Raw genomic sequence first — 103,366 nt, forward strand, 5'->3', positions numbered from 1 at the left:
CCGCGCCAGAACCCCGTCCACCTCCGGAGTCAACGCCCCCGCCAGACGTGCGACCGGTGGACGGGACTCGTCGCGCAGGGCACGGACGGCCGCCCGTATCGCATCCCGCCCCGGCCCCTGCGGCACTCCGGCGGCGACGCGCTCGTAGAGGTCGGCGCCCTCCTCGAGGACCAGTGCGACGTCGATGCGGGACGGAACCTTGATCCGTGCGTGCCGCCGCCAGGTGGTGACCGGATCGCTCCAGGCCTCCACCAGATACGTCCAGTTGCCGACTGACAGCGGTGTCACGTCGGCACCCCAGCGGTCCGTGCCGGGCTCCAGCTCCCTCATCGGCGTCCAGGACCCCGGGCGGCCCTCAGGGTCCCTCAGGACCACATTGGCGCCGATCGCGCCGTGCCCCTCTGCGAACACGGTGGCGGTGACCTGGAAGGTCTCCCCCTCCACCGCCTTCGCCGGGCGCCGACCCCCGTCGACGAGGGGCCGGACGTCCACGATCGGGATACGGCCGATCGCGGGCCCGGCGACCCCGGCGACGGGGTTCGTCCCGTCCCCGGGCACGGCCTGCGGTTCCATGGACTTCGCCTCCTCCGCCGTTCTCGAGCCTTGGTGGACGCCGGCTCTCAGGGTCTTCGGTGCACTGCTGCGTACGGCATCCCCTACGCGTTCGCCGACGGCGCGCGGCAGGCGCGGGGCACGGACCGCTCGCGAGGTCCCTCGGCGTTCAGATAGAGCTCGGCGGCATCGGCGGCCTCACGCGCGCACCGCTTCCCCATCAGCACGCACAGGGTGTAGCCCGTGTTCTCGAAATTGCCGCGGACCGCCCGGTTGTCGGGTGACGCGAGCATCAGACGTTCCCACGCCCGGTACTGCTCGAGATGTCTGGCGACCTCGGTTCTGGCTGGCAGCAGCACGGGACCGGTCACCTCCCAACTCTGCGCTGGAGCACGGTTCCGGACGGTTCGCTGGTCGCGGTCCGGACGGTGCGCGAAGGCCGTGCACGGAACGGGGTTGATCCGCTACGGCGATCGAGACCTTCACCCATGGTGCACGGTGCGACACGCAGCGTCCTGTTCGCTTTTCAATCAATGGGGCGGATGGGTTTCGTGTTGCACGAATGGAGTACACCTCCCACTCTGGACTTACTCAGAAGCGATGAACGCTCACGCTTCGTGTTCGGGGCTCGGCCCACAGGGGCGAGGAGAAGCGAGAGCTTCGCCGGTGAGGAGCCAACGACGATGAAGACCGCAGCGCCCTGCTACTACCACCTCGACGTGGAGATCAGCCCGGAGCGGATCGGACAGGTCCAGCGGATTCTGGCCGCCCACCTCCGGTACTGGAACCTCGAGATGCTTGTCGAGCCTGTCTGCCAGTGCACCGAAGCGCTGATGCGCACGATCGACGCACACGCCTCGGACAAGAACACCACCATCGAGATGTGGTGGAACGGCCAGCACCTCATCACCGCGATCCAGGACAGCGAACGGGACATCCGGCCGCACTACGCGCCGAGCGGCTGCCTGGTTCAGATCGCGGCCCTGAGCAACGGCTGGGGCTGCTGCGCCACCGGCACCGGCGGGAAGATCATCTGGTTCTCGCAGCGGGCCCGGTCCGCCGAACGCGCCCCGCTCGTTCCGGTGGCACCCGCGCCGAGCCTGCGCGAGACGCGCCCCCTCCCGCGCGCACTGCCGCTGGCGGCGGTCGCTGCCGCGCCGGAGCAGGAGGGTGCCGAGAAGCCTGCGCCGGCCATGGTCGACGCCTGACGCCCGCGGCGTGTCGGGCGCGGCTCGTGCTCGGGTCCGCCCCCCCATGCCGAGGCGTGCGACGCACGGTCAAGGCGACGGCGCACGGCGAGGGCATACGAGGCGCACAATCGGCGTACGCCGCAGGGCCTCTGTGTACGGGGCAAGGCGAGGACGCATGGGGCAGGGCCGGGACGTGCAAGGGCAGTAATCGGCGTACGACACACGACCAGGGCGTACGGCGGTGCCCGGCGGGCGCCAAAGGCGGCCGCCGCGCGGGCCAGGGGAGGACGACCCGGCCGCGGTCCTCGCGACCGCGGCGCGCCCTCGTCCGGGTGCCGGGACAGCGTTTCGGCCGGCGTTCGGCCGGCGTCTGCGCCGCAGCTGGTCCCGGCGGTGCGGCCGTCCTCGACGCGAGCCTGCCCCGGCCCGCCCGGGCGCGTCCGTCGCACACGCCGCCGGGAATCCGCGAGTCCAGGATCGGTTTCCGCCAACTCCGCTCTTCCGGCCGGTGTGTTGGTCCTGTCAGACTCCGGACGTGCCCGACTTCGACATGCTCGTCATAGGATCCGGACCCGGTGGCCAGAAGGCCGCCATCGCCGGGGCCAAGCTCGGCCGCCGGGTCGCCGTCGTCGACCAGCCCGACATGGTCGGCGGTGTCTCCATCCACACCGGCACGATCCCCTCCAAGACACTGCGTGAGGCCGTCCTCTACCTCACCGGCCTCACCCAGCGGGATCTGTACGGACAGAGCTACCGCCTCAAGGAGGACATCACCGTCGCCGACCTGACCGCGCGCACCCGGCACGTGGTGGGCCGCGAGGTCGATGTCATCCGCAGCCAGCTCTCCCGCAATCATGTGTCCCTCTTCGCCGGTACGGGCCGGTTCGTGGACCCGCACACGGTCGCCGTGCGCGAAGCGACGGGCGACGAACGGCTGTTGAGCGCCGAGCATCTCGTCATAGCCACGGGCACCCGGCCCGCGCGGCCCGCGAGCGTCGAGTTCGACGGTCGGTCGATCATGGACTCGGACAACGTCCTGGACCTGGAGCGGGTGCCGCGTTCGATGGTCATCGTCGGCGCGGGGGTGATCGGCATCGAGTACGCCTCCATGTTCGCCGCTCTCGGCAGCAAGGTCACGGTGGTCGAGAAGCGGACCGGGATGCTCGACTTCTGCGACGTCGAGGTGATCGAGTCGCTCAAGTACCACCTGCGGGACCTGGCCGTCACGTTCCGCTTCGGCGAGACCGTCGCCGCGGTCGAACGGCACTCCAACGGCACCCTCACGATCCTGGAGAGCGGCAAGAAGATCCCGGCGGACGCCGTGATGTACTCGGCCGGGCGGCAGGGCCTGACCGACGGGCTCGGCCTCGACAAAGCGGGGCTGGCCTCGGACGCACGCGGGCGGATCAAGGTCGACGAGCACTACCGCACCGAGGTGCCGCACATCTACGCAGTAGGCGATGTGATCGGCTTCCCGGCGCTGGCCGCCACCTCGATGGAACAGGGCCGTCTGGCGGCGTACCACGCCTGCGGCGAGCCGGTGCACGAGATTGGCGGCCTGCAGCCGATCGGCATCTACACCATCCCGGAGATCAGCTTCATCGGGCGCACGGAGGACCAGCTCACCGAGGACTGCGTGCCGTTCGAGGTCGGAGTCTCCCGCTACCGCGAACTGGCCCGCGGACAGATCATCGGCGACTCGCACGGCATGCTGAAGCTGCTGGTCTCACCGGCGGACCGCACCCTGCTGGGCGTGCACTGCTTCGGCACCGGGGCCACCGAGCTGATCCACATCGGCCAGGCGGTGATGGGCTGCGGCGGCACGGTCGACTACCTCGTCGACGCGGTCTTCAACTATCCGACGCTCGCGGAGTCGTACAAGGTCGCCGCGCTGGACGCGACCAACAAGATCCGGCAGATCGACCGGCTCAAGGGCTGATCGACCGGCTCGACCGACGGCTCCTTCGCGTGGACAGGCCGTACCCGCGTGATCGACACTCGGCGGATGGCGAAGTACTTCGACGTTCACCCGGAAAACCCGCAGCCGCGCACGATCGGCCAGGTCGCCGACAGCATCCGCGACGGTGCCCTCGTCGTCTACCCGACGGACTCCTGCTTCGCACTGGGCAGCCGCCTGGGCAGCCGCGACGGCATGGACCGCATCCGTTCGATCCGCCACCTCGACGACCGACATCACTTCACGCTCGTGTGCCGGGACTTCGCCCAGCTGGGCCAGTTCGTGCACGTCGACAAGGACGTGTTCCGCGCGATCAAGGCCTCGACGCCCGGCAGCTACACGTTCATCCTGCCCGCGACACGCGAGGTCCCGCGCAAGCTGCTCCACCCGAAGAAGAAGACGGTCGGCGTGCGCATCCCCGATCATGTCGTGGCGCAGGCGCTGCTGGACGAACTCGGCGAGCCGATCCTGTCCAGCACGCTGCTCCTGCCGGGCGAGGAGGAGCCGATGACACAGGGCTGGGAGATCAAGGAGCGGCTCGACCACGTCGTGGACGCCGTGGTGGACTCCGGCGACTGCGGCACCGAGCCGACGACGGTGATCGACTTCTCCGGCGGCGAGGCCGAGATCGTACGCAAGGGCGCGGGTGACACCTCACGGTTCGAGTGACTCGCGGCCCACCGTCGCGCCGGGGCCGTTCGCCCGACGCGGGGGCTGCCGATGAGTCACGTTGCCGCCGCGATGCCGAGTGTGGTGGCGGACACGACGGGAGACAGATCGGCTGACACCTGCGGCACCCTGGCCGTTGACCGATGCACTCGGTTGCTGCCCTCGGTTTCGGTGCGCGCAGGGCCCCGAAGCTGTGGGACACGGCCCGGGCTCGTCTGGACCGGCCCCGAAGACGGGTGCAGGCTGTGAAAGGGGACGCAGGCCGCCGGTTCGGCCGATTCTCCGCACGGGAGTGATCACGATGGAAGACAAGCAGTGGACCGTGCAGATCTACATCACGGAGGACGGCGACGACACCCATGCGCGTGCCGTGCTGACCACCCGCGACACGGCGACGGTCACCGGACGGGGCGTGGCCCGGCGCAATCCGGTCGACCGGCCCATCCCGGAGATCGGTGACGAGCTCGCCGCCAGCCGTGCGCTGGAGGACCTCGCCATCCGGCTGCACGACGTCGCCTCCGACGACATCGTGCAGTTGGCCGGTCCCGCCGTACCGTAAAGGCGCGCGCACATCCCGCTCGGTGTCGCACCGCGGCGGCGGGCCGCACCGGCAACGAGAACGCCGAGGGCCGCGGGCGCTGGCGGTTCTCGCGCTCCCGTGGTGTGCTGAGAGTGACGGGAAGGACCCGGGAAGACGCGGAGAAGCGGCTAGCGGCCGTGCACCGCGCAATCGAGATCCGCGAGAAGCGGGTGGGGTCCTTCCCGCCCCGTCATGCCCTGTCTGTGCCGGCCCCGTCCCCGCGCCGGGCGTCGCGCGCTCCCGCAGTCGGCGGACCACCACCCCGCCGACGCCTCCTCCACGGCAGACCCGGGGGAAGCACGGCAGTCCCCCGGGAAGAGTGACAAGCAGCCCCACGACCGTCGTCCCGGTCCGGTCTCGGTCCGGCCGATGAGCAGCCCTCGGCCGGGGCCTTCGGGGCGGGGCGGGCGGCCGCGGCGTCAGGAACGAAAGGACACGGAGCGATGGCGTCTGCCACCACCCTGACCTCGGCCCTCCCGGCCGACCACCGCGAGCGGCTGATGCGGCTCGCCCGCGAGGTCTCCTTCGAGGCGGGAACGCGTCTGTTCGAGGAGGGCCGACACGCTGACCGGTTCTGGATCATCCGGACCGGGACCGTGGCCCTGGACCTGCATGTTCCCGGCCGCCGGGCCGCCGTCATCGATTCGCTGGGACACGGCGAACTGGTCGGCTGGTCCTGGCACTTCACGCCCCATGTGTGGCAGCTGGGTGCCGAGGCCATGAGTCCGGTGCGGGCCCATGAGTTCGACGCGGTGGCCGTACGGGCCATGTGCGCGCAGGATCCCGAATTCGGCCGTGCGATCGCGGTCTGGGTCGGCTATGTGCTCGCCCACCGTCTGCACGCGGCCCGCACCCGGCTTCTCGATCTGTACGCCCCCTACGGCAGCGGGGACCGGGTATGAGCGTGCCCTCCGGGCGACCGGACAACTCCGTCAGCCGATCGTCCTGCGCCACCGAGGGCCGACCCGCTCCCACTCCCGGTCCCATTCCGCCATGCGCTGCCGGTCCAGACCCCCGCGCACCAGCCGTCCGCAGGCCCACGTCCCGCCCGCGGCGCAGACTCCCGCGAGCGCGCCGACCAGCCACGCCTGCCGCTGCGCCTGCGCCTCGGTCACCGGCGCGGTGACCAGCCCGCCCGCCCGGTCCGTCCATACGGTGACCGGCGTCCCCGCCCTCTCGGCGGGCCGGACCCTCACCAGCCCCGTGTGCGTCGAGGCGTCGAGGGCGGTCCAGCGCGCCCTCGCCCACACGGTGCCGCCCCCGTACTCGGACACCGGCTGCGCACTGTGCGCCGCGTTCTCGGTGAGCACGGCCCGCACCGCAAACGAGTCGGCGCCGCGCGCGGCGATTGCGTGCCGCATTGCTCCCGCCGCCCCCTGCCCCGCGAACACACCGGCCAGCACGACGAAGAGCCAGGTGGCGAGCATGATCCAGGCCTCCGCGCGGTCGCTGCGGCGTCGCAGCGGATTGCGCCGCCACCGCCACAGACACGTCTGCGCCGTCGTAGATCGTCTCGCAGTCATCGGTCCTCACCTCGCGTGCGTCATGTGACGCTTCCGGCTCCGTAGAGGCTGACGCCGCCCACGAGTTCATGTCCCGTCACCAGCTCGGGATCGATGCGCACGAACACCTCCTCCGATGAGGGCACCCAGGAGGGTGGTCCGGTGCGGGCCAGCCGGTCGCGTTCGGCGGGGTCGGTCACCACGGCGGCCGGTCCCGTGACGACGACGCTCCAGCCGGAGCGCGCGGCCGCGTCGACCTCGTCCGCCTCGAAGGCGACCACCGACCCCTCGATGGCACGGACCAGCTCCGAGGCCGCCGGGGTGCACAGCAGCACCGACCCGTCGTAGTCCAGGCGGAAGGTGAGCGGCAGGACCGCGGGCAGGGCGTGACGCGTGTGGATGACACGACCGACGGGGACCTTCGTCATCAGGCGCAGGCACTCGTGGCGTTCGAGTTCACGGAAGCCGTCGTTCGGATACATCGGTCAACCCGTCTTTCGCCTGCTGCGGCAGCCGTGCCATGAGCCGCCGCCCTCGGCTCCTGCGGCGGGGCCGGTCACACGGTGATGCGCCGCCCGGTGATGCTGAGGGGATCGATCCGGATCCACAGGTCCCGTTGTCCGCCCGCCCAGGGCTTGCTGTACGCCTGCTCCTCCAGTCGCCGTACGGAGTCGGGATCCGTCACGGCGCTTGCGTGCCCGCACACCAGGACGCTCCAGCCCTGACTGAACGCGGCGTCGATGCGGTCGACCTCGAATGCCACCTGGGAGCCCGTCGCCTGTGAGGGCACCGTGCCCGGCGCGGTGCGGAAGACGATCGCCTCCCCTACGACGCCGTAGTTGAGGGGGACGATCACCGGGCCCGAGTCGGTGGGGAGCGCGAGCCTGCCCACGCCGTGCGTCGAGAGCAGGTCCCGGCACTCCTGGCTGCTCAGTTCGGTGAACTTCGGGTGCCGCCCGGCCTGCCCGAGGCCGGGCGGCAGATCGACGTCACCGCCGGTGAGCTCGAGCACCGTGGTCTCCAGGGCTCCGGCCAGCCGTAGCAGGGTGCTCACGCCCGGCGCGGCGGTGGGCTGCTCCTCCAGGTACTGGAGGTAGCTGGAGGCCATGCCCGCCCGGTGGGCCGCTTCCTCCCGGTTCAGGCCGAGCTCCTCGCGCCGCAGGGCGATCCGGCGCCCGAGATTGCCCGTGGGGTGGCTCTCCACCGTGTCCGACGATCCCTGTGCGGCCATGGCCGTCACTTCCTCTCGTCACGCCGCCCGGACGGCGACGACTTCGTGCTGCTCCCCGCCGAGTACCACTTTGAGCGCGCCGGTGGAGGCCGCGCGGCCGAAGACGTCGTACGCCTCCTCCATCAGATCCAGCGGGAAGGTGTGCGTGATCAGCGACGAGGTGGGTAGCCGGCCTGCGGCCGCCATCCGCAGCAGCGTCGGCGTGGAGAAGGTGTCGACCAGGCCGGTCGTGATGGTCACGTCCTTGATCCACAGGTCTTCCAGGTGCAGTGCCGCGGGCTTGCCGTGGACGCCGATGTTGGCCACGTGCCCGCCGGGCCGCACCATCCGCGTGCACATCTCGAAGCTCTCCGGCACGCCGACCGCCTCGATGACCACGTCGGCGCCCAGCCCGTCGGTGAGATCGGCGACCAGTTGCTCGGGGCCTTCGTCGGCCTGCGCGACGGCGTCGGCCCCGAACCGCTTGGCGGCGTCCAGCCGGGCCGGGGCCAGGTCCACGGCGACGATCCGTTCGGGTGCGTACAGCTGGGCCGTGGCGATCGCGGCGAGCCCGATGGGACCGGTCCCGACGACGGCGACGGTGTCTCCGGGCCGGACGTGCCCCCGCACCACGCCGACCTCGTACGCGGTCGGGAAGATGTCGGCCAGGAGTACCGCGTCCTGGCTGTCCATCGCGCCGGGCAGCGGATGGACGGAGAGGTCGGCGAAGGGCACGCGGACGTACTCGGCCTGCGTTCCGTTGATCAGATGGCCCAGGATCCAGCCCCCACCACCGCGGCACTGTCCGTACATCCCCTCCCGGCAGTAGCGGCACCGTCCGCAGGCGGTGATGCAGGACACCAGGACCCGGTCACCCGGCTGCACGGTGCGTACCTCGTCGGCGATCTCGACCACTTCGCCGACCGCCTCGTGGCCGAGCACAGTTCCGGGAGGCACCTCGGGCACGTCCCCGTTGAGGATGTGCAGGTCCGTCCCGCAGATGGTGACGGCGTCGACCCGCACGATCACGTCTGTGGAGTCCATGATGTCGGGGTCCGGAACGTCCTCCCAGGAGGACTGTCCGGGACCGTGGAAGACGAAGCCCTTCATGACGGTTCCTTCCTCCCTCCCCCCTGTCTTCTGAACGGACCCCGTCTCCACGGACGTGCGGAGGGCAGGTGTCCTGGGCCGCCGGTGCGTCAAAGGCTCATGCGACCGGGAGCGGGCGGGTGCCGGGACGGCCCGTGAATCCAGCTTGGCCGATGCCATCGGCCTTGGCTTGGGCCGGTCGGCCCCATCCCCCGTCGCCCGTTCCCAGCCGTCGAGGGCCTGTCACTGCCGTGCTGCCGTCCGTCCCACGGCGAGCGCGGCGTCTCCCGCGAGAGCCGACCGGCCCACGCCGGTAAGGCGTGTCCCGCAGCAGGATGGAAGAAGGGAAGAAGGCAGGGACACGGTCCGGCCCCCAGGTGGGCACCCGGGGCGCGGATCCGGGCGGGGATCGTCCGACCTGGAAGGCGGTGCGTTCAGTGAAGGAGACCCTGTCGCTGGGGCGGATCGCCGGCATACGCGTCGGCCTGCACTGGAGTGTCCTCGTCATCGTCGTCCTGGTGACCTTCACCCTGGCGGACGGCCGGTTCCCGGCCGCCTACCCGGGCCACGCCGCGTGGGCCTACTGGGCGCTGGCGCTGCTGACCGCCGTGGTGTTCCTGGCCTCGCTGCTGGTGCACGAACTCGCCCACGCGGTGGTCGCGCGCCGCAACGGGGTCCAGGTCGACGGCATCACGCTGTGGATGCTCGGCGGCGCGGCCCGGCTGCACAGCGAGACGCCCACGCCGGCCGCGGAACTGCGCATCGCGGGCGTCGGGCCGCTCACCAGCCTGTTGGCGGGCGGCCTGTTCACCGGTCTGGCCGTTTGGCTGGACGCGCTGCGCGTGTCGGGGCTCGTGGTCGAGGCCATCGCCTGGCTGGCGGCGATCAACATCGTGCTGGCCGTGTTCAACGCACTGCCCGCCGCCCCGCTGGACGGCGGGCGACTGCTGCGGGCGTACCTGTGGCACCGTAGCGGCGACCGCCTGCGTGCGACCCGCGGCGCCTCGGCAGCGGGGCGGGCCCTGGGCTGGCTCATGGTGCTCGCCGGCTTCGCGGCCGTGTTGTTCGCCGGCAACCTGTCGGGGATGTGGTTCGCCCTCATCGGGTGGTTCCTCATCACCGCCGCGACCGCCGAGGCCCGTCAGGCGGAGCTGAGCGGGGTGCTGCACGGCATCCCCGTGAGGCGGGTCATGACCCCCGATCCGGTCACCGTCCCCGCCACGATGACCCTGGAGCGGTTCCTGTCCGAGGCGCCCTTCGACCGCTATCGCCACTCGGCCTTCCCGGTCCTGGCGGCCGACGGAGACATGACAGACGTGATCGGGCTCGTCACCGCAGGCCACATCGCCCGGGTACCGCCCGAGGCGCGCGCTACCACCGCGATCGGTGACGTCATGCATCCGCTGTCCGAGATCGAGACGGTCGCACCCGACGACACCGTGGTGGACCTGCTCCCCCGCCTGGAGGCGGGCAAGGAGCGCCGTGCCCTGGTCCTGGACGACGGACGCCTTGTCGGCATCGTCACGCTCACCGACATCGGCCGCGCCGTGACCTGGCTGACCGGCGCCAAACGGCCGCGAAGCTGAACCCGGCGCCAACCGGCCGCGAGGCTGAAACGGGACGGCCCGGTCCTGCTCCTGCTGTCGCTTCCCGCTGTCGTTCAGCTGTGCGGGACGACGGCGACCGGGGAGCCGACGTGGTGGAGCACCGCGTGCACGACGGGACCGATGTGTGTCCCGAGCCGGGTGTCCCGTCTCCTGCGCCCCACGACGACGAGAGAGGCGCGGGCGGCAGCACGCACGAGTTCCGTGGCGGCCTGTCCCGGGGTGACGGACGCGGACACCGGGACCTCGGGGAACTTCTCGGTCCAGGGACGCAGCGCCGCGCCCAGCAGGCCCTCCCGTTCGGCGAGGAGTTCGGGTCCGAGTACGGGGCCCGAGCGGCCGTCGGCCGCGTGTTTCGGCGCGTCGCCGAGGGCGTGGACCACGCGCAGCGACGCGCCGCGGAGCCGAGCGGCCTCGAAGGCGAACTCGACCAGCTCGGCGTGGGCGTGCCGGGGGTCGAGGCCGAGGACGACATCGCGGTACGGCGTCTCGGGTATCTCGTCGGGCGAGACGCCGTCCAGGGCGGGCAGGTGTTCGTCGGCCAGGGTCTCGCCCGCGCGTACGAGCACCACGGGACGCGCGGCCCTGGCGACGACACGCTGGGAGACCGAGCCGACCACGAATCCGGCGAGGCGCCCGAGGCCACGGGAGCCGAGAACCAGCACCTCCGACACCTCGGCCGCCGCGGGCAGAGCGGTGAGCGGAGCGTCGGGCAGCAGCAGCTCCTCCACCTGAAGCCCCGGATGCGCGGCACGGACGCTCCCGGCCGCGTGCTCCAGGGCCTGCTGCGCCCAGCGGCCGCGCGTCGTGTCCATGGGCGCGGTGGACGCCCCCGACTGCCAGTTCACGGCGTGCACGAGGCGCAGCACGGCACCGCGGCGCAGGGCCTCCCGGGCGGCCCAGTGGGCGGCGGCGAGACTCTCGCCGGAGTCGTCGACTCCCACGGTGACGTACCGGACCATGGTGCGCACCTCCTGCGTCAGGGTCTTCCTGTGGCCGGTGCACGGGGCGACGCTGGAAGCGTCAGGTCCCGCACACCCCGGAGGCTGTGATGAACGCTCCCCCGATGACCAGCATGCTCCTCGCACGGCCCACCAGGCATCGGGAACGGCCGACGCGTACCCCCCGCGAGGCGCCCCTTCCCGGGCACCCGCACCTCTCCGCCGATCGCGCCCCTCAACCGAAGGAACCGTCATGCACGGCACCCCGCACATCGTCAGTGATGTGATGACCCAGACGGTCGCCGCGATCGGACGCCGGGCGACCTTCAAGGAGATCGTGCGGATGATGCAGGACTGGCGGGTGAGCGCCCTGCCCGTCCTGGAGGGCGAGGGCCGCGTCGTCGGCGTCGTGTCGGAGGCCGATCTCCTGCCCAAGGAGGAGTACCGCGACGGCGACCCGGACCTCCCCGACGCGGGGCCCGGGGCGGGTGCGGGTAGCGGTGCGGGTGCTGATCCCTTCTTCGCCCCGACGCGCCGCCGCTCCGACCGCCCCAAGGCCGTCGCGGTCACGGCGGAGGAGCTGATGACCTCCCCGGCTCTCACCACGCACGCCGGCGCGACCCTCGCGCAGGCGGCGCGGACCATGGCGCGGGCCGGGGTCAAGCGACTCCCCGTCGTCGACGATCTGGGCATGCTGCAGGGCATCGTCAGCCGCTCGGACCTGCTGAAGGTGTTCCTGCGGGACGACGAGGACATCGCGCAGGAGGTCCGGAGCGAGGTGGTGCCGTATCTCTTCCCAACGCAGGTGGCCGCCGTGCGGGTTGTCGTCGAGAACGGGGTCGTGACGCTCGGCGGCCGTATCGGTGACACCTCTGTGGTGCCGCTGGCCGCGCGCCTGGTGCGGGCCGTGGAGGGCGTCGTGGACGTGCGGTTCGATCTGACGGGGACGGGGTCCGCGCCGAAGTAGGCACGGGCGCGTGCACCGCGAACGGGAACTGTGCGTGGAGGCCGTCGAAGGGCACTCCCGGGTCGTACGGCAGTGCGAGACGGGCCGGACCGAAGCCCGGCTCGATTGGAGCAACCGCCCGGCCCCGTCTCCGTCGGATGTGCCTCGACTGCGGGCGCGCGTGCCCGCTGCTCGGGGATCGTGCCCGCCGCCCGGGATGTCGCCGCCCTCCCCCGGGCGGGCGTGCGACACCCTGCCACCTGTCCGTTTTGCCCCTACTGTGCTGGGAGATGAGCGGCGGTCAGGACGCGGGAGGTGTGGTGGCGCATACGGGCGGCTCGGGGGCCGGGCCGGGGCGAGGGCGCAGGGCGGACGCCGTGGTACTGGGCAGCCGGCCGTCCACCACCCGTCACCTCCTTCGGCGTGCCCGGACCGCTCCCTCGGGCTCGGTGGCCGAGCGCACCGTCCCCTGGCTGCGTGTCGCCGCCGCCTATGCCTGGCGCCTGCTCCTGGTCGGTGTCGTCGGCTACGGCGTCTTCACCATTCTGGGCCGCTTCCAGCTCATCGCCGTGGCACTGTTCCTGGCACTCGTCATCACCTCGATCCTGCGGCCCCCCACCGATCTGCTGAGCCGATGGCTGCCACGGCCGCTGAGCGTCGCGGTCGCCCTCGTCGGCAGCTTGCTGGTGCTGTTCACCCTGCTTGCCCTCGTGGGTGAGGCGGTGGCGGGCGAGTCCGCGACGCTGGCGAGGGAGTTTCGCGGCGGCATCGGCCGGATCGAACGGTGGCTCGAGCGCCCGCCCTTCCGGATCAGCCCCCGTAGACTCTCCGAACTGCAAGGGCAGATCGTCTCCTACATCTCGTCCCACCGGGCCAGCCTGCTCAGCAGCGCCGTCAGCGGTCTCGGCAGGGTCGTCGAACTGATCACGGGGGCCGCGCTCGCGCTCTTCTCCTCGGTCTTCTTCATCCACTCCGGCGAACGCCTGTGGGGCTGGGCGCGTGACCGGTTGCTGCCCCGGACCGCCCGGCCGATGTGGGACCGGGTGGGGCACGCGGCCTGGCGGACGTTCGCCGGCTACACACGGGGCATCATCATCGTGGCGGCCACCAACGCCGTCCTCGTCGGTATCGTCCTGCTGGTGCTGCGGGTTCCGCTCGCGCTGCCGCTCACCCTGCTGGAGTTCTTCGCCACGTTCGTGCCGCTGATCGGCTCGCCGGTCGCGCTCGGTGTGGCCACGGTGGTCGCCCTCGCCGGGCGCGGCCCCCTCACGGCCGCGGCCGTGCTGCTGCTCATCGTCGTCATCGGCCAGCTCGAGGGGCACGTCCTGCATCCCGTCGTGATGAGCTGGGCGGTCCGCCTCCACCCGCTGGTCGTCGCCGTGTCCGTGATCGCGGGCAGCATCGTGGCGGGCGTGGTCGGCGCGGTCGTGGCCGTCCCGTTGGTCTCCGTCGCCTGGGCGGTGCTGCAGGCGATCCGGCCCGCGCCCCCCTGACGTCCGGCGGCCACGCGAAGGGCACGGCCCACCGCGCTGTGCCACGCTGGCACGCGGGGGCGGTGACGCACCAGCCGGAAGCACGGGAGGCGCTGTGGGCCCCGACCAGCGAGGCACGCCGCAGGACGGCACGGAACGCCCACGGGGGCTGCGGCGCAGGCACTTCCTCGGAGCGTGCGCCGGCCTCGGGCTGGCCTCGGTGACGGCCGCCGCCTGCGACCCTGCTCCTCCCGCGCACCGGCGATCCCAGGCCCGGGCATCCCATCGGGCCGAGACCGAACGGGACCGGCCGGGGACACCCGATTGGCGTATCCGGTCGGAGGGGCCCGCGTCGGCCGCCGCCGGCTACGCGGACCGGGTGAGCGTGACACCGGGGGAGGAGTGCGGCCTGTGCGTCTCGACGACCGCATCGGCCTTCCGCGTCTCGGCCTTCCGCATCGGCTGGTACGGCGGTGCGCAGGCCCGGCTCGTCTGGACCTCCGAACGGATACCGGGTCGCGTCCAGTCGGAACCGCGCCTTCTGTCCGGCACCCGCACGGTGCGCGCGGACTGGCGGCGCACACTCACCTTCACCACGGCCGGCTGGCCGGAGGGCGCTTATCTGCTGCGTCTGGAGGCGGACAACGGGCACCAGCGCTACATCCCGCTCATCGTGCGCTCCACGCAGGGCACCGGCCGTACGGTCCTGATGCACGCCCCGGCCACCTGGCAGGCGTACAACCGGTGGGGCGGCTACAGCCTCTACGAGGGTGCCTCCGGCGCGTACGCCACCCGGTCACTCGCCGTCAGCTTCGACCGGCCCTATGACGCAGAAGGCGCGGAGAAGTTCCTGGTGTACGAGCGGGCCGCGGTGGTCCTCGCCGAACGGCTGGGCATACCCCTCGCGTACACCACCGGAACGGACGTGCACCGCGACCCCGAGGTCCTGCGCGGCGCCACCGCCGTCATCAGCCTGGGCCACGACGAGTACTGGACGCCCGAGCAGCGGCGGCACGTCACCGAGGCCAGGGACGCCGGAGCCAACATCGCCTTTCTCGGTGCCAACACCTGTTTCCGCCGGGTCCGCCTGGAGCAGGGCGAGACGCTGCCCGACCGAACGGTGGTCTGCTACAAGTCGTCCGTGCGGTCCGACCCGTGCTACACGAGCCGCCCCGCCCTGGCGACGACCGACTTCCGCCAGGCTCCGGCAGCCGATCCGGAGTCGTCGCTGACGGGCGTGCTCTACGAGGGCTATCCGACGGACGCGCCCTACGTCGTCCACGCGGCGGACCACTGGCTGTACGAGGGCACGGGTGTGCGGTCCGGCGACGGCTTCGACCATCTGGTCGGCGTCGAGTACGACCGGGTCACACCCGGTGCGCCCGTCCCCGAACCGCTGGAGATTACGGCCCACTCGCCCCTGGTGTGCGGTGGCCGGCGCAGCCACAGCGACTCGGCCTACTACACGGTCCCGAGCGGCGCGGGCGTCTTCGCGACGGGCACCATGCGCTGGGTCGAGGCGCTCATGGCCGGCACCACCGACGGCGGCCGCGACCACGGCATGGACCCCCGCACCCGCGACTTCGTGACCCGCACGACGGAAAACCTCCTGCGCGCCTTCGCCGAGGGTCCCGCCGCCCGCCACCGCCCCGCACCACGGCCGAACACCGGCGACGTGTACAAGGGCGCGACATGACGCGGCGCCGGACCGGGACGCCCGTGCCCAGGGCGGGACCGGGCGATGACGAGCGGCCCTGATCGCGTGTCGGGCCTGGGAGCCGTCCTGGGCCGGACCGCCGGCCACGTCCCGCGTCAACAGGCCCTCGGCGACGACCGGCCGTGTCACGGAGTCGCCTTCGGCGGCTGGGACGGGGCCGTGCCGACGGCGAAGCAGTAAACGCCCCTCTCCGCAGGATCACCATGCCCCTCGACGGATCAGTTGGCGGCGGAGCTTTCCGGTGGGGGTTCTGGGCAGCGACGGCACAAAGCTGACGCCCGTGGGGACCTTGAAAGCGGCGAGGTTGTCGCGGGCCAGACAGACCAGTTCGGCTTCCAGGCCGACCGGTATGGGGGTGACGGGGACGACGAAGGCACGCAGTCGGCCCGCGCCGCGATGATCGGTGACGGCGGCCACCGCGACCTCCTTCACCGCCGGATGCGCACCGAGCAGCGCCTCGGCCTCCAGGGGGGAGACGTCGATTCCGCCGACCGTTTCCACGTCGTCCGCCCGGCCCAGATGGGTGAAGGTGCCGTCGGGTTCGCGGCGCGCCCGGTACCCGGTGGCCAGCCAGCCGCCGACGAGGGCGCGGTCGGTCTCCTCGGGCCGGTTCAGGTAACCGGGCGTGACCGTCGGCCCGCGCACCCACAGTTCGCCCTCCTCGCCGTCGGGCACCGGGTGTCCGGCGCTGTCGCGCAGTTCCACCTCGAAGCCGGGTACGGGGCGGCCGACGGTGCCCGGATGATGGTGGTCGAAACCGTTGCCGCAGAAGGCGTGTCCGGCCTCGGTGGAGCCGATCTGCTCCAGGACGGGGACGCCGAGCAGGCCGGTGATCCGCCGGCCCAGTCCGGCGGGCAGGCCCTCGCCGGCCGAGACGGCGGCCCGTAGAGACGCGAAGCACGCCTCGTGCCCGTCCGCCGTTTCCGCCACCAGGGACGCGTACTGGGAGGGCACGGAGTAGAGCAGGGTCACCCGGTGGCGCACGACGAGTTCGTCCACGGCGGCGGGATCGGGGTGTCCGTCCACGAGGACCGCGGAGGAGCCGGAGAACAGTGGGAAGACGAAGGCGTTGCCGAGCCCGTAGGCGCAGAACAGCTTCGGCACCGACAGGGTCACGTCGTCGGGGGTGATGCGCAGCAGCCGCCTTCCGATGAGGTCGTGGTACGCCTTGAGGTCGCCGTGGCAGTGCACGACTCCCTTGGGGGGTCCGGTGGTTGTGGAGGTGTACTGGATGTAGAGCGGGGTGTGCGCGTCGACCTGGTGGGCCGCGGTCATGGGCGGTGCGGTCCGGGTGAGGGCGACGAGCCGGTCGGCGCCGAGGCGGGCGCGGCGCGAGAACCTGTTCTCGGGGCGGGGTCCGGTCACGCACAGCACGGCCTCGGCGTCCTCGGCCATGAACTCCAGCTCGGGCGGCGTGAGTTCGGGGTTGGCCAGGACCGCTACGGCGCCGAGGCGCGCGGTGGCGAGGAAGGCCGCGACCCACCCGGCGGAGTCGGGCAGCGCGAGCAGTACCCGAGCGCCGGGGCCGACGCCGTGCTGCGCGAGCACGGTGGCGGCGCGGGCCGCGAGGTCGTGCACCTCGCCATGGGTCCAGGAGCGGTGGCCCTGGTGGAAGGCGGCCCGGTCGGTCCAGGCGCGCCGCTCGGCGAGCACGGCGAGTTGGACGGCGACGTTTCCGGGAGCCTCCGCGTCGGCGGGTCTCAGCATGGCTTGGGCGGTCGTCATCGGGCCGGTTCTTCCTCGGTGGCGGGAGCTGCCATGTGCTCGTCGTAGGCGCGCATCGGGGCGGCGGTCTTCAGCAGCATCTGGTCGTACTCGGCCGCGGGATCGGAGTCGAGGACGATGGCGCCGCCGGCGCCCAGGTGCATCAGGCCGTCGGCCAGGACGGCGGTGCGTACGACGGTGCCGAGGTCGGTGCCGCCGCTGCATCCGAAGTAGCCGAGCGCCCCGGAGTAGACGCCCCGGGCCTCGGTCTCCAGCTGGTCGGTGATCTCGATGGTGCGCAGCTTCGGCACGCCGGTCGTGGACCCGGCGGGGAAGCAGGCGCGTACGCAGTCCACGGCGTCCGTTCCCTCGCGCAGCCGTCCCTCGACGGTGGAGACGAGCTGGTGCACGGTGGCGTGCGTCTCGGTGGCCATGAGCCGGGAGACGCGCACCGTTCCGGTCTCGCAGACCCGGCCGAGGTCGTTGCGGAGCAGGTCGACGACCATCAGGTTCTCGGCACGGGTCTTGTCGTCCACGGCCAGTGAGTGCCGGAGCCGGCCGTCCTCCTCAGGGCTCCCACCACGGGGCGCGGTGCCCTTGACGGGTTTCGACTCGGCGATGCCGTCCCTCGTGATCCGCAGGAAGCGCTCGGGCGACGAGCACGCCACGTCGAGGTCGCCGAACCTCAGGAAGGCCGCGTACGGCGCCGGGTTGACGCGGCGCAGTACCCGGTAGAAGTCGTAGGCGTCGTCCGGTGCGGGCAGCCGGGCCGCGTTGGTGAGACAGATCTCGTAGCTGGTACCTGCCGTGAGTGCGCGCCTGCATTCCTCGATGTCAGCGAGGTAGGTGGCCCGGTCGCGCACCAGCCAGGGCTCGGCGGCGCCCGGGTCCGGTTCGGCCGGGGTGGGGTCGGCGGGCTCGTCGGAGGAGACGAAGGTGAGCTGGGCCATCGTGCCCTCGAGCCAGTCGGTGGCTTCACGGGTGGCCTGCGGGGTGTCCTCCGCGAGGCAGACCGCGTAGGTGAAGCCCTCCTCGTGGTCCACCACGATCAGCCGGTCGGCGAACAGCCAGCAGGCGTCCGGGGTTTCGGCCCGGTGCCGGTTCGGCGAGCCGCATTCGGCCTTCATCTCGTAGCCGAAGTAGCCGACGTAGCCACCGGTGAAGTCGAAGGGCAGGCCGCTGGCGTCGACCCGGCGGGTGGCCAGCTGCCGCTTCAGATAGTCGAACACGCTCGCCTTGACCCTGCGCGCGGGCCGTCCCGCCCGCTCGATCTCGCACAGCCCGGCGGCGACGTCGTAGCGGACGAACTCGGCCAGCGGGCCGGAGTCGTCACCGAAGAACGAGAAACGGGAGCTGCCCCGTTCGACTCGGGCGCTGTCCAGCCAGAACGCCCGTGGGGCGGTGGCGAACATACGGGTGAAGGCGGCCTCGGCGTCGAGGGCGGTGGCGATGCGGCGGAAGTGCAGGCGGTGCGCGGGCTTGACGACTCGCCGCTGGCGGGGGATGGCGGCCGCGGACGCGGTGATGGTGGTGTTCTTCGTACGGGGTCGGCGGGCGCGCTCGGCGGTGAGGTTCCGGAAGTTCACGAGCATCCGGTGGCCGTAGTCGGTGAGCACGGACTCGGGATGGAACTGCACGCCCCACAGGGGCCGGGTGCGGTGCCGCAGGCCCATCAGGACTCCGTCCTCGGCCCAGGCGGTGGCCTCGAGGGTCTCCGGCAGCGGCTCGGCGACCGACAGCGAGTGATAGCGCACCGCGGTGAAGTTCTGCGGCAGCCCCTGGAACAGGTCCCGGCCGTCGTGGCGGATGGTGGACAGGTGCCCGTGCCGCGGCTGCGGCGCGGCCCCCACCCGGGCCCGCTCCTCCGCCGCGATGCCCTGGTGTCCGAGGCAGACGCCCAGGACGGGGATCGAGGCGCCGGCGATCACCCTGGCGGCGATGCCGAAGTCCCGCGGTTCGGCGGGGTGTCCGGGTCCCGGCGACACCACCACATTGTCGAATTCGCCCAGGTCCGGAATGCCGTCGGCCGGTGAGTCATTGAGGATTACCACCGGTTCCTCGCCATTGACCTCGGCGATCAGCTGGAAGAGGTTGTACGTATAGGAGTCGTAATTGTCGACGAGCAGGGTCTTCACCCGCCCACCTCCTCTGGTCGTTCAGGGGCCTACGCAGAGCCCGGACGAGCGGGTCGAGGCTGCCGAGATGGGGAGCACGGCCAGATTGAACAAGGGTTCTCCGAGGCCCGGGAGGAGTTGTCGTGACGATAAGCGGATTCCTGGTCACGTCATCGAGTACGGAAGGGCGGCGCGTCACGTTCATATCTTCAACGGAGTCTTTTCAAGTGCCCGGAACACGCCCGCACGCCCGGCAAAGCGCACGCTTGTACCTTCCGGCTCAACCGGGCCCGATGCGCACCCGCACCCACACGCCCCGCGCGACCTGCGACGTTTCATCGCTCGGCCCTTGCACTGCCGCGCCGTGATGGATAATGCGATATCGGCAGTAAGGCGGCAGAAGCATGGCGAACGCAGGGATCGACTACGCCGCGGCCTTCCAGGCCCTGCCCGGCATGATGGCGCTCCTCACGCCCGACCTCGTGTACGCGGATGCCAACGAGGAGTTTCTGCGCATGTCCGGGCGCACTCGGGAACAACTCGTCGGCCGCTATCTGTTCGACGTCTTCCCGGACAATCCGAACAACCCCGCCGCGAGCGGCGTGCGCAATCTCGAGGCCTCCCTGCGCCGGGTGCTGGCCACCGGTGAACGCGACGCGATGCCCGTGCAGCGCTATGACGTCGAATCCCCCGAGCAGCCCGGGCAATGGGAAACACGCTACTGGAGCCCGGTCAACGCCCCGGTGCTCGGACCGGACGGCAAGGTGATCCTCATCGTGCACCGGATCGAGGACGTCACCGAGTTCATCCTGGCCACCGGCCGCCCCAGCGGCATGCGGGCCCTGCTCCTCGAGGCCGAGCTGTACACCCGCGCCCGGGAACTGCAGGAGATCAACGACCGTCTGCGTCAGGCCCACGCCCACGAGCGCGAGGTGGCGCTGTCGCTCCAGGAGGCGATGCTGCCCGCGCCCCGGCAGCTGGGGCACTACCGGGCGGCGGTGCGCTACCGGCCGGCCGTCGGCGCGCTGAACGTTTGCGGCGACTGGTACGACCTGGTCGACCTGGTGGGCGGGGACCGCATCGGCGTGTCCGTGGGCGATGTCGTGGGTCACGGTCTGGCCGCCGCGGGCGTCATGGGCCAGCTGCGCAGCGCGCTGAGCGCGGCCTCCCGCGTCGCCGAGGGTCCGGCCCAGGCCCTCGACGTGCTGGGACGGTACGCGCATGTGGTCGACGGCGCCGAATCCGCCACTGCGGTCACGACCTTCATCGACTTCGGCCGGCACACCATCACCTACAGCAGCGCCGGCCACCCCCCGCCCGCGTTGGTCCCCCCGGAGGGGCACGTCGAGTTCCTCGACCGGGCCACCGATCCCCCGCTCGATGCCAGTCCCGACCCCGTCCCCCGCCCTCAGGCCGCCACCGCGTTCGCCGAGGGCGACACCCTCGTGCTCTACACCGACGGCCTGGTCGAGCGGCGGGGCGAGGACATCGACCAGGGACTCGCACGGCTCGCCGACACCCTCACCCGCCATCGCGCCGCCGACCCCGAGCCCCTCGCCGACTCCGTCCTCCTCGACATGCTGCCGCCCGACGGCGCCACCGACGACACCGCGCTGATCGTCGTGCGGCTGTGATCCGCGGCCCCCGTCGCCGCTGAGCCCCGCGGACCCGTCCCCGCTGAGCCGCGGGCCTCAGCAGATCCTGGGCAACTGCTCCCCGATCGGCAGGTCGACCACCCGGGTGCCGCCCAGACCGGTGCGGGCCACCACCATGCCCGGATGCCCGGCGACGGCCTCACCGATGACCGTGGCATCCCCACCGAGCGGGTGTGCCCGCATCGCGTCCAGTACCGCGTCGGCGTGCTCGCGCGGGACGAACGCCACCAGCTTGCCCTCGTTGGCCACGTACATGGGGTCCAGGCCCAGCACGGCGCAGGCGTTGGCGATGGCCGGCGGGACCGGGATCTCCCGCTCCCTGACGACGACCCCGGTACCCGAGGCGGTCGCGATCTCGTTCAGTGCGGCGGCCAGCCCGCCCCGGGTGGGGTCGCGCAGCACATGCAGGTCCGGGGTGACGGCGAGCATCGCGTCGACCAGTCCGCCGAGTGCAGCGCAGTCGCTCTCGATCTCCACGCCGAACTCCAGGCCCTCGCGGACGCTCATGATCGCCACCCCGTGCACGCCGATCGCCCCGCTGACGATCACCACGTCACCGGGGACGACCCGCTGCGGCCGCAGGTCGACGCCCTCCGGGATGAGCCCGATACCGGCGGTGTTGATGAAGATCCCGTCGCCGTGGCCGGCCTCCACCACCTTGGTGTCGCCCGTCGCCACCTCGACGCCGGCGGCGCGCGCGGCGGCGCCGAGCGCGTCGGCGACGCGCGCGACCGTCTCCATCTCGACGCCCTCCTCCAGGATGAACCCGCAGGACAGATAGGACGCCCGGGCCCCGCTCATGGCGAGGTCGTTGACGGTGCCGTTGACGGCGAGGTCGCCGATGCTGCCGCCGGGGAAGAACAGTGGCCGCACCACGAAGGAGTCGGTGGAGAAGGCCAGTCGGAGTCCTCCCAGCGAGAGTGCGGCGGCATCGCCCAGCTGGGCGAGCACGTCGCCCCCGAAGGCAGGTGCGAAGACGTGCTGGACGAGTTCCGCGGAGAGCGCTCCGCCGCCGCCGTGGCCCATGACGACCCGGGGCTGGTCGCGCAGCGGAGCCGGGCAGGTCCAGGCCGTCGGGTCCAGGGGCGGGGTGCGCAGGTCGGTGGTCTCAGACAACGGAGGTCGCCTCCCGGGGCGCGGGGGTGGTGTCCAGGCGCCGGTAGAGGTAGTACGCGGCGCAGGCGCCCTCACTGGAGACCATCGTGGCGCCGAGCGGGGTGCGGGGGGTGCACAGGGTGCCGAACGCCTCGCACTCGTGCGGTTTGATCAGGCCCTGGAGTACCTCGCCGCTGCGGCAGGCGGCCGGTTCCCGGGTGCGGATGTCCTCGACGGAGAAGCGGTACTCGGCGTCGTAGTCGCGGTACTTGGGGGCCAGCCGCCAGCCGCTGTCGGGGATCACGCCGATGCCGCGCCAGGAGCGGTCGGTGACCTCGAAGACGTCCTCCAGCATGGCTTTGGCGGCCGGGTTCCCCTCGGGGCGCACCGCGCGGGCGTAGGCGTTGTCGACCATGTGTTCGCCGCGCTCGAGCTGCGCCACGGTCCTGCGTACGCCCTCGAGGATGTCCAGGGGCTCGAACCCGGTCACGACGATGGGTACGCGATGGCGCTCCGCCAGCTCCGGGTACTCCTCGACGCCCATCACGCTGCACACGTGTCCGGCGGCGAGGAAGCCCTGGACCCGGCAGTTCGGGGATCGCATGATCGCCTCGATGGCCGGGGGGACGCGCACATGGGACACCAGCAGGCTGAAGTTGGGGATGCCCAGCTTGCGGGCCTGATACACCGTCATCGCGTTGGGCGGCGCGGTCGTCTCGAAGCCGATACCGAAGAACACCACCTGACGGTCGGGGTTCTGCTGGGCGATCCTGAGGGCGTCGAGGGGCGAGTAGACGACCCGTACGTCCCCTCCTTCTGCGCGTACCTGGAACAGATCACGTCCGGTACCGGGCACCCGGAGCATGTCGCCGAAGGAACAGAAGACCACCTCGGGCCGGGAGGCGATCTCCAGTGCCTTGTCGATGACCTCCAAGGGGGTCACGCACACGGGACAGCCGGGGCCGTGGATCAGTTCGACCTGATCCGGCAGCAGCTGGTCGATGCCGTGGCGGATGATCGTGTGGGTCTGCCCGCCGCAGACCTCCATCAGCGCCCACGGCCTGGTCACCGTGGCGTGGATCTCGTCCAGGAGCCGGCGAGCCAGATCCGGGTCCTGGAATTCGTCGATGTACTTCACTTCCGCGCCTCCTCGCGCGCGGGCGGGAGTTCTCCGCCCGCTTCCGCGGCCATTTCCCAGGGGTCGCCGAACTCCTCCTGCAGCATGCCGAGGGTTTCGAACAGTTCGAGCGTCTGCTTCGCCGACTCCTCGTCGAGGCGCTGCAGGGCGAAGCCGACGTGGACGATGGCGTACTCGCCGACCTCAAGGTCCGGCAGGTACTCCAGGCACACCTCCTTGACCACGCCGCCGAAGTCGACGTTGGCCATCCGGGTTCCGTCGCGTTCCTCGATGTCCAGCACTTTGCCGGGTACCGCCAGGCACATGGGCCTCTCCTCGCTGTGGATGGTGCGTCGTGGATGGTGCGTCGTACGGCGCTGCCGGGACGGTGCGTCAGTCGGGGGCTTCCGTCCGGCCGGCCGCGCGTGCGGCCACCATGAGCTGGCCGAGGGCCAGGCCGCCGTCGCCCGGCGGGACCAGGTGGTGGCGCAGCACCGTGAAGCCGTCGGTGTGCAGGACCTCCGCGCAGGCCGAGGAGAGCACCGAGTTGAGGAACACGCCACCGGTCAGGGCGACCGTGTCGACCCCGTGGCGCTCTCGCGCCAGCGCACACAGGCGGTGCACGAGGCCCGCGACCGTCCGGTGGAAGCGGGCCGCGACGAGGGCCGGTTCCGCGCCCGCCCGCAGGTCGTCGACGATCGCCGCGAGGACGGGTGCGGGATCCGCCACCACCGGGCCGCCGTCCGGCTCCGGTGCCCTGACCGCGAACGTGTAGGCGGTGGTGTCGCCGGCGGGAGCCCGCAGCGCTGCGGCCTCCAGCTCTACGGCGGCCTGGGCCTCGTATCCGGATCGGTGGCACACGCCCGCGAGGGACGACACTGCGTCGAAGAGCCGGCCCATGCTGGAGGTGGCGACGCAGTTCAGGTCACGCTCCAACTGCCGTGCCAGCACGCGGCGTTCATCGTCCGGGCAGGCGGCCACGCAGGCGAGTTCGTCCGACCAGTCGATCCCGGCCGTGCGCAGATGCGCGAGCGCCATGCGGTAGGGCCGGTGCACCGCGGCGTCACCGCCGGGCAGCGGTACATAGGCGAGGTGTCCGAACCGGACGAAGCCGTCGTAGTCCGCGAGCAGGAACTCCCCGCCCCACACGGCTCCGTCGTCGCCGTAGCCCGTACCGTCGAAGGCGGCACCGAGCACCGGCCGACCGCCGTCGAGCCCGTGTTCGGCCATCGCCGCGGCGACATGGGCGTGATGGTGCTGCACGCGGACGACAGGCCGGTCCCCCGCGTTGCGGGCGGCCCACTGACCGGAGCGATAGGCGGGATGCCGGTCGGCCGCCAGCAGTTCCGGCCGCACGGGGGTGATCGACTCCAGTTGTGCCACGGCGCGTTCGAAGGCCCGCTGCGTGGCGAGGTCGTCCATGTCACCGATGTGGGCGGACAGCCAGGCGCGGCGGCTCTCCCCGACGCAGAACGCGTTCTTGAGGTCTCCGCCCACGGCCAGGGCCGGGCGCACGGGCACCGGAAGCGTAAGCGGCAGGGGGGCGTACCCGCGCGCGCGCCGCACGATCAACGGCTGTCCGTCGCACACGCGGACCACCGAGTCGTCGCACGGCACATGGATCGGCCGGTCGTGCGTGAGCCAGGCGTCGGCCAGATGCGCCAGCCGCTGCAGCGCCTCACCGTCGTCGGTGACGATCGGCTCGCCTGACACATTGCCGCTGGTCATGACGAGCAGCCGGGGACCCTCGGTGTCACCGGGCAGCCCGAACAGCAGATGGTGCACGGGGGTGTACGGCAGCATGACGCCGAGGTCGGGGCTGCCGGGTGCCACGCTCTCGGCCGGTCGGGGGGCGTGCGGAGGGGGCGGGGCCGTGCGGCGACGCAGCAGCACGATCGGTCGGGTCGCTCCGGTGAGCAGGTCGCGCTCCGCGGGGGCGAGCCGGACGAGGTGCTCGATGGCGTCGACTCCGGAGGCCATGACGGCGAACGGCTTGTCCCCTCGGGCCTTGCGGCGGCGCAGCCGGGCGACGGCGGCCGGATCGCCCGCGTCACAGGCCAGGTGGTAGCCGCCCAGGCCCTTGACCGCGAGGATCGCGCCGCGGGCCAGAAGCTCGCGTGCCCCGGCGACCGGGTCCGCCTCGCCGGCACGGCTCGGCCTGCCGCCTTCCGGGCCGGGCACGAGCAGGCACAGTCGTGGTCCGCAGGCCGGGCAGGCCACCGGCTGCGCATGGAATCGGCGGTCGGCCGGATCGGCGTACTCGCGGGCGCAGTCGGGACACATCGGGAAGCGGGCCATCGTGGTCTCCGCCCGGTCGTAGGGCAGGCCGGTGACGATCGTGAACCTCGGGCCGCAGTGCGTGCAGTTGACGAAGGGATGGCGGTGACGTCGGTCGGCGGGGTCGGCCAGTTCGCGCAGGCACGCCTCGCAGGTGGCCGTGTCCGGCGGGATCAGGGTCCCCGCGGGACCGTCCGTGCGGGAGGCGAGGATGGTGAACGCGGTGTCACCGGTGGCGGGCACCTCCTGGTGGTGCACGGAGTCCACTCGGGCCAGCGGGGGCGCGTCCGCGGCGATACGGTCGCAGAACCGGGCGACGTCATCGGGCGCCCCCTCGACCTCCGCGATGACGCCCTCCGGAGTGTTGGTCACGTGTCCGGCCAGTTTCAGGGCGGTGGCGAGGGCGTAGACGTACGGCCGGAAGCCGACGCCCTGCACCACGCCGCGTACGGTGACCCTTCGGCGCAGCGGCGCCCGGACGGTGACGGCCGTCGAGGGCGAAGCGCTCACGAGCCGGACTGCGTCATGACGCCGGTGCCGTTCGTGTGGTCGTGCGTGTGGGTGCGGGAATCGTTCGTGTGGTCGTGCGTGTGCGTGTGGAGATGGGGTTCACGGGCCATGACGGGGGTGTGGACCGGGGCGCCGTCGGCGGCGGCCAGCGCCCGCTCGAGCAGGGCACCGACCCCCAGGTCGCTGCGGGCCGAGGTCAGAAGCACCTCCACACCGGGATTGACCTGTTCGACGTTCGCGCGGAAGGCGCTCTCGTCGAAGCCGACCGCCTCGGCGATGTCGGTCTTGGTGACCACCACCAGCTGGGCGAGCCCGAAGGCGGTGGGGTACTTGAGCGGCTTGTCCTCGCCCTCGGTCACGGAGGCGAGCACGACGCGCAGTGTCTCCCCGAGGTCGTACGAGGCCGGGCAGACGAGGTTGCCGACGTTCTCCACGAAAAGCAGGCGGGTGGCGTCGGGCAGCCATCCCTCCAGGTGGCCGGCAAGCATCGCGGACTCCAGATGGCACAGCCCGTCGGTGAGGACCTGTTTGACGGGGACGCCCGAACGCGCCAGCCGGGCCGCGTCGTTCTCGGTGGCGAGATCGGCGGTCAGCGCCGCGACCGGCACGGAACGCTCCCGGGCCAGGACCAGTTCGCGTTCCAGAAGGGCCGTCTTGCCACTGCCCGGGCTGGACAGCATGTTGACGACCGTGGTGCCGCGGGCGGCCAGTTCGGCGCGCAGGGTCTGCGCGGCCCGGTCGTTCTTGGCGAGCACGGCCTGCTGCAGGTCGACCACACGGCACATGGTTCAGCGCTCCTCAGGGATCGGTTCGGGGGTGGAGGCGGGTGTGCTGCCGTCCTCCCACTGCACGCCGACGATCTGCAGTTCGCGGCCCGACAGCAGATCGGTGCCTCCCCCGTCGCAGCGCGGGCAGCTCAGCAGGGGCGGCATGCCGACGGACCATTCGTGCGCGCACGGTGCGCAGCGGGCACGCCCGGGCACGGTGTCGGTGACCAGCTCCGCGCCTTCCAGCACGGTTCCGGCGCAGGCCAGTTCGAAGCAGAAGGACAGGGCGTCGGGTACGACTCCGGCCAGCTCGCCCACCTGAAGCCGTACCGAACGGACCGCGGTGACACCGCCGGCGCGCTCGGCCGCCTCTTCCACCTGGCCGATCACCGCCAGTGCGATGGACATCTCGTGCATGGGTCTCCGTCCCGGCGAAGGCCGGCCCCGCCCCCTGGGGGCGGGCGTGCGTGCGCGGCGCGCCGACGTCCATTAGAGGTGAGGCCGCACAGGGCGACGGCCCGGCACGCCGTCACCGCCCGGCCGCGTACGCCGTTCGTCGCAACAGCGCAACGGCATGACGCCGACGGCGGAGCGACGGCGAAACGGCCGCCCGGTTCAGTTGGCGGCGTCGACCGTGGGGGCCCCCGAGGCGGTCGGACCCGGTTGGTCGGCGCGCAGGATCTCCTCGATCAGCCGGACGGCCTCGGGTACGGCATCGGCGACGGGCGGGCTGAGCCCGATGCGCTCCTCGACCGAGGCTGGTTCGCACCCCACCACCAGCGTGCGCCGTGGCGGTTGCCCTCCGACTCCCGCGCAGAGCGTGCCCAGCAGGGCGAGTACGGCGTCGGGAGTCATCCGGTGGCCGTCCAGCAGCGTGCCCCCCGGACCGTCCCCGTCCGCTCCGTCGTGCTCGATGACGTACAGGGCCCCCGGATCCCCGCCACGGGCGGTGGCGTCCACCAGGACCAGGGTGTCGTAGCCCTCGAGGAGCTGGTAGGCGAGGTGAACTCCCCGCACCCCGATGTCCACGACCTCGACATGGCCGGGCAGTTGACGCTCCGTCAATGCCTGCACCGTCTCCACGCCGAAGCCGTCGTCACCGAGGAACACGTTCCCGATGCCGGCCACAAGGGTCCTGCCGCTGTCCCGGGGAACGCTCATTTCCCGTCCACCACCGGTGTGACCTCGTCGGTCCGGAAGTAGAGGAAGCTCCCCTGCGCACGACGGACATCGGCGCCCGGGTCGTCCTCCACGGTCACCGCCAGGTGCACCGAGCCGTCCACGTCGTGCAGCACGGCCTCGACCTTCGCTGTACGCCCCCGCAGGAACAGGTCCTGGGCGTCGGTGCGCCGCAGGCCCGGGTTCAGCCGTACCCGGCTGCCGGCGCCCACCGACCGGCCGGCCACCACGACCCGGTCGTGTGCCGGGTCGAAACCGGCCTCGACCGCCGCCTCCCACGGGGTGTCCGGACGCATGACCCCGTACTCGTCGGGAAAGCCCGTGGACGCAGCCGTCCGCGTCATGTCACGCGGGCCGCCGGGCGCGAGGGTGCCGTCGGTCCCAGTGGCGCCGTACGACGTGCCGGGGTTGTCCGGGGCGACGGCCGGATGGTCCTCCAGGACGATCGGCGACGACAGCACGACATCCGCATGGCCGGCATCGCAGGCGAGGACCGGCCAGGTGTGCAGGTTGCGACAGGACGCGACCGCGCCCTTCGCCCACTCCGGGGGATTCGTCATGGACAGGAACTCCCCGCCGCTCAGCCCCATCAGGAGATGGGCGGCCACCAGACAGCGCGGAAGCGCCACGTCCCGGTCGGCGACCCGGCCGTCCGCGGGTGCCCAGAGGCTGGTGTTCTCGACGACCGCGGTCAGGCGCATCACCCGGAAGGGCGCGTCGAGTTCGCGTGCCGACAGCCGTAGCACGCCGTTGATCTCCTCCCTGCGGCCGACCGTACGGCCGACGGGGTGCCCGTCGTCGTCGAGGACGCGCTCGCACTCCTCGTCCGCGGGTCTGCCGAACGGGAGTGTGACCCCCTCGCCGTCGATGAGCTCGGCCGGCGTCACGACCGCCTCGACGCGTTCCTCGGTTCCCTCGTCCCAGGGGGCCAGGACCCGGTCCCCGAGCCGGAGTTCGGGGACGGTCTCGAACCCGCCGTCCGGGCGCGCCCGCTGGACCGTGTGCCGCTTGGCGCGCAGGAAGCGCAGCTCGACTGCCAAGGTGGCGTCCGCCGTGGGCTCCATCAGGCATTCGGTGTGCTGGAAGTCGTGCTCGTCGCGGTCGGCGCCCCAGGCGGGCGGTACGAGCACCCCGAACTGCCAGCGCAGGCGGTTCCCGGCGGCGCAGACGCGGTTCGGACGAAGCACATGGCCCTCGAAGAGGACGGCATCGGCCACCTGACGGGCCAGGGCGAAGCGCGCCTCCGTTTCCGGGGCGAACGCGGTGACGCTCACGGAGCGGTCCTTCCGGTGGTGCTGGTGAGGGCGGCTCGCGCCGCCGTCGCGTGCTGGGGCCCTCGGCGACGCCGGGCGGGATTCACTGGGGGCGGACCGGTTCCCCCGCGGTCCGGGGCCCCGTGGGGAGGGCGAGATGCGGGGGCGTGCAAGACGGCTTCTCCTTGCGGACGAACGCGCGCCTAAGGGCGTGGTACGGGGCCTGTGGGTCGTGGAAGATCCGGTGCATCCTGGCCAGTTCCCGTTCCCTGAAGGCGGAGAGCGGCTCACTGGCCTCCTGGCGGTCCAGGTCAGCCTTCTTCGCCGCGATCCGTGACCGGGTCCCCGACAGCGACGCCAGGCGGGCCGCCAGTCGGCCGACCTCCCCGGCGAAGTCCTGCGGCCCGCAGTCGACCACCCGGTCGACGAGGCCGAGGCTCCGTGCGCTGACGGCGCTCATCGGCAGGGCCTCGCGCATCAGCCGGTCGGCGGCCGCGGCTCCCAACCGGCGGGGCAGGGTGTACGTCCAGTACTCCGAGCCGTACAGGCCCATCAGCCGGTAGTGCGGGTTCAGGACGCAGCCGGCCCGGCACCACACCTCGTCGGCCGCGAGCGCCAGCATCACGCCGCCTGCCGCGGCGTTGCCCGCCGGGGCGGCGACCACCAGGCGGTCCGTGGTCGTCAGGACCGCCTCGACCAGGTCGTCGATGGCGTTGATGTTCGCCCAGGCCTCCGCGGCGGGGTCCTCGGCGGCCTCGATGACGTTGAGGTGGATCCCGTTGGAGAAGAAGTCCCGTTGGCCGCCCAGCACGAGAACGGAGGTGGGACGCGCACAAGCCTTGCGATAGGCGTCCAGCAGGCGTCGGCACTGCGAGGTGCTCATGGCGCCGCCGGGGAAGGAGAACGAGAGGAAGCCGACGCTCCCCTCCTCGCGATAGCGGATGTCCGTCCAGGTGCGCCACTCCGCGTCCGGGGGTGCGGGGAGTTCCGGCAGCGGGGGCAACCCGTCGCCGAGGGCCCGTACGGCGGGCAGTTTGAAGGTGGGCGGCCCGCCCGGGGCGCGTCGCCGGCGCAGCTCGGGGATCCACACGGCGCCGTCCCTCGTCGCCCGGCAGACCGCCCCGGCCCGGGTGGCGAGCAACTGCCCGGGCGCACCGCACAGGCCGCCCTCGGGGTGACCGCCGTGCAGGTACCACTCCTCGCCGAGCAGGACGTCCAGCACGCCGGGCTGTGAGTCCGCCGCGCGCAGCTTGCGGACGACGGTGTGGGTGGAGTCGGCGTCCCAGTCGATCCGCCGGACGTCCTGGTCGAGGTAGGGACGGGTGTGTGCCGTCTCCTGCTCCTGCGCGAGCGGGGTGTAGGTCCCCGAGGCGAAGCGCCCGACGGCGAGCAGGACCGCGGCGAGCGCGGCGTCGGCGATCTCATTGCGGTACAGCTCGCTCTTGGACAGCGGCGGCAGCGGGCACGCGACGGACGCCCACACGGCACCGGCGTCCATCTCCTCCTCGGCCTGAAGGACCGTCACCCCCCAGCTCTCCGCGCCCTCCTGGATCGCCCAGTCGAGAGAGGACGGCCCCCGGTCCCCCACGGGGCCCGGGTGGACGATGAGGCACGGGTACGCGCTCCACACCTCCCGGGGGATGGCCGTCTTCAGCATCGGGGCGATGACGAGTTGCGGCGCGTGCCGTCGTACGGAGTCCGTCAACGAGCCGTCCCCAAGTGCGAGTTCCACCGCCACGGTGTGGCCGCGGTCGCGCAGTTCGGCGTGGACGCGCTGGGTGAGGCTGTTGAATGCACTGGCCACGAGCAGGATGTGCACGGTGGACCCCCTGCGGACTACTGGCGGAGGACGGTGCCGGGCAGACTAGCCCGGCCGACTGCGATTGTCGGCCCCTACCGCCGTTCCGGCCCCGCGGACAGGCCCTCGGATCACCCGAAAGCGAACACGGGGCCGCCACTCGGCGGCGGGGTGTCAGCGCCTCGAGGGCGCGACGGGCTGTCCGGGCCGTGCCCGCCACCGCCCCCGCCTTCCTGCCCGCCGCCGCCCCACGCTCGCGAGTCCGCCCACCGCCTCCGTGCCCGTCACCACCCCCGCCTTCGTGCCCGCCGCCCCACCACTTCCCGTGTCGGTCGCTGCTCGTCGCCTCCGTGGCTCAGCCTGTCGCCGCCCCACCACTTCCCGTGTCGGTCGCTGCTCGTCGCCTCCGTGGCTCAGCCTGTCGCCGCCCCGCCTCCGCGGCCGTCGCCGCCCGCCGCCCCCCGGCACGTCACAGTCCGTCGCCCCCCGCCTTCGTGCCCATCGCCTCCGTGGCCGACACCGTCCAGGCCGCAGTGCACGTCTCCGGGAGCGCATACCGGGGGCCTACCGCGATGACCGGAGCCCGGACCGGCATCTCTGGTGCGTGTGGGGCACAAGGGGCCTCGCGCGGCGTTTTCGGCGGCCTCGGCACCCCGGGGCGAAAGAATGAACCATCACCGTATGTGACGCCCCTCGCCTCCCGCGGCCCGGCAGTGTAGACATGGCACATGGTCCGGCTCTTCCGTCGAACCGGCACCCGGTCGACCCGTCACCCGAGCGGTCTGCGCGTGTCTCTCGCGCACGACCGCCCCCGCCTAGCTCACGAGCACGACATGCCGCAGAAGACCCATCGGCGGCTCGCCCCGCACGAGGGCGACGCGGGCCGGCCACGGTCGGGGCCGTTGGCGGAACTGCGGTCGGCGCTGAGCGGCCGCAGCGTCGCCGGACAGGTCTTCGTTCTGCAAGTGGTGATCGTGCTGCTGCTGGTGGTGACCGCGGTGGCCGCGCTTCTCCTTCAGGTGCAGCACGACACCACCCAGGAGGCCCGCAACCGTTCCCTCGCCGTCGCCCAGGCCTTCGCCCACGCGCCGGGCACCCGCGAGGCACTGACCGGCCCGAATCCGACGGCCGTGCTGCAGCCGAAGGCCGAGGCCGCCCGCAAGGCGGCACCGGTCGACTTCATCGTCGTCATGAACACCCAGGGGATCCGCTATACGCACCCCAAGCCCGACCGCATCGGAAAGAAGTTCGTCGGGAACATCGCACCCGCGGTGGCCGGAGGGACCGTGACCGAGGTGATCAACGGAACCATCGGCCGGCTGGTGCAGGCGGTGGTGCCGGTCAAGGCACCCGACGGCAAGGTGGTGGGCCTGGTGTCGGCCGGTATCACCACGAAACATGTGGGTGGTGCCGCAAACCGGCAGCTGCCGCTGGTACTGGCTGCCGCGGCCGTGGGGCTCGGCCTGGCCACGGCGGGAACCGCGCTCGTGAGCAGACGACTGCTGCGCCAGACCCGCGGCCTGGGCCCGCGCGAGATGACCCGGATGTACGAGCACCACGACGCGGTGCTGCACTCCGTCCGGGAGGGAGTGATCATCGTCGGCGCCGAGGGCGAACTGCTGCTCGCCAACGACGAGGCGAACCGTCTGCTCGACCTGCCCGCCGACGCCGAGCGGCGGCATGTGACCGAGCTCGGCCTTCCCCCCGAAACCGCAGCCCTCCTGGCCTCCGGGCGGGTCGCAACGGATGAGGTTCACCTGGTCGGGGACCGGCTGCTGGCCGTCAACCAGCGGCCCACGGACCTGGAGGGAGGCCCGGCGGGCACCGTCGCCACGCTCCGCGACTCCACGGAGCTGCGGGCCCTGTCCGGGAAGGCCGAGCTGGCTCGGGAACGCCTCACCCTGCTGTACGACGCGAGCGTGGGCATCGGAACGAGCCTGGACGTGACCCGTACCGCGGAGGAGCTCGCGGAGCTGGCGGTGCCCCGGTTCGCGGATTTCATCACCGTGGACCTGTTCGACTCGGTTCTGAAGGGCGAGGAGCCGGAGGCGGGGTCCGATCTGCGCCGCACGGCGTTCAGCGGGATCCGCGAGGACCCTCCCCTGTACCCGGTGGGCCAGCGGATCCGCTTCGTGGACTCCACTCCGCAGGCCCACAGCCTCGGCAGCGGCCAGACCATGCTGGAGCCCCGCCTCGGCGAGGCTCCGGGCTGGCTGGCGCAGGACGTCGAGCGCACCACACAGGTCGTGGAGTACGGCATCCACTCGCTGATCACCGTGCCCGTGCGGGCGGGGAACCTGGTGCTGGGCGTGGTCAACTTCTGGCGCTCCGAGAAGGCGGAGCCGTTCGACCCGGAGGAGCTGACCCTCGCCGAGGAACTGGTCGCGCGCGCCGCGGTGTCGATCGACAACGCGCGCCGCTACACGCGCGAGCACAGCATGGCGGTGACCCTGCAGCGCAGTCTGTTGCCGCGGAAGCTGCCCGAGCAGGACGCACTGGACCTCGCCTACCGCTATCTTCCGGCGCACGCGGGCGTGGGCGGCGACTGGTTCGACGTACTGCCGCTGTCCGGGGCTCGTGTCGCGCTGGTCGTGGGGGACGTCGTGGGCCACGGCCTGCACGCCGCAGCCACGATGGGACGGCTGCGCACGGCGGTCCACAACTTCTCCGCGCTCGACCTCCCGCCCGACGAACTCCTCTCGCTCCTGGACGAATTGGTCGGCCGCATCGACCAGGACGAGACGGCCGAGGGCGGCAGCGCCCCCGTCACTGGCGCGACCTGTCTCTACGCGATCTACGACCCGGTGTCCCGGCGCTGCACCATCGCGCGCGCCGGGCACCCGCCGCCGGCCCTGATCCGTCCCGACGGGAGCGTCGAGTTCCCCGATGTGCCGGCCGGTCCGCCGCTGGGGCTCGGTGGCCTTCCGTTCGAGACGGCCGACATCGAGCTCGGTGAGGGCAGCAGGCTGGTCCTGTACACGGACGGCCTCGTCGAGGACCGCGAACGGGACATCGACACCGGTCTCGACCTGCTGCGCACCGCCCTGTCGAGGAGTGGGCCGTCGCCCGAGGACACCTGCCGGGCCGTCCTGGATTCCCGGCTGTCGCTCCGGCCGAGCGACGACATCGCCCTGATCGTCGCGCGCACCCGCGCCCTCCCCGACGGCCAGGTCGCCGAATGGGAGGTGCCGGCGGATCCTGCGGCCGTCGGCAAGGTTCGGGTGTCGGTGACGCGGCGGCTGGCCGAATGGGGCCTGGAGGAGCTGACGTTCAGCACGGAGCTGATCCTCAGCGAGCTGGTCACCAACGCGATCCGGTACGGCAGCGAGCCCGTCCGTGTACGGGTGCTGCGCGACCGCAGCCTGATCTGCGAGGTCTCCGACGGCAGCAGCACTTCGCCGCATCTGCGCTACGCGGCCATGACGGACGAGGGCGGACGCGGCCTGTTCCTCGTCTCCCAGATCGCGGAGCGCTGGGGTACCCGGTACACACCGACAGGCAAGATCATCTGGGCCGAACAGCCGCTGTCCTGAGGGCAATCGTCAGGGGGCGCGCCACGGGCGTTCCTTGTTCGTCCCTACGAAGTTGTCGCTTGACGGGTACCCATCACCGGGCACATCTGATAGGAAACCTTCCTATCAGTACGCCCGGCTGGCCGGATCCGCCCGCCAACCGGTCCACCCCCCCACCTCACTTGGAGTCTCCCCGTGGTGCATCCCTCCCCCGACACGGACACCTCTCGCCGCACCGTCCTCGCGCTCATCGGCGCCTGTCTGGCGTCCGCCCCTCTGCTGAACTCTCCGTACGCTTCGGCAACTCCCCTGGCCGCCAAGGCGGTCGGGCTCGACGACCCGGCGAAGAAGGAGATCGCCATGGAACTGGTGTCGAGCGCGGAGAACTCCTCCCTCGACTGGAAGGCCCAGTACAAGTACATCGAGGACATCGGCGACGGGCGCGGCTACACCGCCGGCATCATCGGGTTCTGTTCCGGCACCGGCGACATGCTCGACCTCGTGCAGCTCTACACCGACCGCAAGCCCGGCAACGTCCTCGCCAAGTACCTGCCGGCCCTGCGCAGGGTGAACGGCAGCGACTCGCACGACGGACTCGACCCGAACTTCACCAAGGACTGGCGCAAGGCGGCGCAGGACACGGCGTTCCAGCAGGCTCAGAACGACGAACGCGACCGGGTCTACTTCAATCCCGCGGTCCAGCGGGGCAAGGCAGACGGGCTGGGAGTCCTGGGGCAGTTCACGTACTACGACGCCATCGTCATGCACGGCGACGGCAGCGACCCCACGAGCTTCAGCAACATCCGCAAGCGCGCCCTGCGGAAGGCCAAGCCGCCGGCGCAGGGCGGCGGCGAGGTGGCCTACCTCAACGCCTTCCTCGACGCACGGGTATGGGCCATGAAGCAGGAGGAGGCCCACAGCGACACCAGCAGGGTCGACACCGAACAGCGTGTCTTCCTGCGCCAGGGCAATCTGAACCTCGACCCGCCGCTGGACTGGAAGGTGTACGGGGACAGCTACCACATCGGCTGACTCCGGCGTCTACCCCAGCGACGACACGGCCACTGGCCGGAACCCGATCCGCAACCGTGACCCGTCCCGCGCCCAGGTGACCTCGACGCCGTCGCCGTCGGCCACCACTTCGGCGACGGCCGCCGCGAGGGGTGCCGGGTCGGGTTCGCCGGTGAGGGTGGCAAGGCACACGTGCACCGAGGTGCCACCGGCCCGTCCGACGAGCCGGGGCACCTGGGCCCAGCGGGTGTAGGCAGTGCCCTGGGGCGCGCGGACCGGTTCGGGGCCCGCGTCCCAGCCGCACAGCCCGTGCAGCTGCGACACGAGGGGCTCGTCCGGACCGGTCGCCCATCCCGTGAGGGTGACGCGGGAACCGTCCGGGGCTCCGACCACCCGGTGGACGCGCAGTTCGAACCGTCCCCGGACCACCGTCACGCTCTCCACCCGCAGCCCCGGCACCGTCGGCGGCCCGGCGGCAAAGACGGGCCGGTGCCAGGAGGCGGCCCATGCCCAGCCGTCGCCGTGCCCGGCTCCCAGCGGGTGGACGCGGCGCCGTGCGCTCGCCCGGCCGTCCACCTCCACCGCGAGGTGGTTGTCCGCGACGTTGCCCGGCGACGTGGGCCCGGTGCGGGTGGAGTACGCCTGGCGTCCGTAGTGCGGATCGTCCTCGGCCGCCGACTCCCCCTCGTGCGGCCGCACATGGTCACTGCCGTGGTTGTGCAGCCGTACGATCCCGTCGGCGTGCGTCGCCTGGAGGAGCAGCCCGGGTGCGGGCAGGGCGAGGACACGGTCGGCCGCTTCGACCGGTGCGGGCTCTTCCCGGGCCGTCCACAGGGGATGGCCGGCCGGTGCCAGCAGGGACACGAACGCCTTCGACGCCCAGTACGGGGAGGACGGCCCGGAGTAGCTCTGCAGCGTGGCGTCGTGCGGGCCGTGCCAGCCCAGGCTGAGCAGCCCGTCCTCGGTCAGTGCGCCGCGGTCCAGGAAGTAGCGCAGACTGCCGCTGACCAGGCGCCGGGACGTGCCGGGGGTCAGCGGCGTGTGGCCGGTGAGGGCGCCCAGCCCGACGGCCGTCGAGGCGGCGAACCGGTACGTCAGTGACCGGCCGAAGTACAGCGGTGCGCCGTCCGAGCCGAACATCAGCGAGAAGCCGTCCAGGTGCTCGCGCAGGCGGGCTCCGTAGTGGGCGGACCGCTCCTCGTCCCCGGCGACACGGGCGTCGAGCACCGGATACAGGTGCAGGGCCCAGCCGTTGTAATGGTCGAAGGCGCGTCCGTCCCCGTCCGCGTACCAGCCGTCGCCGCGGTACCAGCCCTCCAACAGGTCCAGTGCTCGCTGCCGCGCTGCGGCCGTCTCCGCGTCGCCACGGCCCACCGACTCCAGGAACCCGGCGACGGTGAAGGGGAAGAGGTACCAGTTGTTGGGGGCGGGCGTATGGCGCAGCGCCCCGCGCAGCCACTCCTCCGCCCGCTCCTGGACGGCGTCGTCGAGGTTCTTCCACAGCCAGGGCGCGGTCAGTCGCAGTCCGAGCGCGACCGACGCGGACTCCACCATCGGCTGTCCCTCTACGTCGTGGTCCAGGATCAGCGGCCAGGACTCGGTGTCGGCGCGGCCAGGGGTGCGGGTGCCGACGGCCAGACCGCGGGCGTACCGGTCGAGCCAGCCGTGCGGGTCGTCCCCGCCGGCGCCCGCCACCCGGAACGCGGCGGCGAGGAACGTACGGGCATAGCCCTCGAGCCCGTCGGAGCGCACCCCCGAGCGCGAGGGCCGTCCCGGCAGATCGAGCAGGGCGCCGCCGGGTGTGCTCCAGCGCCACGCTGACGCCAGCAGCCCGTCCGCCACGGCCTCCCAGTGGGATCGGGTGTACCCGGTGAACGGACTCGACGTACGGTCCTCCGGGGGCAGTTGGAAGGCGAGGCTCATGCCTGGAACGCCAGCCTTTCGCGTCGCACGGGATGCAGGAACCCGGCGCCGGAGGCCCATCGCGCGGTCTCGGCGAGGGCGAGGTCGGCCAGGCGGCGCCACTCGTTGCCCTGAGAACCGGCCAGATGGGGCGTGATGAGCACGTTGTCGCAGTCCCACAACGGGTGTCCGGGCGGCAGTACTTCGGGGTCGGTGACGTCGAGGACGGCCCGGATGCGGCCCGCCGCCACGGCGTCGGTGAGCGCGTCCTGGTCGACGACCGCGCCCCGCGAGGTGTTGATCAGTACGGCGCCGGGACGCATCGACTCGATCAGGGGGCGGCCGACCAGGCCACGGGTCGCGGGCAGCAGCGGGGTGTGCACGCTGACGGTGTCGCCGCGCGCGAAGAGCTCGTCCAACTCGACCCGGGTGACGCCGAGTTCGGCCGCCTCCTGGTCGCTGACGCATGGGTCGTGGAGAAGCACGTGGAAGTCGTGCGGGCGCAGCAGCTCGATGACCCGGCGGCCGATGAGCGACGCGGACAGGATGCCCACGCTGCGGCGGTGGTTGCCGATGGAGCGAGGAGTGCGCAGCCCGTCGTCATGGGTGCGGCAGGCACGGTAGTCCCGGGCGCGTTCGAGGACGTGTTTGCCCGTGAGCAGGATCATCGCAAGGGTGTACTCGGCGACCGGCACGGCGTTCGCGGAGGCGCCGGAGGACACCTCGATGCCCCGCTCCCAGCAGGCCCCGGTGATGTGGGCGCGGACGCTGCCCGCCGTGTGCACGACCGCCCGCAGCCGGGGCGCCGCGGCCAGGACGGCCGCGTCCAGCGGCGGGCAGCCCCAGCCGGTGACCAGGAGGTCGAGGTCGGCGAGGACACCCCGGGCCCGGGGTGTGGTGAAGTCGTCGAGGCCGGGCGGCGGGGCGAGGTCACAGATGGCGGCGAGCGCGGCGAGCGACTCGGAGTCGAGGACGGCCGCGGCTGCGTCGGGGGACATGGCGAGGGCGGTACGGGGGCGGAAGCCGGGCCCCGGCGTCGAGGCGGTCATCTGACTCCTGGTATGGGTGCTGACACGACCTGTTCGCGACACCGGAATCCTCATGGCCCCGCAAGGGACGGTCAAGACGGCGGGGTCAGCCGGCCGGTCCGTCCAGTTCCTCGCCGATCGCCTTGCGCAGGGCGTGGTGCCGGGGGCCGAGCGCATACCGCGCGTCGGTCCACCGTTCGCGCGGGTACGACCACACCGGCCGGCTCACCAGGTCGGCGGACTCCCATGTGTAGCGCGGCCACACATGCGCGTGCAGGAACTCGTCCTTGTTTCCCAGGATCTCCAGGTTCACCCGCCGGAAGGCCGGATCCAGCCGCCCGCAGGCGCGTTCCACCGCCTCACCCAGCCTGTCCATGTCGGAGAGAAACGCCAGGCGCCTGCTCCGGGGAAGCTCCGAGAGCCGCCGCACAGCGGGGTCGTCCACCAGGAGCACGGAGTATCCGGGAAGGAACTGGACGTCCCCTATCACCGCGAACCCCGCCGACAGTTTCCGCAGCACCGTGGGATTGTGCCCGCGCAGTGCGCTCCCGATCCGATCGTTGCGCCAGTTCTCCGCCATGATCGGCGAGACTACACACCTGCGCATCGACGCCGTTGCGCCCGACGGCCGACGCACCTCCGCATTGGGGTCACGTCATGGCGAGGGTCAACGGCATAGGCACGTATTCCGCGTTGCTCGACAGTGCTGCTCGCCCGCCGCCGCGTCTTCAGTCCCTGATTCCCCGTCCCCGACGCACCGTCAGGGCTCCGCTTCGTCGGCGCAGGGCCGTAACCCGTGCCGGTCCCGGTGCGGGTGCAGGTGCAGGTGCAGGTGCAGGCACACGAGGTTCCCCGCCCCTCGTACGTCCTTCCCTGCGGTGCGGTCACGGCCGCCCGCAGGCGCCCTCCGCGCCGGGCGGCCGGTGGGCGCCGGGCAGTGTCACGGAGGCCAGGGCCATGCGGAACAGATCCCAGGCGGTGGCGTCATAGACCGGTGGGCCCACGGCCGGCGCACCTCGCACGGGGCGGTTCGCCGACTCGATGACCGCGGCACCGGGACGAGCCGGCTGGGCGGAGTCGACCGGGACGATCTCCACGGGTACCCCTCCTTCGCTGCGCGCTGTGCACCGGCCGACGACCCACCCTGCGCGCGAGCGTGGTGCCGCCCGACGGGGGCGCGGCTCACCGGTCCCCGACCGGCGCCCGCAGCCTGCCACTCCGACGGCAGACCCGCGCCGTGCTCCCAAATACGCGCCGCGACGGCTCTCGCGCGTCCACCCGAACGGAGGAACGGCAGCGGCCCGTCGGCAGCTCGTCCGAGTACCGGGAGTGCGCCTTGCGGCGAGGGACTCGCCGTACGCCCATCCACTACCAATGCACGCTTGCCGCAATAAAAGGTGTGATCGTTGTAAACCACTGCAATACAGACAGTCTGTGAGTGAGGAGCGACGGTGAGCGACCCCGACCGGAAGTCCGGGAGCGCGCGCAATGCGGGTTCCGCGTTCGAGGAGGCGTGCGCAGTGGCCGACGCCGTCCTCTACGAGGGCTACCTCCTGTACCCGTACCGGAAGTCGTCGCCCAAGAACCGCGTGCGCTGGCAGTTCGGCATCCTCGCCCCGCGTGCCTGGGCCGAGGCGAACGGCCCGGTGGCGCCGGGAATCTCGGGGTCGGTGGAGTCCTGGGAGCAGCAGACCGAGTGCGTGCTGCGCGCGGAGCCCGATGCCGTCGTGCACGTGCGTGTGCGCTACTTGCAGATGCAGGACCGGAGAGTGGAGCGCCGGGACGCGGACGGCGACTACACGCCGGTGGACTCCCTGCAGGCCGCCGGGACCGATCATCTGTCCTTCGAGGAGGCACTGCCGCGCGAGACCGATCTGGTTGTTCCGCTGGCCGATCTCCTCGCCGGGGCAAGGGAGTTCGGCTTCGGAGCTCCGGGCGGCGAGGACATCGAGGATCTCCCCGGCGGCGCGGGACGCCTGGTGCGCCGGCGTTCCCCGGTCGAGGCAAGGACGACACTGCGCGCCGAGCGCCTCGCCGGACCCGGTTCACTGCACCGGCTGCGGGTGCACACGGAGAACACCGGCCGGTCGACACCGGCCGGGGCCCCGCGTGCGGAGGCCCTGCGCCACGCCCTCATCGCGGCGCACACCTTCATCGGCGGTGAGGGTCTGAGCTTCTTCTCCTCGGCCGACCCGCCCGACGAGGTCGGGGCACACGTCCGCGACTGCCGCAATCTGCACACCTTCCCGGTGCTCGCCGGCCAGGAGGGGGCGGACACCCTCCTGCTGTCGTCACCGATCATCCTTCCGGACCATCCGCAGGTGGCGCCCGAGAGTCCCGGCGACCTGCACGACGCCGCGGAGATCGACGAGATCCTGACCCTGCGGACGATGCTGCTCACGGACGAAGAGAAACGCGAGGCCCGCGCCACCGATCCCAGGGCCGCGCGGATCCTGGACCGCGTGGACACGATGCCGCCGGAGGTGTTCGCCCGGCTGCACGGAGCCATCCGCTCCCTCGCTCCGTCCGCCGCCCCCGTTTGCCCCTCCGCGGATGCGCTCGGCCTCTTCCTGGGTTCCCCTGGGTTTGACGCCGTGCCGGTGTCGGCCGGCGGCGACGTACGTGCGCCGGTCGCCGCCCCGGACACCCAGGCGGCCCCGGTGCCGGACCAGGAAGGGTCTCATGGACGCCATCGAGTTGCTGAAGCATGACCACCGGAAGGTGGAGCAACTGTTCCTCCACCGGAAGGTGAAGCAACTGTTCCGCGGCCACCATGTCGTGGCCGCCGGGCCTCAGCGCCGGGCCGTGGTCGAGACCCTGCTCCGGGAACCGTCCCGGCACGCTGCCCTCGACGGACCGGGGCAGCTCCCGGCACGGAGCGAGCACACCGCCCCGACCCGACCGCACCCACACGCATCCGCCGAGCCTCCCGCCCTGTCGCTCGCCGGACCGGTGGCCGCGGCCCACGACCGACTCCGGGACCCACTGCAAGGGAGGCCGACGACATGACCAGAGGCGGGACCAAGAAGGCCGGCAAAAAGCCCGACCGGGCCGAGAAGAAACACGGGTTCGACGAGGTCCATATTCTGTGGATCTCCGAGGGCATGAGCTGTGACGGTGACACCGTCGCGATGACGGCGGCCGGCCAGCCGGGCATCGAGGACATCGTCCTCGGGCTCGTACCGGGTCTGCCGAAGGTGAACCTGCACAACAAGGTGCTCTCCCCCACCATGGGCGGCGAGGACTTCCTCGCGCCCTTCCGCGCGGCGGCACGCGGCGAGCTGGAGCCGTTCGTCCTGGTCATCGAGGGCTCGATCCCCAACCAGAACATCATCGACGGCGACGGCTACTGGACGTCGTTCGGCAACGACCCGGACACGGGTGAACCGCTCACCCTCAACTGGTGGATCGACCACCTCGCCCCGCGGGCCTGGGCGGTCGTCGCGGCCGGTACGTGTGCCACGTACGGCGGGATCCACGCGATGGCGGGCAACCCCACGGGCTCCATGGGTCTGGCCGACTACCTGGGCTGGGACTTCAGGTCGCAGGGTGCGCTGCCGATCGTCAACGTCCCGGGCTGCCCGATCCAGCCGGAGAACTTCATGGAGACGCTGACCTGGCTGCTGTACCACGCGGCCGGGTCGGCTCCGCCGCCCCCGTTGGACGAGAACCTGCGCCCGCAGTGGCTGTTCGGAAAGACGGTCCACGAGGGGTGCGACCGCGCCGCGTACTACGAGCAGGCCGACTTCGGCAGGGACTACAACTCCCCCAAGTGCATGGTCAAGGTGGGTTGTTGGGGCCCGGTCGTCAACTGCAACGTACCCAAGCGCGGCTGGATGGGGGGCGTGGGCGGCTGCCCGAACGTCGGGGGGATCTGCATCGGCTGCACGATGCCCGGATTCCCGGACGCCTTCATGCCGTTCATGGACGAACCGACGGGCGCCACCTTCTCGTCGGCCCTCATCAGGCCCTACGGGGCGGTGATCCGGCGGCTGCGCGGCCTCACCAACATGGCCGTCAACCGCGAACCAAAGTGGCGCCACGACAAGGCGGAGCTGACCAGCGGTTACGACCCGCACTGGCGCCCCTGAGACAGGTCAAGCGAGAGAGAGCGAGGAAGACACGGACATGACGGCAACCGAGGCGCGGGGCGCCCAGCGGAAACCCGCGCAGATCGTGGACATGTCCTGGGACCCGATCACGCGGATCGTCGGCAATCTCGGCATCTACACGAAGATCGACTTCGCGAACCGGGAAGTGGTGGAGTGTCACAGCACTTCGTCGCTCTTCCGGGGCTACTCCGTCTTCATGAGGGGCAAGGACCCGCGTGACGCGGGCTTCATCACGTCACGCATCTGCGGTATCTGCGGCGACAACCACACCACGTGTTCCAACTACGCCCAACAGATGGCCTACGGCGTCAAACCGCCGATGCTCGCCGACACCATCGTCAACCTGGGCGAGGCGGCCGAGTACATCTTCGACCACACGATCTTCCAGGACAACCTGGTCTTCGTGGACTTCTGCGAGGCCATGGTCAAGTCCACCAACCCCAGCGTGCTGGCCCGGGCCGAGCGCACCGAGGCACGCAACGGGCACATCCATGGCTACCGGACCATCGCCGACATCATGCGCGCCTTCAACCCCTTCGAGGGGGAGGTCTACAAGGAGGCGCTCAAGGTCAGCCGGATCACCCGGGAAATGTTCTGTCTGATGGAGGGGCGCCACGTCCACCCCTCCACTCTGTATCCGGGCGGCGTCGGCACCATGCCGGAGCCGACCACGTTCACGGACTACCTCTCCCGGCTGATCCGGGTCATCGACTTCGTCAAGCAGGCCGTGGCGATGAACGACGACGTCTTCGACTTCTTCTACGAGGCGCTGCCCGGCTACGAGGAGGTGGGCCGTCGACGGATCATGCTCGGCTGCTGGGGCGCCTGGCAGAACCCGGACGTGTGCGACTACCGCTACGAGACGATGAGCGAGTGGGGCAAGGCGATGTACGTCACCCCGGGCGTCGTCGTCGACGGCAAACTCGTCACCAACGACCTGGTCGACATCAACCTCGGCATCCGGATCCTGCTGGGCAGCTCGTACTACGAGGACTGGGCGAACGAGAATCCGTTCGTCACCCACGATCCGCTCGGCAACCCCGTCGACATGCGCCACCCGTGGAACCAGACGACGGTCCCGCTGCCGCAGAAACGGGACTTCACCGGCAACTACAGCTGGGTGATGAGCCCGCGCTGGTACAACAAGGACACCAACGACCACCTCGCCCTCGACACCGGAGGCGGCCCGCTGGCCCGGCTGTGGTCGACCGCGCTCAACGGTCTGGTCGACACGCCCTACGTCAAGGCCACGGGGCACAGCGTGCAGATCTCGCTGCCCAAGAGCGAGAAGCTGCCGGAGATGACGCTGGAGTGGAAGATCCCCCAGTGGAGCAACACGATCGAACGCGACCGGGCCCGCCCCTACTTCGTCGCCTACGCCGCCGCCATGGCCTTCTACTTCCTGGAGAAGGCGATGGGGTTCGTCCGTGCGGGCGACACCAAGGTCTTCGAGAACTACGAGGTGCCGGACGAGGCGATCGGCTGTGGGTTCCACGAAGCGGTGCGCGGTGTCCTCTCCCACCACCTGGTGATCAAGGACAAGAAGATCGCGAACTACCACCCGTACCCGCCCACTCCGTGGAACGGCAGTCCTCGGGACAGTTACGGCACCCCCGGACCGTACGAGGACGCCGTCCAGGGTCAGCCGATCTTCGAGGAGAACGGCCCCGACGACTTCAAGGGCGTCGACATCATGCGCACGGTCCGCAGCTTCGATCCCTGTCTGCCCTGCGGTGTGCACATGTACCTCGGCAAGGGCAACACGCTGACCAAGCTGCACTCGCCCACCTACGGAGCGGCTCATGCCTGAGTCCGTACGGCTCGACGAGGCGGCCGTCGCGGAGCGGTTGTCGCGCATCGACCGGTTGCTCGAGCAGATCGAGGGAGCTCCCGGCCCGATGACCGGTGCGGCGATCGAGGCGGTGCAGGCGCTCACCGAGGTCTACGGCGAGGCGCTGGCCCGGGTGGTGGACGGCGCCGACCCGGGTCTGGCCGACCATATGGCCGGCGATGAACTCGTCGGGCATCTCCTGGTCCTCCACGGCATCCACCCGGAGCCGCCGGAGCGCCGGGCCGCCCGCGCCGTCGACGCTGTGCGTCCGGCGGTGCGCGAGCGGGGCGGGGACGTCGAACTGGAGGGCGTCGAGGAGGGGGTTGCCCGGGTGCGGCTGGCCGCCAAGGGGTGCGGAACCTCCTCGGCGGCGCTGGAGGAAGCGGTCCGCGAGGCCGTGCTCACCCTGGCTCCCGAGCTCTCCGGCGTCGAGCAGGCGCCGGGGGGCGGCGGGCGAGGGACCACCTTCGTACCGGTCGAGGCGCTCACCCTGCGTACGGCGTCGGTCGGGGAGCGGACGTGACCTCCGGTGCGCTGGCGCGCGTCATCCGCTCCGCCGCCGACCGGCGGGCGGATGCGGAGCGCTGCGACCTCTGCGGCGTCGACGTGCCGGCCGAGCACCGGCATCTGCTCGACACGGGTCAGGAACAGGTGCTGTGCGCCTGCCGGCCCTGCTCCCTGCTCTTCGTGGGGGACGGAGCGAGCGAGGGCCGCTACCGGCTGGTGCCGCGCCGGAGGGTGCGCCTGCCCCCGGTCAGTACCCGGGCGCTGGGCGTTCCGGTGGGTCTGGCCTTCTTCGTACGGCACACGGACGACACCGTGACCGCGCACTATCCGAGCCCCGCCGGTGCCACCCGGTGGGAGGCGGAGCCGACGGCCTGGCATGGCGTCGTCGCCGACTGCCCGACGCTCGCCACGCTCGAACCGGACGTGGAGGCACTGCTGGTGAACACCGCCTTCTCCGCGCAGCACCACTGGATCACCCCGATCGACGACTGCTTCCGGATGGTCGCGCTCGTACGGCGGGAGTGGCGGGGCCTGTCCGGCGGCAGCCGGGTGTGGCCCGCCGTCGAGGCTTTCTTCGCGGAGCTGACCGAACAACCGTAGGAACCCGGCAAGGAGGACACGATGGGCAGTATCCGAGTGGGCAAACCGGACGTGAAACCCGATACGCCCCGACACGTCAACGGGCTGCACGAGGGCAACCGGGGGCCCTACAAGCGGCAGACCGGACACCACAAGGACGGGACCGCCGACGCCCGCCGCTCGACCGGGATCCACTGGAAGAAACACAACGCGATCTCGAAGACCATGCCGAATCTGCCACCGGGATGACGCGGCAACCACGACCGCGCCGTAAGGGGCGCGGCATCGGAGACGACCGAGGAGTACACATGAGGGCCAGACGAGTGCTGATCGCAGAGGCACTGCTCTTGGGCGGCGTGGCGCTGACGGTGCTCGCCAGGGAGTTTCCCGGGCTGGTACGCGAAGTCAGAATCTGGCGGATGGTGGGCGTCAGGCCCGTCATCTCCAGGCACGCCGGCTGAGCACTTGGCACGGCAGGCAATCACGGCGCGTCAGGAATGTGCGGCCTCCTGACGCGCCTCGCCCTGCTCAGGGCCCTCCGTACAGGCCCTGGCCCGGGCCTTCGCCGGGGCTTTCGCCGGGGCGTCGTCCACCGGTGCCTTGCTCCTCGTGGCGGTGGCCCGCGGTCGGGTTCCGTCCTCTCCGGAGCCGTCCTGCCGCTCCTGCCGGAGCACGTCCAGCACGGCGGAGCCGTCGATGGTCTCTCGGACGACGAGCAGATCCGCGAGCCGGTCCAGGGCGCGGCGATGGTCACGTATCAGCCCCGTCGCCCGCTCCTCCGCCTCGCGCAGCAGCCGTGCGGCCTCCTGGTCGATGATGCGCTGGGTCTGTTCCGAGTACGGCTGCCGCAGGGGTTCCTCGGCGGTCTCGCCCAGGTAGCGCGGATCGGCGGCGGCGTAGCCCACGGGGCCGAGGGCCGGCGAGAGTCCGAAGTCACGGACCATCCGCGTGGCGATCTGGGTGGCTCCGGCCAGGTCGTTGGCGGCCCCGCTGGATCCCTCGCCGAAGACGACGAGTTCGGCCGCCCTGCCCCCGAGCCGGACCGCGAGCAGGTCGGTCAAGTAGGCCTCGCTGTACAGGTGGCGCTCGGCCTCGGGGAGCTGCTCGGTCACCCCGAGCGTCATGCCCGAGGGCAGGACGGTGACCTTGGCGACGGGGTCGGCGTGTTCGCACAGCGCGGCGACCAGGGCGTGGCCCGATTCGTGGACGGCGACCGCGTGCCGTTCTTCGGGCAGCAGGGCGTTGGAGGCCTCACGGCGGCCGAGCAGGACACGGTCGCGGGCGGCGTCGAGGTCGTTCGGCTCGATCAGGACGCGGTCGGCGCGGACGGCGTTGATGGCGGCCTCGTTCACCAGGTTGGCGAGGTCGGCGCCGGAGAAGCCCGGTGTGGCACGGGCGACGATGCCGAGATCGACGTCCGGTGCGAGGGTCTTCCCGCGCGCGTGGACGGTGAGGATGGCGGCGCGTTCGGCCTGGTTCGGCAGCGGAACGGTGACCTGGCGGTCGAAGCGTCCGGGGCGCAGCAGGGCGGGGTCGAGGGCTTCGGGCCGGTTGGTCGCGGCGACGACGACGATGCCGGTGGACTGGTCGAAGCCGTCCATCTCCGCCAGCAGCTGGTTGAGGGTCTGTTCGCGCTCGTCGTTGCCGCCGATCCGGCCTCCGCCCGCGCGACGGGCGCCGACGGCGTCGATCTCGTCGATGAAGATGATGGACGGCGCCCGTTTGCGGGCCTCGTCGAACAGGTCCCGCACCCTGGACGCGCCGACTCCGACGAACATCTCGACGAACGCCGACCCGGTCACCGACAGGAACGGCACGTCGGCCTCTCCGGCGACGGCGCGGGCGAACAGCGTCTTGCCCGTGCCGGGCGGCCCCACCATGATCACTCCGCGCGGCCCCTTGGCGCCCGCCGCGGCGTAGCGCGCCGGGTTGCGCAGGAAGTCGACGACCTCGCTGATCTCCTGCTTGACCCCGTCGTATCCGGCCACGTCGTCGAACCTGGTGGTGGGCCGCTCCGCCTCTATGATCTTCGCCCGGGAACGGCCGATGGCGCTGAGACCGCCGGTGACCGAACGCGCGGCCCGGCGTCCGATCCACCAGAAGAAGCCGAACAGGAGCAGCAGGGGCAGCAGGGCCACCACGACCGAGGCGAAGGGGTTGCCGCCGCTCTTGCTCCGGGACGCGGTGATCTGCACGTGCTTGGCCTGAAGCTGCTGCTGGAGCGAGCCCGTCCCCAGGGCCGTGGGGAGCTGGGTGGTGAACTTCGTGCCGTTCTTCAGGGCCCCGCTGACCCCGCCCTTGTCATTGATGTCGACCGTCTTCACCTGGCCGACTCCGACCTTGGAGACGAAGTCGCTGTAGGACAGATGGGCCGGCGGGGTCGCCGACGGGGCGCGGACGAGCATGAGGACGGTCAGGAACGCCACCCAGGCCAGGGGGATGATCCACCACGGCCAGCCCGACCGCGGCTGCCGCGACGTGGGTGGCCTGGGCAGATCCCGCGGCGGTCCTGACTTGGCCGGTGGCGTGAGATGCCGGCGCGGCATCCGCACTCGCGTGATCACAACGCACCGCCCTTCCGATGAGCCTCATGTCTGCGCGACGAAGGCCTCCTCTCTCATGGTCCCTCGTATCTCATGGTCCCTCGTACAGGCGTCCGACGGCTTCGGTTCACGGAGGCCGTTCGCAGGTGTTCGCGGCTGCCCCTCGCCGGAGTCCTCCTCACCCCGTCTGCGGGCGGACGATCACGACCGGACAGTCCGCGTGCAGGGCGACGTGATGGCTGACGGACCCCAGCAGGGCCCGGGCGAAACCGCCCCTCCCCCGGCTGCCCACGACCAGGGCCTCGGCCCCCTCGGCCGCCCTCAGCAGCACGTCCACCGGGTTGCCGCGCACCACAAGGGCCCTGACCGGGGCGGGGGCCTCGGTCCCCAGCACTTCCCTCAGCTCCTGGGCCAGCGCCTGCCGGGCGTTCTCCTCGTCGAATTCGGCGTCCACCGCCGGACCCGACCAGCCGAACATTCCCGGCAGCTCCCACGCGGCCACAGCGTCCACGGTGCCGCCGACCAGACAGGCCTGCCGGACGGCCCAGCGCAGCGCCGCGTGCGAGGACGGTGACCCGTCGACGCCCACCACGACACGCGGCTTCGAGGCATCCGTGTTCATACGTCGTCCCACCTCTCCGGCGGCCCGTCGACGGCCGCGCCCACGCCCCCGCCTCCACGCTGCGCGACTCCTGGGCAGCCCGCCACGCGGGGGCCGCCGAGGGCGTGGCGTACGACCCGGTGACGCCCGCACCCTTCGCGGTCGGCACGGCGACCGCGGGGCCCCTGGCAAGGGGCCGACCGGGCGCCCGTCGGCCCGGCCGGGCGGCGGTGGGGCCGAACTGCTCGATGAAGCGGCCGGTCAAGAGATCGGCACTCTGGGCGCGGAGACCGTGGCAGCCGGGGCGTCGAGCGGACCGTCACCCCCGTCCCGCGCCTGTGCCGCGTCAACAGGTGCCTTACGGGTACCCGCTCCGAGTAGGTCTCGAGCAAGGAGGGACACGGTGAGCGGATCATCGGTAAAGGCGGTGGGCTGGGCACGCTCCCTGCCCCTGAACAGCGGGGTGAAGGCGGCCCGTGACTGGGCCCGTGCCCATCTGGACTCACTGGGCTGGACCGATGACGCGCCGCAGACCGCTGACGCGGTTCTGCTGACCATATCGGAGTTGGTCACCAACGCCCATGTGCATGCGCACAGTTCCGCGCAGCTGGTGCTGACCTGGGACACCCGCTGTCTGCACGTCGCCGTCCACGACGCCTCCACCGAACTGCCCACGCCTCGTCCACCGAGCGTCGAGCACGTGGGCGGGCGCGGCATGCTGCTCGTGGACGCACTGGCCGACGAGTGGCAGGCCCGCGCCTGCCCCGACGGCAAGATCGTCCACGCATGCTTCAGGCCACCTGCCTCCACCGCGAAGCCGGTCCGTTCCTGACCGGCCGATGCGCGTCGCGAAACACAGGTGCGAGGGGCGACGGTGCCGCGTCCGGCCGATCGCCGCGAGCCTTGGAGCACTGAGCAGAAGATGACCAGCAGTCCGCACGATCACCGGTCCCGCTCCGGCGCCGACGCCCTGCCCGAGGCGGCCCCGGACAACGGTCCCGCCCTCACCCGTGAGGAGTTCGACGCTCTCTTCGACACCGTACGGGCCTGGGGCCGTTGGTCCCCCGCAGCAGCCGGCCGCGGTGCCTGGAACGGGGTCACCCCCGAGCACTCACGGCGGGCCGCGGCACTGGTGCGTACCGGGACCACCGTTGCGATGGCCCTGGCCTGGAACACGGTGGCGGGTCCCGACAACGGCAGGCCCGCCCTGCACTACATGTCGGACCTCGGGGACGTGGAGGCGCCCGAGCCCTCCTGCCACAAGGACTTCATTGCCGCCGACTACCACGGCAAGGGCATCAGCCACCTCGATGCGCTCTCCCACATCGCCTACCGGGGGCGGCTCTACGACGGCAGTCCCGCCCGCGAGGTCGTCGACGCCGCAGGCGCCCGCTTCGGGTCGGTCGCGGCTCTCGGGCCGCTGGCCACCCGGGGCGTCCTCCTGGACATGCCCGCGGTGCTCGACACCGAGTGGCTGGAGCCCGGCACGGCCGTCCACGCCGCGGACGTGCTCGCCGCCGAGAAGGCACTCGGGGTGGCCATCGGCGACGGGGACGCGGTGCTGCTGCGCTCAGGTCGATTCCGCCGTCGCGCCGAGCTGGGGGCCTGGAACCCCGACGCCGTCAGCGCCGGCTTCCACGTGGATGCGATGCCCCTGCTGTCCGACCCGGGGGGTCGCTCTGCTCGGCGCCGACGGCGACAACGACGTACGGCCCTCGCCCGTCGAAGGGCTGCACTCCCCCGTACACGCCCTGGCCATCACCGCGATGGGCGTCCCGCTGCTGGACAACCTCGACCTCGAAGCGCTCTCCGCTGCCTGCGCCGAGGCGGGCCGCCATGAGTTCCTGCTGGTCGTCGCACCGCTGAACATCCCCGGCGGCACAGGCTCGCCCGTCAATCCGGTCGCGATGCCGTGACACCGGACCTCGGTCGCGACGCCGCAGCCGGCACCCCGCCGTCTCGTCAGTGCACCGCGTCCGAGAGGCGGACGAAGCTGTGGCCAGTGGCCAGCAGGTGGGGGACGGCTGCGGCGATGCCCCGGGCGGTGCCGCCCTTGGGGTGGTTCATATGGCAGATGACGATGGACCCGCCCTGCGCGGCCGCCACCGTGGTACGCACCTGCTCGGGAGTGAAGGTGGCGCCACCGTCGCCGTTGACGGAGAAGTTGGCGAAGCGCTCTCCCAGGTCGGTGACGATCCGGGCCGCGACGTCGTCGCAGTACGCCGTACCGGACCGGAAGAAGCGCGGCGGGGCGCCCAGCAGGCGGGTGAGCTTGGCCCGGTTGCCGGCGATCTCGTCGAACACCTCGGCAGCGCTGCGGGTGCCGGGGATGCCGTAGGCGGAGCGTCCGTTGACCGACAGCGGGCGGTGCCGGGTGCCGTGGTTGGCGATCTCGAACAGCGGCTCGGCGGCAAGCCGGCGGAAGACCGCCGGATTGGCGTCGATCCAGCGGGAGTTGATGAAGAGGGTCGCCGGTACCTCCCGTTTGCGGAGGAAGTCGATCAGCGCTTGGTCGTAGCCGCTGCCTCCCGGGCCGCCGCAGGCGTCGAAGGTCAGCGCGATGACGCGTTTGGTGGTCGGCAGCTTGTGCACCACTCCGGGTGCCTCGAAGCCCCAGGTGTGCGGCACGGCGCGTCCGTAGCGGGCCACGATCTCGGCGCGGGTGAATGCGGGCGCCGCGGCCCCGGACGGGGTACCCGTGGCGCTTGCTGCCGGTGAGGACGGTGCAGGGGCGGCGGAGTGCCCGCCGCTCGTATCGCTCTTCGGGCCCGCGCAGCCTGCCAGCGCGCTTCCCGCCAGTGCGGCCAGCACAGCCCGGCGACTGGGTGTCATGCACTCTCCCACCTGGTCGAACGATGTTGCCGAGGGGCAGCCGCCACCCGCCATCGCAACCGTACGCGGTGCAAGTACTGCGACCGGGAAGGCGGCGGACAAGGGTTCGCCAACAATCCTTTGGAGATCATTTGCCCTGTCCTCTTCGCGCCCTGCCAGTGGGGTGAGCCGAACATCGCCCGGACGCCCTGGTGCGGGGGCAGGTTGGACGCAGGATTCCGGTTGGCGACGGCGTCGGCAAGGAGATGTGCGGCGTCGGCTCCGAACGCCGGGGCGTAGCTGATGTAGTCGACGTTCGCGTCGTTGCCGCCACCGTTGTACCCCCCGAGGTTGCCGATGACATGGCCGGTGCGTGCGTCGTCCTCGTAGTCGGTGATCCACGGGCTGCCGGACACCCCGCCGTAGTAGCCACCGCAGGTCATGGACATCTGGTGGTACCCCGGTAGTCGCCTGGTCGGTACGGTGCACTTGACGGCCCGTCCGGCATCGTTGCCGTGTTTGTGAGCCGGATAGCCCACGACGGTGACTTTGTTGTTGTAGCCGGACGGGCGGGTGAAGGTCAGTCCGCCTCCCACGGCGTCCTGGAGTTGCCGGCCACGCTGGTTCACCGAGACGCGGGCGAAGGCGGTGTCCAGGTCGGACCACGGCTTCCTGGTGGTCGACGAGCCCTTGTCCGGCACGTAACGGGGGTCGATGAACACGCGCTGGATGTGGAAGATGCCGTACGGCTGCCGGCCGGGAGCCGCGCCCTTGATGAACTTCGGTACGAAGATGTAGTTGCTCTTGATGCCCAGTCCGCAGTGTCCCGCGGTGAGGATCACGTTCCTGGCCGGGGTGTCGATCACACTGCCGGTGCACATCCAGTCGGTGCCGTTCGGGCTGCTGGAGCCGAAGAACGTTCCTATGAGGCGGGTCCCCCCGAACATCGTTCCCTTGGGGATGCCTGCCGCCCGCGTCATCGGCTGCTTCGGGGCGGACGGCGCTGACCGGAGGGTGTCCAGCGGGCGGGCATTCGCCATGCGCCGGGCGGTCCAGTACTTGGCGGCCTGTCGAGCCTCCCGTCCTGCGTCCGCGGACGGGTGGGCGACCACGGCCGGAAGTGGCGAGGGTGAATGCGCGGCGGAAGGCGGGTGCGGCGACGGTGGCGCGGCCCATGCGGCCGGGGCGGCGGTACCGAGTACGGCCGCGCACAGAACAGCGACGACCGCCAGGTGTCTTCGACACGGGAACAATTCCACTCCTCCTGGTTTCACGGAATCGGGGCTTGGAGGACAGGCACGCCGACCTTGCCGTCGCCTCACGGGAATGCCGGACCGATTGCCTTTTCATGTCCCGGCAGCCCCGCGAGAAGCTCGCGGTAACAGTGGTGGATACGGTGACCAGTTGCACGCAACGGCACGGGGCAGCAGCTCTTGAGCTGTGATTCCCTTTCGTGCCGTAGGGCCAAAACGGCCGCCCTGGCGCCGACTCGGGCGGTATCGCATGCCTCGCCTCGAGCAGTCATGCCGACGAGGCTCGGCGGCGACAGCGATGGAGCGCCACGGCGATGCCGGTCGTGGAAGGACGCGCGGGTCTGCACAAGGTCAGATGGCGGACGAAACTGGACAGATCGCCGCAAAGTTTTTCCCACCAACCCCCAGGGCGGCACCGTTTGAATGATCGAAGCAGCGGGGGGGTTAGCATATGAGCACCGCCTAGCTCGAAAGATAAACCTGTGACTGTCAACGACGACTCGTTCACCAACTGGAAGAACCGCGAGGAGATCGCGGAGTCGATGATCCCGATCATCGGGAAGCTGCACCGGGAGCGGGACGTCACGGTCCTGCTGCACAGCCGCTCCTTGGTGAACAAGTCGGTGGTCAGCATCCTCAAGACCCACCGATTCGCCCGGCAGATCGCCGGGGAAGAACTCTCGGTCACCGACACGCTGCCGTTCCTGCAGGCGCTCACCACACTCGATCTCGGGCCGTCCCAGATCGACATCGGCATGCTCGCCGCGACGTACAAGACCGACGACCGCGGTCTGTCCGTGGCGGAGTTCACCGCCGAGGCCGTCGCCGGTGCCACGGGCGCCGACAAGATCGAGCGCCGGGAGCCGCGCGACGTCGTCCTCTACGGGTTCGGCCGCATCGGCCGCCTCCTGGCCCGCCTGCTCATCGAGAAGGCCGGCTCCGGGAACGGTCTGCGGCTGCGTGCCATCGTCGTGCGCCAGGGCGCCGGCCAGGACCTGGTCAAGCGCGCCTCACTGCTGCGCCGTGACTCCATCCACGGCCAGTTCCAGGGCACGATCACCGTCGACGAGACGAACAGCAAGATCATCGCCAACGGTCACGAGATCCAGGTAATCTACTCCGACGACCCGACGTCGGTGGACTACACGGCGTACGGCATCAGGGACGCCATCCTCATCGACAACACGGGCAAGTGGCGCGACCGCGAAGGCCTGTCGAAGCACCTCCGCCCCGGCATCGACAAGGTCGTTCTGACCGCACCGGGCAAGGGCGACGTCCCCAACATCGTCCACGGCGTCAACCACGACATGATCAAGCCGGACGAGCAGATCCTGTCCTGCGCGTCCTGCACCACCAACGCGATCGTCCCGCCGCTGAAGGCGATGGCGGACGAGTACGGCGTCCTGCGCGGCCATGTGGAGACCGTCCACTCATTCACCAACGACCAGAACCTGCTGGACAACTACCACAACTCCGACCGCCGCGGCCGCTCGGCGCCGCTCAACATGGTCATCACCGAGACCGGTGCCGCCTCCGCCGTCGCCAAGGCGCTGCCCGACCTCAAGGCGAGGATCACCGGCAGCTCGATCCGCGTCCCGGTGCCGGACGTCTCGATCGCGATCCTGAACCTGCAGCTCGCACGCGAGACCACCCGCGAAGAGGTGCTCGACTACCTCCGCAATGTGTCGCTGACCTCGCCGCTCAAGCGCCAGATCGACTTCATCAGTGCCCCTGACGCGGTCTCGAGCGACTTCATCGGCTCGCGTCACGCCTCGATCGTCGACGCGGGTGCCACCAAGGTCGAGGGCGACAACGCGATCCTCTACCTGTGGTACGACAACGAGTTCGGCTACTCGTGCCAGGTCGTCCGGGTGGTCCAGCATGTCTCGGGCGTGGAGTACCCGACGTACCCGGCGCCGGCGGTCTGACCCCCTGCGGACGGTTCGATCCGGTGTGCCGGCGGGCGGAGCGGCGGTGCCGCGCCATGGCCGGCACACCGGCGTGTTCTCTCGTCCGGCGGTTGACGGCTCCTCACGCACGCGTCCCGGCCCGCCCGTTCACCAGCCCGGAAGACACGCACAGGGCTTGCTCCACCGTCTCATCGACCGCCGGACGCTGGTGGGGACACGACGGGACGATGACCCCCCACACATGGCGGCTCAGGCCGCCTCGGCGGCTTCCGGCGGCGAGCCGACAGGGGTGAGGGTGGCGGTGCCGTCCGTCAGACGGAGGACCACGTCGGCATGGGCGGCCAGGCGCTGATCGTGGGTGATGAGGAAGGTGGTACGCCCTGCCGCGAGGCGTCGCAGGGGTGGCAGGATGCGGGCGGTGGAGGCGTCGTCGAGGCCCGTGGTGGGCTCGTCCAGGATGAGCACGGGCGCGGTGCGCAGCATCGCGCGGGCCAGGGCGATCCTGCGGCGCTGGCCGCCGGAGAGATGGCCGCCGCGTTTGCCGACAGGGGTGTCGTAACCATCTGGCAGGGCGCTGATGAACTCATGGGCGTCGGCTGCGGCGGCAGCGGCGAGCATGTCCCCTTCGGGGGCGTCGGGGCGGCCGTAGGTGATGTTGTCGCGGATGGTGCCGTCGAACAGCATGCTGTCCTGGGGCAACAGGGTGATGTGCCGGCGCAGTTCGTCCACCGCGAGATCGCCGATGTCATGGCCGTCGAGGAGGATACGGCCCTGAGTCGGCTCGTGGAAGCGCAGCAGGAGCTTGCCGAGCGTGGACTTGCCCGATCCGCTGGGTCCGGTGACCGCCACCAGGAGTCCGGGCGCGATGTCGAGGTCGAGGCGGTGCAGCACACGGCGGTCGGCGCCGGGGTAGGAGAAGCCGACGGCCTGGAAGGTGACGGCGCCGCGGACCGGCTCGGCCGGGGGCCGGACGTCCGGTCGGTGGTCGGGGTCGGCGGCGGGCCGGCTGCGCAGGACTTCGAGGAGTCGTTCGCAGGCGGCGGTGGCGGAGGAGGCGTGGACGAGGAGTTCGCCCAGTTCCTGCAGTCGGGGGTGGAGGTAGCCGAGGTAGGCGGCGAAGGAGAGCAGGCCGCCGACGGTGAGGTGGTGCTCCGAGATCTGCCAGGCTCCGGCGCCGATGACGGCCAGCACGCTGACGGTTTCGATCAGTTCGCCCAGAGGCCCGTACAGCGCCGAGAGTCTGATCTGGCGCAGGCCGGTGCGCATCCAGGTACGCCCCTCACGGTGGATCTTGCTGCGCTCGGCCTGCTGTCGGCTGTAAGCCTGCACCAGGGGCATGTTGGCCAGGCTCTCCTCGAGCAGGGAGGCCAGTCGCCCGTTGCTGTCGCGCTCCGCACGGCTGGCGGTCCGCATCAGGGTGCCGAACACCCGTGCGCCGAACCAGATCAGGGGCGCGGCGGCCAGGGTGATCAGGGCCAGCTGCCAGCTGGTCCAGAACGCGGCCACGGCGAAGACCAGCGCTCCGACGACCGAGGTGATCAACTCGACCGGGGCGGAGGCCACCAGCGACTCGACGGCCTCGATGTCACCGGTCAGACGGGAGACCAGATCGCCGGTCCCGTAGCGGTCCAACACGTCCGGCGGGAGCTGCTGAAGATGCTGGAAGACTCGGTCGCGCAGGCCGAGCAGGAAGTGCTCGCTCATCCAGCCCGAAAGGTAACTGCCCGCGGAGGAGGCCACCGCACCCGCCGCGGCGAGACCCAGCCACAGCATGGCGGGCCCCCAGAAGGCGCGGAGGTCGCCCGGGGCGAGCACATCGTCGGTGAGTTGGCCCGCCAGGCCGATCGCGGCCGTGTCACACCCCGCGGCGACCACCAGCAGCACCGCCGACACCACCACCGCGGTGCGGTTGACGCGCACCAGCGGCCAGAACTTCCGAAACGCCGCCCATGGCGAGATACGGGCATGCCGTGTCCGCGCTTCTACGGCGGGGGCGGGCATGGCGATCTGTGCAGCAGTATTCATGCCTGGCCGACACTCCCTGAAGATTTCCCACGCGACGGTGTGCCGGGATCCGTCCGCCTCCTGGAGGCGGACGGATCCCGGCACGGCCGGACGAGCTACTGAAGGGCTACTTGCCGGCGGCCTTCTTGTGCTTGCGGTGGTGCTTCTTGTGGCGGCGGCCCTGCGCCGCCTTGCCTGCGCAGCCGACTGCCTTCTTCTTGGCCTTCTTCACCAGCATGATCTTGTCGAACGCCATGACTGATACCCCTTTCTCACGGCCCGTCAACCGGGGTTTCCGATGTCCGCGGATTCCTTCTCACGCGGCGCCCATGAATACGGGAATGGAGCATGGCCCGTTCAAAGGGGATTCACATTTAACCTTGCACCTTTTCTCTTACCGAACCCCTTACCGAATCCCTGCACAAGGAAGGGAACCCTTTAATTCCCCTTGGGAGTGCACCCCTCAGCCTTCCGCCCGGGCGGGGCGGGCTGCCGTCCGTCTGCGGCTGCCGAGGAGCACTCGGCGCGCGGGCTGTTCGACCGCCGTGTACAGCGCCCACGCCAGACCGAGGGACACGAGGAAGACGGCCGCGGCCGAGGGGAGGGCCTGGAGCGCGGGTAGATGGGGACGGGAGACGAAGAGCCGCTCCGCGACACGCATCACCAGTATGTGGATCATGTAGAAGGCGAACGACCACTCCCCCAGGACAACGAGCCGGCGCCGACGCCAGAAGGACGGCAGTCCCCTCAGGTCGGCGACCGCCGCGGCAGGGATGAGCAGGCCCAGGCCGACGATGGTGCAGGCGGCGGGGCCGTACGCGCCGGGGAGCTGGCGGGTCAGGAAGTAGCCCACGACGGTGAGGGCGAGCGAGACGTCGAGCCCCGGCCCGCGCCATGCCCCGAGGCGTACCAGGCGGCCGAGTGCGGCGCCGAGGACGAACTCGGGCAGGCGGGCGGCGGGGAAGCTGGCCAGGATCCAGTCCGGCGCATAGTGAATGTTGGCCCAGGGCAGCACGATCACCAGTGCGCCGCTGACGACCGCCACCGCGGTGAGGGAGCGAGGGCCGATCCTGCGCAGGGCCGCGTACAGCGCGGGGAAGGTGGCGTAGAAGAACGCCTCGCAGGTGAGGGACCAGCTGACCGGATTGAGGGCCTGCCACCAGTCACGCTTCCAGGAACTGACGAGCAGCAGGTTGGCCAGCGTCTCCGAGGTCCCGCTGGGCGACAGGGCCGGGACCAGGGTCAGGGAGAGCGTCAGGGCGAGCAGGGCCGTGACCAGGTGGACGGGGTAGACCCGGGCCAGGCGGCGGAGCCAGAAGACGCGTGCACTGTCTCCTTCGCGGGCGGTCCAGGCCAGTACGAAGCCGGAGAGGATGAAGAAGAAGGACACTCCGGCGGAGCCCGCCCCGAACGCCCAGTCGACCAGTCTTCCGCCTTCGCCGCCGAAGTAGCCGAAGTTCCGCACGTGGTAGACGAAGACCAGAAATGCGGCCATCCACCGCATCCCGGTCAGTGACGGCAACTGCCCACCGAGGGCTGGGCCTACGACGACGGGGCTGTTCTTCTCCGCCAGCAGAGTCATATGGCCACCTGCCCGGAACGGCAGGAGGTCATCAACCCGGCAGGGACGACCGGCGAATGGGAGACTATTGTGAACAATTGGCGCATGGTGAAGTGAGAACTGTTCCTTGCGGTTTGGGATTTCCGGTCGACGCCGGCACGGCACACATCACGCCGGGCGACGCGGCCCTGGGGCGGGCGGTCGCGGCGGCGGGCAGTCGGGCCGTGGCGGAAGCACCTCAGGAAGGCAGTTGACCGGCCCGGTCGACCATGGCGGTGCACTGAGCGGCGGAAGTGAGCCGTACCCGGCGGGGACCGTCGTCGGGGACGAAGTGCTCATCCACGCAGGGCGAGATCGGCGTCCGTCTCACCGGTGTGCTGCCGTGCTCCGTCGGCTGGGCCTCAGTCGGCATGACGGCGACTCGGATTCAACTCGTGCATGGATTAACACCCTTCGCGCAGTAGGTATCGCAGTGCAGCCCCTTGTGGTCACACGCCCCCCGGCTCGCCGAAACGAGCCCGCCGGCCCGTCTCGTTATCGATCCGTTACCAACGTCTACAGCATGGACCGTAGCAGGCCCCAGCGAACACCACCGCACAGGGCGGCGCAGCCGTGCAGGCAACAGTCCTGGATTACACAAGTCCACGACGGTATCCCCACGGGGTCACAGAAGTTTCACAAGCCGTGCCCTGAATCACCGCTCCGGATCGACGGGGTGCATCCGGTGACCAGACGTCTCAGGCTCGGCCGTGCGCCTCCTGGGAGCGGCGCGACAGCGCGTCGATGACCGCGGCGGCGAACAGCACCCCGCCGGTGATCACGAACTGGAGAGCGATAGGGGTGTCCGTGATCGCCATGCCCGAGGCGATCGACTGGATGATCAGCGCGCCGAGCACCGCGGACCAGGTCGTACCCCGTCCCCCGAACAGGCTGGTGCCACCGATGACCGCCGCCGCGATGGCGTTCAGCAGCAGGACGCCCGAGCCGGAGGACTGGCTCACCGAGGTGATCCTGGAAGCGAGGAACAGGCCGCCGACCGCGGCCATCGTGCCCGAGACCGCCAGCACCGCGGTCTGCACCCGCACCACGCTGAGGCTGGCGCGGCGGGCCGCCTCGATACCGCCGCCGAGGGCGTAGACCTGTCGTCCGTAGGGTGTGCGGCGAAGGACGACGTCCAGGCCGCCCACCAGGGCGAGGAAGATCAAGAGAGCCAGCGGCAGGCCCTGGAACCTGTTCAGCACATATGCGGCGGCGAACGCCACCACTGCGAGCAGTCCTGTGCGCGCCCCGATGCTCCGGAGCGAGCGGTGCGGCAGGCCCATGGCCTGGCGGCGTCGCCTGTCCCGGTAGGACATCAGGAAGACCAGGCCCGCGGCGAACGCCGCCACCCCGTAGGCGACGCCCTCATTGCTGAAGTAGTAGCTGGTCAGCTTGGCCACGAGGCCGTTCTCGTCGAGGTTGATGGTGCCGCTCGTGCGGAGCATGTAGAGCATGAGGCCGTTCCAGGTGAGCAACCCCGCCAGCGTGACCACGAATGCCGGCACACGGGTCTTCGCCACGGAGAAGCCTTGTACGGTCCCCGCCGCGGTACCCACGAGCAGCGCAAGGATGATCGCGAGCCATTCCGGCACCCCGTTGTTCACGTTGAGCACGGCGAAGGCGGCCGCCGCCAGACCGCTGATCGAGCCGACCGACAGGTCGAGTTCGCCGATCAGCAGCACGAAGACGATGCCGACCGCGATCAGTCCCGTGCCCACGATGTCGACACTGAGATTGGACAGGTTCCGGGGTGAGAGGAAGTTCGGGTTCAGCAGCTGGAAGACGATCCATACCGCGACCAGGACGAGGACGACCGGAAGCGAACCGAGTTCACTCGCGATGAACCTGCGCCGGCCGGCCGCAGTCCAGCGCTGCACGACATCGGCGATGGCTCGTCCGGGCCGCGACGGACGGGGATCGGCGGTGTGCGCGGCGGCCTCGGCCTGCGGGTTGTCCCTCTCGTTGCGCATCCCTTTCACCAGTCCACCTCCCGGTGGGCCATCCGGCGGGGCACGTTTTCCGTGGCACCGGTGATCGCGGCGACGATCTGTTCCTGAGACGCGGTGTTCACGTTGAAGAAGCCGTTGTTGCGCCCGAGCCGCAGTACCGCGGCCCGGTCCGCGAGGGCTTTGACGTCGGCCAGGTTGTGGCTGATGAGCAGAACGCCCACACCGCGGTCACGCAGATGATCGACAAGGTCCAGAACCTCGCTGGTCTGCTCGAAGCCCAGGGATGCGGTCGGTTCGTCCAGCAGAAGGATCCGTGGGTCCCAAAGGAGCGAGCGGGCGATGGCGACCATCTGCCGCTGGCCGCTGGACAGGGAGACGACCGGGGCGCGCAGATCGGGGAGGCCAGTCGACAGGCGCTCCAGCAGATCCCGGGTGCGGCGCTCCATCTCCACCTCGTCGAGGAATCCGAGCCTGCGGGTCTCCCGCCCGAGGAAAAGGTTGCCGACGACGTCGAGGTTCCCGCACAGCGCGAGGTCCTGGTAGACGGTGGCGATGCCGAGATCCCGGGCATCGTGGGGGCGCCGGATCGGGACCGCCCGGCCCTCCCACTCGATGACGCCCGTGTCCGCGGGGGCAACGCCCGCGATGGCCTTGACCAGGGTGGACTTGCCGGCCCCGTTGTCGCCCATGAGCGCGACCACCTCGCCGGCGCGAACCTCCAGCTCGATGTCGGCAAGGACCTGGACGACACCGAAGCGCTTGCAGATACCGCGCAACGCCAGCAGGGGTGGAGTCGCCACGGAAACCCTCTCCTTCCGTCGGCCTGGCCGTGGTGACCCGGCCTAGCCGGTGAGCCCGGCCCTCTCACAGGCCGCACTGAGCCGGAGCGTGCAGATCTGCTCGATCGTGTACACCCCGCCCTTCACCAAGGTGTCCTTGATGTTGTCGGCGGTCACGGCCACGGGAGTGAGCAGGACGGCCGGCACCGCGTTCGCGCCGACAGTGCTCACCTTGGCGGTGGCGATGCGGTCCAGGCTCTGTCCGCGGGCCGCGGCCACGGCCATGGTGGCGGCTGCGGCGGCCTCGGGGCGGAAGGACTTCCACACCGTCATGTACTGTTCGCCGGCGAGAATGCGCTGTACGGCCCCGAGATCCGCATCCTGACCGGTGATGGGGGGCAGCGGGCTGACCTTGTTCGCCTTGAGAGCGGAGATACTGCCGGCGGCGAGGCTGTCGTTTGCGGCGTAAACTCCGTTGATCTTGTCCGCGCCGAGACCGGCGATCGCTCCTGCCATGTTCAGGTTGGCAATCTCCTGCCGCCACATGGACGTGTCGTACATCGCAGCGATCTTCACTCTGCCCTGGAGTACGGACAGGGCGCCCTTCTTGAACAGGATCGCGTTGGGATCGCTGGGGTCGCCGTTCATCATGACGACCTGGTTGCCGTCCCGCCTCTGGCTCATGGCCTTGAGGAGCGCCCTGCCCTGGAGCCTTCCGACCTCCACGCCGTCGAAGGAGACATAACCGGAAATGGGGCCCTGGGCGAGGCGGTCGTAGGAAATCACCGGGATGCCCGCGTCGTGCGCCTTCCTCACCGCGGCTTCGAGTGCCTTGGCGTCCTCGGCCACGAGCACCAACGCATCGACTCCTCTGGTGATCATGGAGTCCACCTGTTGCTGCTGGGTGGCCACATCGCCCCTGGCGTTGGCGTGCTCCACCGCGCAGTCGGAGCACAACTCCTTGATCTTCTTCTCCAGCAGGGGCCTGTCGTCCGTCTCCCAGCGCGCCGTGATGACATCGGGCATCAGCAGGCCGATCTTCGGGGCACTCTCGCGCTCGACGCTGTTCCCGCCGGTCTGTCCGCAGGCCAGAGGAGCAACGGCCACCGACAGAGCGGCCACGGCGACGGCCGCGGTCCGTACGCAGGTCTTCATGCGCGAGACCTCCCATGGGGCCTTCCGAGGCCTTCCAGGGCCTTGCACCGGAGCCGGGGCGGCAGGAGGCACCACGTCCGCCGTCCGCACAGCACGCCGCGCGGCGAACGGGCGTAGCCGGCCGAGTCACGGCTGCGCTGTCGGTCGGCGAAGTCCTCGACGTCGTCGCCCGGGGTTGCGGCCTGTGCTCGTCGGCGGGGGCGCACGGACGAAGCGCCCGCCCTGGCGAGCACCGGGACCTGTGCCGTGGCGCAGGACGGTGTCCGGCCCCCTCGCCATGCCACGCGTACGGGGAGGCAGAGGCCCGGCGGAAGGCGGCCAGCCACGATGCGGGCACCGGGCGCGGTGCGCCTGAAACGTACCGCCTGGAAATGACAAGACGGCCACGTCGTCAGTCTGGCATCGGCCGGGGCGGCCTGCGAGCGCAACTGGTGCCGCCACCGGTGCGGCGGCACGCGGCGCCGGACCGCCCCGCGCGCACGGCTCCCGGTCCCGGGCGGCGGAAGGTCTGCCGGGACGGCGACCCCCAGACATCGGCGGCGGGCATCCGCGCTGTGCCAACCGCCGCTCCCGATACGCAGCGGTCCGGTCCGGTCACCGGGCGTGGCAACCGCCTCTCCCGGTCCGCGGCCGCATGCCCGTGGGCGCTGTCACAGGTGACACGAGCCCTGAACAAGCGCTTAGATAGTCAATTGCCGACGTCCACTGCTCGGAGCTGGAGGCCCCGTTGCTGTTCGCATCCGTCGAAGATGTCTCCGCACGCCTCGCCGGGACGGGATATCTGGCCTCGCCCGCGGTAGCCACGACGGTCTTCCTGGCCGACCGGCTCGGCAAGCCGCTCCTGGTGGAGGGCCCGGCCGGAGTCGGCAAGACGGAACTCGCCAAGGCCGTCGCGCAGGTTGCCGGGGCACGGCTGGTCCGGCTGCAGTGCTATGAAGGCGTCGACGAGTCACGGGCGTTGTACGAGTGGAACCATGCCAAGCAACTGCTGCGCATCAGCGCGGGCCGTGACGAGACGTGGGACGAGACGCGCACGGACATCTTCAGCGAGGAATTCCTGCTGGCACGTCCACTGCTGACCGCCATCCGCGGCGACGATCCCAAGGTGCTGCTGATCGACGAAACCGACAAGGCCGACGTGGAGGTGGAAGGTCTGCTGCTCGAAGTGCTCAGCGACTTCCAGGTCACCGTCCCGGAGCTGGGGACGATCACCGCGGCCAGCCGGCCCTTCGTGGTCCTCACGTCGAACGCGAGCCGCGAGTTGTCCGAGGCGCTGCGCCGCCGCTGTCTCTTCCTGCACATCGGCTTCCCCGAGGCGGAGTTGGAACGCCGTATCGTCCGCCTGAAGGTACCGGGCCTCGACGGGGCGCTGACGGATTCCGTGGTGCGGGTGGTCGGGGCGCTGCGTGAAATGGACCTGCGGAAGGTGCCGTCGGTCGCCGAGACCATCGACTGGGCGCGCACGCTGGTCGCGCTCGGAGCGGACACCCTCGACGAGACCGTCGTACGAGACAGCCTCGGCGTGCTGCTCAAGCATCAGGACGACATTCTCAAGGCGGCGGCCAAGCTCGACCTGGACGCCGTGTGACCGCCCCCGCGCCCGAGGCGGGTGTCACCGCGCGGCTGACGGGTCTCGTCGGCGCGCTGCGCTCGCACGGCGTACGGATCGGCACCGGCGAGACCGTGGACGCCGCGCGGGCACTGGAGGCGCTGGGTCTGGCGGACCGGGAGCGGCTGCGCGAAGGGCTCGCCGCCACACTGCTGCACAACGCGGGGCAGCGGCGCGTGTTCGATCCGGTCTTCGATGTGTACTTCCCGCTGCGTGTCGGGGCACCGGGCACCGAAACGCCCCCGGACCGAGAGGCGCTGCGAGATCGCCTCGCGGAAGCTCTCGCGGCCAACGACCAAGCGATGACGGCGCAGTTGGCGGTACAGGCGGTGGCCGGCTTCGGCGCGTACGGATCCTCGCCGGGGTCGCAGGGCTGGTCGTCGTACCAGACGCTCGACAGGCTCCGTCCGCAGACGCTGATGGCGCGCGTCCGCGACACCATCAGGGCGCAGGCCGAAGGACCGGAGTTCACCGACCGGCTGCTCGAGGACGAGGTCCGCCGACGCATCGAGGTCTTCCGTGTGCAGGTCGCGACGGAGGCGCGGCGCCGGGTCGCCGAGCGGCGCAGCCAAGACGAGATCGCGCGCAGGGCGGTGGCCACCTCGGCCGACCGGGTCGACTTCCTGTACGCGGGGCAAACTCAACTCGCCGAGCTGCGCAGGGTGGTTCAGCCGCTCGCGCGCAAGCTGGCAACCCGGCTCGCCGCACGCCGCCGCCGCGCCGCCCGTGGCACCGTCGACCTGCGGCGGACCCTGCGCGGGTCGCTGTCGACGGGCGGGATCCCGATGCACCCCGTGCTGCGCCGGCGCCGTCCCGTGCGGCCCGAACTGGTGCTGCTGTGTGATGTGTCGGGCTCCGTATCGGGTTTCTCCGACTTCACGATGCTGCTGGTACAGGCGCTGCGCGACCAGTTCAGCAAGGTGCGGGTGTTCGCCTTCGTCAACCGGATCGACGAGGTCACCGGGCTTCTGGTCCCCGGTGCGGCCGATCCGGCGGGGCTGGGTGCCCGGGTCCACTCCGAGGCGACACTGACGGGCTGGCACGGCAGCAGTGATTACGGCACCGCCTTCGGCGAGTTCACCGAACGGTACCCCGACGCGGTGGGGGCCCGGACGACCGTGTTCGTCCTCGGTGACGCCCGAACGAACATGAGTGACCCCAATCTGCCGGCCGTGCGGGAGATCTCCCAACGGGTGCGCCGTCTCTACTGGTTGAACCCCGAGCCGCGCTCCCAGTGGGGCACCGGTGATTCCGCCGCGCCCGCCTACGCCGAACTCGTCGAGATGCATGAGTGCCGCAACACCCGGCAGCTCGGCGCACTGATCACCCGCCTGCTCCCGGTCTGACCACATCAGCGGCCGCACGGATGCGTACGGAGTTGGTGCAATCGACGGAATCGCCCGGGCCCGGGCCGAAGGACGAATCCGCAGTCCGTCTCGGCCCACGGCGTGGCCCACTGCCTTCGGCCCGGCGTTGTGCGCGATCCTGGCCGGGTACACCGCCTGCACGGCCGTCGAGTTCCCCGTCCGCTGCGCAGGCACTGGGCCGCGACTCGCCGAGGAGGACGCATGACCACCCTTGCCGATCCCGTCCCGGGCGGGCGCCCGGGTGACGTCGAGCGGGCCACCGCGCTGGGCGCGGAACTGTCGGCGCGGGGCGTGCACGGCATCGTCCTGGCGTACGTCGACACCGCGGGCATCGGCCGGGTGAAGACCATCCCGACGGCCAGGCTGGCGGCGGCGACCGCGTGGGGCGTGGGGATGTCCCCGGTGTTCGACACCTTCCTGGCGAACGACTCCATCGTCTCCACCGATGTGCTGGGCTCGCCGGACGGTGATCTTCGCCTGTATCCCGACCTCGACCACTTGGTGGTCCTGTCCGGACAGCCGGGCTGGGCATGGGCCCCGGTCGACCGGATCACCCAGGAGGGCGAGGGTCATCCGGCGTGCAGCCGTACCTTCCTGCGCCGTGTCGTCAGGGACGCCGCCCGGCACCACGGCATCACGTTCAAGGCGGCCATCGAGGTCGAATGGGCCATCGGCCAGGGATCCGCGCCGGGGGACGAGTTCGTCCCCGCGATCTCGGGTCCGGCCTACAGCGCCACCCGCCAGGTCGAACTGAGCGACTACACCGTCGAACTCCTGGCGGCGTTCGAGGCCCAGGGCGTGGACGTCGACCAGATCCACCCCGAGTACGCGGCCGGGCAGTACGAGATCTCGGTGCGCGCGCTCGACCCGGTGGCCGCCGCGGACCGGAGCGTCCTGGTGCGGCAGACCATCCGGGCCGTGTCCCGGCGTCATGGACTCAAGGTCTCGTTCGCACCGGCGGTTTCCGCGGAGGGGGTCGGCAACGGCGGCCATGTCCACCTCTCCGCCTGGCGCGACGGCGTCAATCTGCACGCAGGTGGCGAGCGCCGGTACGGCATGACTGCCGAAGCCGAGTCGTTCGCCGCCGGTCTGCTCGCCCACTTGCCCGCGCTCACGGCAGTGACCGCGCCGAGCCCGGCGAGCCACCTGCGGCTCAAACCCTCACAGTGGGCCGGCGTGTTCGCCGTATGGGGTCGCGAGACCCGCGAAGCCGCGGTGCGCATCATCACCGGCACGGCGGGGCTGACCGACCAGGCGGCGAACCTGGAGGTGAAGCCGGTCGACCTGGCCGCCAATCCGTACCTCGCACTCGGTTGCCTCATCACCGCCGGGCTCGACGGACTGGAGTCGTCCGCGTCGCTGCCCGAGGAGGTCGCCGGAGATCCCGCGCGGTTCACCGACGAGGAGGCGGCGGTGCGGGGCGTGCGCCGCCTGCCGGCCTCGCTCGAGGAGTCCGTCGGGAAGTTCCGCGAGGACGAACGGCTGCGCGCCGCATTGGGGCCGGTACTGGCGGACGCGGTGATCGCCGTACGTCTCGGGGAGATCGCCGCCGTGGCCGGGCTCGACGACGAGCTCGTGGCAGCGGCGTACCGGTGGAAATACTGAACCCGGGCGAGGACAGCGGATTTCCATCGACCATCTTGGAGGCGGCCCGGCCGTGAGCAGCCCACCACCCGCCAGCGGGCCGGTCCACGAGGCCGTCGCCGCTCTAAGCCTCGTGGATCACCACTGTCATGGCGTCCTCACCGCCGATCCGGGTCCCGAGGCGTTCGAGTCATTCATGACCGAAGGAGACGTATGGCCCGCGAGCGGCATCACGCCCTTCGACAGCCCCGTCGGAGTGTCGATCCGCCGCCACTGCGCACCCCTGCTGGACCTCTCGCGGCACGCTCCCGCCACGGAATACCTGGCGCGACGGGCGGAGTTGGGCTGGCCGGAGGTGAACCGCAGGTTCATCGCCGCCGCGGGAACGGACGTGTTCTGCGTCGACACCGGCTACACCCCGGAACGCCTCACGACACCCGCGGAGCTCGCCGGCGCCGCGGGTCGTCCGGGGGCAGCCGCGTACGAAGTCGTACGTCTGGAGGCCGTCGCCGAGGCGGTGGCGGCCGAGGGGGTGGAGCCGGACGAGTACGCCGCCGCGTTCGTCGCCGCGACGCGGGAAGCCGTCGACGAGCGGGGCGCGGTGGCGATGAAGTCCGTCGCCGCCTATCGCACCGGATTCGACCTGGATCCCGCCCGGCCTTCGGACGCGGACGTCACCGAGGCGGTCCGGCGCTGGCTGGCCCCGGGAAGTACCGGCCGCAGCGCGCATGCAGCCGGGGACGGCCCTCACCCCCGCCCCCGCCTAAACGACCCCGTCCTCGTACGGCACCTGCTCTGGACGGCGGTGGACATCGGGCTGCCTCTGCAACTGCACACCGGCTTCGGCGACAGCGACATCCGGATGCACCGGGTGGATCCCACCTACCTGACCGACTGGCTGCACCTCACGTCCCGCAGCGTCCCGGTCCTGCTGCTGCACTGCTGGCCCTATCAGCGGCAGGCCGCCTACCTGGCCACGGTCTTCGAGCAGGTGTACCTCGACGTCGGGCTCACCCTGCACCACGTCGGTCCCGTCCGCGCCCGGACGATCCTCGAGGAGGCGCTCGAGATCACGCCGTTCCGCAAGCTCCTCTACAGCTCCGACGCCTACGGGATCGCCGAATTCCACCACCTCGGCGCACTGGCGTTCCGGCGGGGTCTGGCGGGGCTGCTCCAGGACCGGGTGGACACCGACGAACTGAGCCTGCCCGACGCGCGGCGGATCGCGGCGTGGACGGGCCGCGAAAACGCCTGCCGCGTGTACGGGCTGCCCCGGTGAGAGGACTCACCGCGCGGGCACGCTCACCGATGACGTCCGGGTGGGCCCTCGAGGGCCCACCCGGACGTCGTGGTCAGACGAGGTCGAACCGGTCCAGGTTCATCACCTTGGTCCAGGCCGCGACGAAGTCGCTCACGAACTTCTCCTTCGCGTCGTCGCTCGCGTAGACCTCCGCGAGCGCGCGCAGCTCGGAGTTCGACCCGAAGACCAGGTCGACGCGGCTGCCGGTCCACCTGACCTCGCCCGTGGCGGCGTCGCGCCCCTCGAAGGTGTTGGCGTCCTCGGAAGCCGCCTTCCACGTCGTGCCCAGGTCGAGCAGGTTGACGAAGAAGTCGTTGGTCAGGGACCCGGGGGTCGTGGTGAACACACCGAGCGGCTGCTGCTGGTGGTTCGCGCCCAGGACGCGCAGTCCACCAACCAGGACCGTGAGCTCGGGGGCGCTCAGGGTCAGCAGGTTCGCCCGGTCGAGCAGCAGATACTCGGCCGGCAGCCGGTTGCCCTTCCCGACGTAGTTGCGGAACCCGTCGGCGGTCGGCTCGAGCGCGGCGAACGACTCCACGTCGGTCTGTTCCTGCGACGCGTCCACACGGCCCGGTGTGAAGGGCACCTCGACGTCGAAGCCGGCGACCTTGGCGGCCTGCTCGACGCCCGCACCACCGGCGAGCACGATCAGGTCGGCGAGCGAGACCTGCTTGCCGCCGGCCCCGGCAGAGTTGAAGGCCTCCTTGATCCCCTCCAGCGTGCGCAGCACCGTCGCCAGCTGGTCGGGGTCGTTGACCTCCCACCCGCTCTGCGGCTCGAGGCGGATGCGCGCACCGTTGGCGCCGCCGCGCTTGTCGCTGCCGCGGAAGGACGAGGCCGACGCCCACGCGGTGGACACGAGCTGGGACACCGACAGGCCCGAGGCGAGGACCTGGGCCTTGAGGGAGGCGATGTCCTCGGCGTCGATGAGCTCGTGCGTCACCTCGGGCAGGGGGTCCTGCCACAACAGCGTCTCGGCCGGGACCTCCGGGCCGAGGTAGCGCACGACCGGGCCCATGTCGCGGTGGGTCAGCTTGAACCACGCGCGGGCGAAGGCGTCCGCGAACTCGTCCGGGTTCTCGAGGAAGCGTCGCGAGATCTGCTCGTAGGCCGGGTCGAACCGGAGGGAGAGGTCGGTCGTCAGCATCGTCGGAGCGTGGCTCTTCGACGGGTCGTGGGCGTCGGGCACCGTACCCGCGCCGGCGCCGTCCTTCGGCCTCCACTGGTGCGCGCCGGCAGGGCTCTTGAACAGCTCCCACTCGTAGCCGAACAGGATCTCGAAGAAGCTGTTGTCCCACGCGGTCGGGGTGTTCGTCCACGTACCCTCGAGACCGCTGGTGATCGTGTCGCCGCCCTTGCCGGTCCCGAAGGAGTTCCTCCAGCCGAAGCCCTGCTCCTCGAGCGGGGCGGCCTCGGGGTCGGGGCCGACGTTGTCCGCCGGGCCCGCGCCATGGGTCTTGCCGAAGGTGTGGCCGCCCGCGATGAGGGCCACGGTCTCCTCGTCGTTCATTGCCATCCGGCGGAACGTCTCCCGGACGTCGCGGGCCGCGGCGAGCGGGTCCGGGTTGCCGTTCGGGCCCTCCGGGTTGACGTAGATGAGACCCATCTGGACGGCGCCGAGGGGGTTCTCGAGCTCGCGGTCGCCGGTGTAGCGCTCGTCGCCGAGCCAGGTGGACTCGGGACCCCAGTAGACGTCCTCCTCGGGCTCCCAGACGTCCTCACGGCCGCCGGCGAAGCCGAAGGTCTTGAAGCCCATCGACTCCAGGGCGACGTTGCCGGCGAGGACCATGAGGTCGGCCCACGAGATCTGCTGGCCGTACTTCTTCTTGACCGGCCACAGCAGGCGGCGGGCCTTGTCGAGGTTCCCGTTGTCCGGCCAGCTGTTGAGAGGGGCGAAGCGCTGCTGGCCGGCCCCGGCGCCGCCGCGGCCGTCGCTGATGCGGTAGGTGCCCGCGCTGTGCCACGCCATCCGGATCATGAACGGGCCGTAGTGGCCGAAGTCGGCAGGCCACCAGTCCTGCGAGGTCGTCAGCACCTCCGCGATGTCCCGCTTCACCGCCGGCAGATCGAGGCTCTTGAACGCCTCGGCGTAGTCGAACTCCTTGCCGAGGGGGTTGGCCACGGCCGGGTTCTTGGCCAGGATCTTCAGGTTGAGCCGATCCGGCCACCACTGACGGTTTCCGCCACCCTGGGTCGGGTGCGACGCGCGCCCGTGCGCGACCGGGCAGCCACCCTCGTCCCCCGTCTTCGCGTCTACGACGATTGCCTCATGGTTCTCAGACATGAAAATCCTTCCGAACTGGGCGGATCATGGTGCTCAGCAACTGCGGGCGATGGAACAGTCGGGGCACAGGCCCCAGTAGATGACCTCGGCCTCGTCGATCGAGAAGCCGTGATCGTCGGACGCGGTCAGGCAGGGCGTCTCATGGACCGCGCAGTCCACGTCGGCGACGGCACCGCATGACCGGCACACGACGTGGTGGTGGTTGTCTCCGACACGTCCCTCGAAGCGGGCCGGGCTGCCTGCCGGTTCGATGCGGCGTATCAGTCCCGCCGCGGTGAGCGCGTGAAGGGCCTCGTACACGGCCTGGAGGGAGATGTGGCCCACGCGATCGCGCACTCCGGAGGCGATCGCCTCGACGCCGAGGTGGTCACCGTGCCGGACGGTCTCGAGCAGCGCAACGCGGGCGGCCGTCACCCGTAGGCCGGCGCCGCGCAGTTCCTCGGCAGTGGTCGGAGTCCGGGATACGGTCACGGCGCCAACCTAGCGCCATAAACACGAATGGTTCAAGGAAAGGAATCACCCAAGTCTGACGCGCCGCGTCACGCAGCGCCTGCGCCCTCACCCGGGGCGCCGATGTAAGCGAGTTCGTGGGGGAGGGACCGGAGCTGAGCCCGGCCTCGTACGTGAGCTCTTCACGGCGAGCCGCAGGTCCGGGCGCGTGCAGTTACGGGGCCATGGTCACGAACACGGTGACGGCGACCGTCGCGTCTCGGGCCGCCGCCGGGCGGGTCCGGCGGCGCGAGACGATGAGCAGCGGCGTCACGAGCGCCGAGACCGCCCCGGCCGGGGCGGTCAGCAGTACGGCATCCCGCACCGGCCCCTCGGGGCGCCGAAGAGCACCAGACCGATCCGGGCGCCGACATACCTGCCACACCCTCCCCCCTCGGCACGTCCGGAAAGGGACGCCTGTCAGAGGACGTCCCGCACGGTCGCCTCCACCCCCGGGCCGACCGCCTTCCTCCGGAACCCGCCGACCACCGCTTCACGGCGCGGCCCGCGGCCGCCCGCCTTCGGTCCGGGTCAGCCTTTTCCATAAAGGACCCTTGAAGAACGCTCAACAATTGCTTATCGAACAAAGGTCACTTGTGACGACCGTCTCCATCGCGGACGGAACCGCACGCCGCAAAAGCCCGTCCGCCGGAAGAGGAAGCCCCTTACATACGCGGCCAGTTGGCGCAAGAGCGTTCCGAATGATGAGATATCCTTTGGGTACGGGCGCCCCGCATTCCGTGGGCGCACCACCGAATCACACCGTTCGTGACGCGTTCCTCCGCCTGTCGGAGCGAACCGACTCCGTCGCACCGCCGTCGGTTCCCCTCTGTTTGCCGACGGTTCACCGAGCATGCTTCGAGCAGGAATTGATGCCCGTTCAACAATTCGCGGAGCTGATACGCTTCGTGCGCCACAACTCGCCTTTCTACCAGGAGCTTTACGCCGACCTTCCCGATCACGTGGCGCATCTCACGGATCTTCCGGTGGTGCCCCAGTCGGATTTCTGGCAGGCCAACTCACCGCGTGACAACAGACTCCTGACCGCGCCACTGGACGAAGCAGTGGTCTTCCGCAGCGGCGGCACCACAGGGTCCCCGAAGTTCTCGTACTACACCCGCACGGAATGGCGGGAGTTCACCACGGCGTTCGGCGCCGGACTCGTCACGGCGGGGCTGCGGCCGGGTCACCGGGTGGCCGACCTGTTCTACGCGGGTGACCTTTACGCCAGTTTCAGCTTCATTCTCGATTCGCTGCACCGTTCCCCGGTGGCCAATGTGCGGCTGCCCATCGGCGGCGCGGCACCCTGGGATTCCACCGCGGCCACCCTGGAGGATTTCCGGGTGCAGGTCGTCGCCGGAACGCCGACCACACTGTGCTCCCTCGCCGAGCGCCTCACCTCGGCCGGTCGCACCCTGCCGGACGTGGAGTTGCTGTTCTTCGGCGGCGAGTGCCTGTTCGGCGACCAACTCCCGCTGCTGAAGGCGGCGTTCCCCCAGGCGGAGGTGCGTTCCCTGGGCTACGCGAGCGTGGACGCCGGACTGCTCGGCGAGGCGGTCCCCGGCAGCGACCCGAGGGTGCACCGCGCGTTCGTCCCGCACACGGTGGTCGAGATCGTCGACGACGAGACCGACCGGCCGGTCGACGAGGAAGGCACGCCGGGACGTCTCGTCGTCACCGACCTGCGCAGGCGGCTGATGCCTGTGCTGCGCTACCCGGCCGGCGACCGCGCCGAATGGGTGGACCGGGACGCGGGCGTCTTCCGTATCCTCGGCCGGGCCGAGGAGGGAGTGCGGGTCGGACCCGTCTCGCTGTACACGCAGGACGTGCACGACATCGTGACGGCGACCGACGTGGCCGGTGAGGTGACCGGGCTGCAACTCGTCGTGCGCCGTCTGGACGGCCGGGACACTCTGGCGCTGCGGCTGGCGACGGCCGAACCGGCCGACCGGCACGCCCCGTTGGGCGAGTCCATCGCCAAGGCTGTGCTGGCGCAGCGGCCGCACTACGGGAGCGCGATCGCCGCAGGGCACATCAACCCGCTCACCGTCGAATGGGTGCGGCACCGGGATCTGGTCGTCAACGCCCGCTCCGGCAAGCTGATCCGCGTGGTCGACGAACGGCCGCACTCATGAGCGCACCGGTTCCGCGCGCGCGACGTCTGCCCGTCGTGCTGCGCAACCCGTCCTTCGGAGCGGTCTGGGCCGGTCAGCTCCTCACCCAGGCGGCGAGCAGGATGTTCCAGGTCGGGGCGGTCTGGTGGCTCGTCGGCTTTGCCGGCGGCGCGCACCGCGGACTCGACTCGGGACTGTTCCTCATGGTGAGCACCCTGCCCGCGGTCGCGCTCGCCCCGCTGGTGGCCCGCGTCATCGAGCGTCACGCCCACCGCACGGTGCTGGCCGTGGCGGCGGCCGTGGCGGGCGTCTTCGCCGCGGCCACGGCCATCTGGGCGTACGCCGCGACGCTGCCCATGGCCGCCGCCTACGCGGCCGGGCTGGCGCTGGCGACCTGCCAGGCGGTCTTCGACCCGTGCCTGACGACCTCGGTGCCCGAGCTGGTCGAGGACGCCGACATCGAGGCGGCCACCGGATTCGAGCTGTCGACCCAGTCGCTCGCCGGGCTCGCCGGGGGGCTGCTGGGCCCGCTCGTGGTCGACCTGGGCGGACTCGCAGGCGTCGTCGCCGGGTGCGCGGGCGCGTACCTGCTGGCGGCCCTGCTGGTCTCCTCGGCTCGTTTCCCGTACGCCACTGCGCCGCAGGGCCCGGCTGCCCCGGAGGCGCCCGCGCGGCGGACGCTGCGTCAGGTGCTGGCCGGTCTGCCGTTCATCCGCCGCGTCCTGGTCTGCTTCGCCGCCGCCAACGTCTTCACCACCGCCGTGTATGTGGTCATGCCTCTGTACACCCGGGGCGTGCTGCACTCCACCGGCTCGACGGTCGCCTCGCTGGAGGCCGCACTGGGCGCGGGCACACTCGTCGGATCGTTCACCGGCGGGCGCCTCCCGGGCCGCCCGGTCACGGTGGGCAGCGCGTGCCTGGCCGTGATGGCTGTCGCCCTGGGCCTGCCTGGCCTGCTCACGGGGCACGCAGTGGCGGTCGGCTCGCTGGCCGTCGTCGGCTGGTGCGTCGGGGTGATCGGCGTGCGGTTCGTCGCGTTGTTCCAGCGGCTGGTGCCCGCCGACGACAAGCCGGGGTTCTTCGCGGTGATGCAGGCACTGCTCGGCGCCACCTTTCCCGTCTCCTCGCTCGTCTTCGGCGCGCTCGGCGACCAACTGACGGCACGCACGCTGTGCCTGGTCCAGGGCGCCGGTCTCGTCCCGGTCGCGCTGGCGCTGTGGTGGCTGGGCGGCCGCGGGGACGGCGCCGGGCCGGAGCCGTCCGCCGCACAAGCGCGCCCCGTCGCGATGACGGGAGACCCGTCATGACCGTCGTCCTCTCGCCCGCCGCAGTCCAGGACATCGCGGAGCTGCGGCAGTTGTACTTCGACGTGTACGGACACGGCTACCCGCTGCCGCTCGGCAGCGACCCGGCCGTCATGCGCCGGCTGATCACCGAGGGCACCGCGCACTGGCTCACCGCTCGCACGGGCCGCGGCGACCTGGTCGGCTCCGCCGTCGTGGAGACCGACCCGGGCAGCCGCATCGGCAAACTCGTCGGCCTCGCCGTGCACCCCGGTCATCGTGGCGGCGGACTTGCCTCCCGGCTCACGGCCGCGGTGTGCGAGGAGGCATTCGGCATCGGCCGCCTCGACTCGGTGTACGCGACGGTCCGCGTCGTCACCGAGGGCCCGCAGCACGTCGTCGTGCGCAACGGCTTCCGGCCGCTCGGCCTGATGCCCAACGCCGTCGAGGTCGAGGGATGCGAGAGCCTCGCACTGTTCGCCCGCTACGGGAACGGCGTGCTGGAGCGTCGCGCCCCGGTGGAACGCGTACCGGAGCGTCTCGCGGCGCTGCTGACCGCTGCGTCCTCGGGTATCGGCATCGACTACGCCGCCACCGGACGCGTCGCCGGCCGCCCCGCGGTGCGCTCCGTCACGGGCGTCGATCCCATCGAGCTGATCGCGGCCCCGGCCTTCGTCCGCCGCCGCTTCCTGGAGCGCTTCCCCGTGGCGGGTGACCGCTACTTCCCGCTGCACACGCCGAACGCGGTGCTGGTCGCGGCCGACGGCAGCTTCGAGGCGTACGCCGACCTCGACCCGGTCGCGGGCAGTTGCGCCCTGGTCGCCGTGCATCCGCGTCCGGCGGCCGTGACCGGCGCGATGGAGGCTCTGATGACCGCGGTCCAACGAGCCGGCGCGGACTACGCCGAGACGCTGCTGCCGCTCGCCGACACCGAGGCCCTGGAGACCTTCCTGGCCTCGGGGTTCGTGCCGAGCGCGGTCTACCCGGCGATGCGCCGCATCGGCGACCGCTTCCACGACTACGTGGTGCTGTCCCGGACCGGCCGTCAGATCGACTTCCGGACGACGGCCGTCAGCACACTGCTCCAGCCGTACCTGAGCGCCTATCTGAGTGCCTGGACCTCCACCTACCTGCCCGTTCAAGAGGTGTCCCGATGAACCCCCATCTCGCTCCCGTCGAGGTTCCCGACCCTGCGGCACTCGGCCGGGTGCAGCGGCTGTGCGACCTGGCGTCGCCGTACGCGACCGGCGCCGAGGTCGACGAACTGTTCGCCGCCGCCATGGCCGAGGCCAACGCCTGGCACGCGCAACGCTCCCCGTTCCTGGCCTCCCTGCTCCAGGACCCGCCGGAATCCCCCGCGCCCACGGTCGGCGAGCGGGTGCGCACCCCGCTGGTGCCCGCCGCGTTCTTCAAGCGCCACGAGGTGCTGTCGATCCCCCGCGACGAGGTCTTCCTGCACCTGACCTCCTCTGGCACGACCGGCCAGAAATCGCAGATGTTCTTCGACGAGTGGACCATCCGCTCCGCGCAGCGCATGGTGGCCCGGATCTTCGACCACTACGGCTGGATCACCCCCGACCAGCCGGTCAACTACCTGCTCTACAGCTACGAGCCCGCGCCGTCGCTGAAGCTGGGTACCTCGTTCACCGACAACTACCTGTGCGACTTCGCCCCGGCCCGGCACACCACGCACGCCCTGCGGCACACCGGCTCGGGCCACGAGTTCGACGTGTTCGGCTGCGTCGCTGCGCTCCAGCGGTACGCCGAGGACGACGTACCGGTGCGCGTCCTCGGATTCCCAGCCTTCCTGCACTTCACCCTGGAGCGGATGAGCGCCATGGGACTGCCGCCGCTGCGGCTGCCCGAGGGGTCGCTGGTCGTGCTCGGCGGCGGCTGGAAGGGCCACGCCGACCGGCAGATCGGCAAGGAGGAGTTCTACGCCGGGGTCTCCGAGCGCCTCGGCGTCCCGGGCGAACGGATCCGCGACACCTTCGGCTCGGTCGAGCACTGCGTGCCGTATGTCGAATGCGAACGGCACCGGCTGCACGTGCCCGTGTGGTCGCGCGCCGCCGTGCGCGACACGGCGACGCTGCGCCCGCTGCCGTACGGGGAGCGCGGCTTCCTCCATCTGGTCAGCCCGTACATCACCTCCGTGCCGGCACACAGCGTCGTGATGGGCGATCTGGCGTCGCTGCACCCGGGCGAGGAGTGCGGCTGCCCGCTGTCCACCGACTGGTTCACCGTGCACGGCCGCGCCGGGGTGAGCCGCAACCGCAGTTGCGCGGTAGCCGCCGCCGAACTCCTGAAGGGAATGTCGTGACATCTTCCGCAGTCCACCTCTGGCAGGGCGAGTTCATCGACGATGCCGAGGCCGGCCGGCGGCTCGCCCTGCTGCCGGAGCTGACGGGGCGGGTCCTGACGCGTCCACTCCCCACCGACGTGGTCATCGGCGCCTGCGCAGCGGTCGGCGCCGACCTGGCCGATCCCGCCTCACCCCTGCGGGCCGGGCTGGCGGCGCACCTGCCCGCGGAGGAGGCCGACGCCACTCTCGCCGAGCTGACGGCGGCGCTCACCCGCCAGGCGCTGGAACGCAAGCTCCGCCGGGAGCTGGGCGGCCCGCGCCCGGAGCGGCTGACACGGCCGGACGCCCGTGAGACGGTCTACGAGGCCTGGGCCCCGGTCGGGCTGCTGGTGCACATCGCACCCGGCAACGCCGCCGCCGTGGCGCCGCTGAGCGTCGTCGAGGGACTGCTGGCCGGGAACCTCAACGTGCTGAAGACCAGCAGCACCGACACCGCGCTGGCCCTGGACCTGCTCGCCGCGCTCGGTGCCGCCGACCCGAGCGGGCTGATCGCCGAACGTGTCGTGGCCCTGCGCTTCCCGTCGTCGCGCCGGGAGTGGCTTCAGGCGCTGTGCGGCCAGGCCGACGCGATCGCCGCGTGGGGCGGCGAGGACGCCGTGCGGGCGGTCAGCGACCTGGCGCCGCCCGGCTGCCGGGTCGTCGAGTGGGGGCACCGGATCTCCTTCGCCTACCTGACCCGGGACGCGGCGGCCGACCACGCCACGCTCGACGGGCTCGCCGAGGACGTCTGCCGCTTCGAGCAGCAGGCGTGCTCCAGCCCGCAGGTGGTCTACCTCGACACCGAGAACGCCGAGGAGGTCTTCGACTTCGCCGGACGCTTCGCCGAGCGGCTGGCGAAGATCTCCGGCGCGCGGCGGGCACCGCTGCCGGGCATCGCCGAGCAGGCCGAGATCACGACCACGGAACAGCTCGCCCGGCTCGAGCAGCACCTCGGCCTGACCCGGGTGATCGCCGCCGACGACGGCTCCTGGCGCGTGCTGGCGGACACCCGTCCGGCGCTCAGCGCCTCCCCTCTGCATCGCAGCGTCTGGGTGAAGCCGCTGCCCCGGCAGGCGGTCACCGCGGTGCTGCGGCCGATGCGGCGCTACCTCCAGACCGCGGCGATCGGCGGGGGCCGGGCGGACGTGGCCGAGGTGTCGCGTGCGGTGTTCGCCGCGGGTGTCACCCGGGTCACCCCGGTCGGCTCCATGCTGGAGGGCTACGAGGGCGAACCGCACGACGGGGTCTATGCGTTGCAGCGCTACAGCCGACGGGTGAGCGTGCGCGCGTCCGGGACGGCGTTCCGCACCGTGGCCTGCCTGGACGACCTGGCGGCGCCGCCGGTGCTGCCGCCGTCGCCCGTCGGGCCGCTGCTGGGCAAGGAGGGCGTGCAGGGGGCGCTCGCGTCGCTTGCCCCGGAGTACGCGCACCTGTACTTCCGCAGCGGCGGCTCCACCGGAAGGCCCGCGCTGTCGGTGTTCACCTGCGACGACTACGACAACCAGATGCGCGCCGCCGCGGACGGGCTGCTCGCCGCGGGGTTCGACCCGGCCCGGAACCGGGCGGCCAACCTGTTCTACTGCGGCGGGATGTACGGAAGCTTCATCAGCTTCTTCTCCATCCTGGAACGGCTGAACGCCACTCAGATCCCGATGGCCGCCGGCCCCGACCACGCCGTGGTCGCCGAAGCGCTGGTCACCCACAGGGCGGACACCGTCTTCGGCATGCCCTCCTACCTGTGGCAGCTGTTCCACGCCGAGGCGGACCGGCTGCGTGACTACGGTGGCATCCGCACGGTGTTCTACGGCGGTGAGCACTTCACCGCGGAGCAACGCCGGGTGCTGATCGACGAGTTCGGCGTCGAGGTGATCCGCTCGGCCGCGTACGGCAGCACCGACCTGGGGCCGCTGGGCTACCAGTGCACCGCGTCCGAGGGATCGGTCCACCATGTGCTGACCGATCTGCACACGCTGGAGATCCTCGACCCGCAGGAGGACCGGCCGGTTGCGCCGGGCGAGCCGGGGCGACTGGTGTTCACCTCGCGGGCACGTGCCGGGCAACGGCTGGAGCGTTACGAGATCGGCGACCTGGGCCGCGCGGTCGAGGGCGCCTGCCCCTGCGGCAGTCACGTCCCGCGTCTGGAACTGCTCGGACGGTACGGCGACGTCGTGCGCGTCGGTACGTACTTCTTCAACTACCGGCGCTTCCTCAAGGCGGCGCAGGAGCGGCTGGGCTACCACGGTGAGGTCCAGTTGCTGATCGCCTCCGGCTCCGGCCGCGAGCGGCTGACGGTCCGCCTCGACGAGCAGTACGCGTCCGACCCCGCCGCCGCGCGCGACGCCTTCGCCGCCGAGATGGCGGAGCTGGCCTCGGCCGAGGCGGAGGGCCTGCTGACGTTCGCCGTGGAGACCGCGTCGAGGGAGGCCTTCGACCGCACGGCGACCAGCGGCAAGCTGCGCACGGTGGTCGACCTGCGCTAGGCCACGTCTGACCGTTCTCGCCGAGGCGGGGCGCCTCGCGGGGCGGTGTCCGACCCTTCGCGTCGGATCGGCGCGCGGCGTCCGGTGCAGGTCGGGCGCCCCGGCGCGACTGCGCGCCGGGGCGCCCTCGTGACCGACCGGTCAGCGGCTGTCAGCTGTCCTACCGTCCTGGCCGTCCGCCGGGCAGCCCTGCGCGCGCCGCGGGTGGTCCAGCCGGAACGGACCAGCGGGCGTGGCGCTCGGCGAGGGCGAGGCGGCCAGGCGGTGCAAAACGGCTTCCAGACGTCTAAACGGACCGCTCCTGACCCGGGGACTTCCGGCAGCGCACGGCGAGGGCCGCGATGTCGTCCTCGAGTCTTCCGCCGCTGTAGTGGAGCAGGTCCCGGTGGAGCCGGTCCAGCAGCTCACGGGGCGGCGCCGGGCCGAGCTGCCGCATCCAGTCCGGCAGCGGGAAGAAGGTGCCGTCACGGTCCCGGGTCTCCGTCACGCCGTCGGTGTAGAGCAGTATCTGGTCGCCCGCGTCGAAGGGGACGGTGTCGACGATGTAGTGGTCTCCGAGGAGCGTCGCGAGGTTGAGGGGCGGCGAGGGCATGGTGGACTCAAGGACGCGGACCTCCCCGCGCTGCACAAGCAGCGGCGGCGGGTGCCCACAGTTGAGAATTCTGACCTGACCACCGCCGTAGGGGATCTCGGCGATCAGTGCGGTGGCGAAGTGCTCCGACTGATCCGGGGTGGGGAAGGCGACGCTGTACCGGGCGATGCTGGTCTCCAGGCGGTGGATGATGCCCCTCAGATCGGGCTGGTCGTACGCGTTCTCCCTGAAGCAGTTGATCACCGCCGAGGCCGCCCCCACCGCCGGGAGTCCCTTGCCGCGCACGTCGCCGATGAGCAGCCGGACCCCGTACGGCGTGTCGGCCGCCTCGTAGAAGTCGCCTCCGATCCGGGCCTGCTCTTGGGCCGCCAGATACAGCGACTCGACTTCGACGTCCTGGATGCGGCGCGGCAGCGGGCGGAGCAGCACCTTCTGGGCTGTGTCGGCGACGAGACGGACCTGGAAGAGCATCTCCTCTCGCTGGAGTCGAAGATGGCTGGCATATGCCGCCGCCAGGGTGACCGCAACGATCGCAGCAGCCGTGTACGGCGTCCCAAGATCGGAGTAGACGAAGCTGAGCCCGATCATCACCAACAGGCAGAACGTCCCCAGCAGGATCGTCGGGATGACGGACCACATCGCGGCGGCGAGGGCGGGTGCCGCGGGCAGCAGGCGGCTGAAGGCGATCTCTCTCGGGGTGGCGAATGCCAGGCCGGTGATGAGGACGGTAAGGATCAACGGTGACAGCAGCACCGTTTCCCGTCGGCCACCGTATGGAGGGCGGCGGCGGAGCCGTCCGGACCTGATCACAAAATGCATCTTATCGGGATGAAGCGGAGACCGTGCCGCTGTGAAGCCGGAGGGCCGCGAGATGCCGTACCCCTCCGGCAGCTGTGACTCCATACGGGGAGCCGCACACCGACCGTATACGCCCTGTCACGGATGGCACCAAGCGAAACTCAGTCCGTCCGCATGGCGTCCGGCAGGCCCAGTCACTGCGGGTCCTCGTACGGCCGGCCGGTGAGCTGTTCCAGCCTGCGACGACCGTGTCAGCGTGCGCGTCGTGGCCGCACGAGACGCGGTGGAACTTTTCCTGTGTGGGCCGGTTCTCGGAGCCGTACCCTGACCCACCGGTGGCCGGGCCCACGCGGCTCGGCCACCGGTGAAGCGCAGGCGCGCCTACGGAGCCATCTCGTACGCTCCGGACAACGCCTCGACCCGCTGCCAGACCCGCTCCGTACGTGCCTCGTCGACGACCGGCCGCCGGATCGCACCCAGCGCCCAGTCCCGCTGCTGTTCGGTCGCCGAGTCCTTGCCGTGCAGTTCGACGGCATGGGCGGAGAAGTCCCGCACGAGGACGGCGAAGAGTTCGTCGAGCACGTCCTCGTCGAGTCCGGTCAGGGCGGCCTGCTCCAGGACGAGCTGCCCGTGCACGACGAGGGCGAAGAGCTGACCGACCGCGAGTACGAGGTCGAGGTCACGGCTCTGCTCCGTGTCGGGGGCGGCCGTGGCGACGAACGCGCAGAGCGCGTCGGCCTGTTCGCGGAAGCGGGTCACGTTGGGCAGGTGCGCGTACGCGTCGAAGGCGGGTCGCCAGTCGTGGAAGCGCACCGAGCCGAGGCCGCGGGCCGGCCCCTGCCGGAACAGGAAGTCGTCGTCGGCCGCGTCGCGGCGGGTCGGCACGCCGGGGTACTCGACCGGGTCGAGGAGATGGCTGCGCATGAACTTCAGGATCAGCGCCAGATTGACGTGAACCGTACCCTCCAGCTTCGGCAGGCTGCGGATCTCCACGGCCGCCTGGCCGAAGTAGTTGTCCTTCTCGAAGCCCTTGGCAGCGACGACGTCCCACATCAGGTCGATGACCTTCTCGCCCTCCGTGGTCACCTTCATCTTCGTCATCGGGTTGAAGAGCAGGTAGCGGCGGTCGTCGGGGCCGGCGGAGCGGAAGTAGTCGACGGCGCGGTCGCTGAACGACTTCATGCCGACGAGCCTGACGTACGCGTCGGTCAGCTCACGCCGCACGTGCGGGAAGGCGGTGACGGGGCGGCCGTAGAGGATGCGGTTGTGGGCGTGGGTGACGGCCTCGTACATCGCGTGTTCGCAGATGCCGATCGAGGCGGTGCACAGGTTGAACTTGCCGACGTTGACGGTATTGAGAGCGGCGTCAAAGGCGGCGCGGCCTGTGTGGAGGACGTCCTCGGCCACTACGGGATAGTCCTCCAGGCGGAACTCGCTGACGAACTTCGAGGAGTCGACGACGTTCTTGACCAGGCGGTAGGCCGGGTGACGGCTGTCGGCGGCGAAGAAGACGTAGCCGTCGGGCCCCTCGACGTCGGTACGGCGGCCGAAGACGGAGACGAGTGCAGCGGCGTTGCCGTTGCCGATGTAGTACTTGGAGCCGGTGGCCCTGAAGCCGCCGTCGCCGTCGGGCTCGAGCAGCATGTCGGTGGAGTAGATGTCGGCGCCGTGGGCCTTCTCGGACAGGCCGAACGCGAACACCTCTCCCTGGGTGAGGAGTTCCGCAGCGTGGGAGCGGGCGGCGGCGTTGTCGCTCTGCCAGACCGGACCGAGGCCGAGGATAGTGACCTGCCAGGCGTACCAGTAGTCCAGGCCGTAGAAGCCCAGGATCTCGTTGAGCGCAGCGATCCGGGCGGTGTCCCACCGCTTGTCCGGTTCCCCCTCCCCCGAGGCGGACGACGGCGTCAGGAAGGTGGCGAACAAATTCTCCTTCGCTGCGAAGGCGAGGAAGTCGCCGAGCCACGCGCGGGTCCGGTAGTCCTCGATCAGCCGCCCCTTCCCACGCTCCTCGAACCAGTCGACGGTGGCACGCAGCAAGCGGCGCGTCTCCGGGTCGAAGTGTGCGGGGTCGTAGCTGCGGGGGTTGAACAGCAGCTGGTCAGCCATGGTGAGGACGCCTTTCGACTGGTGGACGGGTGGGAATCGGGAGGCCTGGCGGCTGGACCTGCCGGGTCGGGAGGGCGGCGAAGGGTGCGGCGGCGATCAGCGGGTCGGACCGAACCGGGACAGCGTGGCCAGCACGTCGTCGAGCCAGCCGATCATCATCCGCTCGTACGCGATGCCGCCGCGCAGTACGACGTGCTGGAGCTCCCGCTCCGCGTCGAGCGGTGCCTGCGGACCGGCCGCCTTTGCCTCGGGCCCCGTGAAGTCCCGCGCCTCCCCTGCGAGATAGTGCGCCAGCCGGTCCCGGTGCACCTGCCGGTGCCGCTCCACCTCGCGGATCAGGGCGGTCGGATCGTCGAAGGCAGCGCCCCGGATCTTGACGGCCAGGTCGTGGCGGACGCTCTCCGGCTCGATCGGATCATGCAACCAGGAGGACAGCGCGGCCCGGCCAAGGTCGGCGACGCTGTACTCCTTCTTGTCCGGCCGGCCCTGCTGAGGGACGTCCCGGACGTCGACCCAGCCGTCGTTCTCCATGCGCTTGAGCACGCGATAGATCTGCTGGTGGGTCGCGGTCCAGAAGTAGCCGATGGACCGCTCGAAACGCCGGGCCAGCTCATAGCCGGATCCCGGCTTCTCCAAAAGCGACACCAAAATCGCGTGTTCGAGCGCCATGACACCGATCCTTCTATGCAACTCGTTGCATAGCAAGCCTCGCCCGCTCCGATGCGACACGGCTCACCCCGCGGACGGCCCCTGCCCCAGCGGCAGAGCGCTCGTCGGGGCTCTGCGGGACGACCTGGTGCCGGCACGCCATGGCAACGTGCGTCGGCCGGACCGCCGCGCTGTGCAAGGCCTCGCGGTGCGACGCAGGCCGGTCCTCATACCCGGTCGGGGATCTCCAGCTGGGTGGCCATGAGGCGGACGATTTCCGTCTGGTGCTGGGCCAGGAAGAAGTGGCCGCCGGGGAAGACCTTCAGCATGAAGGGGCCGTCCGTGTGCCGGGACCAGCCGGCGGCCTCCTCCACGGTGACCTTCGGGTCGTCGTCGCCGACGAGGCAGGTCACGGGGCAGTGCAGGGGCGGCCCGGGTTCCCAGGTGTAGGTTTCGGCTGCGCGGTAGTCCGCCCGGATGGCCGGAAGGATCATGCGCAGGACTTCCTCGTCGCCCAACAGCTGGGGGTTGGTGCCGCTGAGGCCGCGCATCTCGGCGACGAGGCCGTCGTCGTCGCGCAGGTGGACGGTCTCGTCGCGGTGCATGGACGGGGCACGGCGGCCGGAGGCGATGAGGGTGGCGGGCATGATGCCCCGCTCCTGCTCCAGCCGTCGGGCGATCTCGTAGGCGAGGGAGGCGCCCATGCTGTGGCCGAACAGGGCGATGGGCCGGTCGGTCCAGGGCAGGACGGCCTCGTAGACCTTGTCGGCGAGCGCCGGTACGGAGTCCAGGAGCGGCTCGGCTCGGCGGTCCTGGCGGCCGGGGTACTGCACGCACAGCACGTCGACGCTGTCGGGCATGGACCGGGACACGGGGAAGTAGAAGCTGGCGGAGCCGCCCGCGTGGGGCAGGCAGACCAGCCGGGCGCGGCTGTCGGGGCGCGGGTGGAACCTGCGGATCCAGAGGCCGTTGTCCTCGGTGAGCGGGGAGTTCACGGAATCTTTCCTTTTCGGTTTCAGTTCGACCGCCCACCGTGGCAGGGCGTTCGCCGGGAGGAGAAGGTGCGGGGCGCGAGCGGGCCCCGCCCACCGCTCGTCAGGAATCCGCGAAGTCCTCCTTGATGATGCGCTCGACGTTCCGCTCCGCCAGCGCCGTGACGGTCACGAACGGGTTGACGCCGATGCTGCCGGGGATGAGCGAACCGTCGGTCACGTAGAGGTTCTTGTATCCGGAGACGCGGCCGTAGTTGTCGGTGGCCTTGCCGAGGACGCAGCCGCCGAGCGGGTGGTAGCAGAAGTCGTCGGCGAAGGCCTTGATCTGCTTGCCGAAGAGGTCGTACCGGTAGATGGTGGCGTTGACCTTGTTGATGCGGTCGAACAGCGACTTCGCGGCTGCGACCGCGGGCGCGTTCTGGTCCCGGGTCCAGCGCAGGTCCGCCCGGTCCTTGGCGGCGTCGTAGAAGAACGTGCCGCGCTCCGGGTTCTTGGTGATGGCCAGGTAGAGGCTGACCCAGGTCTCGACGCCCGCCGGCAGGGGGGCGATCTCGGCGAAGACGGGGGTGTCCGGGTTGTCCCAGTCGTCGATGCCGAGGGCGGGGATCGACGACTGCTTGGTGCCCGTGGGGTTCCACACGTGGTTGGCGCGGGCGGTCATGATGTTGCCGTTGGGGCCCCAGCCTCCCCCGACCTCAGAGCTGAGGTTCGGGAGAGTGCCGGTCTCCCGGGCACGCAGCAGGAGTTCGGTCGAGCCGAGACTGCCGGCGCCGAGGAAGAGGTGGCGGCAGGAGACCTCCTTGGTCGCGACCAGCTTGCCGTCGGTGTCCCTCTGCTCGACGGTCAGCACGTACGTGCCGTCGTTTTGCTGACGGATCGTCTTGACCTGGTGCAGGGTCTCGATGGTGACCTTGCCGGTGCCCAGGGCGGCCGCCAGGTAGCTCTTGTCGAGTGAGACCTTGCCGTGGTTGTTGCCGTAGATGACCTCGGCGGCCAGCGCGGACTTGGGCACCGCCCCATCCGCCTCACGGCGCATGTAGTCCCAGTCGTAGACGTTGGGCACGAAGGTGGTGCTCAGGCCCGCCTTCGAGGCCTGCTGGCGCGAGACACGCGCGAACGTGTACCACTCGGTCTGCTCGAACCAGCTCTTGTCGATGTTGTTGACCCGGAGGGTGGAGTTCGCGCGCGGGAAGTACTTGGAGTACATCTCGTCGGCGTCGACCTGCGGCAGCACCTCCTCGAAGTACGAGCGCCGGGGCGTGACCGCCATGCCGCCGTTGACGAGCGAACCTCCGCCGACACCGCGTCCCACGTACACGGACATCTGGTCGAAGTTGACCCGGTCCAGTACCCCCGCGAAGGGCTCGATGTCCCGGTTGGCGAGGTCGAGCCACAGAAAGGAGCCCAGCGGGGCCTCGGTGCGGGTCTTGAACCAGCTGGAGCGCTTGTCGGGCTTGAGCATCCCGCAGAATACGTTGCCGTCCGGACCGGGCTGGTTCCACAGCCGGCCCATCTCCAGCATCAGGGTGGGGACCCCTGCCTCGCCGAGACGCAGCGCGGAGACAGCCGCGCCGTAACCGGTGCCGACCACGACGGCCGGGACGAACGTGCCGCCGGAACGACTGGTTGCGGTGGCAGCGGCCGCCCGGGGGGCGGCGGTGATCGTGGTCTGCCCCGCGAGTGCGGCGGCGCCCAAGGCCGCCACGCCGAGCATGCGGCGGCGCGACAGAGGCTGGTGTGCAATCACGCTGTGTCTCCTGAACTTCGGGGAGAGGAAAGAGGAATCTGAAGGCTGACCGGAGCGGCGCGCCTGGGGCGGAACGGACCGTGCGGAGACCGCGCGTTGGCCGTCGACGAAATCCGGATCGGGCGGGCCGACCCTGTGGAGGCCGGGTCCGGAGGTTGGGCTACCGGGGGTACAGAAGAGGGCGTCACATGGCCCGCTCCCGGGCGCGGGCAGCGCTCACGCATGCCTTCAGGCGTGCGCCGGGCCGGGCAACGGAGGGCGGGACGCGGCCGTTCGGACCGTCCGGCGGCCGGGAGCCGCGGTAGGCGCTGGTGAGGTGCTTCTCCACGGCGCGCGAACTCACTCGAGCCGTTGCGCCATGTGCTGACTGGGCACTCCGTGAGCGGCGGGCCCGGTCACCCCGCGTTCGGCCCGGGTGGACACTGCCACAGCCACCGGCGCGAGCCGGCGCCCGGCGCGGCCCTTGCCCGCTCACTTCACGAAGTCGTCCACGACCTCGGGCGGCCAGGTGCCGACCTTGAGCACGCCCATGGAGTAGGCGCGGGAGACGAGCGCGGCGCGGTTGGGCACCTTCAGCTTCCGCAGCAGACAGGTCACGTGGTACTCGACGCCCTGCCGGCTGAGGTAGAGGCTTGCCGCCAAGGGGACGGTGGAGACGCCTGCGGCGATGCCTTCGAGGATGCGCGCGTCCATCGCGGAGAGGATCTTCTTGCGTTTGGTCACCACATGTGTCCCCTCGGCGTCCCCGGCCGTGGGCATCATGACCAGGATCGCGGTCGTGTCGGGCAGGCCACCGCGCACCGCGACCGCGGTGAGGGGAACGGTGAAGGCGGACCCCTCCCCAGGCCCCACGGCAATGACGGGCGTGACGAATCGCTGGTGCTTCCCTTCCAGTAAATTGGAGAATTGGCGCACCAGCGGCTGCTGCACGCTCGGGTGGACCACCTCACGGAAATTGCGGCCGCATATGTCCTCGGACGAGCCGTTGAACTGCCGGAAGAACTCTTGGTTCGCCTGCTGGATGGTCAGGGTTCTATCGAGGCTCGCCATGCACAGGCCCGGAGCTGCAGGTGCTGGACTCAGCAAGAGAGGGCTCCCTGTCAGGAAACTTCATGAGGGTGAAATCAATGCGAAATCAATTCGGAGGCTGGTGAGCGGCCGTGAAGGCCGTCAGCAGGGGCGTCATCGACCCTGGGACCAGCAGAGTCTCCAGATGCTGAACATCGTGCGTCACCGCCCTTGCGGAGTCCTGGTCGAGCCACTGACGGCTCCTTGCCGTCGCGCGCCATCGTTTTCCGGACGCCTGTCGAAATCATTGCCGAACACCTGCCGCTTTCTTGCCAATCGATGGATCTCCAGCTTGGGAAGGCGCTTCCCCTATGTCAGGATCCGCAGAGGACGGTGTGAGACCAGCCAGCTCGAAACCGTCCGTCAGTCAGCCGTATCCGCGAGAACGATGGGGACCGTCATGCCCGCACCTCCGACCGCAAACGTGTCACCCACAACGACCGGCCAGGCTGAGCTCGTACTGTGCGTTCTGGGGCCCATGTCGGCGCGACGCAACGGGCATGACCTCCCGCTGGGCCCGCCACGCCGGCGAACACTGCTCGCTCTGCTGCTCATCCGCCTCGGCCGCGTGGTGCCCACCGAGTTACTCGTCGAGGAACTGTGGGGTGACGGAGCACCCCGTCAGGCCGTCGCCACACTCCAAAGCCATGTCTCTCATCTGCGCCGGGCCCTGCAAACGGTGGCGGGAACGCGCCAACTTTCGGTTCTGCGTCATCGGACGCCCGGTTACGTCCTCGATCTCGATCCCGAACAGGTCGATGCCTGCCGCTTCGAGCGTCTGGTCACCGACGGACGGCGGCTGCTGGAGCAACGCGATCCGCGCACCGCGCATGCCCGGCTCACCGAGGCCTTGGGGCTGTGGCGCGGCTCGCCATACGCGGAGTTCGACAGCCATCCACCGCTCAGCGACGAGTGCGCCCGGCTCGAACAGATCCGGCTCACCGCCGTGGAGTCCTGCGCGGAGGCGCGGCTGGCTCTCGGCGCGGCCCAAGAGGTCGCCGCCGATCTGGACGGGGAGGCGCGCCGTCACCCCACGCGGGAGCGGCTGGTCGGCCACCTCATGACGGCGCTGTCCCGGCTCGGGCGGCAGGCCGAGGCGCTTGAGGTGTACGAGCGGACGCGTAGTCATCTGGTCGAGGAGTTCGGTGTGGACACCGCAGCCGAACTACGCCGTGTCAGAAACACGATCCTGCGCCAGGAGCCGGGAGCGAGCGCCCCCTCGAAGAAGCTGTCTCCCGCACCACTTGAGTCCACCGGAGCGTCACATATCCCGCTCGGGAGGAACGAGATCGGTGACGACGGAGTACCGGACTCCGAGGGCTTCGAGGGCTCCGGGGACGGTAGGACGGCCGTCACGCCGCGGGGACACGGCCGGGCGGTGGCAACCATCGACGCCAACGGGACAGATGACTCCGGCGCGGCCGTCGAACGCTGGGGGATCACGGGCACCGACGCGCGCCCGGAGGCGCGCACCGCTGTGCCGCCGGGTTCGCGGGCGGACACCACCGGCACACAAGCCGGGACAGCCCAGTGGCGGCCCGTGCCCGGGCCGGAACACGAGACGGCAGACGCCCCCGGGGTCGGCGAATCCCCGGAGTTCGAGTCGGGGTGGACGGCTGCCCCTTCGCCGTTCACCGGCCGCGGCCAGGAGCTCGACCGGCTGACGACCGCCGCCGCGAGCGCGGTCGTGGGCCGCGGTCATGTGGCCGGCGTCCTCGGCCCCCCAGGAGTCGGAAAGACCCGCCTGCTGCTTGAACTGGCGGCACGTCTGGAGAGCATGGACGCGCATGAGAAGGGATCCAGGTTGGAGGTGGTCTGGAGCCATTGCTTCCCCGGCGAAGGCGTCCCCGCCTACTGGCTGTGGACCCAGATCCTGCGGCGGCTGTCCGCCACCCGGCCGGATGCCTTTCGCGAGGCAACGGAACCGTTCGGCGCCCTGCTCGCCCCACTGATGCCCGAGCGGTCGGCGGCGCGGACCGGAGGCCCGAGATGGGCCTCCGACTGGTGCCAGGCCCGCTTCCTCGCCCACGACGCGGTCTGCGAGGTGTTACTCGCCCTCGCCGGGCAACACCCGCTCGTGCTGCTCCTTGAAGATCTGCAGTGGGCGGACACCGCCTCCCTTGACCTGCTCAGGCTGCTGAGCACCCGCTGCCAGGGCCATCCGCTCGGCATCGTGCTCACGGCCCGGGAGTTCGAGGCCGAGTCGGACGCAACGCTGCGCCGGATGGTCTCCGACGTGCTACGCGGCCCCAGGACCGAGACGCTGCGGCTCTGTGGGCTCTCCCTGCAGGCCGTCGGCGCCCTCGTCGAGGCACATGCAGGGTCTGGTGTGAACCCGGGGGTTGTCGAGGTGCTGCATCGGCGCAGCGAGGGCAACCCGTACTTTGTGATGCAGCTTCTCTCCCTCGTGGGCGACGCGCGTAATCTCCATCACCCGGATGCGGTTGACGCGCTCCTGGCTCACATTCCCACCGGCGTACGCGAGGCGCTGCACCAGCGGTTCGCCGCGCTACCCGAGCCGGTTCTGCAGGTGCTTCGACTGTGCGCCGTCATCGGCGCCGAGGTGGACACCGACCTGTTGCACCGGACCGCCACGCGTGACGAACCGGTCATCGCGGGTCTTGAGTCGGCCATCCGTGCCGGTCTGCTCGGAGAGGACCCGCACCATCCGGGGCGGCTGCACTTCGCTCACGCCCTCGTCCAGGAGACGCTCGTTGACGAGCTCCCCCGTGAGGACCGCCACCGCCTGCACGCCAGGGTCGCCGAGGCGCTGTGCGCACGCAGGCGCGGGCAAGTGGGGGACGAGGAGATCGAGCGGGTGGCACATCACAGCTGGCACGCCAAGAGTGCACTGCCGGCCGCCGAGGCGCTGCCTCGGCTGCTGCTCGCGGCGGAACACGCCGAGCAATGCATGGCGTACGAGCAGGTGGAGATCTGGCTGCGCCGCGCAGTGCACCTGGTCGGCTTCCTGCCGCCGGACGATTCCGCCACGGTGATGTTGGAACAACGGCTGCACATCCAACTGGGCCAGGTACTCGCCACCACTCGCGGCTACGGCCACCCCGAGGCCGAGGCGGCACTGACGCGCGGTCGCGCCTTCAGCACGGCCACTCATGCCCCCGAGGACCCGTCGGTGCTCTGGGCGCTGTGCGCGTCATACCTGGTCACCGGCCGCTACGACGCCTCGCGGCAGTTCTCCGGCCTGCTGCGGGACATCTCGCGGCAGACCCGGGAGCCCGTGGCGGCGCTCGGTGCGGCGTACGGCGAAGGCATCGTGCTGCATGTGCGCGGAATGCTGCCGCAGGCGCTCGCCGAACTGGAGCGCGGCGTCGGCATGGCGGATCGTTTCGCCAACGAGGGTCATGCGCTGGCGCGTACCTTCCAGCACGACCCACGCGTCTCCTGCCGCTCCTACGACACCTTCACCCACTGGCTCCTTGGACACCGGCAGACCGCCGACGCGCGCCGACGTGAACTGTTGAGCCTCACCGAGTTCGAGAGCAGGCCGTCCGACCGCTCCTTCGCGCTGTATGTGGACGGGGTCGTGGCGGCTTGGGAGGGTGACACCCGCACCGCACTCGCCTCGAGCGACGAGGGCGTCCGCGTTGCGGGCGAACATGGACTTCTCTACTGGAAGGCAATGCTGGGCGTCGTCAAAGGGTGGGGCCTGGCGCACGCAGGAGATCACGACGACGGCCTCGCCCTCATGCGGACCTCGCTGGCCGAATTAGGCCAGTCCAGGACGTACTTACGCCACCCTCTCCACCTGGGCCTGTTGGGCCAGGCGCAACATCTCGGCGGGCGGATCGAGGAGGCGAGGACCACCTTCCGGATGCTGCTGGCCGCCGTCGAACAACGCCGCGAGCGCGTGTACCTCCACCCGGCACTGCCCGCGACCCCGCTGCTCCACGAACTGCTGGGCCACGGTGCCGACGAGGCGCTCGCGGGCCCGGGCCCAGGACGGGGCGAGCCCGGCTCCGGCCGATGAGCGTGGTGGACCCATGCTCCGCCTCGTCAGTCGACTCATCCAGTTCCATGTCCCGGTGATGCGCCGCTGTGGGATTCCAGCAAGCGGTGGCCCTGGCCGCCGGCTCCCGGAGAGCCACCGCTCGCACGGTTGCGGACCCCATGCCTCACGGCCGATGCCGCTCAGTCCTCGAAGATCGCGACCGCCTGTACCGGACAGGCCATGGGGACGTCGTGCACGCGCGGGTCCCCCGCCCCGTCCTCATGTCCGGCGACCAGGGCGACCAGCGCGTCGTCGTCCTGCGTGAAGACGCCGGGTGCGGTCATGACGCACTGGCCGGAGCCGATGCACCGGTCGCGGTCGATGGTGATGCGCATGGCGTGGCCCACCTCCCTTTCTTTCGTTCCTTCCGTTCCTTCCGTTCCTTCCGTTCCTTCCCCCAGATCCTCACCAGGTGACGAGGAGCTCGATCGGGCCCTGGGCGTCGTGGCCGGCCTTGATGGGCACCTCGTCCAGGGGTACGGCCAGCCGCAGGCCCGGAATGCGGGCGAAGAGCGCGCCAAGGGCGATCTCGAGCTCGGCGCGGGCGAGATTCTGGCCCAGGCACTGGTGGATGCCGTGGCCGAAGCCGACGTGGTGACGTGCGGTGCGCCGGGCGTCGAAGATGTCGGGGTTCTCGTACGCCTTGGCGTCGCGGTTCATCAGCGTGATGGAGACCAGCACCGCGGACCCGGCCTTGATGATCTCGCCGCCGACCTCGATGTCCTCCTTGGCCATCCGGACGAGGTAGTCGGAAACGGAGGTGAACCGCAGCAGCTCGTCGACCACTTTTGAGACCGCGCCGGGGTCGCCCAGCAGCACGTCGATCTGCTCGGGGTGCTGCATGAGCGTGAGGGCTCCGAGGGCGATCGCGTTGACGGTGGTCTCGTGGCCGGCCACCAGCAGGACCAGCGCGATCATGACCACCTCGTTGTGGTCCAGTTCGCCCTCCTCCAACTGGCGTGCGATCAGCTCGTCCAGCAGGCCGTCCTCAGGCTCGGCCTGCTTCTTCCCGACCAGGCCGTGCAGATACGTGTACAGCTCACCGAAGGCTGCGTCGGCCTCCGCCGACGTCTCGGCGCCCACGAAGTTGCGGGAGCACTCCTCGAAGAAGTCGTGGTCGCCGTACGGGACGCCGAGGAGCTCGCAGATCGCCATGGAGGGCACGGGCAGGGCGAAGGCCGACACCAGGTCTGCGACCGGCCCCTTCGCCAGCATGTCGTCCAAGAGCCGGTCGACGAGGCTCTGAAGCCTGGGACGGATCGCGTTCATGCGCTTGACACCGAAGCTGGGGATCAGCATGCGCCGCTGCCGGGCGTGCAGGGGGTCGTCGACGCCGATCAGCGGGAACGCGAGCCCGCCGCGGTCCTCGGTGCGCTGGACGACGACGGGGAAGACCGGGTGACCCCAGTCGGAGGACAGCCGGGGGTCGACGAGCAGCGCCCGTCCCTCGGCATGCCCGGTGATCAGCCACGCCGGTCGGCCGTCGAACAGCGTGACTTGCGTCAGCGGGCTCTCGCCCCGCCATTGCGCGTAGGCCTTCGGCGGCTGGTACGGGCAGGTCCTGTCCTGGGGGAAGGACGGTGCCGACGACCCGGTGAGGCGGATTTCGGTCTCGGTCATGTCGTGCCTTTCAAACAATCGGCAGTGCGGTCGTTCATCGATACGTGAATGGCTACGGGAAACAGATTTGAGTCCGTCAGCAGGTCCTCGCGCAGTCCGGTCGGCGCCCGGTCGTCCGGCCCCGGACCCTTTTGTTCACGGCGACCTTGGCCGCCCCCGGCGCGACGCGGCGGCGGAAGGCGTGATCAGCGCGCGCGGTCCGCGGGCGCTGATCTCCTGTGGGAGTGGGCCGTGGTGCGGAGGTCACCAGGTGACGGGCAGCTCGTGCACACCGTAGAAGACCATGTCGTGGCGGAAGCGGAGTTCCTCGACGGGCTTGGCCAGGCGCAGGGTCGGGAAGCGGCGGAACAGGGTCTCGAAGACGATCTGCAGCTCGATTCGGGCGAGTTGCTGGCCTATGCACTGGTGTGCGCCGAAGCCGAAGGCCAGATGCGGGGCGGGGCGGCGGGTGATGTCGAAACGTTCCGGCTCCTCCACGAAGGCGGGGTCGAAGTCGGCGGCGAGGACGTGCGCGACGACCTGCTCGCCCTTGGCGATGGGCATGCCACCGAGTTCCACGTCCCGGGTGGCCACGCGCTCGCCGCCGAACTGGCCGATGGTCAGGTAGCGCAGCAGTTCCTCGACCGCGTTGCCGACGAGCGACGGGTCCTCGCGAAGCAGGGCCAGCTGGCCGGGGCGGTCGAGGAGCAGCGCCGCACCGAGGCCGATCATGCAGGCGGTGGTGTCGTGTGCCGCTATCAGCAGCGTGCCGGCCGCGTTCATGAGGAACATGTCGTCGACGACGCCATCAGGGTCCTCGGTGGTGATCAGCGCCGAGATCAGGTCGTCCCCGGGGTTGGCCCGGCGCTCCTGGACGAGCTGGTAGAGCAGCCCGCCCAGGCGCATGCCGGCAGCCTCGGTGGCGGCGGCGTCCTGGTCGACCCGCATCATCGCCTCGGCGATTTCCTGGAACTCCGCCCGGCGCTCGGCCGGGACACCGAACAGGTCGGAAATCACCATGGAAGGCACCGGGTTGGCGAAGGTCTTCACCAGGTCGACCGGGCCGCCCCGCGCCTCGAGGGCATCGAGGTGCTCGTCGACGATGCGCTGGATGTTCGGCCGGAGCGCCTGCATGCGCCGGACGGTGAACTCCTTGGCGAGCAGCTTGCGGTCCACGGTGTGCTCCGGCTCGTCCTGCCACAGCAGGCTGCCGCGGCCGGGCTTCTGGGTGACGACGCCGTCCCGGGTGTGCAGCGCGTGGGGCACCTGGACGCTGAAGGAGGGGTCGCGCAGCAGGGCGCGCACCTCCTCGTAGCCGGTCACCAGCCACGCCTCGTGGCCGCTGGTGAAGGTGGCCCGGGTCACCGGGGCGGCCTCCCGGATGTCGGCGATGCCGTCCGGCGGCAGGAACGGGCAGCTGCGGGCCTTGGGGACGGCGGGCGCGTCGGCGATGGGCTCGGGCATGACTCTCCTTGCGCTTGTGATAGGGGGAAGGGTTCGTGCGGCGGGAATTGTCAGGCGGCGGCGAGTTCGAGCGCGGTCTCGCCGCGACGAGGCGCGTTCACGAGGACGGCCATGTTCCCGGAAGGGTGCACGTTGTCGTGCATCATCTGGTGCATGCGCCCGATGTCCTGGAAGCCGTCGCAGGCGGACAGACAGGGGTCGAGCATGCCGGCGCCGACGAGGTTGATGACCTCGCGGCACTGGCGGGTGTCGGCGTAGTGCGAGCCCTGGAGGCGCTTGGAGCGCATCCACAGGTGGCGCAGGTCGACGTCTCCGTTGTAGCCGGAGGTACCACCGCAGATCACCACCATGCCGGCGCTGTCGCACAGGTACATCGAGGTCGGCAGGGTGTCCTGGCCGCTGTGCTCCAGCACGATCCGCGGGGACTTGCGCTCACCGAGGATCTCCCAGATCCTCTTGCCGACCCCGCGAGCGCCGCGCAGGAACCGCGCCGACGCCTCGGCGTCCCCGACATCGGGCAGCCGGCCCCAATGATCGAAGTTGCGGCGGTTGATGGTGCCCTCCGCCCCGAGGCGGCGGCAGTACTCGGAGCGGTCCTCGCTGGAGACCACGGCGATCGGGATGCCGCCGGCCAGCCTGACGAGCTGGATGGCCATCGAGCCGAGGCCGCCCGCACCGCCCCAGATCAGGACGGGGTCGCCGGGGCGGACCGTGTTGCCCTGCCAGCCGAACAGCTGCCGGTAGGCGGTGGGCCCGGTGAGCAGGAAGGCCGCCGACTCCTCCCACGACAGATGGGCGGGCTTGGGGTGGCACTGGTACTCGTCGACGCGGCAGAACTGTGCGAAGGACCCATAGTTGGTCTCGTATCCCCAGGCCTTGATGCTCTCCGAGACCAGAGGGTCCGTGCCCATCCGGATGTCCTCGGCGGTCTCGTCCCACTGGCCGCTGGTGAGCAGCACGTGGTCACCCACCTTGACATTGCGGACGCCTTCGCCGACGGCCCACACCACGCCGGAGGCCTCCGAGCCTCCGATGTGGAAGTCTTCGGGCCGGCCCTGGCGCTGCCGCATCCCGATGACGTCGACCGGCTTGCCCAGCGAGGACCACACGTTGTTGTAGTTGATGCCGGCGGCCATCACGTAGACCAGCACCTGGCCGCGGCCCACCGCGGGGGTGTCGACGACCTCGGTGCGGAACGCCTGCTTCGGCTCTCCGAAGCGGTTCTGCCGGATCACCGAGGCGTACATCTGGGGCGGAACCTCACCGAGCGGCGGGGTCTCGCCGATCTCGTAGAGAGCCTTCGTCATGATTTCTCTCCCACATCTGCTCTGTCCGGTCTGGGTTGCTCGCGGTGGTCGCGGGCCGGTCATGCGGTCGTTGCGTCCTCAAGGTGCGGCGGGGCCGGACGAATCGGTGACGACGTCCGCCAGCCAGGAATCCACGGCCGCCGCGGTCGTGCCGGCGTGGTCCTCCAACATCGAGTAGTGGTTTCCGGTCACTTCGACGACCGTGTCCACGTGCTCCGGCGGTGCCGCGCGTCCGTCGCCGTCCGCGGCGCCGGCCAGCATGGGCTCGCTCGCCCGTACGAGCAGGGTCGGCGCGGCGATCTCCGGCGCGGCCCAGTCGTCGAACAGGCGCATATAGCGGCCCATCGCGGTGAGCTGTTCGCCGCCGGACCTCATGAAGTCCAGGCGCTGCGACTGCGCCTGGGCCATCGCGTTGAGCACCTGGTGGTCGAAGGGGACCTCTCGGCTGAAGCTGTCGACCATCACCACGGCCGCCGGCTGCTCGCCCATGGCCTCCAGGTGTGCCGCCACGCCGTGGGCGATCCAGCCGCCCGAGGAGTAGCCGAGCAGGACGACCGGCTTTCCGCCGGCGCACTCCCGTACGGTCCCAGCGTGCAGCCGGAGCACGACGTCCAGATCGGACGGGACCGGCTCGCCCTTCTCGTAGCCGGGGTGGACCAGCGCCCACATGTCCAGCCGGTCGCGGAAGGGTGTGGCGAACCGCGCGTACTGGTGCGCCCCAGCCGGTACGACGTACGGCGAGAAGCACATCAGCGCCAGGGGACGGTCACCTTGCGACAACCGTACGGGGGCGGGCCGCTGGGCCAGTTCCTCGGGCCGCTCGAACGAAGGCCGGAAGCGGGCCGCCTCCATCAGCATCCCCATGGCTTCGGCGGCCGTCCCGTTCTCGCTCGCGTGCCGGTAGAGCTGCACCAGCATGTCGGCGGGCCGCTCCTCCGCCGCGCCCCGGCCGGCGCCCTGGAGCCGCGTCAACAGGTGCTTGGCGAGCCTGGCGGGCGTGGGATGGTCGAAGGCCAGCCCGGCGGGCAGGTGGAGACCGGTCGCCGCCGACAGGCGCCGGCGCAGGTCTATCGCGGTGAGCGAATCGAAGCCGAGCTCCAGGAAGTGCGCGGTGGGCAGCACGTCCTCGGCCGACGCATGACCGAGGACCACGGCGCTCTGGGAGCGGACGTGCTCCAGCAGCCGCTCCTCCTGCTCGGCCGGGGCGAGTCCGGCGAGCTCGGTCGCGAGCGCCGCTCCGGCGCCGGAATCCTCGCCGACGGCCTGCTCGGTCTCCAGGAGCCGCTGTACGTCGGGCAGGTCGGCCAGCAGCGGGCTGGGCCGTCCCACGGTGAAGGCGGGCAGGAACTTCTCCCAGTCGATCGGGGCGACGGTGAGGGCCGCCTCGTCGTGCTCGACGGCCTGGCGCAGGGCGGAGATCGCGAGCTCGGGGGCCATGACACCCAGGCCCCGCCTCTCGCCGCGCTCCTGGACCGCGTCGTCGACCATGCCGCCGCCCGCCCAGCCGCCCCAGGCAACCGAGGTAGCGGTCAGGCCGCGCGCCCGCCGCCGCAATGCCAGGGCGTCGAGGAAGGCGTTGGCGGAGGCGTAGGAGGCCTGCCCACCGCTGCCCCAGACGCCGGCACCGGAGGCGAAGAGGACGAACGCGTCCAGCTCACGGCCGTCGAGCAACTCGTCGAGGTGGGTGGCGCCGGTGACCTTGGAGGCCGCGGCTTCGGCGAACTCGTCGAGACCGGCGTCGGCCAGCATGGACGACCGTGCCGTGCCGGCGGCGTGCAGCACCGCGGTGAGCGGGTGTCGGGACTCGATGCCGGCGAGCAGCCGCGCGACCGCATCGCGGTCGGCGATGTCGCAGGCGGCGATGGTCACTTCGGCGCCCAGGGCGGTCAGCTCCGCGTGCAGTTCTTGCGCACCGGGGGCGTCGGGCCCACTCCTGCTGGTGAGCACCAAGTGCTGCGCGCCCGCGCCGGCCAGCCAACGGGCGAGGTGCCGGCCCACGCCGCCGGTTCCGCCGGTGACCAGGACGGTGCCGCGAGGCCGCCACGGTGTCGCGGGCTCCACGTCGGCGGGCCGCGCCCGGACCATGCGCCGGCCGTACACACCGTCGGCACGTACGGCGAGCTGGTCCTCGTCGTCCTGGGCCAGCGCTCCGGCCAGGCGGCGCAGTGCCTGCTCGTCCAGGTTCTCGGGCAGGTCGACGAGACCGCCCCAGCGCCGGGGCAGTTCCAGCGCGGCGACGATGCCCAGGCCCCAGAGCTGTGCCTGGCCGGCGTCGAGCGGCGGGTCGGTGGCTCCGGTGGACACGGCTCCACGGGTCGCGCACCACAGCGGCGCCTGGACATCCACGTCGCCCAGCGCCTGCAACAGGGTGACGGTCGTGGCGAGGCTCGCGGACAACGTCGGGTGGTCCGGGTGGCATCCGGGGGCGAGGCCGAGCATCGAGAGGACACCGGCGGGCTGTTCGCCGCCGAGTTCCTCGGCGAGCCGGTTCGCGGCCTGCGCGCGGTCGCAGTCGACGGGGAGTTCGACGACCCGCACCTTGGCGCCGTGGGCGCCGAGCACGCCGACGACGCAGGGCGCCCACTGCTCGTCCGCCAGTCCGGCGGGGAGGACGGCGAGCCACAGGCCGTCCAGGCCGGGGGCCGGGTGGTCGGTCAGCCGCCGGAAGGAGACGCGGTAGCGCCAGCCGTCCACCGTGGACTTCTCGCGGCTGCGCCGACGCCACGCGGACAGCACCGGCAGCGCCGGGCCGATGAGGGCGGCGTCGTCCGCCCCGAGTTCATCGGCGAGCCCGGACAGGTCCGTGTTCTCCACCAGTTCCCAGAACCCGGCCTCGACCGGATCGGCGCCCGCAGGCACCGGGTCGGCGCTCTCCAGCCAGTACCGCTGGCGCTGGAACGCGTACGTCGGCAGGTCCACGCGCCGTACCGGACGCCCGGCGAAGGGTAACGTCAAGTCCACGTGTACGCCGCTCACGTGCAGTTCGGACACGGAGCGCAGAAAGCGGTCCATGCCGCCCTGGCCTCTGCGCAGCGAGGCTCCGGTCACGGCGTCGGCACCGGCTTCCTCAGCGATCTCCTGCACCGCGTCGGCCAGCAGCGGGTGCGGGCTGCACTCGACGAACACCCCGTGCCCGTCCGCCAGCAGCGTCCGTACGGTCCGCTCGAACTCCACCGTGTGCCGCGCGTTGCGGTACCAGTACTCGGCGTCCAGCGCGGTGGTGTCCAGCACCGTGCCGGTCACCGTGGAGTAGAAGGGGACGTCCGCCGCTCCCGGCGCGACCGGGGCCAGCAGCTCAAGCAGTTCGGGGCGCAGGCTCTCGACCTGGGCGGAGTGCCCGGCGCCGGTGGCGCCGCGGACCTTGCGCACGCGCACGCCCTCCTCTTCGAGTTCCGCCAGGAGTTCGTCGACCGCATCGGGCTCTCCGGAGACGGTCAGGGCGGCGGGCCCGTTTACGGCGGCAACCGACAGCCGGTCCCCGTACTTCTCCAGCCTCGCGCGGGCCCGGTCGGCGGGCATGGCGACCGCGAGCATCGCGCCCTTGCCCATGAGCTTGGTCAGCGAGCGGCTGCGCAGGGCCACGATCCGGGCCGCGTCGTCCAGCGTCAGCGCGCCCGCGACGTACGCCGCGGCGACCTCGCCCTGCGAGTGGCCGACGACGGCGGCAGGCGTCACACCGTAGGAGCGCCACAGGGCGGCCAGCGACACCATCACCGTGAACAGCGCGGGTTGGGCGACCTCCACCTCGGCCATGCTCGGTGCGCCCGGCTCGGCACGCAGAACCTCGAGCAGCGGCCAGCCGACGTAGGGGGCGAACGCCTCGGCGCAGGCCTTCGCCTGTTCGGCGAAGACCGGGGAGATGTCCAGCAGTTCGCGGGCCATCTCCGTCCACTGCGAGCCGTGACCGGGGAAGACGAAGGCGACCCTGCCGGAGGCTGCGGCGGTGCCCTGGACCACGGTGTCCGCGGGTTCGCCGTCGGCGAGCGCCGCGAGCCCGGCCCGCAGCTCGTGCCGGTCACGGCCGACGACCACGGCCCGCTGCTCCAGCTGCGTCCGCGTGGTGACGAGAGCGCGGCCGACGTCGGGCAGGGAGAGCCCTTCTGCGCGGTCGAGGTGGTTCAGCAGCCGGCGTGCCTGCTCGCGCAGGGACCGCGCGGTCTTCGCGGACAGCGCCCAGGGGAACACGTCCACGGGCAGGGCGGCGGTGGCGTCCTGTGTTTCGGGGAACTGCTTGTCCTCGGCGGGCCCGGTCTCCGGGGCCTGCTCGATGATGGTGTGCACGTTGGTGCCGCTCATCCCGAACGAGGAGACGGCCGCGCGCCGGGGCCTGGCGTGGTCGGGCCAGGCGGTCTGCTCGGTCAGCAGGCGCACGTTCCCGCTGGACCAGTCGACGTCCGCGGTCGGCCCGTCGACGTGCAGCGTCTGCGGCAGAACGCCGTTGCGGATGGCCATCACCATCTTGATGACGCCGCCGACGCCCGCGGCCGCCTGCGAGTGGCCGATATTGGACTTCAGCGAGCCGAGCCACAGCGGTCGGTCCGCGGAGCGCTCCCTGCCGTAGGTGGCCAGCAGCGCCTGCGCCTCGATCGGGTCGCCGAGCCGGGTGCCGGTGCCGTGGGCCTCCACGGCGTCGACCTCGTCCGGGTCGAGCCGGGCGTTGGCGAGTGCCTGCCGGATGACCTGCTGCTGGGCCTTGCCGCTGGGCGCGGTCAGCCCGTTGGAGGCGCCGTCCTGGTTGACGGCGCTGCCGCGCACCACGGCCAGGACCTCGTGGCCGTGGCGGCGCGCGTCGGAGAGCCGCTCGACGAGGACCAGGCCCACGCCCTCGGCGAAGCCGGTACCGTCGGCGCAGGCGGCGAACGCCTTGCAGCGGCCGTCGGGGGACAGCGCCCGCTGTCTGCTCGACATCGTGAAGGCGGACGGGCTGGACATCACCATCACACCGCCGGTCACCGCCATCGAGCACTCGCCGTTGCGCAGTGCCTGAACCGCGAGGTGCAGGGCGGTCAGTGATGACGAGCACGCGGTGTCGACGGTGACCGAGGGGCCTTGCAGTCCGAAGGTGTAGGAGAGGCGGCCGGCGATGACGCTGGCGGAGTTGCCGCTGGAGAGGTAACCCTCGACGCCGTCGGGGACCTTGAGCGGTCGGGCGGCGTAGTCCTGGTAGCCGGAGCCGATGAACACGCCGGTGTTGGTGGAGCGGACCCTGTCGGGGGCGATCCCGGCCCGTTCGAAGACCTCCCAGGTGGTCTCCAGCAGGAGGCGCTGCTGCGGGTCCATCGCGACGGCCTCGCGCGGGCTGATCCCGAAGACGGCGGGGTCGAACTCCGTGGCGTCGTACAGGAATCCGCCCTGAGTGGTGTAGGTGGTGCCGGGGTGGTCGGGGTCCGGGTGGTAGAGCTGCTCGACGTCCCAGCCCCGGTTGCCGGGGAACTGCGAGACGGCGTCGCGTCCGGAGACGACCAGCTCCCACAGGTCCTCTGGGGAACTCACGCCGCCGGGGTAGCGGCAGGCCATGCCGACAATGGCGATGGGCTCGTCCAGTACGGCGGCGGCCGCTGCCGGGGCAATGTCCTCAGGGCTCCGGCTGCCGGTGAGTTCGGCCCTCAGGTGGGCGGCGAGGTCGGTGGCCGTGGGGTGGTCGAAGACGAGCGACGTGGGCAGGGCCAGACCGGTCTCCTCGATGAGCCGGTTGCGCAGTTCCACCGCGGTCAAGGAGTCGAAGCCGAGGTCCCTGAAGGGCCGGTCGACCTCGATCGAGCCGGCCCCGCGGTGTCCGAGCACCCCGGCCGCGTGGCTGCGGACCAGCTCCACCAGGGTGCGTTCCTGCTCCTCCGGCGAGAGCCCGGCCAGGCTCTCGGCGAGCGCCCCGGAGCCGTGGGGCTCGTCGGGGGTGTTCTGTGCGAGTGCTTCCCGCACTTCGGGGAGGTCACCGAGCAGCGGGCTGGGGCGGCCGAGGGTGAACGGCACGATGAAACGGGCCCAGTCGACGTCGGCGACAGTCAGCAGGGTTTCGTCGCGGCCGAGTGCGCGCTGCAGCGCGGTGATCGCCGACCGGGGTGCCATCGCGCACAGTCCGCGGCGGCGCAACCGCACCTCGTCGTTGCCGTCCTCGACCATGCCGCCGTCGGCCCAGGGCCCCCAGGAGACGGAGGTCGCGGCGAGTCCGCGGGCGCGGCGCTGCCGGGCGAGCCCGTCGAGGAAGGCGTTGCCGGCCGCGTAGGCGGCCTGGCCGCCGCTGCCCCAGACGCCGGAGATGGAGGAGAACAGGACGAAGGCGTCCAGCTCCTGCTCGCCGAGCAGTTCGTCGAGGTGTGCCGCTCCGTCGGCCTTCGCGGCGAGCGCTGCGGCGAACGCATCGGGGGTGGTGTCGGTGACCAGGCCGGGGTCGGCGACTCCAGCGGTGTGCACGACGGCGGTGAGGGTGTGCTCGGCGAGCAGGGCCGCCACGGCCTCGCGGTCGGCCACGTCGCACGCGGTGACGGTGACCCGTGCGCCCAGGTCCTCCAGTTCGACGCGCAGTGCGGCGGCGCCGGGGGCGTCCGCGCCCCGGCGGCTGGTGAGGACGAGATGGTCGGCGCCCTCCCGTGCGAGCCAGCGGGCGACGTGGCCGCCCAGGGCGCCGGTGCCGCCGGTGACGAGGACGGTGCCCCGGGGCCCCCAGCGGCGGGTGGCCGGGCGGGCCGGTGCGTGCGCGAGCCGCCGGGCGAAGACGCCGGAGGCGCGGACGGCGAGCTGGTCCTCCGCCCACCGGCCCGCCCGTACCTGGCTCAGGATGCCGGCGAGGCGGTCGGCGGCCTGGTCATCGAGAGTCATGGGCAGGTCGATCAATCCGCCCCAAAGCCGGGGCAGTTCCAGGGCGACGGTCCGGCCCAGGCCCCAGACCTGGGTGTGCCGTGCGTCGCGCACGGCTTCGGAGCCGTCCACGGCCACCGCGCCCGAGGTGAGGCACCACAGGGGGGCCTCGATGCCCGCGTCGGCCAGGGCCTGGACGAGCAGCAGTGCGGGCAGTACGGGGTTGCCGGTGACGAGCAGTGACAGCACGCCGTCGACGGGGCCGAGCCCGGCTACCTCCCGGGCCACTTCGGTGCGGTCACTGGCCGGGCCGACGACCAGGGTCCTCAGTTCGGCGCCGCGTGCGGTGAGCGCGGCGCGGACCGGGGCGATCTGTTCATTCTCCTCCGACACGGCCAGCAACCATGTGCCGGTGCGGTGCGTGCCGTTGGGGTCGGGGATCCGCTTCCACACTTCGTGGTAGCGCCAACTGTCCACCTCGGACTGTTCCTTGCGCTGCCGCCGCCACGAGGAGAGTCTGGGCAGCACCTCGCGGAAGGAGTCGTCGGGGTGGATGTCGAGTGATCCGGCGAGGGTCTCCAGGTCCTCGCGCTCCACGGTCTCCCAGAACTCCGCGTCCACCGGATCGGCCACCGGGGCGACCGGCTCCGGCGCCTCCACCCAGTACCGCTCGTGCTGGAACGCGTACGTCGGCAGGTCCACCGTCCGGGCGCCGGGGAAGAGCGCGTTCCAGTCGACCGGGATGCCGTGGGCGTGCAGTTGGGCGACGGCCGTGGTGAGCGCCCTTGACTCGGGGCGGTCGGCACGCAGCACGGGGACCGTGATCGCCTTCCCCAGGCAGCCCTGGGCCATGCCGCTGAGGACGCCGCCGGGTCCGATCTCCACGAAGGTGCTCACGCCCTGCTCGTGCAGGGTCTGGATTCCGTCGGCGAAGCGGACAGGTTGACGGACGTGGCGGACCCAGTAGTCGGCGGTGTACGCCTCGACGAGCCGGCCCGTAAGGTTGGAGACGACCGGGATCTTCGGCTTGTCGAACGTCAGCTCCCGCAGGACCTGCGCGAACTCGTGGAGCATGGGGTCCATGAGCGGCGAGTGGAAGGCGTGGCTGACCTTCAGCCGGGAGGTCTTGCGGCCCTGCTCGGTGAAGAGCGCGGCGACTTCGAGAGCTGCCGCTTCGGCGCCGGAAATCACCACGGACTGCGGTCCGTTGACGGCCGCGATACCGACGTTCTCGGTGAGGTGGGGAAGGACCTCGTCCTCGGTGGCCTGCACGGCGACCATCGCGCCGCCTGCGGGCAGGGCCTGCATCAGCCGGGCGCGGGCAGAGACCAGCTTCGCCGCGTCCGGAAGCGACAGCACCCCGGCCACATGCGCGGCCGCGATCTCACCGACGGAGTGGCCCGCC

General features: G+C 71.1%; 78 protein-coding genes and 1 pseudogene. 33 read left to right on the forward strand and 46 right to left on the reverse strand.

The genetic code is table 11. The features are described from left to right. The coding region (locus AAW14_RS25220; protein ID WP_265566212.1) for a maltotransferase domain-containing protein at nucleotides 1-573 on the reverse strand (573 nt) is incomplete at its 3' end. Nucleotides 574-656: 83 nt separating this feature from the next. Further along, entirely contained in the window at nucleotides 657-911 is a 255-nt protein-coding gene (locus tag AAW14_RS25225; protein WP_265566286.1) for a DUF5133 domain-containing protein, read from the reverse strand. 324 nt (nucleotides 912-1,235) lie between these two features. Here AAW14_RS25225 and AAW14_RS25230 point away from each other — a divergent pair, with 324 nt between their 5' ends. The 5 genes from AAW14_RS25230 to AAW14_RS25250 all read left to right on the forward strand — a co-directional run bounded on the left by AAW14_RS25230 (nucleotide 1,236) and on the right by AAW14_RS25250 (nucleotide 5,850). Next, the gene (locus tag AAW14_RS25230; RefSeq protein WP_265566213.1) at nucleotides 1,236-1,760 is read left to right on the forward strand and encodes a pep a2; all 525 of its coding nucleotides are present in this window, start codon (nucleotides 1,236-1,238) and stop codon (nucleotides 1,758-1,760) included. 517 nt (nucleotides 1,761-2,277) lie between these two features. Then, nucleotides 2,278-3,681: a Si-specific NAD(P)(+) transhydrogenase gene (sthA, locus tag AAW14_RS25235; protein ID WP_265566214.1), complete on the forward strand. Its 1,404-nt coding sequence runs from the start codon at nucleotides 2,278-2,280 to the stop codon at nucleotides 3,679-3,681. Between the two features lie 66 nt (nucleotides 3,682-3,747). Beyond that, on the forward strand, nucleotides 3,748-4,368 hold the full coding sequence (locus AAW14_RS25240) for an L-threonylcarbamoyladenylate synthase (RefSeq protein WP_265566215.1): 621 nt from the start codon (nucleotides 3,748-3,750) through the stop codon (nucleotides 4,366-4,368). 301 nt (nucleotides 4,369-4,669) lie between these two features. Beyond that, nucleotides 4,670-4,927: a DUF1876 domain-containing protein gene (locus tag AAW14_RS25245; RefSeq protein WP_265566216.1), complete on the forward strand. Its 258-nt coding sequence runs from the start codon at nucleotides 4,670-4,672 to the stop codon at nucleotides 4,925-4,927. A gap of 464 nt (nucleotides 4,928-5,391) precedes the next feature. Then, nucleotides 5,392-5,850, forward strand: a complete 459-nt coding sequence (locus tag AAW14_RS25250) for a Crp/Fnr family transcriptional regulator (protein ID WP_265566217.1) — start codon at nucleotides 5,392-5,394, stop codon at nucleotides 5,848-5,850. A gap of 30 nt (nucleotides 5,851-5,880) precedes the next feature. On the opposite strand, the gene AAW14_RS25255 is transcribed toward AAW14_RS25250, so the two are convergent. The 4 genes from AAW14_RS25255 to AAW14_RS25270 all read right to left on the reverse strand — a co-directional run bounded on the left by AAW14_RS25255 (nucleotide 5,881) and on the right by AAW14_RS25270 (nucleotide 8,770). Continuing rightward, nucleotides 5,881-6,471: a hypothetical protein gene (locus tag AAW14_RS25255; RefSeq protein WP_265566218.1), complete on the reverse strand. Its 591-nt coding sequence runs from the start codon at nucleotides 6,469-6,471 to the stop codon at nucleotides 5,881-5,883. Nucleotides 6,472-6,491: 20 nt separating this feature from the next. Continuing rightward, on the reverse strand, nucleotides 6,492-6,932 hold the full coding sequence (locus AAW14_RS25260; RefSeq protein ID WP_265566219.1) for a pyridoxamine 5'-phosphate oxidase family protein: 441 nt from the start codon (nucleotides 6,930-6,932) through the stop codon (nucleotides 6,492-6,494). A 74-nt stretch (nucleotides 6,933-7,006) separates the two neighbouring features. Further along, nucleotides 7,007-7,681: a helix-turn-helix domain-containing protein gene (locus tag AAW14_RS25265; RefSeq protein ID WP_265566220.1), complete on the reverse strand. Its 675-nt coding sequence runs from the start codon at nucleotides 7,679-7,681 to the stop codon at nucleotides 7,007-7,009. Between the two features lie 18 nt (nucleotides 7,682-7,699). Beyond that, nucleotides 7,700-8,770 (reverse strand): zinc-dependent alcohol dehydrogenase family protein, encoded by a 1,071-nt coding sequence (locus AAW14_RS25270; protein ID WP_265566221.1) that lies wholly within the window; start codon nucleotides 8,768-8,770, stop codon nucleotides 7,700-7,702. Nucleotides 8,771-9,186: 416 nt separating this feature from the next. Between AAW14_RS25270 and AAW14_RS25275 the strand changes: the two genes are divergently transcribed. Continuing rightward, nucleotides 9,187-10,335: a site-2 protease family protein gene (locus tag AAW14_RS25275; protein ID WP_265566222.1), complete on the forward strand. Its 1,149-nt coding sequence runs from the start codon at nucleotides 9,187-9,189 to the stop codon at nucleotides 10,333-10,335. A 74-nt stretch (nucleotides 10,336-10,409) separates the two neighbouring features. Here the strand turns inward: AAW14_RS25275 and AAW14_RS25280 are convergent, their stop codons facing one another. Continuing rightward, nucleotides 10,410-11,315, reverse strand: coding sequence for a universal stress protein (locus tag AAW14_RS25280; protein WP_265566223.1), 906 nt, complete (start codon nucleotides 11,313-11,315; stop codon nucleotides 10,410-10,412). A 232-nt stretch (nucleotides 11,316-11,547) separates the two neighbouring features. On the opposite strand from AAW14_RS25280, the gene AAW14_RS25285 reads away from it, so the two are divergent. From AAW14_RS25285 to AAW14_RS25295, 3 genes are all read left to right on the forward strand, one after another. Next, nucleotides 11,548-12,261, forward strand: a complete 714-nt coding sequence (locus tag AAW14_RS25285; protein ID WP_265566224.1) for a CBS domain-containing protein — start codon at nucleotides 11,548-11,550, stop codon at nucleotides 12,259-12,261. A gap of 269 nt (nucleotides 12,262-12,530) precedes the next feature. After that, the gene (locus AAW14_RS25290) at nucleotides 12,531-13,733 is read left to right on the forward strand and encodes an AI-2E family transporter (protein ID WP_265566225.1); all 1,203 of its coding nucleotides are present in this window, start codon (nucleotides 12,531-12,533) and stop codon (nucleotides 13,731-13,733) included. Nucleotides 13,734-14,091: 358 nt separating this feature from the next. After that, nucleotides 14,092-15,408 (forward strand): N,N-dimethylformamidase beta subunit family domain-containing protein, encoded by a 1,317-nt coding sequence (locus tag AAW14_RS25295; protein WP_416223366.1) that lies wholly within the window; start codon nucleotides 14,092-14,094, stop codon nucleotides 15,406-15,408. Between the two features lie 219 nt (nucleotides 15,409-15,627). Here the strand turns inward: AAW14_RS25295 and AAW14_RS25300 are convergent, their stop codons facing one another. Then, entirely contained in the window at nucleotides 15,628-17,154 is a 1,527-nt protein-coding gene (locus AAW14_RS25300) for an AMP-binding protein (protein ID WP_265566227.1), read from the reverse strand. After that, a complete protein-coding gene (locus AAW14_RS25305) occupies nucleotides 17,151-19,268 on the reverse strand; it encodes a chorismate-binding protein (RefSeq protein ID WP_265566228.1) in 2,118 nt (705 codons plus the stop codon). Before AAW14_RS25305 ends, AAW14_RS25300 begins: the two co-directional genes overlap by 4 nt. Before the next feature lie 383 nt (nucleotides 19,269-19,651). On the opposite strand from AAW14_RS25305, the gene AAW14_RS25310 reads away from it, so the two are divergent. After that, complete coding sequence (locus tag AAW14_RS25310; protein WP_265566229.1) at nucleotides 19,652-20,881, forward strand: PP2C family protein-serine/threonine phosphatase; 1,230 nt, start codon at nucleotides 19,652-19,654, stop codon at nucleotides 20,879-20,881. Nucleotides 20,882-20,938: 57 nt separating this feature from the next. Here AAW14_RS25310 and hypE read toward each other — a convergent pair whose 3' ends face one another. The 9 genes from hypE to AAW14_RS25355 all read right to left on the reverse strand — a co-directional run bounded on the left by hypE (nucleotide 20,939) and on the right by AAW14_RS25355 (nucleotide 30,919). Continuing rightward, complete coding sequence (gene hypE, locus AAW14_RS25315) at nucleotides 20,939-22,018, reverse strand: hydrogenase expression/formation protein HypE (RefSeq protein ID WP_322741111.1); 1,080 nt, start codon at nucleotides 22,016-22,018, stop codon at nucleotides 20,939-20,941. Beyond that, nucleotides 22,011-23,135: a hydrogenase formation protein HypD gene (gene hypD, locus AAW14_RS25320; RefSeq protein WP_265566230.1), complete on the reverse strand. Its 1,125-nt coding sequence runs from the start codon at nucleotides 23,133-23,135 to the stop codon at nucleotides 22,011-22,013. The genes hypE and hypD overlap by 8 nt, the downstream gene beginning before the upstream one ends. Further along, the gene (locus AAW14_RS25325) at nucleotides 23,132-23,440 is read right to left on the reverse strand and encodes a HypC/HybG/HupF family hydrogenase formation chaperone (protein ID WP_265566231.1); all 309 of its coding nucleotides are present in this window, start codon (nucleotides 23,438-23,440) and stop codon (nucleotides 23,132-23,134) included. The genes hypD and AAW14_RS25325 overlap by 4 nt, the downstream gene beginning before the upstream one ends. 67 nt (nucleotides 23,441-23,507) lie before the next feature. Further along, nucleotides 23,508-25,901 carry a carbamoyltransferase HypF gene (gene hypF, locus AAW14_RS25330; protein WP_265566232.1) on the reverse strand — a complete coding sequence of 798 codons (2,394 nt, stop codon included), beginning with the start codon at nucleotides 25,899-25,901 and terminating at the stop codon, nucleotides 23,508-23,510. Continuing rightward, on the reverse strand, nucleotides 25,898-26,686 hold the full coding sequence (gene hypB / locus AAW14_RS25335) for a hydrogenase nickel incorporation protein HypB (protein ID WP_265566233.1): 789 nt from the start codon (nucleotides 26,684-26,686) through the stop codon (nucleotides 25,898-25,900). The genes hypF and hypB overlap by 4 nt, the downstream gene beginning before the upstream one ends. 3 nt (nucleotides 26,687-26,689) lie before the next feature. After that, a complete protein-coding gene (locus tag AAW14_RS25340; protein ID WP_265566234.1) occupies nucleotides 26,690-27,085 on the reverse strand; it encodes a hydrogenase maturation nickel metallochaperone HypA in 396 nt (131 codons plus the stop codon). 198 nt (nucleotides 27,086-27,283) lie between these two features. Next, entirely contained in the window at nucleotides 27,284-27,829 is a 546-nt protein-coding gene (locus AAW14_RS25345) for a hydrogenase maturation protease (RefSeq protein WP_265566235.1), read from the reverse strand. Then, on the reverse strand, nucleotides 27,826-29,121 hold the full coding sequence (locus AAW14_RS25350) for a hypothetical protein (RefSeq protein WP_265566236.1): 1,296 nt from the start codon (nucleotides 29,119-29,121) through the stop codon (nucleotides 27,826-27,828). The genes AAW14_RS25345 and AAW14_RS25350 overlap by 4 nt, the downstream gene beginning before the upstream one ends. 82 nt (nucleotides 29,122-29,203) lie before the next feature. Continuing rightward, complete coding sequence (locus AAW14_RS25355) at nucleotides 29,204-30,919, reverse strand: hydrogenase maturation protein (protein ID WP_265566237.1); 1,716 nt, start codon at nucleotides 30,917-30,919, stop codon at nucleotides 29,204-29,206. 707 nt (nucleotides 30,920-31,626) lie between these two features. On the opposite strand from AAW14_RS25355, the gene AAW14_RS25360 reads away from it, so the two are divergent. After that, a complete protein-coding gene (locus AAW14_RS25360; protein ID WP_265566238.1) occupies nucleotides 31,627-34,431 on the forward strand; it encodes a SpoIIE family protein phosphatase/ATP-binding protein in 2,805 nt (934 codons plus the stop codon). A 174-nt stretch (nucleotides 34,432-34,605) separates the two neighbouring features. Then, complete coding sequence (locus AAW14_RS25365; protein WP_265566239.1) at nucleotides 34,606-35,442, forward strand: chitosanase; 837 nt, start codon at nucleotides 34,606-34,608, stop codon at nucleotides 35,440-35,442. 9 nt (nucleotides 35,443-35,451) lie between these two features. Here the strand turns inward: AAW14_RS25365 and AAW14_RS25370 are convergent, their stop codons facing one another. From AAW14_RS25370 to AAW14_RS25385, 4 genes are all read right to left on the reverse strand, one after another. Further along, nucleotides 35,452-37,344, reverse strand: coding sequence for a DUF2264 domain-containing protein (locus AAW14_RS25370; RefSeq protein WP_265566240.1), 1,893 nt, complete (start codon nucleotides 37,342-37,344; stop codon nucleotides 35,452-35,454). After that, nucleotides 37,341-38,372 (reverse strand): hydroxyacid dehydrogenase, encoded by a 1,032-nt coding sequence (locus tag AAW14_RS25375; RefSeq protein WP_265566241.1) that lies wholly within the window; start codon nucleotides 38,370-38,372, stop codon nucleotides 37,341-37,343. The genes AAW14_RS25370 and AAW14_RS25375 overlap by 4 nt, the downstream gene beginning before the upstream one ends. An 85-nt stretch (nucleotides 38,373-38,457) precedes the next feature. Next, the gene (locus AAW14_RS25380) at nucleotides 38,458-38,931 is read right to left on the reverse strand and encodes a diadenosine tetraphosphate hydrolase (protein ID WP_265566242.1); all 474 of its coding nucleotides are present in this window, start codon (nucleotides 38,929-38,931) and stop codon (nucleotides 38,458-38,460) included. Between the two features lie 304 nt (nucleotides 38,932-39,235). Continuing rightward, nucleotides 39,236-39,448 (reverse strand): hypothetical protein, encoded by a 213-nt coding sequence (locus tag AAW14_RS25385; RefSeq protein ID WP_265566243.1) that lies wholly within the window; start codon nucleotides 39,446-39,448, stop codon nucleotides 39,236-39,238. A 354-nt stretch (nucleotides 39,449-39,802) separates the two neighbouring features. On the opposite strand from AAW14_RS25385, the gene AAW14_RS25390 reads away from it, so the two are divergent. Genes AAW14_RS25390 through AAW14_RS25425 form a run of 8 tightly spaced genes read left to right on the forward strand, consistent with a single transcriptional unit; the run spans nucleotide 39,803 to nucleotide 45,841 of the window. Beyond that, nucleotides 39,803-41,062 (forward strand): hypothetical protein, encoded by a 1,260-nt coding sequence (locus AAW14_RS25390; RefSeq protein ID WP_265566244.1) that lies wholly within the window; start codon nucleotides 39,803-39,805, stop codon nucleotides 41,060-41,062. Then, on the forward strand, nucleotides 41,034-41,360 hold the full coding sequence (locus AAW14_RS25395; RefSeq protein ID WP_265566245.1) for a hypothetical protein: 327 nt from the start codon (nucleotides 41,034-41,036) through the stop codon (nucleotides 41,358-41,360). Before AAW14_RS25390 ends, AAW14_RS25395 begins: the two co-directional genes overlap by 29 nt. Next, nucleotides 41,357-42,442 carry a hydrogenase expression protein HypE gene (locus AAW14_RS25400; RefSeq protein ID WP_265566246.1) on the forward strand — a complete coding sequence of 362 codons (1,086 nt, stop codon included), beginning with the start codon at nucleotides 41,357-41,359 and terminating at the stop codon, nucleotides 42,440-42,442. The genes AAW14_RS25395 and AAW14_RS25400 overlap by 4 nt, the downstream gene beginning before the upstream one ends. Nucleotides 42,443-42,479: 37 nt before the next feature. Further along, entirely contained in the window at nucleotides 42,480-44,273 is a 1,794-nt protein-coding gene (locus tag AAW14_RS25405; RefSeq protein ID WP_265566247.1) for a nickel-dependent hydrogenase large subunit, read from the forward strand. Continuing rightward, nucleotides 44,266-44,817 (forward strand): NifU family protein, encoded by a 552-nt coding sequence (locus AAW14_RS25410; protein ID WP_265566248.1) that lies wholly within the window; start codon nucleotides 44,266-44,268, stop codon nucleotides 44,815-44,817. Before AAW14_RS25405 ends, AAW14_RS25410 begins: the two co-directional genes overlap by 8 nt. After that, nucleotides 44,814-45,401, forward strand: coding sequence for a DUF5947 family protein (locus AAW14_RS25415; RefSeq protein ID WP_265566249.1), 588 nt, complete (start codon nucleotides 44,814-44,816; stop codon nucleotides 45,399-45,401). Before AAW14_RS25410 ends, AAW14_RS25415 begins: the two co-directional genes overlap by 4 nt. 21 nt (nucleotides 45,402-45,422) lie before the next feature. Further along, nucleotides 45,423-45,629: a hypothetical protein gene (locus tag AAW14_RS25420; RefSeq protein ID WP_265566250.1), complete on the forward strand. Its 207-nt coding sequence runs from the start codon at nucleotides 45,423-45,425 to the stop codon at nucleotides 45,627-45,629. A 59-nt stretch (nucleotides 45,630-45,688) separates the two neighbouring features. Beyond that, nucleotides 45,689-45,841, forward strand: coding sequence for a hypothetical protein (locus AAW14_RS25425; RefSeq protein WP_265566251.1), 153 nt, complete (start codon nucleotides 45,689-45,691; stop codon nucleotides 45,839-45,841). Between the two features lie 30 nt (nucleotides 45,842-45,871). On the opposite strand, the gene ftsH is transcribed toward AAW14_RS25425, so the two are convergent. Together ftsH and AAW14_RS25435 are read right to left on the reverse strand one after the other, a co-directional pair. After that, nucleotides 45,872-47,926: an ATP-dependent zinc metalloprotease FtsH gene (gene ftsH / locus AAW14_RS25430; RefSeq protein WP_416223368.1), complete on the reverse strand. Its 2,055-nt coding sequence runs from the start codon at nucleotides 47,924-47,926 to the stop codon at nucleotides 45,872-45,874. Between the two features lie 175 nt (nucleotides 47,927-48,101). Beyond that, nucleotides 48,102-48,545, reverse strand: coding sequence for a universal stress protein (locus AAW14_RS25435; protein ID WP_265566253.1), 444 nt, complete (start codon nucleotides 48,543-48,545; stop codon nucleotides 48,102-48,104). A 382-nt stretch (nucleotides 48,546-48,927) separates the two neighbouring features. Between AAW14_RS25435 and AAW14_RS25440 the strand changes: the two genes are divergently transcribed. Further along, nucleotides 48,928-49,356 (forward strand): ATP-binding protein, encoded by a 429-nt coding sequence (locus AAW14_RS25440; RefSeq protein WP_265566254.1) that lies wholly within the window; start codon nucleotides 48,928-48,930, stop codon nucleotides 49,354-49,356. A 90-nt stretch (nucleotides 49,357-49,446) separates the two neighbouring features. Next, a pseudogene (locus AAW14_RS25445) lies at nucleotides 49,447-50,440 on the forward strand (cyclase family protein). Between the two features lie 46 nt (nucleotides 50,441-50,486). On the opposite strand, the gene AAW14_RS25450 reads toward AAW14_RS25445, so the two are convergent. Continuing rightward, nucleotides 50,487-51,356, reverse strand: a complete 870-nt coding sequence (locus AAW14_RS25450; protein ID WP_265566255.1) for a polysaccharide deacetylase family protein — start codon at nucleotides 51,354-51,356, stop codon at nucleotides 50,487-50,489. Beyond that, the gene (locus AAW14_RS25455) at nucleotides 51,353-52,375 is read right to left on the reverse strand and encodes a trypsin-like serine peptidase (protein ID WP_265566256.1); all 1,023 of its coding nucleotides are present in this window, start codon (nucleotides 52,373-52,375) and stop codon (nucleotides 51,353-51,355) included. Before AAW14_RS25455 ends, AAW14_RS25450 begins: the two co-directional genes overlap by 4 nt. A gap of 695 nt (nucleotides 52,376-53,070) precedes the next feature. Here AAW14_RS25455 and AAW14_RS25460 point away from each other — a divergent pair. Further along, entirely contained in the window at nucleotides 53,071-54,516 is a 1,446-nt protein-coding gene (locus AAW14_RS25460) for a glyceraldehyde-3-phosphate dehydrogenase (RefSeq protein ID WP_265566257.1), read from the forward strand. Nucleotides 54,517-54,747: 231 nt separating this feature from the next. On the opposite strand, the gene AAW14_RS25465 is transcribed toward AAW14_RS25460, so the two are convergent. From AAW14_RS25465 to AAW14_RS25490, 6 genes are all read right to left on the reverse strand, one after another. Then, nucleotides 54,748-56,523, reverse strand: coding sequence for an ABC transporter ATP-binding protein (locus tag AAW14_RS25465; RefSeq protein WP_265566258.1), 1,776 nt, complete (start codon nucleotides 56,521-56,523; stop codon nucleotides 54,748-54,750). A gap of 106 nt (nucleotides 56,524-56,629) precedes the next feature. Next, nucleotides 56,630-56,758, reverse strand: a complete 129-nt coding sequence (locus AAW14_RS25470) for a hypothetical protein (RefSeq protein ID WP_265566259.1) — start codon at nucleotides 56,756-56,758, stop codon at nucleotides 56,630-56,632. 207 nt (nucleotides 56,759-56,965) lie between these two features. After that, nucleotides 56,966-58,084 carry an acyltransferase family protein gene (locus tag AAW14_RS25475; protein ID WP_265566260.1) on the reverse strand — a complete coding sequence of 373 codons (1,119 nt, stop codon included), beginning with the start codon at nucleotides 58,082-58,084 and terminating at the stop codon, nucleotides 56,966-56,968. Between the two features lie 716 nt (nucleotides 58,085-58,800). Further along, a complete protein-coding gene (locus tag AAW14_RS25480) occupies nucleotides 58,801-60,072 on the reverse strand; it encodes a sugar ABC transporter permease (protein WP_265566261.1) in 1,272 nt (423 codons plus the stop codon). A gap of 5 nt (nucleotides 60,073-60,077) precedes the next feature. Beyond that, nucleotides 60,078-60,851, reverse strand: a complete 774-nt coding sequence (locus AAW14_RS25485) for an ATP-binding cassette domain-containing protein (protein ID WP_265566262.1) — start codon at nucleotides 60,849-60,851, stop codon at nucleotides 60,078-60,080. A 42-nt stretch (nucleotides 60,852-60,893) separates the two neighbouring features. Next, complete coding sequence (locus tag AAW14_RS25490) at nucleotides 60,894-61,985, reverse strand: sugar ABC transporter substrate-binding protein (RefSeq protein ID WP_265566263.1); 1,092 nt, start codon at nucleotides 61,983-61,985, stop codon at nucleotides 60,894-60,896. A 730-nt stretch (nucleotides 61,986-62,715) separates the two neighbouring features. Between AAW14_RS25490 and AAW14_RS25495 the strand changes: the two genes are divergently transcribed. The 4 genes from AAW14_RS25495 to AAW14_RS25510 all read left to right on the forward strand — a co-directional run bounded on the left by AAW14_RS25495 (nucleotide 62,716) and on the right by AAW14_RS25510 (nucleotide 67,824). Then, entirely contained in the window at nucleotides 62,716-63,573 is an 858-nt protein-coding gene (locus AAW14_RS25495) for an AAA family ATPase (protein ID WP_265566288.1), read from the forward strand. Next, a complete protein-coding gene (locus AAW14_RS25500; RefSeq protein WP_265566264.1) occupies nucleotides 63,570-64,940 on the forward strand; it encodes a vWA domain-containing protein in 1,371 nt (456 codons plus the stop codon). Before AAW14_RS25495 ends, AAW14_RS25500 begins: the two co-directional genes overlap by 4 nt. 222 nt (nucleotides 64,941-65,162) lie before the next feature. Next, complete coding sequence (locus AAW14_RS25505; RefSeq protein ID WP_265566265.1) at nucleotides 65,163-66,566, forward strand: glutamine synthetase family protein; 1,404 nt, start codon at nucleotides 65,163-65,165, stop codon at nucleotides 66,564-66,566. A 52-nt stretch (nucleotides 66,567-66,618) separates the two neighbouring features. Next, on the forward strand, nucleotides 66,619-67,824 hold the full coding sequence (locus tag AAW14_RS25510; protein WP_265566266.1) for an amidohydrolase family protein: 1,206 nt from the start codon (nucleotides 66,619-66,621) through the stop codon (nucleotides 67,822-67,824). 73 nt (nucleotides 67,825-67,897) lie between these two features. On the opposite strand, the gene katG is transcribed toward AAW14_RS25510, so the two are convergent. The 3 genes from katG to AAW14_RS25525 form a co-directional block, all read right to left on the reverse strand. Beyond that, nucleotides 67,898-70,129 carry a catalase/peroxidase HPI gene (katG, locus tag AAW14_RS25515; RefSeq protein WP_265566267.1) on the reverse strand — a complete coding sequence of 744 codons (2,232 nt, stop codon included), beginning with the start codon at nucleotides 70,127-70,129 and terminating at the stop codon, nucleotides 67,898-67,900. Nucleotides 70,130-70,162: 33 nt separating this feature from the next. Next, the gene (locus tag AAW14_RS25520; RefSeq protein ID WP_265566268.1) at nucleotides 70,163-70,600 is read right to left on the reverse strand and encodes a Fur family transcriptional regulator; all 438 of its coding nucleotides are present in this window, start codon (nucleotides 70,598-70,600) and stop codon (nucleotides 70,163-70,165) included. A gap of 193 nt (nucleotides 70,601-70,793) precedes the next feature. Next, nucleotides 70,794-70,943 (reverse strand): hypothetical protein, encoded by a 150-nt coding sequence (locus AAW14_RS25525; RefSeq protein WP_265566269.1) that lies wholly within the window; start codon nucleotides 70,941-70,943, stop codon nucleotides 70,794-70,796. A gap of 547 nt (nucleotides 70,944-71,490) precedes the next feature. Here AAW14_RS25525 and AAW14_RS25530 point away from each other — a divergent pair. From AAW14_RS25530 to AAW14_RS25550, 5 genes are read left to right on the forward strand one after another with little or no spacing between them, the layout of a single operon-like run. Further along, on the forward strand, nucleotides 71,491-72,753 hold the full coding sequence (locus AAW14_RS25530) for a phenylacetate--CoA ligase family protein (RefSeq protein WP_265566270.1): 1,263 nt from the start codon (nucleotides 71,491-71,493) through the stop codon (nucleotides 72,751-72,753). Further along, nucleotides 72,750-74,039, forward strand: a complete 1,290-nt coding sequence (locus tag AAW14_RS25535; RefSeq protein ID WP_265566271.1) for an MFS transporter — start codon at nucleotides 72,750-72,752, stop codon at nucleotides 74,037-74,039. Before AAW14_RS25530 ends, AAW14_RS25535 begins: the two co-directional genes overlap by 4 nt. Continuing rightward, entirely contained in the window at nucleotides 74,036-75,172 is a 1,137-nt protein-coding gene (locus tag AAW14_RS25540; protein ID WP_265566272.1) for a GNAT family N-acetyltransferase, read from the forward strand. The genes AAW14_RS25535 and AAW14_RS25540 overlap by 4 nt, the downstream gene beginning before the upstream one ends. Next, entirely contained in the window at nucleotides 75,169-76,335 is a 1,167-nt protein-coding gene (locus AAW14_RS25545; protein WP_265566273.1) for an acyl-protein synthase, read from the forward strand. The genes AAW14_RS25540 and AAW14_RS25545 overlap by 4 nt, the downstream gene beginning before the upstream one ends. Then, nucleotides 76,332-78,836, forward strand: coding sequence for an aldehyde dehydrogenase family protein (locus AAW14_RS25550; RefSeq protein WP_265566274.1), 2,505 nt, complete (start codon nucleotides 76,332-76,334; stop codon nucleotides 78,834-78,836). Before AAW14_RS25545 ends, AAW14_RS25550 begins: the two co-directional genes overlap by 4 nt. Nucleotides 78,837-79,122: 286 nt before the next feature. On the opposite strand, the gene AAW14_RS25555 is transcribed toward AAW14_RS25550, so the two are convergent. From AAW14_RS25555 to AAW14_RS25580, 6 genes are all read right to left on the reverse strand, one after another. Then, complete coding sequence (locus tag AAW14_RS25555) at nucleotides 79,123-80,247, reverse strand: PP2C family protein-serine/threonine phosphatase (RefSeq protein WP_416223367.1); 1,125 nt, start codon at nucleotides 80,245-80,247, stop codon at nucleotides 79,123-79,125. 360 nt (nucleotides 80,248-80,607) lie between these two features. Further along, nucleotides 80,608-82,332, reverse strand: a complete 1,725-nt coding sequence (locus tag AAW14_RS25560; RefSeq protein ID WP_265566276.1) for an acyl-CoA dehydrogenase family protein — start codon at nucleotides 82,330-82,332, stop codon at nucleotides 80,608-80,610. Nucleotides 82,333-82,428: 96 nt separating this feature from the next. Next, the gene (locus AAW14_RS25565; RefSeq protein ID WP_265566277.1) at nucleotides 82,429-83,001 is read right to left on the reverse strand and encodes a PadR family transcriptional regulator; all 573 of its coding nucleotides are present in this window, start codon (nucleotides 82,999-83,001) and stop codon (nucleotides 82,429-82,431) included. A gap of 206 nt (nucleotides 83,002-83,207) precedes the next feature. Further along, the gene (locus AAW14_RS25570) at nucleotides 83,208-83,975 is read right to left on the reverse strand and encodes a thioesterase II family protein (RefSeq protein ID WP_265566278.1); all 768 of its coding nucleotides are present in this window, start codon (nucleotides 83,973-83,975) and stop codon (nucleotides 83,208-83,210) included. A gap of 100 nt (nucleotides 83,976-84,075) precedes the next feature. Continuing rightward, nucleotides 84,076-85,686, reverse strand: a complete 1,611-nt coding sequence (locus AAW14_RS25575; protein WP_265566289.1) for a GMC oxidoreductase — start codon at nucleotides 85,684-85,686, stop codon at nucleotides 84,076-84,078. Between the two features lie 504 nt (nucleotides 85,687-86,190). Beyond that, nucleotides 86,191-86,769, reverse strand: coding sequence for a LuxR C-terminal-related transcriptional regulator (locus AAW14_RS25580; RefSeq protein WP_265566279.1), 579 nt, complete (start codon nucleotides 86,767-86,769; stop codon nucleotides 86,191-86,193). A 496-nt stretch (nucleotides 86,770-87,265) separates the two neighbouring features. On the opposite strand from AAW14_RS25580, the gene AAW14_RS25585 reads away from it, so the two are divergent. After that, a complete protein-coding gene (locus tag AAW14_RS25585; RefSeq protein ID WP_265566280.1) occupies nucleotides 87,266-90,775 on the forward strand; it encodes a BTAD domain-containing putative transcriptional regulator in 3,510 nt (1,169 codons plus the stop codon). Between the two features lie 161 nt (nucleotides 90,776-90,936). Here the strand turns inward: AAW14_RS25585 and AAW14_RS25590 are convergent, their stop codons facing one another. The 5 genes from AAW14_RS25590 to AAW14_RS25610 all read right to left on the reverse strand — a co-directional run. Continuing rightward, nucleotides 90,937-91,131 carry a ferredoxin gene (locus AAW14_RS25590; protein WP_265566281.1) on the reverse strand — a complete coding sequence of 65 codons (195 nt, stop codon included), beginning with the start codon at nucleotides 91,129-91,131 and terminating at the stop codon, nucleotides 90,937-90,939. A gap of 70 nt (nucleotides 91,132-91,201) precedes the next feature. Beyond that, complete coding sequence (locus AAW14_RS25595) at nucleotides 91,202-92,416, reverse strand: cytochrome P450 (protein ID WP_265566282.1); 1,215 nt, start codon at nucleotides 92,414-92,416, stop codon at nucleotides 91,202-91,204. A gap of 243 nt (nucleotides 92,417-92,659) precedes the next feature. Then, a complete protein-coding gene (locus AAW14_RS25600; protein WP_265566283.1) occupies nucleotides 92,660-93,859 on the reverse strand; it encodes a cytochrome P450 in 1,200 nt (399 codons plus the stop codon). Between the two features lie 50 nt (nucleotides 93,860-93,909). Beyond that, nucleotides 93,910-95,166, reverse strand: coding sequence for a crotonyl-CoA carboxylase/reductase (ccrA, locus tag AAW14_RS25605; protein WP_265566284.1), 1,257 nt, complete (start codon nucleotides 95,164-95,166; stop codon nucleotides 93,910-93,912). 78 nt (nucleotides 95,167-95,244) lie between these two features. Beyond that, on the reverse strand, nucleotides 95,245-103,366 hold an 8,122-nt coding region (locus AAW14_RS25610), incomplete at its 5' end, for a type I polyketide synthase (protein WP_265566285.1).

The organism is Streptomyces hygroscopicus, from assembly GCF_026168105.1.
GTDB lineage: Bacteria > Actinomycetota > Actinomycetes > Streptomycetales > Streptomycetaceae > Streptomyces > Streptomyces hygroscopicus_D.

Bases quoted from the DNA above. Each gene is read 5' to 3' on its own strand.
- AAW14_RS25230 (WP_265566213.1), top strand. From the start codon at position 1,236: ATGAAGACCGCAGCGCCCTGCTACTACCACCTCGACGTGGAGATCAGC.
- AAW14_RS25240 (WP_265566215.1), top strand. From the start codon at position 3,748: ATGGCGAAGTACTTCGACGTTCACCCGGAAAACCCGCAGCCGCGCACG.
- AAW14_RS25245 (WP_265566216.1), top strand. From the start codon at position 4,670: ATGGAAGACAAGCAGTGGACCGTGCAGATCTACATCACGGAGGACGGC.
- AAW14_RS25250 (WP_265566217.1), top strand. From the start codon at position 5,392: ATGGCGTCTGCCACCACCCTGACCTCGGCCCTCCCGGCCGACCACCGC.
- AAW14_RS25255 (WP_265566218.1), bottom strand. From the start codon at position 6,471: ATGACTGCGAGACGATCTACGACGGCGCAGACGTGTCTGTGGCGGTGG.
- AAW14_RS25260 (WP_265566219.1), bottom strand. From the start codon at position 6,932: ATGTATCCGAACGACGGCTTCCGTGAACTCGAACGCCACGAGTGCCTG.
- AAW14_RS25265 (WP_265566220.1), bottom strand. From the start codon at position 7,681: ATGGCCGCACAGGGATCGTCGGACACGGTGGAGAGCCACCCCACGGGC.
- AAW14_RS25270 (WP_265566221.1), bottom strand. From the start codon at position 8,770: ATGAAGGGCTTCGTCTTCCACGGTCCCGGACAGTCCTCCTGGGAGGAC.
- AAW14_RS25280 (WP_265566223.1), bottom strand. From the start codon at position 11,315: ATGGTCCGGTACGTCACCGTGGGAGTCGACGACTCCGGCGAGAGTCTC.
- AAW14_RS25285 (WP_265566224.1), top strand. From the start codon at position 11,548: ATGCACGGCACCCCGCACATCGTCAGTGATGTGATGACCCAGACGGTC.
- AAW14_RS25290 (WP_265566225.1), top strand. From the start codon at position 12,531: ATGAGCGGCGGTCAGGACGCGGGAGGTGTGGTGGCGCATACGGGCGGC.
- AAW14_RS25300 (WP_265566227.1), bottom strand. From the start codon at position 17,154: ATGACGACCGCCCAAGCCATGCTGAGACCCGCCGACGCGGAGGCTCCC.
- AAW14_RS25310 (WP_265566229.1), top strand. From the start codon at position 19,652: ATGGCGAACGCAGGGATCGACTACGCCGCGGCCTTCCAGGCCCTGCCC.
- AAW14_RS25325 (WP_265566231.1), bottom strand. From the start codon at position 23,440: ATGTGCCTGGCGGTACCCGGCAAAGTGCTGGACATCGAGGAACGCGAC.
- hypB (WP_265566233.1), bottom strand. From the start codon at position 26,686: ATGTGCCGTGTGGTCGACCTGCAGCAGGCCGTGCTCGCCAAGAACGAC.
- AAW14_RS25340 (WP_265566234.1), bottom strand. From the start codon at position 27,085: ATGCACGAGATGTCCATCGCACTGGCGGTGATCGGCCAGGTGGAAGAG.
- AAW14_RS25345 (WP_265566235.1), bottom strand. From the start codon at position 27,829: ATGAGCGTTCCCCGGGACAGCGGCAGGACCCTTGTGGCCGGCATCGGG.
- AAW14_RS25360 (WP_265566238.1), top strand. From the start codon at position 31,627: ATGGTCCGGCTCTTCCGTCGAACCGGCACCCGGTCGACCCGTCACCCG.
- AAW14_RS25370 (WP_265566240.1), bottom strand. From the start codon at position 37,344: ATGAGCCTCGCCTTCCAACTGCCCCCGGAGGACCGTACGTCGAGTCCG.
- AAW14_RS25375 (WP_265566241.1), bottom strand. From the start codon at position 38,372: ATGACCGCCTCGACGCCGGGGCCCGGCTTCCGCCCCCGTACCGCCCTC.
- AAW14_RS25380 (WP_265566242.1), bottom strand. From the start codon at position 38,931: ATGGCGGAGAACTGGCGCAACGATCGGATCGGGAGCGCACTGCGCGGG.
- AAW14_RS25395 (WP_265566245.1), top strand. From the start codon at position 41,034: ATGGACGCCATCGAGTTGCTGAAGCATGACCACCGGAAGGTGGAGCAA.
- AAW14_RS25400 (WP_265566246.1), top strand. From the start codon at position 41,357: ATGACCAGAGGCGGGACCAAGAAGGCCGGCAAAAAGCCCGACCGGGCC.
- AAW14_RS25405 (WP_265566247.1), top strand. From the start codon at position 42,480: ATGACGGCAACCGAGGCGCGGGGCGCCCAGCGGAAACCCGCGCAGATC.
- AAW14_RS25410 (WP_265566248.1), top strand. From the start codon at position 44,266: ATGCCTGAGTCCGTACGGCTCGACGAGGCGGCCGTCGCGGAGCGGTTG.
- AAW14_RS25420 (WP_265566250.1), top strand. From the start codon at position 45,423: ATGGGCAGTATCCGAGTGGGCAAACCGGACGTGAAACCCGATACGCCC.
- AAW14_RS25425 (WP_265566251.1), top strand. From the start codon at position 45,689: ATGAGGGCCAGACGAGTGCTGATCGCAGAGGCACTGCTCTTGGGCGGC.
- ftsH (WP_416223368.1), bottom strand. From the start codon at position 47,926: ATGCCGCGCCGGCATCTCACGCCACCGGCCAAGTCAGGACCGCCGCGG.
- AAW14_RS25435 (WP_265566253.1), bottom strand. From the start codon at position 48,545: ATGAACACGGATGCCTCGAAGCCGCGTGTCGTGGTGGGCGTCGACGGG.
- AAW14_RS25450 (WP_265566255.1), bottom strand. From the start codon at position 51,356: ATGACACCCAGTCGCCGGGCTGTGCTGGCCGCACTGGCGGGAAGCGCG.
- AAW14_RS25455 (WP_265566256.1), bottom strand. From the start codon at position 52,375: ATGGCGAATGCCCGCCCGCTGGACACCCTCCGGTCAGCGCCGTCCGCC.
- AAW14_RS25465 (WP_265566258.1), bottom strand. From the start codon at position 56,523: ATGAATACTGCTGCACAGATCGCCATGCCCGCCCCCGCCGTAGAAGCG.
- AAW14_RS25470 (WP_265566259.1), bottom strand. From the start codon at position 56,758: ATGGCGTTCGACAAGATCATGCTGGTGAAGAAGGCCAAGAAGAAGGCA.
- AAW14_RS25475 (WP_265566260.1), bottom strand. From the start codon at position 58,084: ATGACTCTGCTGGCGGAGAAGAACAGCCCCGTCGTCGTAGGCCCAGCC.
- AAW14_RS25480 (WP_265566261.1), bottom strand. From the start codon at position 60,072: ATGCGCAACGAGAGGGACAACCCGCAGGCCGAGGCCGCCGCGCACACC.
- AAW14_RS25490 (WP_265566263.1), bottom strand. From the start codon at position 61,985: ATGAAGACCTGCGTACGGACCGCGGCCGTCGCCGTGGCCGCTCTGTCG.
- AAW14_RS25505 (WP_265566265.1), top strand. From the start codon at position 65,163: ATGACCACCCTTGCCGATCCCGTCCCGGGCGGGCGCCCGGGTGACGTC.
- katG (WP_265566267.1), bottom strand. From the start codon at position 70,129: ATGTCTGAGAACCATGAGGCAATCGTCGTAGACGCGAAGACGGGGGAC.
- AAW14_RS25530 (WP_265566270.1), top strand. From the start codon at position 71,491: ATGCCCGTTCAACAATTCGCGGAGCTGATACGCTTCGTGCGCCACAAC.
- AAW14_RS25535 (WP_265566271.1), top strand. From the start codon at position 72,750: ATGAGCGCACCGGTTCCGCGCGCGCGACGTCTGCCCGTCGTGCTGCGC.
- AAW14_RS25540 (WP_265566272.1), top strand. From the start codon at position 74,036: ATGACCGTCGTCCTCTCGCCCGCCGCAGTCCAGGACATCGCGGAGCTG.
- AAW14_RS25545 (WP_265566273.1), top strand. From the start codon at position 75,169: ATGAACCCCCATCTCGCTCCCGTCGAGGTTCCCGACCCTGCGGCACTC.
- AAW14_RS25555 (WP_416223367.1), bottom strand. From the start codon at position 80,247: ATGCATTTTGTGATCAGGTCCGGACGGCTCCGCCGCCGCCCTCCATAC.
- AAW14_RS25560 (WP_265566276.1), bottom strand. From the start codon at position 82,332: ATGGCTGACCAGCTGCTGTTCAACCCCCGCAGCTACGACCCCGCACAC.
- AAW14_RS25565 (WP_265566277.1), bottom strand. From the start codon at position 83,001: ATGGCGCTCGAACACGCGATTTTGGTGTCGCTTTTGGAGAAGCCGGGA.
- AAW14_RS25575 (WP_265566289.1), bottom strand. From the start codon at position 85,686: ATGCTCGGCGTGGCGGCCTTGGGCGCCGCCGCACTCGCGGGGCAGACC.
- AAW14_RS25580 (WP_265566279.1), bottom strand. From the start codon at position 86,769: ATGGCGAGCCTCGATAGAACCCTGACCATCCAGCAGGCGAACCAAGAG.
- AAW14_RS25585 (WP_265566280.1), top strand. From the start codon at position 87,266: ATGTCGGCGCGACGCAACGGGCATGACCTCCCGCTGGGCCCGCCACGC.
- AAW14_RS25590 (WP_265566281.1), bottom strand. From the start codon at position 91,131: ATGCGCATCACCATCGACCGCGACCGGTGCATCGGCTCCGGCCAGTGC.
- AAW14_RS25595 (WP_265566282.1), bottom strand. From the start codon at position 92,416: ATGACCGAGACCGAAATCCGCCTCACCGGGTCGTCGGCACCGTCCTTC.
- AAW14_RS25600 (WP_265566283.1), bottom strand. From the start codon at position 93,859: ATGCCCGAGCCCATCGCCGACGCGCCCGCCGTCCCCAAGGCCCGCAGC.
- ccrA (WP_265566284.1), bottom strand. From the start codon at position 95,166: ATGACGAAGGCTCTCTACGAGATCGGCGAGACCCCGCCGCTCGGTGAG.